The organism is Devosia sp. MC521 (assembly GCF_014127105.1).
Classification (GTDB): Bacteria; Pseudomonadota; Alphaproteobacteria; order Rhizobiales; family Devosiaceae; genus Devosia.
The window spans coordinates 405,001-517,960 of record NZ_CP059902.1; the positions used below are offsets into that span (position 1 = coordinate 405,001).

Annotated in this window: 112 protein-coding genes, 1 tRNA gene and 2 riboswitches (2 of these 115 running past the window's edge); of the genes, 63 read left to right on the forward strand and 50 right to left on the reverse strand. The window is 58.3% G+C overall.

What is annotated here, in order from left to right:
- Positions 1-420, forward strand: the end of a protein-coding gene (locus H4N61_RS01940; protein WP_169195922.1) for an alpha-glucosidase family protein. Its footprint begins 1,236 nt before the window's first position; only the last 420 of its 1,656 coding nucleotides appear in the window; the start codon falls outside the window, past its left edge; its stop codon occupies positions 418-420.
- A gap of 48 nt (positions 421-468) precedes the next feature.
- Here H4N61_RS01940 and H4N61_RS01945 read toward each other — a convergent pair whose 3' ends face one another.
- Both H4N61_RS01945 and H4N61_RS01950 read right to left on the reverse strand, forming a co-directional pair.
- The gene (locus H4N61_RS01945; protein ID WP_182394814.1) at positions 469-1,539 is read right to left on the reverse strand and encodes an AbrB family transcriptional regulator; all 1,071 of its coding nucleotides are present in this window, start codon (positions 1,537-1,539) and stop codon (positions 469-471) included.
- Positions 1,540-1,641: 102 nt separating this feature from the next.
- Positions 1,642-2,811, reverse strand: a complete 1,170-nt coding sequence (locus H4N61_RS01950; RefSeq protein WP_182394815.1) for a M20 aminoacylase family protein — start codon at positions 2,809-2,811, stop codon at positions 1,642-1,644.
- A gap of 247 nt (positions 2,812-3,058) precedes the next feature.
- Here H4N61_RS01950 and H4N61_RS01955 point away from each other — a divergent pair, with 247 nt between their 5' ends.
- The 5 genes from H4N61_RS01955 to H4N61_RS01975 all read left to right on the forward strand — a co-directional run bounded on the left by H4N61_RS01955 (position 3,059) and on the right by H4N61_RS01975 (position 8,624).
- On the forward strand, positions 3,059-3,817 hold the full coding sequence (locus H4N61_RS01955) for an electron transfer flavoprotein subunit beta/FixA family protein (RefSeq protein ID WP_169195791.1): 759 nt from the start codon (positions 3,059-3,061) through the stop codon (positions 3,815-3,817).
- Positions 3,817-4,743: an electron transfer flavoprotein subunit alpha/FixB family protein gene (locus H4N61_RS01960; RefSeq protein WP_169195793.1), complete on the forward strand. Its 927-nt coding sequence runs from the start codon at positions 3,817-3,819 to the stop codon at positions 4,741-4,743. The genes H4N61_RS01955 and H4N61_RS01960 overlap by 1 nt, the downstream gene beginning before the upstream one ends.
- A 96-nt stretch (positions 4,744-4,839) precedes the next feature.
- The gene (locus H4N61_RS01965; RefSeq protein ID WP_169195795.1) at positions 4,840-6,024 is read left to right on the forward strand and encodes an amino acid aminotransferase; all 1,185 of its coding nucleotides are present in this window, start codon (positions 4,840-4,842) and stop codon (positions 6,022-6,024) included.
- 82 nt (positions 6,025-6,106) lie between these two features.
- On the forward strand, positions 6,107-7,165 hold the full coding sequence (locus tag H4N61_RS01970) for an Mrp/NBP35 family ATP-binding protein (protein ID WP_169195796.1): 1,059 nt from the start codon (positions 6,107-6,109) through the stop codon (positions 7,163-7,165).
- 145 nt (positions 7,166-7,310) lie between these two features.
- Positions 7,311-8,624, forward strand: a complete 1,314-nt coding sequence (locus H4N61_RS01975) for a GH1 family beta-glucosidase (protein ID WP_182394816.1) — start codon at positions 7,311-7,313, stop codon at positions 8,622-8,624.
- Here the strand turns inward: H4N61_RS01975 and H4N61_RS01980 are convergent.
- From H4N61_RS01980 to H4N61_RS02000, 5 genes are all read right to left on the reverse strand, one after another.
- Positions 8,621-10,186: an ABC transporter ATP-binding protein gene (locus H4N61_RS01980; protein WP_182394817.1), complete on the reverse strand. Its 1,566-nt coding sequence runs from the start codon at positions 10,184-10,186 to the stop codon at positions 8,621-8,623. The two genes, H4N61_RS01975 and H4N61_RS01980, sit on opposite strands and share 4 nt — an antisense overlap.
- Before the next feature lie 2 nt (positions 10,187-10,188).
- Positions 10,189-11,016 carry an ABC transporter permease gene (locus H4N61_RS01985; RefSeq protein ID WP_199368608.1) on the reverse strand — a complete coding sequence of 276 codons (828 nt, stop codon included), beginning with the start codon at positions 11,014-11,016 and terminating at the stop codon, positions 10,189-10,191.
- Positions 11,013-11,960, reverse strand: a complete 948-nt coding sequence (locus H4N61_RS01990) for an ABC transporter permease (RefSeq protein ID WP_182394818.1) — start codon at positions 11,958-11,960, stop codon at positions 11,013-11,015. The genes H4N61_RS01985 and H4N61_RS01990 overlap by 4 nt, the downstream gene beginning before the upstream one ends.
- A gap of 75 nt (positions 11,961-12,035) precedes the next feature.
- Positions 12,036-13,511, reverse strand: a complete 1,476-nt coding sequence (locus H4N61_RS01995; protein ID WP_199368607.1) for an ABC transporter substrate-binding protein — start codon at positions 13,509-13,511, stop codon at positions 12,036-12,038.
- Positions 13,512-13,643: 132 nt separating this feature from the next.
- Positions 13,644-16,493 (reverse strand): histidine kinase dimerization/phospho-acceptor domain-containing protein, encoded by a 2,850-nt coding sequence (locus H4N61_RS02000; RefSeq protein WP_182394819.1) that lies wholly within the window; start codon positions 16,491-16,493, stop codon positions 13,644-13,646.
- Between the two features lie 305 nt (positions 16,494-16,798).
- Between H4N61_RS02000 and H4N61_RS02005 the strand changes: the two genes are divergently transcribed.
- Both H4N61_RS02005 and H4N61_RS02010 read left to right on the forward strand, forming a co-directional pair.
- Positions 16,799-16,875, forward strand: a tRNA-His gene (locus H4N61_RS02005).
- Between the two features lie 371 nt (positions 16,876-17,246).
- Positions 17,247-17,498, forward strand: a complete 252-nt coding sequence (locus H4N61_RS02010) for a hypothetical protein (RefSeq protein ID WP_169195803.1) — start codon at positions 17,247-17,249, stop codon at positions 17,496-17,498.
- Positions 17,499-17,573: 75 nt separating this feature from the next.
- Here the strand turns inward: H4N61_RS02010 and rpsU are convergent, their stop codons facing one another.
- Both rpsU and H4N61_RS02020 read right to left on the reverse strand, forming a co-directional pair.
- Entirely contained in the window at positions 17,574-17,831 is a 258-nt protein-coding gene (rpsU, locus tag H4N61_RS02015; protein WP_169195804.1) for a 30S ribosomal protein S21, read from the reverse strand.
- Between the two features lie 134 nt (positions 17,832-17,965).
- On the reverse strand, positions 17,966-19,828 hold the full coding sequence (locus tag H4N61_RS02020; RefSeq protein ID WP_169195805.1) for a pilus assembly protein: 1,863 nt from the start codon (positions 19,826-19,828) through the stop codon (positions 17,966-17,968).
- A 501-nt stretch (positions 19,829-20,329) separates the two neighbouring features.
- Here H4N61_RS02020 and H4N61_RS02025 point away from each other — a divergent pair.
- From H4N61_RS02025 to H4N61_RS02045, 5 genes are all read left to right on the forward strand, one after another.
- Entirely contained in the window at positions 20,330-20,593 is a 264-nt protein-coding gene (locus H4N61_RS02025; RefSeq protein WP_169195806.1) for a hypothetical protein, read from the forward strand.
- 167 nt (positions 20,594-20,760) lie between these two features.
- The gene (hisS, locus tag H4N61_RS02030; RefSeq protein WP_169195807.1) at positions 20,761-22,257 is read left to right on the forward strand and encodes a histidine--tRNA ligase; all 1,497 of its coding nucleotides are present in this window, start codon (positions 20,761-20,763) and stop codon (positions 22,255-22,257) included.
- Between the two features lie 112 nt (positions 22,258-22,369).
- Positions 22,370-23,434, forward strand: a complete 1,065-nt coding sequence (locus H4N61_RS02035) for an ATP phosphoribosyltransferase regulatory subunit (protein ID WP_169195808.1) — start codon at positions 22,370-22,372, stop codon at positions 23,432-23,434.
- Complete coding sequence (gene hisG, locus H4N61_RS02040; RefSeq protein ID WP_169195809.1) at positions 23,431-24,123, forward strand: ATP phosphoribosyltransferase; 693 nt, start codon at positions 23,431-23,433, stop codon at positions 24,121-24,123. Before H4N61_RS02035 ends, hisG begins: the two co-directional genes overlap by 4 nt.
- A gap of 2 nt (positions 24,124-24,125) precedes the next feature.
- Positions 24,126-24,290, forward strand: coding sequence for a hypothetical protein (locus H4N61_RS02045; protein ID WP_169195810.1), 165 nt, complete (start codon positions 24,126-24,128; stop codon positions 24,288-24,290).
- Here H4N61_RS02045 and H4N61_RS02050 read toward each other — a convergent pair.
- Positions 24,287-24,682, reverse strand: coding sequence for a GtrA family protein (locus tag H4N61_RS02050; protein WP_169195811.1), 396 nt, complete (start codon positions 24,680-24,682; stop codon positions 24,287-24,289). The genes H4N61_RS02045 and H4N61_RS02050 overlap by 4 nt on opposite strands.
- On the reverse strand, positions 24,679-25,626 hold the full coding sequence (locus H4N61_RS02055) for a glycosyltransferase (protein WP_169195812.1): 948 nt from the start codon (positions 25,624-25,626) through the stop codon (positions 24,679-24,681). The genes H4N61_RS02050 and H4N61_RS02055 overlap by 4 nt, the downstream gene beginning before the upstream one ends.
- A 66-nt stretch (positions 25,627-25,692) precedes the next feature.
- Between H4N61_RS02055 and H4N61_RS02060 the strand changes: the two genes are divergently transcribed.
- On the forward strand, positions 25,693-26,442 hold the full coding sequence (locus tag H4N61_RS02060) for a TSUP family transporter (RefSeq protein ID WP_169195813.1): 750 nt from the start codon (positions 25,693-25,695) through the stop codon (positions 26,440-26,442).
- On the opposite strand, the gene H4N61_RS02065 is transcribed toward H4N61_RS02060, so the two are convergent.
- The 3 genes from H4N61_RS02065 to groES form a co-directional block, all read right to left on the reverse strand.
- Positions 26,439-26,672: a BrnA antitoxin family protein gene (locus H4N61_RS02065; protein ID WP_169195814.1), complete on the reverse strand. Its 234-nt coding sequence runs from the start codon at positions 26,670-26,672 to the stop codon at positions 26,439-26,441. The two genes, H4N61_RS02060 and H4N61_RS02065, sit on opposite strands and share 4 nt — an antisense overlap.
- Positions 26,673-26,808: 136 nt before the next feature.
- Complete coding sequence (gene groL / locus H4N61_RS02070; RefSeq protein ID WP_169195815.1) at positions 26,809-28,449, reverse strand: chaperonin GroEL; 1,641 nt, start codon at positions 28,447-28,449, stop codon at positions 26,809-26,811.
- Positions 28,450-28,507: 58 nt separating this feature from the next.
- Positions 28,508-28,798, reverse strand: a complete 291-nt coding sequence (gene groES / locus H4N61_RS02075; protein ID WP_169195816.1) for a co-chaperone GroES — start codon at positions 28,796-28,798, stop codon at positions 28,508-28,510.
- Positions 28,799-28,984: 186 nt separating this feature from the next.
- Between groES and H4N61_RS02080 the strand changes: the two genes are divergently transcribed.
- From H4N61_RS02080 to H4N61_RS02095, 4 genes are all read left to right on the forward strand, one after another.
- Complete coding sequence (locus H4N61_RS02080) at positions 28,985-29,344, forward strand: DUF427 domain-containing protein (protein ID WP_182394820.1); 360 nt, start codon at positions 28,985-28,987, stop codon at positions 29,342-29,344.
- Between the two features lie 105 nt (positions 29,345-29,449).
- On the forward strand, positions 29,450-29,641 hold the full coding sequence (locus H4N61_RS02085; RefSeq protein WP_169195818.1) for a hypothetical protein: 192 nt from the start codon (positions 29,450-29,452) through the stop codon (positions 29,639-29,641).
- A gap of 20 nt (positions 29,642-29,661) precedes the next feature.
- Complete coding sequence (locus tag H4N61_RS02090; protein WP_169195819.1) at positions 29,662-30,627, forward strand: DMT family transporter; 966 nt, start codon at positions 29,662-29,664, stop codon at positions 30,625-30,627.
- A 4-nt stretch (positions 30,628-30,631) separates the two neighbouring features.
- The gene (locus tag H4N61_RS02095; RefSeq protein WP_169195820.1) at positions 30,632-31,033 is read left to right on the forward strand and encodes a hypothetical protein; all 402 of its coding nucleotides are present in this window, start codon (positions 30,632-30,634) and stop codon (positions 31,031-31,033) included.
- 84 nt (positions 31,034-31,117) lie between these two features.
- Here H4N61_RS02095 and H4N61_RS02100 read toward each other — a convergent pair whose 3' ends face one another.
- Positions 31,118-32,551, reverse strand: coding sequence for a sigma-54 dependent transcriptional regulator (locus H4N61_RS02100; protein WP_248306552.1), 1,434 nt, complete (start codon positions 32,549-32,551; stop codon positions 31,118-31,120).
- Positions 32,552-32,729: 178 nt separating this feature from the next.
- On the opposite strand from H4N61_RS02100, the gene H4N61_RS02105 reads away from it, so the two are divergent.
- From H4N61_RS02105 to rsmD, 8 genes are all read left to right on the forward strand, one after another.
- Entirely contained in the window at positions 32,730-33,944 is a 1,215-nt protein-coding gene (locus H4N61_RS02105; RefSeq protein ID WP_169195821.1) for an EAL domain-containing protein, read from the forward strand.
- An 80-nt stretch (positions 33,945-34,024) separates the two neighbouring features.
- Positions 34,025-34,891 carry a TIGR01459 family HAD-type hydrolase gene (locus H4N61_RS02110; RefSeq protein ID WP_169195822.1) on the forward strand — a complete coding sequence of 289 codons (867 nt, stop codon included), beginning with the start codon at positions 34,025-34,027 and terminating at the stop codon, positions 34,889-34,891.
- Between the two features lie 4 nt (positions 34,892-34,895).
- A complete protein-coding gene (locus H4N61_RS02115) occupies positions 34,896-35,867 on the forward strand; it encodes a bifunctional riboflavin kinase/FAD synthetase (protein ID WP_169195823.1) in 972 nt (323 codons plus the stop codon).
- 156 nt (positions 35,868-36,023) lie between these two features.
- Complete coding sequence (ileS, locus tag H4N61_RS02120; protein WP_169195824.1) at positions 36,024-38,948, forward strand: isoleucine--tRNA ligase; 2,925 nt, start codon at positions 36,024-36,026, stop codon at positions 38,946-38,948.
- Between the two features lie 159 nt (positions 38,949-39,107).
- Positions 39,108-39,668, forward strand: a complete 561-nt coding sequence (gene lspA, locus H4N61_RS02125; RefSeq protein ID WP_169195825.1) for a signal peptidase II — start codon at positions 39,108-39,110, stop codon at positions 39,666-39,668.
- A 74-nt stretch (positions 39,669-39,742) separates the two neighbouring features.
- On the forward strand, positions 39,743-40,456 hold the full coding sequence (locus tag H4N61_RS02130; protein WP_169195826.1) for a hypothetical protein: 714 nt from the start codon (positions 39,743-39,745) through the stop codon (positions 40,454-40,456).
- A gap of 129 nt (positions 40,457-40,585) precedes the next feature.
- A complete protein-coding gene (locus tag H4N61_RS02135; protein ID WP_182394821.1) occupies positions 40,586-42,505 on the forward strand; it encodes a pseudouridine synthase in 1,920 nt (639 codons plus the stop codon).
- Positions 42,506-42,602: 97 nt separating this feature from the next.
- On the forward strand, positions 42,603-43,166 hold the full coding sequence (gene rsmD, locus H4N61_RS02140; protein ID WP_169195828.1) for a 16S rRNA (guanine(966)-N(2))-methyltransferase RsmD: 564 nt from the start codon (positions 42,603-42,605) through the stop codon (positions 43,164-43,166).
- Positions 43,167-43,197: 31 nt separating this feature from the next.
- Here the strand turns inward: rsmD and H4N61_RS02145 are convergent, their stop codons facing one another.
- Positions 43,198-43,539, reverse strand: coding sequence for an outer membrane beta-barrel protein (locus H4N61_RS02145; protein WP_182394822.1), 342 nt, complete (start codon positions 43,537-43,539; stop codon positions 43,198-43,200).
- Between the two features lie 90 nt (positions 43,540-43,629).
- Here H4N61_RS02145 and H4N61_RS02150 point away from each other — a divergent pair, with 90 nt between their 5' ends.
- A complete protein-coding gene (locus H4N61_RS02150) occupies positions 43,630-44,709 on the forward strand; it encodes a transposase (protein ID WP_182394168.1) in 1,080 nt (359 codons plus the stop codon).
- A 528-nt stretch (positions 44,710-45,237) separates the two neighbouring features.
- Here the strand turns inward: H4N61_RS02150 and H4N61_RS02155 are convergent.
- The 3 genes from H4N61_RS02155 to znuC form a co-directional block, all read right to left on the reverse strand.
- Positions 45,238-45,648: a Fur family transcriptional regulator gene (locus H4N61_RS02155; protein WP_169195830.1), complete on the reverse strand. Its 411-nt coding sequence runs from the start codon at positions 45,646-45,648 to the stop codon at positions 45,238-45,240.
- Complete coding sequence (locus H4N61_RS02160; RefSeq protein ID WP_169195831.1) at positions 45,638-46,456, reverse strand: metal ABC transporter permease; 819 nt, start codon at positions 46,454-46,456, stop codon at positions 45,638-45,640. Before H4N61_RS02160 ends, H4N61_RS02155 begins: the two co-directional genes overlap by 11 nt.
- Positions 46,457-46,545: 89 nt before the next feature.
- On the reverse strand, positions 46,546-47,334 hold the full coding sequence (znuC, locus tag H4N61_RS02165; RefSeq protein WP_169195926.1) for a zinc ABC transporter ATP-binding protein ZnuC: 789 nt from the start codon (positions 47,332-47,334) through the stop codon (positions 46,546-46,548).
- Positions 47,335-47,503: 169 nt separating this feature from the next.
- Here znuC and H4N61_RS02170 point away from each other — a divergent pair, with 169 nt between their 5' ends.
- On the forward strand, positions 47,504-48,481 hold the full coding sequence (locus H4N61_RS02170) for a zinc ABC transporter substrate-binding protein (RefSeq protein WP_169195832.1): 978 nt from the start codon (positions 47,504-47,506) through the stop codon (positions 48,479-48,481).
- A gap of 124 nt (positions 48,482-48,605) precedes the next feature.
- Positions 48,606-49,787, forward strand: a complete 1,182-nt coding sequence (locus H4N61_RS02175) for a hypothetical protein (RefSeq protein WP_182394823.1) — start codon at positions 48,606-48,608, stop codon at positions 49,785-49,787.
- Between the two features lie 16 nt (positions 49,788-49,803).
- Here the strand turns inward: H4N61_RS02175 and H4N61_RS02180 are convergent, their stop codons facing one another.
- Positions 49,804-50,160: a DMT family protein gene (locus H4N61_RS02180; protein ID WP_282567614.1), complete on the reverse strand. Its 357-nt coding sequence runs from the start codon at positions 50,158-50,160 to the stop codon at positions 49,804-49,806.
- Between the two features lie 112 nt (positions 50,161-50,272).
- Complete coding sequence (locus H4N61_RS02185; RefSeq protein WP_169195834.1) at positions 50,273-50,527, reverse strand: DUF2164 domain-containing protein; 255 nt, start codon at positions 50,525-50,527, stop codon at positions 50,273-50,275.
- A gap of 340 nt (positions 50,528-50,867) precedes the next feature.
- Here H4N61_RS02185 and H4N61_RS02190 point away from each other — a divergent pair, with 340 nt between their 5' ends.
- The 3 genes from H4N61_RS02190 to H4N61_RS02200 all read left to right on the forward strand — a co-directional run bounded on the left by H4N61_RS02190 (position 50,868) and on the right by H4N61_RS02200 (position 52,081).
- Positions 50,868-51,314, forward strand: a complete 447-nt coding sequence (locus H4N61_RS02190; RefSeq protein ID WP_182394824.1) for a hypothetical protein — start codon at positions 50,868-50,870, stop codon at positions 51,312-51,314.
- Between the two features lie 114 nt (positions 51,315-51,428).
- Positions 51,429-51,647, forward strand: a complete 219-nt coding sequence (locus tag H4N61_RS02195; RefSeq protein ID WP_169195836.1) for an alkylphosphonate utilization protein — start codon at positions 51,429-51,431, stop codon at positions 51,645-51,647.
- Positions 51,648-51,652: 5 nt separating this feature from the next.
- Positions 51,653-52,081: a hypothetical protein gene (locus tag H4N61_RS02200; RefSeq protein WP_169195837.1), complete on the forward strand. Its 429-nt coding sequence runs from the start codon at positions 51,653-51,655 to the stop codon at positions 52,079-52,081.
- Here H4N61_RS02200 and H4N61_RS02205 read toward each other — a convergent pair.
- The 4 genes from H4N61_RS02205 to H4N61_RS02220 form a co-directional block, all read right to left on the reverse strand.
- A complete protein-coding gene (locus tag H4N61_RS02205; RefSeq protein ID WP_182394825.1) occupies positions 52,062-52,586 on the reverse strand; it encodes a hypothetical protein in 525 nt (174 codons plus the stop codon). The two genes, H4N61_RS02200 and H4N61_RS02205, sit on opposite strands and share 20 nt — an antisense overlap.
- Positions 52,504-52,839: a DUF4282 domain-containing protein gene (locus H4N61_RS02210; protein ID WP_182394826.1), complete on the reverse strand. Its 336-nt coding sequence runs from the start codon at positions 52,837-52,839 to the stop codon at positions 52,504-52,506. The genes H4N61_RS02205 and H4N61_RS02210 overlap by 83 nt, the downstream gene beginning before the upstream one ends.
- Positions 52,840-52,919: 80 nt before the next feature.
- The gene (locus tag H4N61_RS02215) at positions 52,920-53,816 is read right to left on the reverse strand and encodes a cation diffusion facilitator family transporter (RefSeq protein ID WP_169195928.1); all 897 of its coding nucleotides are present in this window, start codon (positions 53,814-53,816) and stop codon (positions 52,920-52,922) included.
- Positions 53,817-54,019: 203 nt separating this feature from the next.
- Entirely contained in the window at positions 54,020-54,622 is a 603-nt protein-coding gene (locus tag H4N61_RS02220; RefSeq protein WP_248306553.1) for a bifunctional adenosylcobinamide kinase/adenosylcobinamide-phosphate guanylyltransferase, read from the reverse strand.
- A 192-nt stretch (positions 54,623-54,814) separates the two neighbouring features.
- Between H4N61_RS02220 and H4N61_RS02225 the strand changes: the two genes are divergently transcribed.
- The 9 genes from H4N61_RS02225 (at position 54,815) to H4N61_RS02265 (ending at position 65,434) form a co-directional block, all read left to right on the forward strand.
- Complete coding sequence (locus tag H4N61_RS02225) at positions 54,815-55,756, forward strand: BadF/BadG/BcrA/BcrD ATPase family protein (protein WP_169195840.1); 942 nt, start codon at positions 54,815-54,817, stop codon at positions 55,754-55,756.
- An 11-nt stretch (positions 55,757-55,767) separates the two neighbouring features.
- Positions 55,768-57,249: a glucose-6-phosphate dehydrogenase gene (gene zwf, locus H4N61_RS02230; RefSeq protein WP_169195841.1), complete on the forward strand. Its 1,482-nt coding sequence runs from the start codon at positions 55,768-55,770 to the stop codon at positions 57,247-57,249.
- 1 nt (position 57,250) lies between these two features.
- Positions 57,251-57,946, forward strand: a complete 696-nt coding sequence (pgl, locus tag H4N61_RS02235) for a 6-phosphogluconolactonase (protein ID WP_248306025.1) — start codon at positions 57,251-57,253, stop codon at positions 57,944-57,946.
- Between the two features lie 121 nt (positions 57,947-58,067).
- Positions 58,068-59,882: a phosphogluconate dehydratase gene (gene edd, locus H4N61_RS02240; RefSeq protein WP_169195843.1), complete on the forward strand. Its 1,815-nt coding sequence runs from the start codon at positions 58,068-58,070 to the stop codon at positions 59,880-59,882.
- Between the two features lie 295 nt (positions 59,883-60,177).
- Positions 60,178-60,714 carry a spermidine N1-acetyltransferase gene (speG, locus tag H4N61_RS02245; RefSeq protein ID WP_182394827.1) on the forward strand — a complete coding sequence of 179 codons (537 nt, stop codon included), beginning with the start codon at positions 60,178-60,180 and terminating at the stop codon, positions 60,712-60,714.
- A 167-nt stretch (positions 60,715-60,881) separates the two neighbouring features.
- A complete protein-coding gene (locus tag H4N61_RS02250) occupies positions 60,882-61,631 on the forward strand; it encodes a 16S rRNA (uracil(1498)-N(3))-methyltransferase (protein WP_169195845.1) in 750 nt (249 codons plus the stop codon).
- A gap of 72 nt (positions 61,632-61,703) precedes the next feature.
- Positions 61,704-63,071, forward strand: a complete 1,368-nt coding sequence (locus tag H4N61_RS02255; protein WP_169195846.1) for a glutamate--cysteine ligase — start codon at positions 61,704-61,706, stop codon at positions 63,069-63,071.
- A gap of 64 nt (positions 63,072-63,135) precedes the next feature.
- Positions 63,136-64,410 carry a phosphoribosylamine--glycine ligase gene (purD, locus tag H4N61_RS02260; RefSeq protein WP_182394828.1) on the forward strand — a complete coding sequence of 425 codons (1,275 nt, stop codon included), beginning with the start codon at positions 63,136-63,138 and terminating at the stop codon, positions 64,408-64,410.
- A 142-nt stretch (positions 64,411-64,552) separates the two neighbouring features.
- The gene (locus tag H4N61_RS02265; protein WP_169195848.1) at positions 64,553-65,434 is read left to right on the forward strand and encodes a patatin-like phospholipase family protein; all 882 of its coding nucleotides are present in this window, start codon (positions 64,553-64,555) and stop codon (positions 65,432-65,434) included.
- A gap of 1 nt (position 65,435) precedes the next feature.
- On the opposite strand, the gene H4N61_RS02270 is transcribed toward H4N61_RS02265, so the two are convergent.
- The 3 genes from H4N61_RS02270 to H4N61_RS02280 form a co-directional block, all read right to left on the reverse strand.
- Positions 65,436-66,404, reverse strand: a complete 969-nt coding sequence (locus tag H4N61_RS02270; RefSeq protein ID WP_169195849.1) for an NAD(P)-dependent alcohol dehydrogenase — start codon at positions 66,402-66,404, stop codon at positions 65,436-65,438.
- Positions 66,405-66,522: 118 nt separating this feature from the next.
- On the reverse strand, positions 66,523-66,957 hold the full coding sequence (locus tag H4N61_RS02275; RefSeq protein ID WP_169195930.1) for a nucleoside deaminase: 435 nt from the start codon (positions 66,955-66,957) through the stop codon (positions 66,523-66,525).
- Positions 66,958-66,977: 20 nt separating this feature from the next.
- A complete protein-coding gene (locus H4N61_RS02280) occupies positions 66,978-68,579 on the reverse strand; it encodes an alpha/beta-hydrolase family protein (RefSeq protein WP_248306026.1) in 1,602 nt (533 codons plus the stop codon).
- A 245-nt stretch (positions 68,580-68,824) separates the two neighbouring features.
- Here H4N61_RS02280 and mutL point away from each other — a divergent pair, with 245 nt between their 5' ends.
- The 3 genes from mutL (at position 68,825) to ubiA (ending at position 73,515) form a co-directional block, all read left to right on the forward strand.
- The gene (gene mutL / locus H4N61_RS02285; RefSeq protein WP_182394829.1) at positions 68,825-70,729 is read left to right on the forward strand and encodes a DNA mismatch repair endonuclease MutL; all 1,905 of its coding nucleotides are present in this window, start codon (positions 68,825-68,827) and stop codon (positions 70,727-70,729) included.
- A gap of 170 nt (positions 70,730-70,899) precedes the next feature.
- A complete protein-coding gene (locus H4N61_RS02290; RefSeq protein WP_182394830.1) occupies positions 70,900-72,447 on the forward strand; it encodes a VOC family protein in 1,548 nt (515 codons plus the stop codon).
- 141 nt (positions 72,448-72,588) lie between these two features.
- Positions 72,589-73,515 carry a 4-hydroxybenzoate octaprenyltransferase gene (ubiA, locus tag H4N61_RS02295; RefSeq protein ID WP_169195853.1) on the forward strand — a complete coding sequence of 309 codons (927 nt, stop codon included), beginning with the start codon at positions 72,589-72,591 and terminating at the stop codon, positions 73,513-73,515.
- A gap of 169 nt (positions 73,516-73,684) precedes the next feature.
- Here the strand turns inward: ubiA and H4N61_RS02300 are convergent, their stop codons facing one another.
- Positions 73,685-74,197, reverse strand: a complete 513-nt coding sequence (locus H4N61_RS02300; protein ID WP_169195854.1) for a DUF6101 family protein — start codon at positions 74,195-74,197, stop codon at positions 73,685-73,687.
- Positions 74,198-74,452: 255 nt separating this feature from the next.
- Here H4N61_RS02300 and H4N61_RS02305 point away from each other — a divergent pair, with 255 nt between their 5' ends.
- Positions 74,453-75,292, forward strand: coding sequence for a 3'(2'),5'-bisphosphate nucleotidase CysQ (locus H4N61_RS02305; RefSeq protein ID WP_169195855.1), 840 nt, complete (start codon positions 74,453-74,455; stop codon positions 75,290-75,292).
- A gap of 12 nt (positions 75,293-75,304) precedes the next feature.
- Positions 75,305-75,544 carry a DUF4170 domain-containing protein gene (locus H4N61_RS02310; protein ID WP_169195856.1) on the forward strand — a complete coding sequence of 80 codons (240 nt, stop codon included), beginning with the start codon at positions 75,305-75,307 and terminating at the stop codon, positions 75,542-75,544.
- A 3-nt stretch (positions 75,545-75,547) separates the two neighbouring features.
- Here the strand turns inward: H4N61_RS02310 and H4N61_RS02315 are convergent, their stop codons facing one another.
- Genes H4N61_RS02315 through H4N61_RS02330 form a run of 4 tightly spaced genes read right to left on the reverse strand, consistent with a single transcriptional unit; the run spans position 75,548 to position 79,513 of the window.
- Positions 75,548-76,753, reverse strand: coding sequence for a hypothetical protein (locus H4N61_RS02315; protein ID WP_182394831.1), 1,206 nt, complete (start codon positions 76,751-76,753; stop codon positions 75,548-75,550).
- Entirely contained in the window at positions 76,704-76,925 is a 222-nt protein-coding gene (locus H4N61_RS02320; RefSeq protein ID WP_169195858.1) for a DUF2093 domain-containing protein, read from the reverse strand. The genes H4N61_RS02315 and H4N61_RS02320 overlap by 50 nt, the downstream gene beginning before the upstream one ends.
- A gap of 47 nt (positions 76,926-76,972) precedes the next feature.
- The gene (xseA, locus tag H4N61_RS02325; RefSeq protein ID WP_169195859.1) at positions 76,973-78,586 is read right to left on the reverse strand and encodes an exodeoxyribonuclease VII large subunit; all 1,614 of its coding nucleotides are present in this window, start codon (positions 78,584-78,586) and stop codon (positions 76,973-76,975) included.
- Positions 78,587-78,625: 39 nt separating this feature from the next.
- The gene (locus H4N61_RS02330) at positions 78,626-79,513 is read right to left on the reverse strand and encodes a LysR family transcriptional regulator (RefSeq protein ID WP_169195860.1); all 888 of its coding nucleotides are present in this window, start codon (positions 79,511-79,513) and stop codon (positions 78,626-78,628) included.
- Positions 79,514-79,664: 151 nt separating this feature from the next.
- Here H4N61_RS02330 and H4N61_RS02335 point away from each other — a divergent pair, with 151 nt between their 5' ends.
- Positions 79,665-79,928: a DUF1127 domain-containing protein gene (locus H4N61_RS02335; protein ID WP_182394832.1), complete on the forward strand. Its 264-nt coding sequence runs from the start codon at positions 79,665-79,667 to the stop codon at positions 79,926-79,928.
- Positions 79,929-80,140: 212 nt separating this feature from the next.
- Here H4N61_RS02335 and H4N61_RS02340 read toward each other — a convergent pair whose 3' ends face one another.
- Positions 80,141-80,593 carry an invasion associated locus B family protein gene (locus H4N61_RS02340; protein WP_182395898.1) on the reverse strand — a complete coding sequence of 151 codons (453 nt, stop codon included), beginning with the start codon at positions 80,591-80,593 and terminating at the stop codon, positions 80,141-80,143.
- Between the two features lie 426 nt (positions 80,594-81,019).
- Between H4N61_RS02340 and coxB the strand changes: the two genes are divergently transcribed.
- The 11 genes from coxB to H4N61_RS02395 all read left to right on the forward strand — a co-directional run bounded on the left by coxB (position 81,020) and on the right by H4N61_RS02395 (position 93,478).
- Positions 81,020-81,877, forward strand: coding sequence for a cytochrome c oxidase subunit II (gene coxB, locus H4N61_RS02345; RefSeq protein ID WP_248306027.1), 858 nt, complete (start codon positions 81,020-81,022; stop codon positions 81,875-81,877).
- A 23-nt stretch (positions 81,878-81,900) separates the two neighbouring features.
- Complete coding sequence (gene ctaD, locus H4N61_RS02350; RefSeq protein WP_169195863.1) at positions 81,901-83,595, forward strand: cytochrome c oxidase subunit I; 1,695 nt, start codon at positions 81,901-81,903, stop codon at positions 83,593-83,595.
- A gap of 101 nt (positions 83,596-83,696) precedes the next feature.
- The gene (locus H4N61_RS02355; RefSeq protein WP_169195932.1) at positions 83,697-84,590 is read left to right on the forward strand and encodes a heme o synthase; all 894 of its coding nucleotides are present in this window, start codon (positions 83,697-83,699) and stop codon (positions 84,588-84,590) included.
- A gap of 2 nt (positions 84,591-84,592) precedes the next feature.
- On the forward strand, positions 84,593-84,778 hold the full coding sequence (locus tag H4N61_RS02360) for a hypothetical protein (protein WP_169195864.1): 186 nt from the start codon (positions 84,593-84,595) through the stop codon (positions 84,776-84,778).
- Positions 84,778-85,341: a cytochrome c oxidase assembly protein gene (locus tag H4N61_RS02365; RefSeq protein ID WP_169195865.1), complete on the forward strand. Its 564-nt coding sequence runs from the start codon at positions 84,778-84,780 to the stop codon at positions 85,339-85,341. Before H4N61_RS02360 ends, H4N61_RS02365 begins: the two co-directional genes overlap by 1 nt.
- Positions 85,342-85,343: 2 nt before the next feature.
- Positions 85,344-86,180, forward strand: a complete 837-nt coding sequence (locus H4N61_RS02370) for a cytochrome c oxidase subunit 3 (RefSeq protein ID WP_169195866.1) — start codon at positions 85,344-85,346, stop codon at positions 86,178-86,180.
- Positions 86,181-86,243: 63 nt separating this feature from the next.
- Complete coding sequence (locus H4N61_RS02375; protein WP_169195867.1) at positions 86,244-87,023, forward strand: SURF1 family protein; 780 nt, start codon at positions 86,244-86,246, stop codon at positions 87,021-87,023.
- A gap of 78 nt (positions 87,024-87,101) precedes the next feature.
- A complete protein-coding gene (gene thrC, locus H4N61_RS02380) occupies positions 87,102-88,496 on the forward strand; it encodes a threonine synthase (protein ID WP_169195868.1) in 1,395 nt (464 codons plus the stop codon).
- Positions 88,497-88,537: 41 nt separating this feature from the next.
- Positions 88,538-89,800, forward strand: a complete 1,263-nt coding sequence (locus H4N61_RS02385) for a pitrilysin family protein (RefSeq protein ID WP_169195869.1) — start codon at positions 88,538-88,540, stop codon at positions 89,798-89,800.
- A gap of 5 nt (positions 89,801-89,805) precedes the next feature.
- The gene (locus H4N61_RS02390) at positions 89,806-90,426 is read left to right on the forward strand and encodes a GNAT family protein (RefSeq protein ID WP_169195870.1); all 621 of its coding nucleotides are present in this window, start codon (positions 89,806-89,808) and stop codon (positions 90,424-90,426) included.
- 172 nt (positions 90,427-90,598) lie between these two features.
- Complete coding sequence (locus H4N61_RS02395; RefSeq protein ID WP_169195871.1) at positions 90,599-93,478, forward strand: EAL domain-containing protein; 2,880 nt, start codon at positions 90,599-90,601, stop codon at positions 93,476-93,478.
- A 16-nt stretch (positions 93,479-93,494) separates the two neighbouring features.
- Here H4N61_RS02395 and H4N61_RS02400 read toward each other — a convergent pair whose 3' ends face one another.
- A complete protein-coding gene (locus H4N61_RS02400) occupies positions 93,495-94,070 on the reverse strand; it encodes a YqgE/AlgH family protein (protein ID WP_169195872.1) in 576 nt (191 codons plus the stop codon).
- 116 nt (positions 94,071-94,186) lie between these two features.
- Here H4N61_RS02400 and H4N61_RS02405 point away from each other — a divergent pair, with 116 nt between their 5' ends.
- The 3 genes from H4N61_RS02405 to H4N61_RS02415 all read left to right on the forward strand — a co-directional run bounded on the left by H4N61_RS02405 (position 94,187) and on the right by H4N61_RS02415 (position 96,200).
- Entirely contained in the window at positions 94,187-94,993 is an 807-nt protein-coding gene (locus tag H4N61_RS02405; RefSeq protein ID WP_169195873.1) for a protein-disulfide reductase DsbD domain-containing protein, read from the forward strand.
- A 113-nt stretch (positions 94,994-95,106) separates the two neighbouring features.
- Positions 95,107-95,595 carry a peroxiredoxin gene (locus H4N61_RS02410; RefSeq protein ID WP_169195874.1) on the forward strand — a complete coding sequence of 163 codons (489 nt, stop codon included), beginning with the start codon at positions 95,107-95,109 and terminating at the stop codon, positions 95,593-95,595.
- Between the two features lie 20 nt (positions 95,596-95,615).
- Positions 95,616-96,200: a hypothetical protein gene (locus H4N61_RS02415; RefSeq protein WP_182394833.1), complete on the forward strand. Its 585-nt coding sequence runs from the start codon at positions 95,616-95,618 to the stop codon at positions 96,198-96,200.
- A gap of 83 nt (positions 96,201-96,283) precedes the next feature.
- Here H4N61_RS02415 and gcvPB read toward each other — a convergent pair whose 3' ends face one another.
- The 12 genes from gcvPB to H4N61_RS02475 form a co-directional block, all read right to left on the reverse strand.
- The gene (gene gcvPB / locus H4N61_RS02420) at positions 96,284-97,828 is read right to left on the reverse strand and encodes an aminomethyl-transferring glycine dehydrogenase subunit GcvPB (protein ID WP_182394834.1); all 1,545 of its coding nucleotides are present in this window, start codon (positions 97,826-97,828) and stop codon (positions 96,284-96,286) included.
- Positions 97,825-99,168, reverse strand: coding sequence for an aminomethyl-transferring glycine dehydrogenase subunit GcvPA (gcvPA, locus tag H4N61_RS02425; RefSeq protein WP_169195877.1), 1,344 nt, complete (start codon positions 99,166-99,168; stop codon positions 97,825-97,827). The genes gcvPB and gcvPA overlap by 4 nt, the downstream gene beginning before the upstream one ends.
- Before the next feature lie 8 nt (positions 99,169-99,176).
- Positions 99,177-99,542 carry a glycine cleavage system protein GcvH gene (gene gcvH / locus H4N61_RS02430; RefSeq protein ID WP_169195878.1) on the reverse strand — a complete coding sequence of 122 codons (366 nt, stop codon included), beginning with the start codon at positions 99,540-99,542 and terminating at the stop codon, positions 99,177-99,179.
- 8 nt (positions 99,543-99,550) lie between these two features.
- On the reverse strand, positions 99,551-100,714 hold the full coding sequence (gene gcvT, locus H4N61_RS02435) for a glycine cleavage system aminomethyltransferase GcvT (protein WP_169195879.1): 1,164 nt from the start codon (positions 100,712-100,714) through the stop codon (positions 99,551-99,553).
- Positions 100,715-100,764: 50 nt separating this feature from the next.
- A riboswitch (glycine riboswitch) is annotated at positions 100,765-100,860 on the reverse strand.
- Positions 100,861-100,948, reverse strand: a riboswitch (glycine riboswitch).
- 268 nt (positions 100,949-101,216) lie between these two features.
- Positions 101,217-101,705 (reverse strand): ATP F0F1 synthase subunit B, encoded by a 489-nt coding sequence (locus H4N61_RS02440; RefSeq protein ID WP_169195880.1) that lies wholly within the window; start codon positions 101,703-101,705, stop codon positions 101,217-101,219.
- Positions 101,706-101,710: 5 nt separating this feature from the next.
- Complete coding sequence (locus H4N61_RS02445) at positions 101,711-102,307, reverse strand: F0F1 ATP synthase subunit B (protein ID WP_169195881.1); 597 nt, start codon at positions 102,305-102,307, stop codon at positions 101,711-101,713.
- Positions 102,308-102,408: 101 nt separating this feature from the next.
- Entirely contained in the window at positions 102,409-102,636 is a 228-nt protein-coding gene (locus tag H4N61_RS02450) for a F0F1 ATP synthase subunit C (RefSeq protein WP_169195882.1), read from the reverse strand.
- A gap of 64 nt (positions 102,637-102,700) precedes the next feature.
- Positions 102,701-103,471, reverse strand: a complete 771-nt coding sequence (locus H4N61_RS02455) for a F0F1 ATP synthase subunit A (RefSeq protein WP_169195883.1) — start codon at positions 103,469-103,471, stop codon at positions 102,701-102,703.
- A gap of 8 nt (positions 103,472-103,479) precedes the next feature.
- Positions 103,480-103,872 (reverse strand): AtpZ/AtpI family protein, encoded by a 393-nt coding sequence (locus H4N61_RS02460; RefSeq protein ID WP_169195884.1) that lies wholly within the window; start codon positions 103,870-103,872, stop codon positions 103,480-103,482.
- 223 nt (positions 103,873-104,095) lie between these two features.
- Positions 104,096-107,551 (reverse strand): AAA family ATPase, encoded by a 3,456-nt coding sequence (locus tag H4N61_RS02465; RefSeq protein WP_182394835.1) that lies wholly within the window; start codon positions 107,549-107,551, stop codon positions 104,096-104,098.
- Between the two features lie 87 nt (positions 107,552-107,638).
- Positions 107,639-108,313 (reverse strand): thioredoxin domain-containing protein, encoded by a 675-nt coding sequence (locus H4N61_RS02470; protein ID WP_169195886.1) that lies wholly within the window; start codon positions 108,311-108,313, stop codon positions 107,639-107,641.
- A gap of 86 nt (positions 108,314-108,399) precedes the next feature.
- Positions 108,400-108,915, reverse strand: coding sequence for a DciA family protein (locus H4N61_RS02475; RefSeq protein WP_182394836.1), 516 nt, complete (start codon positions 108,913-108,915; stop codon positions 108,400-108,402).
- Positions 108,916-109,033: 118 nt separating this feature from the next.
- Between H4N61_RS02475 and H4N61_RS02480 the strand changes: the two genes are divergently transcribed.
- Entirely contained in the window at positions 109,034-110,071 is a 1,038-nt protein-coding gene (locus H4N61_RS02480) for an A/G-specific adenine glycosylase (RefSeq protein ID WP_169195933.1), read from the forward strand.
- On the opposite strand, the gene H4N61_RS02485 is transcribed toward H4N61_RS02480, so the two are convergent.
- The 3 genes from H4N61_RS02485 to H4N61_RS02495 form a co-directional block, all read right to left on the reverse strand.
- On the reverse strand, positions 110,068-110,559 hold the full coding sequence (locus tag H4N61_RS02485) for a GNAT family N-acetyltransferase (protein ID WP_169195888.1): 492 nt from the start codon (positions 110,557-110,559) through the stop codon (positions 110,068-110,070). The two genes, H4N61_RS02480 and H4N61_RS02485, sit on opposite strands and share 4 nt — an antisense overlap.
- An 80-nt stretch (positions 110,560-110,639) precedes the next feature.
- Positions 110,640-111,698, reverse strand: a complete 1,059-nt coding sequence (locus tag H4N61_RS02490) for a site-specific DNA-methyltransferase (RefSeq protein ID WP_248306034.1) — start codon at positions 111,696-111,698, stop codon at positions 110,640-110,642.
- 160 nt (positions 111,699-111,858) lie between these two features.
- Positions 111,859-112,467, reverse strand: a complete 609-nt coding sequence (locus H4N61_RS02495; RefSeq protein WP_182395900.1) for a ribonuclease HII — start codon at positions 112,465-112,467, stop codon at positions 111,859-111,861.
- Between the two features lie 176 nt (positions 112,468-112,643).
- On the opposite strand from H4N61_RS02495, the gene H4N61_RS02500 reads away from it, so the two are divergent.
- Positions 112,644-112,960 carry the 5' portion of a hypothetical protein gene (locus H4N61_RS02500; protein WP_182394837.1) on the forward strand. 265 nt of this gene lie beyond the right edge of the window, so 317 of the gene's 582 nt are visible here — the first part of the coding sequence; the start codon lies at positions 112,644-112,646; its stop codon lies beyond the right edge, outside the window.

The following is a 112,960-nucleotide window of genomic DNA, read 5'->3' on the forward strand; positions in this document are numbered from 1 at the left end:
TTCACATCGGGAACGCCATGGCTGCCGATTAAGCACGCGCATTTGGAACTTGCGGTTGACGTTCAGAACGCCGATCCAAACTCGACCCTCAATTTCTTCCGTAAGCTGATTGCTTGGCGGAAGGCACATCCGGCGCTGCTGACGGGTGATATCGCATTCTTTGACACCGACGAGCCAGTCCTTGCTTTCCGCCGCTCGGCAGGAGATCAGGATGTGATCTGCGTCTTCAACCTATCGCCGGAAGCGCGGTCGGTGGACCTTGCAGGGGGCGATTTGGCGCTAGAGCCGGTTAGTCACAATGCGGTTGTGAGCGGTAGAGCGATTGATTTGGGGCCGAACGGAACGGCGGTTTTGCTAGTGCCTGCGGGCGAAGGTTCGGTGGCGTATCGAGCGCCAGCCCCTGCGGTTGCGGAGGAGTGAATTGCTCCGCCAATTGGAGGTTGGCTCATAGAGCTGGAGAGGGGGGCATTAGTGCCCCTTTTCTTTTGCCTCCAAACGGCGAATGAACAAGGCAACGGTTGGAATAGCGAAACTCAAAAGCAGCAGACGGATGACGTGATGCGCCGCGATGAAGGCGGTGTCATAGCCCATGGCAATCGCCAAAGCGCCGACGCCTTCGAGTGCACCGGGCGAAAGGGCGAGCCAAATTTGCGCCATGGGAATGTCGACCAATTGCGCAACGCCATAGGCCATGGCGGTGACGATTACCAGCATCACAGCTGTGGCGATGACCCCACCGAGGGCGGCGGCTTTAAATTCTAGCCAGGTGATTCCGATAAACCGTGAGCCGATCAGGGCGCCGGTGAGGATGAAGATGGTGACGACGAGTTGGTCGGGCAGGGGCTGGCTGTAGGCACCGCCCAGCTTGGCGATTGTTGCGGCCGCCATAGCACCCAGCACCATCCCTGCAGGGATTTTGAGTTTCACGAAAACGAGGCCCACGAGGGCGCAGCACAGCGCGAGCAGCAAGATCTGGGCTATTGAAAGGGGATCTCCGGCGGCCGGCAGATCAGGCGCTTGCACGGGCAGGAACATCGCGCCGATCGGGACTGCGATGGTGAGGAACAGAACGCGCATCACCTGTATGATGACGATCTGTCGGGCATTGCCGATGCCGGTCGCGGCAATCCCTAGAACGAAGGACAGGTGGCCCGGAAACGAGCTCAAATAGGCTGTGCCCGCGTCGAGCTTAAAAAGCTTGGTCAGCAGCCAGCCAGTGACCAGCACGATGATGATCAACTCGAGCGCCAGCGCTGCCAGCGACACCGGCCATTGTCCGAGCAACTCCAGACTATTGGGCGCGACGCTGGCGCCGATAGAAACGCCAATGAATACAAAAATGAGGTCACGCAACCAATCGGGCACGGTGAGCGGGAATTTGAGTATCGCCGCAATACTGACGCTGATGGCGCTGCCCATCAGCCAGCCTGCTGGAAAGCCTATGAGCTCCGCACTGACCCCGCCCAAAATGGCAATCAGCAGAGTGCCAAGCGTGAACACCCCGCTTCGTGCGGCGGACAGTGAGGCTGGTGCGGACATCTGGGCTCTCAGACACGCCATACGCGGGGGCAGTGGCGTGGTGCTTCAAAAAAAACCGCCTCTTGGAACAAGAGACGGTTTGGGTGTGTATCAACGATATCCTTAGCGGACGGGCAGTGCTTTTTCGATGAGCCGCGCCCAGTAGCTCACGCCGACAGGAATGGCATCATCGTTGAAGTCGTAAGTGTCGGTGTGTAATTCGCTGCTCGGGCCATTGCCGATGAAGATGTAAGCGCCGGGACGCTCATTGAGCATGAAGGAGAAATCCTCTCCGCCCATAGAGGGTTCGCAGTCGTCGTTTACCCGGTCGGAGCCGACGACATCGCGCGCAACAGCGGCAGCGAAGGCGGTCTGATCGGCGGTATTGACGGTGACAGGGTAACCGCGTGCATACCGAATGGTCGCTGTCGCGCCAAAGCTTTGGGCAAATTGCGGAACCAATTCGGTGAGGCGCTGCTCAATGAAGTCTTGGACCTTTCCATCGAGCGTCCGCACTGTACCGGTCACTTTTGCGGTGCTGGAAATGACGTTGTCTGCTTCACCCGCTTCGATCATGGTGACGCTGAGCACCGCGTTATCCAGCGGGCTCAAATTGCGGGAGACGATAGACTGCAAAGCGGTGACCATTTGGGTCGCCACGATGATCGGGTCGATGGTCTGCTGAGGACGTGCCGCATGGCCACCCTGGCCATTGATGGTGATGTAGAACCGGTCGGTTGCGGCCATGATGCCGCCCGTCCGAATGGCGAAATGGCCGAGCGGCAGTCCGGGCCAATTGTGCATGCCGTAGAATTCATCAACGGGGAAGCGCTCGAGCAGGCCATCGTCAAGCATGACCTTGCCGCCGCCGCCGCCTTCTTCGGCTGGCTGGAAAATCAGCACGACACGACCATCAAAATTGCGTGTCTCTGCTAGATATTTTGCAGCTCCGAGCAGCATGGAGGTGTGGCCGTCATGGCCACAGGCGTGCATTTTGCCTTCCACGGTGGAGGCATATGGCGCGCTGGTCTTCTCGAAAATTGTCAGCGCATCCATATCGGCGCGCAGCCCAATCGAGCGTCCCGAAGTGTTGGTGCGCCCGTTGATGACAGCCACAACGCCGGTACGGCCAACGCCTGTTACCACCTCGTCCGCGCCGAATTCCTTGAGTTTTTCGGCGACAATGCCCGCAGTGCGATGAACGTCGAACAAAATCTCCGGATGGGCGTGCAGGTCGCGGCGCCAAGCGGTGATTTCGTCATGGAATTCAGCAATGCGGTTGAGGATAGGCATAGGCAAACCAAAGCAGGGGAAGACATGGCAGTGTCTCTGTCCTGTCCCTCGCCGTCAAGTTTTTGCGCGCCATGGCGGCGCTGGTGCAAGTGTATTTTGTGCCTTTCCGAGTAGCGGAGGCGACAAAGGCTTACAGAGCGGTTTGCTTTTCCAACAAAGCTGACGGCCTTAGCCCAAATTTCCTTTGCTTTGGGTTGCCCGCCCCAGCCATTTTTGCGATTGAAACTCCGGTATGACGGAGTAGCTCATGAAAATCCTCGTCGCGGTAAAACGTGTGGTCGACCACAACGTACGCATTCGCGTTCGCCCCGATGGTACGGGCGTCGAAACCACGGGCGTCCGCATGTCGATGAACCCGTTCTGTAAGCACGCGGTTGAAGCTGCTGTGCAATTGGCGGAGGCCGGGCACGCCACTGAGGTGGTGATCGTCTCCATCGGCCCAAAACCTGCCAATGACGTCATCCTCACCGCCCTCGCCATGGGCGCGCATCGTGGCATTCTGGTCGAAACCGATCAGGCATTGGAAACGCTGACCATTGCTAAGCTGCTGGCTAAGGTGGTCGAGGAAGAACAGCCTGACCTCGTGCTTTTGGGCAAGCAAGCCGTCGATGATGACAGCAATCACGTTGGGCAAATGTTGGCAGCGCTGACCGATCGGCCGCAGGCGACATTCGCATCCGAGATCAAAATTGCGGGCAGTGATTTGGAAGTCACCCGGGAAGTGGATTATGGGCGCGAGACGATCGCGCTCAGTTTGCCGGCCATTGTCACCGCTGACCTACGCCTCAACACCCCGCGCAATGCGGCACTTCCCATGGTCATGAAGGCGCGATCCAAGCCGCTCGCTGTTCGCGCCGTGAGTGAATTCGGCGTTGACCTCACCCCGCGCCTGACCGTGGAAAAAACAACACCGCCGCCCGAGCGCGTCGCCGGGACAAGTGTTGCGTCTGCAACCGAGCTGGCTTCGCTTATCGCGGCAGATATCAACGAGCTGGAGGCAATCTAATGAGCGTTCTTGTTCTCGCTGATCTCGACAACACCCAGCTTTCGCCCGCAACAGCGCGCGTCGTTGGCGCGGCCGCACAACTCGGCGCGGTTGATCTATTGGTGCTTGATCCTGCAGCAACATCGGCCGCGTCCGCTCTACAGGGTGTCGCTAAGGTGATTTCAGCGGCCGTTCCGCTTGAGGCCAAAGCCATCGCTGCGCTGCTCGAAAGCCTCGCGCCTCACTATGACTACATCGTCGCCAGCGCTTCGAGCGTAGGCAAGGATGTGATGCCGCGCCTCGCTGCAAAACTCGACATTCAACCGGTTACCGACATTATCGCTATTGAAGGTGCAAGCTGCTTCGTGCGTCCGGTCTATGCTGGCAATGCGCTCGAAACGGTTTCTGACAGTCAGGCAAAGCATGTCCTCACCGTCCGGGCCTCTGCCTTCCGCCCTGTCGCCGGAACTGGTTCGGCGCCTGTCGAAACCCTTTCTTCCACTGTCCCCGCAGCAGCCCGATTGATCGCGCAGCACCGCACTGAAAGTGATGTGCCAGATCTTTCGACGGCACAAGTCGTCGTGGGTGGTGGCGTGTCAGTCGGATCGGCTGAGGGGTTCAAGCTCATCGAAAATCTTGGCGCTGTGTTGGGTGCCGCCGTTGGCGCGACTCGCGCGGCGGTTGATGCGGGCTACGCCCCCAATGATTGGCAGGTGGGGCAAACCGGAAAAATCATCGCTCCAGATATTTATATCGCCGTCGGCATCTCTGGAGCCTTGCAGCATTTGGCAGGTATTCAGGGGGCCAAGAAGATCATCGCGATCAACAAGGACCCAGAGGCCCCGATTGTTAAAATCGCGGATGTCGCGCTGATTGGTGATCTTTTCGAGATCGTTCCCCAGCTCACAGCAGAACTGCAAAATCTGGGCGTATCCCGGCGCGGTTAAGTCCGCGCGAGAGGCGAACGCTTCTTGCCCAGCTTGCAATTGCAAAAATCCCGGCCCGGCCTATAAAGACCGTGCCTTTTCACCGGACGAAGCACAATGTTCGAAACACTTACTCAGGCCCCTAGCGACAAGATCCTTGCGCTGATGGGCGAATATGCCGCTGACCAGCGTTCCACCAAGATCGATCTTGGCGTAGGCGTTTACAAAGACGAGAAGGGCGTGACCCCGGTCATGACTTCGGTTCGTAAAGCTGAAGAGCGTATTCTTTCGAACGAAAAAACCAAAACCTACCTTGGCATCGCTGGCAACAAGGGCTTTGGCGCCGCTGTGCTCGATCTCATCTTTGAAGATGGCCTGGATCGCTCGCGTGTTCGTATCGCGCAGACACCAGGCGGCACAGGTTCGCTTTGGGTGCTGATGCAGCTGATCACCCGCGCGCGTCCGGGTGCTTCGTTCTATGTGTCTGACCCAACTTGGGCCAACCACGTGCCAATGGCAAAGCAGGCCGGTTTTGATCTCAAGACCTATCCTTACTTCGACACTGAAACGCGTGGCGTAAAGTTCGATGAGATGCTCGCGACACTCAACGGCCTCAAGGCTGGCGATGTTGTGCTGCTACACGGCTGCTGCCACAATCCAACCGGTGCAAACCTGACCCCGGCCCAGTGGGATCAGGTCGCTGATAGCCTCGTCCGCACGGGCGCACTGCCATTTATCGATCTGGCCTATCTCGGCTTTGGCGATGGCATCGAAGCTGACGCCTATGGCACCCGTAAGGTCATCGCTGCCGTGCCAGAAGCCGTTCTCGCCTTCTCGGGCTCGAAGAATTTTGGCCTCTACAAGGAACGCGTTGGTGCGGCCATTTTGGTTGCCCGCAATGCGGCTGAAGCCGATATTGCCAATTCGCAGATGCTCAATGTCGTGCGTGGCGCCTATTCGCAGCCACCTGATCACGGCGCTGAAGTCATCCGCACCATTCTCACGGACGCCGCGCTGCGGGCCGAGTGGGAAACCGAGCTGACCGAAATGCGGAATCGCATGATCTATCTGCGCGAAAAGCTTTCCGCAGCGATCCGCGAACGCTCCAACAGCACGGACTTCGACTTCGTCTCGAGCCACCGTGGCATGTTCTCGCTGCTTGGCTTGACCAATGAAGCGGTCGAAAAGCTCAAGCAGGAAAACGGCGTCTACATGACTGGTGACAGCCGCATCAACGTTGCCGGCCTGCCGGAAGCGAAGATGGGCGAACTTGCTGACGCTATTCTGGCCGTTAGCCGCTAAGCGTCTTAGCTGATGTATGCTGATGCACCCGCCTCTGTGTGGGTGCATCATTTTTTGATCCAGAACGAGGAATTGCAGCGCCATGGCTGACGTAGAACTGGCCGCCCGCATTAAAGCCGCGCTTTCTGAGGTCGAAATTCCCGGCGGCGGCGATCTCGCCAGCTATGCCGGGCTTTCCGAAATCATCGTTACGCCAAGCGCCATCGCTTTTGCGATTGCCGTCGCCCCTGGCATGGAAGCCGCGTTTGGGCCAACGCGGGAGCAGGCGGTTAAACGCGCGCAGGCCCTTGGTGGCGACCGCAAGGTTCTGGTGTCGGTGACGGGCGACAAGCCCAATGTCGCAAAATTCTCGCATGGCAAGGCTACCCCGCCGGGCAAAACCAAGGTCGATGGGATCAAGCGCATCATCGGCGTTGGATCGGGCAAGGGGGGCGTTGGCAAATCCACCACGTCAGTGAACTTTGCGCTCTCGCTCGCCGCCGAAGGCCTAAAAGTCGGCATTTTGGACGCGGACCTTTATGGCCCCTCCGTGCCAAAACTGCTCGGGCTTGAAGGCAAGCCCGCCATTCGCGATGACGGCATTTTCACGCCCCACGAAGCCTATGGCTTAAAAGTTATGTCGATCGGCTCGATGTTGGTCGAAGGGCAGGCGGTCGTGTGGCGCGGACCAATGGCGACCTCGGCGCTGCGCCAATTGCTGCGCGAAACCGATTGGGGCGATCTCGACGTTTTGGTCATCGACCTGCCGCCCGGCACCGGCGACATCCACATAGCTCTATTCCAGCAAACTATTGTCGACGGCGTGGTGATTGTCTCAACGCCTCAGGACTTGGCGCTCATCGACGCGCAAAAGGCCATCGACATGCTGGGCAAGATGCAGGTGCCAGTTCTCGGGCTGATCGAAAACATGAGCTATTTCATCGCTCCCGATACCGGCAATCGCTACGATATTTTTGGCTCTGGCGGGGCCGAACGCGCCGCAGCAACTATGGGCATTCCCTTTGTCGGGGCGATTCCTTTGGTCATGTCGATCCGCGAAAATTCTGATGCCGGCACACCTCCAGTTGTTGCAGTGCCAGAGGGCGCAGAAGCGCAAGCCTATCGCGCCATCGCGCGCAAAGTGATCACCACGCTGCGCTGATCTCCCGCTCACCACCAGCCCAATCCCTCCCCCGACTTCGGGGGAGGTTAGGTGGGGGCATACCAACTCGCACACCGCATTTATATCGATTGCATAGCGGGCTTCGCCAATGCTATCCGATTGCCCCAGTGCAGGAGGAGTGCCCATGTTTTCGTTCAATCGTCACGATTTCGGTCCCAATTTCACCTTTGGCGTGGCGACAGCCGCCTATCAGATTGAAGGTGGCCAAAAAGACGGCCGGGGCTCCTCTATTTGGGATAGTTTTTCCGCGACGGCTGGCAATGTTCACAATGGTGACACCGGCCGCGATGCCTGCAATCACTACGAACTGTGGCCGCAAGATCTCGATCTGATCCGAGACGGCGGCTTTGACGCCTATCGCTTTTCCTTCTCTTGGCCGCGCCTCATTCCGGAAGGGACTGGCGCGATAAACCAAGCTGGCGTCGACTTTTATGATCGTCTTATCGACGGCATGCTCGAACGCGGCATCAAACCCTATTCAACGCTCTATCACTGGGATCTGCCATCCACCCTGCAGGATCGCGGCGGTTGGATGAACCGTGACATTGCCAATTGGTTTGGCGACTACGCGACACTGATCGGGGAAAAATTCGGTGATCGCCTACACGCCACAGCCACGATCAATGAGCCGTGGTGCGTTGCTTTCCTCAGCCATTATCTCGGTGCCCACGCCCCCGGCTATCGCGACTTGCGCGCTGCAGCTCGGGCTATGCATCATGTGCTTTTCGCACACGGCACCGCCATTGACGCCCTACGCGCCACCGGCACGAAAAACCTCGGCATTGTGCTGAACTTGGAAAAGGCCGAACCGGCCACCGACAAGCCCGAAGACCTTGCCGCCTTCAACATGGGCGACGCGCTGTTCAACCGCTGGTATCTCGGCGGCGTCTTTAAGGGTGAATATCCCAAGGAGCTGCGCGAATGGCTCGCGCCTTATCTTCCAGCCAACTATGAGGCCGATATGGGCGTTATTTCGCGTCCACTCGATTGGCTCGGCATCAATTACTACACGCGCGGGCTCTATAAAGCCTCGTCCAACCCCAATGTGCCAGCCGAGCAGGTCAAAGGCCCGCTCGAAAAAACCGATATTGGTTGGGAAATTTACCCGCAGGGTCTCACAGACCTCTTGGTGCGCGTCTCCAACGAATACACCAAGATCCCGATCTACATCACTGAAAACGGCATGGCCGAGGTCGAAGGCGACAATGATCCGCGCCGCGTGACCTATTACGAAGATCACCTCAACGCCGTGCGCACGGCTCAGGCAGCAGGCGCCGATGTGCGTGGCTATTTCGCTTGGTCACTGCTCGACAATTACGAATGGGCGGAGGGCTACAATAAGCGCTTCGGCCTCGTGCATGTCGATTACGCAACGCAAAAGCGTACGCCCAAGGCCAGCTTCCGCGCCTTCCAGGGCTTGCTGCATAACACGCGTTAAGCGGCGAAAACCTCGGGTAATCGTGCGGCCACCAGCGCTTTCGTCAGAGAGTGCTGGGGCTGCGCGAAGAGCTTCTGAGGCGCGCCTTCCTCGACGATTTGGCCCTTCTCCATCACCAGCACACGGTCAGCCATAGCGCCAACCATGTCGAGGTCGTGGCTGATGATGAGATAGCTCAAGCCATGCTCGGCGCGCAGTTTTGCCAGCAGCGCCAAAATATCCCCGCGAACGGAAACGTCGAGAGCCGACACCGGTTCGTCGAGCACCACAAGCTTTGGTCGCGTCACCATGGCGCGGGCAATGGCGAGGCGTTGGCGCTGACCGCCGGAAAATTCATGCGGGTATCGGTCGAGCATTTTAGGATCGAGCCCAACAGCGCTGATCGCCTCAACTAGCCGCGCGTGACGGTCAAGTGGCGAGAGCGCACCGCGCAAGGGCAGGGGCTCGCCAAGCGATTGCCCGATGGTCATACGCGGATCAAAGCTACCGAAGGGATCTTGGAAGACCAAGGAAATGTCGGCGCGGCGCGTTGGTGGCAGGTCTTTGCCGTGATAGCGCGTGCCATCAAACACGAATTGCCCCGAGGTGGCGCTGTCGAGACCAACGATCATGCGCGCCAATGTGGTCTTGCCACAGCCCGACGGGCCAACGAGTGCCAAGCACTCGCCTTTGCCAATGGAAAAACTCACATCTGAAACGGCTTTTACGGGCTCCTGGCGGCCAAAGAAGCGTCCGCCCTGTGCGTAGGCGCGCGTCGCCGCTTCCACGCTCAGAAGGGGCTCGGGGCCGACAAATGTCCCGTCGGTGAGGCGATCGATGCGCGTCGCCTTGAGCAGTTTTTGCGTATAGCTGTCCTTGGCATTGGCAATCACATCGGTAGTGGCGCCGATCTCGACCAGTTTGCCCTTCTGCATAACGCCCACGCGCTCGCAGAGCACCGCCACAGCCTTGATGTCATGGCTGATGAACAGAAGCGTCATCTGCCGCCGCGTGCTCACCTCTGCGATCAGATCAAGCACTTTGCGCTGCGTGATCACATCGAGCGCCGAGGTCGGCTCGTCGGCAATCAGCAATTCCGGCTCACCAGCCAAAGCCATAGCGATCATGGCACGCTGGCGCTGTCCGCCCGAAAGCTGGTGCGGATAGCGCTCGGCGTGTTTGGCCTCAAGCCCGACCTCATCGAGCAGCGCTGCAATTGCCGTGTCGCCACGCTTTGGTGCGTCAGAGAGCACAAGGGCTTCCTCAATCTGCTTGCCGATCTTCATCAGCGGATTGAGCGCCGTCATAGGTTCTTGAAAAACAAAGCCGATGTTTTGCGCGCGCAGACGCGCCATGTCCTGCTCGTCCTGCGGCAGCGGCGCGCCATCGAACAGAATACGACCGGAGACTTTGGCGAGGTCCGGCAACAGGCCGGCAATGGCCATCGCCGTCATCGATTTGCCAGACCCACTCTCCCCGATAATGCCGAAGCGCTCTCCCTTGGCAATCGACAGGCTCAAGCCGTCAACTGCCGCATAGGAGCCAAAGTGGATCGTGAGATTTTCAAGTTCAATGAGCGCCATGGTTACAGCCCCTCACGGCGCAGACGCGGATCAATCGCATCGCGAAGTCCATCGCCAGCCAGGTTAAGGGCGATGACGATCAGCACAATGGTGAGCCCTGGAATAATGCTCAGCATGGGCTGAATGAGGAAGAGGCTCTGCGCGTCGCGCAGCATCAGCCCGAGGCTGGTCGCTGGTGGTTGGGTGCCAAGACCAATGTAGGAAAGCCCCGCTTCCGAGAGGATGCCGAGCGAGAGCTGAATGGTCGCCTGCACAATGACCAGGCTCATGATGTTGGGCAGCAGATGCCGCGCCGAAATGGCGATATTGCCCAAGCCCGCGAGCCGTGCAGCCGACACAAAATCCTGCGTCGCGACGGCGAGCGCACCGCCGCGTGCCACGCGCGCAAAAACGGGTATGTTGAAAATACCAATGGCCACCATGGCGTTGATCTCGCCCGGCCCAATCAATGTGGTCATTAAAATAGCGACAATCACCGATGGAAAGGCGAACGTCAGGTCGGAAAACCGCAAGACCAACCATTCAACCGCGCCGCCCCACGCCGCGGCTGCAAGGCCGAGCGGCACACCGATGCAGAGACCAATGAGTGTACCTACAGCCGCAACAGAAAAGCTCGTCAGCGTGCCACTCATAATCAGCGAGAGCATGTCGCGACCAAGCTGATCGGTACCGAGCCAATGCTCGGCACCCATGGCTTGGAACCGACGTGACACGGCGATTTGCTCAATCGGGTAGGGCGTCCAGATGAGCGAGAGCATCCCCAAAAGCGCAAAGGCGAGCGCGGCGCTGAGGCCAATGACGAGGCTGGGGTGACGAAGCATATGTTTCATGTGCGCCCCCGCAAACGCGGATCAATCAGCACATAGGCAATGTCGGTGATCAGCATGGTCAGGCTCACCACCAGAACCAGTACCATGGTTGTCCCGCTCACAAGGATGAGGTCACGCTCAGAAATCGCCGTAAAAATCAGTCGTCCGAGGCCGGGAAGGTAGAAAACATTCTCGACAATAATGGTCCCAGCGACGAGAAACGCAAACTGCAGCCCGAGGATGGTCATCACCGGCAAGAGGGCGTTGCGCACCCCATGCCGCCACAACGCTTGGCTTTTGGTGAGCCCTTTTGCGCGGGCTGTTCGAATAAAATCTTGTCCAGCCATGTCCACCAGAGCCGTGCGCATGACGCGTGCCAGAATGGACGCCTGAGGCAGCGCAAGCGCGAGCCCGGGCAAGATCATGCCGCGCGCCGCCGCGCCGAAATCTTCACTCCAGGGCGTAAAGCCCCCGGTTGGCAGCCAACGCAGTGACACCGAAAAGACCAGCGTCAGCAACATGCCGAACCAGAAGTTTGGTATGGCGACACCCGTTTGCGCAGCGATCATCAGCGCCGTGTCGGCGGGCTTACCGCGGTTCTGCGCGGCCAAGATGCCAATGGGCAGACCAATGACGACGGAGACCATCATAGCGATGACGGTCAGAGGCAAGGTCACCTGCAGTCGCTCAACAATGAGCTGCATCACCGGCTGCTTCTGCGTCGCTGACACGCCGAAATCGCTGTTCATCATCCCCCACACCCAAGTGAGAAACCTCTGATAGGCGGGGGCATCAAGGCCCATTTGAGCGCGCAGCGCAGCGACGGTTTCTTCCCGCGCATTGATGCCCAGAATGAAGCGCGCCGGATCACCGGGCAGCAGATTCAACAGGAAAAAGATCAGCAGCGCTGCGATCAGGAGCGTTGCGGCAAATCCGGCAATGCGGCGGGCGAGATAGAGGATCACGACAGCAAAAAACCTTCCCCGTGTTTGCGGGGAAGGCCGTAAATCAAAAAATTGTGGCTGACCTGTAGCAGTCGCTTATTCCGTCCAGTGAATGTCGCGCAACACCACGCCTTCAATCGGCGAGTTTTGCCACATGCCGTCGAGCTTGGCGTTCCAAACGCCGGTCTGTGGCAGCTGGAAGAGGTAACCGTTGACGGCGTCCTTGGCGATGATGGTTTGGATCTCTTGCACAAGACGCTTGCGTTCGGAGGGATCGATTGTGCCATTCATCGTCTCGTTGAGGGCCTGAACTTCCGGGTTATCATAGCCGAAATAGTAGTTCGGGTCGGCATAGATGCCAATATCGAACGGCTCGACATGGCTGATGATGGTCAGGTCGAAATCCTTGTTGCCAAACACATCCTCCAGCCAAGGCGCCCATTCCATATTGATCAGCTCGAGTTTGATGCCGATCTGGGCAAATTCGCTGGCGATGATCTGGCCGGAGGTGCGTGCATAAGCTGGCGGTGGCAGCTTCAGCGTTGCCGAGAAGCCATCGGGGAAGCCAGCTTCTGCGAGCAGTGCCTTGGCCTTTTCCAAATCATAGGGATAGGTCGCGGTCAGGTCGAGATAGTCGGCGTGGTGTGGCGCGAAATGGGTGCCAATCGGCGTGCCATAACCATAGGTCGCGGCCACCAGCTCGTCACGATTGATCGCATGGGCCATCGCCTGACGGACCTTGAGATGGGTGAACGGTTCACGCTGGTTGTTGGTCGAGAGAATGGTCTCGCCTTCCGTCGTGCCGGTAACAATCTTGAACTGCGGATTGTTCTCGAAAATAGCCAGCGCCTCCGCACCAAAATTATTGGTGCCGTCGATGTCGCCTGCCAGGAGCGCATTGGTCATGGTCGCGGTATCGCCGATAAAGCGATAGGTCACCTTGGTGAGCGCCAAGGGCATGCCCCAATAGGCGCCATTGGCTTCCAGAACCACGCGGCTGCCGCGATCCCACTGCACGAAATGCAGCGGCCCGGTCCCAATCGGCTCGTTCGCGTTGTTTTCGGCGCTTTCTGGCGCAACGATCACAGCGTCGCCACGACCAATGTTGAAGAGAAACAGGCCATCCTGACGCTTGAGTTTGAACTCGACAGTGAGCGGATCAATCACGTTGACGCTGTCGATAACCTGATACAGCGCCTTCTGTGCGTTGACGCTGTCGTCAGCCAAGATCCGATCAAAGGTGAACTTTACGTCTTCAGCGTCAAAGCTCGTGCCGTCATGGAAGGTCACGCCTTCATTGAGCACGAAGGTATAAGCTTTGCCGTCCTCAGAGACGGCCCAGCTCTTGGCCAGACCGGGGGACACAGATCCATCCTGTTCGATGCGCACAAGCGCCTCAAACACGTTCTGGAACACAACGATGTCGATGGCTTCAGCCGCGCCTGCGGTCGGGTCGAGCGCTGGTGGCTCCAATACGACGCCGAGCTTGAGCTCGCTCGGTTGCGCCAAAGCGGCGGTGGTGGCCAAGATCAGGCCGGCGGTGGCCAGCGCTAGGGATTTGGTCATCGTCATGGGTGTCTCCTGAGGCCGAACTGTCCACGTCTCGGCAGAGATATGTATAGGCAAAACGCTTTGCGCACGCATCGCCCCTGTCTGTCAAACTTTTCGCCTATGTGGGCGCCGCAAAGGCGCTATGCACTCGGCTTAAGCTTGCGGAGAGAATGGCGTTTCGCTGTCGATGACGAGTGGTCGATCGTCGATCAGGTCAGAAGGGATGCGCAGGCTGAACAACATGCCATCGCTGCCTGCCGGATCAACGGTCAGTGTCACTGTGTTGACCGCCAAAAGCGAGCGGGTCAGCGCTAGGCCAACGCTGGAGCGGACGGGTGCAAGGCTCTTGCCATTGCGATCCAGACCATCGCGGAACACCACGAACCGTTCTGTCAGATCAACGGTTCGGGCTGAGCTGTCGCGCACCTGAATGGCGATAGCCCCATCGTCCAGACGATGCGCCGAAATCACCACTGCGCCGCCCTTGGGCGTCTGGTCGATTGCACTGGCGAGAAGGTTCAGCACGGCCTGCGCCAGCGATGCTCTATCGGCGGTGACGCGGGGGAGTTGTTCAGAGATCGCGTTGCGCACGATGACTCGCGCGGTGCTGGCTTGTTCGCGAATGCGGATCACGCAGCTTTCAAGAAGGCTCGTTAGATCAAGCGTCGCGCGTTGCGGCATGTAGCGCCCGTCACGCAAGCGCGAATAGTCATCGAGCTCATCCACGAGCGCCGCAATTTCTTGTCCGGCTCGCGCGATATCGTCGGCAAAACCGGCATAACGATCATCATCCAGTTCACCAAAGCTCTTGGTGCGCATGATGTCGGAAAAACCGATGATGGTGTTGAGCGGACGGCGAACGCCACGGCTGATACGGCCCAGAAGAGCGGGATCTACATCGCTAGAATTGGTGCGGACGGGCATGGTTTCGCGCTTCCGCACAAATCCAAAATAGCCCGAAATTATGCCTGCCTGTCCAAGCGCGAACAGTAGGAGGTCGGCTTTGCCATCGCGCATACGCAGGGCAAGGCATGGACGTGCTGATTCAGCAAAACGGGCAGGGCGCTCCATGAAGCGGCGGAGGGCTGGGGCGTCCTCATCGGCCACAATGCTGGAGAGCAGACGGCCCAGAATCGCTTTGCCACCACCCAGCGTTTGCGTGGCCGTATCATTGGCATCGCTGATCACGCCGGAGCGGTTCGCCTCGATATAGCCGTCCTGGCGCAAATCAGCGTAGCTGCGCGCAAAGTCTCGCACCGCATCTTCGTGGCTGGTGCGCACTTCGGACGTGCTGGCAGACAGCATAAGCGCGGGGCGGCCTTGCCAAGAGATAGACTGTAGGCGCGCGGTGACCGGCACCAGAGTGCCGTCGCGCTGTACGAGGTGATTGATCGGGCCAGCCTGCTGGTCTTCGCCTCCAAACGAAGGGAAAAGAGCGCCGAGCCCAGCCTGACGCAGAGCGTCGACACTCTCATAGGCCACCATTGCGGTAATGGCGCGGTTCGCAAACAGGATTTGCTGGTCGCGGAACACGAGAATGCCCAGTGGCAAACGGTTCAGAACCAGTGTCTCGCCGCCGAGATTGATCAGCGCGCCCGAGCCCGCAACCTGAGGCACATTGGGCTGGCGGGCTTTATTCTCCTGCGATGGCAAGCCACCGACGCGATCATTGAGAATGCGCGAGAGTTCATCGAAATTGTAGCGCGAGACGCGCTCGACGGTTTCAAGGTCCGGCACAGGCTCCGCAAGGGGCTCGTGGTCTGCCTCGTTCCGAGTCTTCTCGATAGGCTCGCTACCGTCGCTGTTGAGCACAAAGCGCGTTGGTTCCGAAGGCGTAGGCGGCTTGTGGCTCGCGACAAACCCTCGACCAACGATCTTGAACAGTTTTGGCGACTCAGGCGGTTGCTCGACAGCCTCGACAGCCTCGACAGCCTCGACAGCCTCGACAGCCTCGACAGCCTCGACAGCCTCGACAGCCTCGACAGCCTCGACAGCCTCGACAGCTTCGTCTTCGGGGACGAGTTGGAGGATGGTGGCGGGAGTGTCCGTAACTGCTGCGGGTTGCGTTACCGCTGGAGGCGTGTCGTCGCGCTCTGTAAGCGGGGCGAAAAGCGTATCGCCCTCGGACAGTTTGGCCACGAGATCGCTGAGACGACGTGCGACCTTTGTTGCCTGCTGAGCTGGCGCTGTGACTTGCACCGGCGCGGAATCGGCATCCAGCGCCTCTTGCCAGTGCGCAGGCTCATCAATGCTTGGATCGAGGTCAGGGCGCGGCGCGGGTTCATAAACCGCTTCAGCGTCGGTTTCCTGCCAGCTTTCCAACTCACGCAAATAAGTGTGGTCCGCCTCAATGGGCGGCAGGGGGTGTTCTAGCGACGCGTCTTCTGCCTCTAGCCCATCAGGGTCTATAGCGGGTGGAGCGTCGCTCGAAAGCGCTTGCGGCTCGTCCGCGCGTGTTTCAGCCTCAGGAGCCTCAGGAGCCTCAGGAGCCTCAGGAGCCTCAGGAGCCTCAGGAGCCTCAGGAGCCTCAGGAGCCTCAGGAGCCTCAGGAGCCTCAGCTGTCTGCGCGGTTTCTACGGCGTGTTGCTCGGCTTCGGCAGCAGCTTGAGCGAACTGAAGAACGCCCGCTGCCTCAAAAATCTCTTCAGAAATCGGGTCGACCGCAACGATCAGCAGCACGCTCTCGTCGTTTTCCCAAGCGAGAGGCGTGGTCGCGCATGTCGAAGAGGTTGGCTTTTCGCCCGCTAGAAACTGAATGCGCGCCAAGCTCGTACGGCCTAGTGACCCCAGTCGGATTGTGCGCTGAACCTGACCCTTAATGGGTTTGGCCAAGGGGGTACGCTTTAGACCGCTTTTTTTCACTTTCGCCAAAAACAGCTCGGCGGCAGCGTTGTGCCACAACAGCGTTTGCCCATCACCAGACCATAGCCATGACGGTCGCGAATCCGAAGCATGCGCAAGCACGCGATCCGCATTCGGCAATGTCGTCCAGCTATCGTTCATGGGCCGTATCGGTCCGATCCCTTAGCGCCTAAACCCTTGTCTCATTTCGGGACAAGATTTGGGCATACTTAATGAAACTTCAATAACGTGCTCACCACAACGAATCCAGTCAGACACGCAAGATCACATCTTTGTTCTATCCGCATGGTTAAGTGCCGATCCCTAATTATTGGTCACGAGGGCCGGAAACCGGGCACATTGCGACACGCTGTCCACAGCTAAAAATCGGTGCTTGTCAGATGCAAAATCTGACCGTATGTTCCGCCCAAGTTGAGGGAAATGCTTAGCACTTCCCCAGACGGTGTGCCGCCTTAGCTCAGTTGGTTAGAGCGCTAGATTGTGGATCTAGAGGTCCTCGGTTCGATCCCGAGAGGTGGTACCACCCCCAAATCATAACAATGATGTATGGTGGGCGCGCGAAACGTGTTATACGGCTTCGCTGATCGATTGTTTCCCGACTATCTCTTGAACAATCGCTCGATCATTCCTACGTAACCGTCGTGTTGTATCGACTGGTTACATTTCTACCTGTCAGGTTCCACTCTCCGGCAATTCGGCCTTCGCGAGTGGTCTGCAACTCTTTCACCCCTCTTATAGTTCGGTTCGTAAGCCAAGCTTTTGAGGCTTTGCGTGGTTATCGCGGCCATTGGGGCCCGCAGCGCACACTTTCCCTATCCTGCCGACACTTAGCTGCGGACGGCGCTCATAGCGCGTCCACGCCGGCTTTGTTGGCCGTACGACATGATGATGAAGATGATGAAAACCAATATTTTGAATACCCCCGGTCAATTGTTCCTGGGGTCTGATCTTGCAGCGGCGAAGGCACAAGGCCCGCGTCACTTCCGCAATTCCGGCAATGCGGTGCGCTTCGCTATGGAGCAGGCCGCGCCTGTGCACCTGCGTGGTGCTTTGCTCAAAGTGGATGGCCAGAGCTTCGGTCCGGCTCAGATTGCCAAAATGCATCAGGATCTGCTGATTGCAGGCAAAAAAATACGCGGCCTGTAAAGACCACGTTTAAACCGAATCGCTTCGGAATAGAGCCTGCCCTGTCAGCTGATGCGGACAGGGCGGGCTATTTTTTTAGTTAGCCGTACGGCCTGGAGCGCCTGCGCGCACTGGGCGCTTTGGTGCTGCAATCAGACCTTCACGGATTGCCTGCTTGCGAGCATTCTTGCGAGCGCGGCGAACAGCTTCACCCTTTTCGCGAACGCGCTTCTCAGAAGGCTTCTCGAAATAGTTGCGGAGCTTCATTTCACGGAAAATGCCTTCACGCTGAAGACGCTTCTTCAGAACGCGGAGGGCTTGATCGACATTGTTGTCGCGAACCTGTACCTGCAAAAATCTATCCTAACGTGGTGTGTTGCCTGACGAGCAGGCAGTGAGCTTGGTGCTTCTGGGAAGACGCCTTATCAGCATTTCTCGAAATGACCAAATGGAGTCAGCACAAGAATCACACTTCTCGTGCACTCAAATCACCGTGTAAGCCTCAAAGCGGTGATTTGGCGGGCGATTTGATCGAATGCGTCGTTCAACGATGCGGCATTGTCAGCGAGGAAATGGTTTGCCAGGCTCGACGCGCAGTTTTCAAGTGCGATCGCTGCTGGTGATCCTTTGGTGATTCCAAAGCCGACTGTGTAGACCTGTATGCCCGTGTTGTTTTTCATTGCCGTACAGTAGTCACTGGCTTGCTTGTAAGGGCCGCCGTTGGGGGACGCGCAATTGATTCTTTCGGCATTCCCGCTGCCGCCGGTGCTGCTGATCCCTGAAACGACACCATTGCAGTGAACCGTGTTGAATTCACCATCGGTCATGATGATGGCGGCCTTCATCAGGTGTCGTTGATGATAGGGGGCAGGTGCGCTCGTTGGCCAGACGTAACCAAAACTTGGTGCGAGCATATTCCAGCTCCACAATATGCCTGTGCTCCCAGAGGTTGATCCACCTGCTGTCAGGCCGTTTATCGCTGAGGTGAGCGTTGCCTTGCTCGTGGTCAATGGCACGATCTTGCTCGAGCTACACACGTTGCTATAGTCTGGGTCTGGATCGATATAGGGATAGTTGCGGCCCATAAATGTCGTGCTAGGCGGGTTATCTGTAGCGGCGTTTCGGGCCCGCTCAGTGGCGCAAGTGCTGATTTGCTGCACGCGTCGAGTGTACCCGATGTCGGTAAATTCGAATTCGACGCAGCCGACACTCTCGGTCTGCCAACGACACCAAAAGCGCCCGGTGTTGGCTTGATGGGTTTGGTTTCGATTGGGGGCAGTGCCCGTAATGACGAAACTATTGGCGGTTACAGCGCTGATGATGTGTTTTCGGTTGTTGTAGCTGGTCAGTCCAGCGACGTCTTGGACCCATATCTCTTCGCCCTCGGCGTAGCCATGCCCCGGCGAGGTGAACACAGCCATGCAGTCCGAGCGGCGGCATTTGGCAAAGCTTCCCTTGTTGGCAACAACAGAGTTGATACCTCCGCTAACGTCCAAGGTGAAAGTGTCTGTCGAAACGCTCGAGACGCGGAGTCTTTGCGTATCGAATTTGCTGACGCCGGTGTCGCGCACATAGACATAATCATTCACCCTGAGCCCGTGCCGGGATGAGGTGAACACTGCAGGATTGGCGGTCGAAATATTCGTGATGGCTTGGTAGCCGGTCGCTGTCCATGAAATGGTTTGAATGTCCCGCCGCGGACGTATCGGGCCTCTGATAGCCTCTTCATAGGGGGCAACATTGACCGACTGCGCATAAGGTACTAGCGCCACCTTGGCATAGTTTCCGGTTCTATTGAGCGCCAAGATTGTGTCGACGAGCGAGTGAGTTGCGTCTTTCAAAGTCTTTAGGCGCGTTGCGCCTGAAGGGAGCGTGATGCTCATTGAGCCGGTGACATCCAGCGCGATCGACACTTCGACATTGGCGATGCCTTTGGTGGCTTGCGAGGTTATTGTCGCGTAGAGCAGGTCAACGCCGACAAGTTTGACGAAAATGGTTTCGACGGCAAAGCTGCCAGAGAGCATCAGCTCGCCCTTGTCGCGGTTGACCACCACGGTATCTATCTTGGCTTTTTGGATACCTTGGGTACCGAGCCGCTCCAGCACCAGTGCCTCGGCCTTTGCGCGGATAGTCTCGTCGGTTTCGGCTGGATCGTTGATCGACGGCTGGAGGGCCAGTGTGGCCGCGTCGAGTGCCGTTTGCGAGCGGGTTCGGGCTTGCTCAAGGGTCACGTAGTCCACGACTGCGCCGCCCATGGCCACCAAGACAACTGCCATAATGCCAAATACAACTGCAAAGACGCCGCTGTCATCGCGGCGAAAGCGCTGTAGCAGTCGGCAAAATTGCAGCATAACCCTACGTCTCCTGATCTTTGTCACCAAAGAAAAGGTCGGTTTGCGCGCGCTTTCGCGCTGTAACGCCAACCAGCCTATGACCTCATGTGTTGGCTACAGTATCGATCTGAAACGAAAATTTTAGGTCAAACGAACTGGTTACTCTGCGGTAAAGCAAATCGTCTGGCGTTGTATCAAAGCAACACGTGGCGATGATCTGAGTAGATCGTGTCGAGATGGATTGCCTTACACCGGATCGTGACTTATCCATTCGTCATCCGTAACGCCAAACTGAGGAGGCGCAACATGACTGTAATGTTCCATCGCCATTTCTCGTTTGGTCTCCATCGCAGCTGGCTCGTCTAATCTCGCCAGTCGCCTAGGTCACATGCTGACCGCGGATATTTCAACTTTCACATCTCTTGCGCGCTGAAACCGGGTCGCTTTGCGCCCCTTTGGTCTCCAGCGCTTCATTCAATCCAATGAGGGCCGAAGCGTAAAACGCTTCGGAAGATCACTATGTCTATTGCCTCCGTTTCCCAGCCTCCAATCATCATGAAGCTGGAATTCTCAATCGCTGATGCAGTGCGCCAGCGCGGCCTGATTGCGGTTTTAGTTGCCGCGATCAGTGCTTGGGCTGAGCAGAAGCAAAACTATCCTGAGGTCCCACATTACCTGCGTGCAGACGTGGGGCTGTCGCCGGAAGACCACTTGAGCTCTCAATGGTTGGGCGTAGACCTGCACGCCTACCGCCTGCATCCCCCCAATAGGGGCTCGGTTTGAGATCATAAGGCGGTCGGACCACCGGCCGCCTAACGCTCACACCAAACACCAATCAGAGTCGGGGAGGGCATTTGGATCATTTTCTCCAAGTGCCAATTGTCCTCCCCTGTTGTCTCCCCCCGGCCTATCGTCTAGGAACAAGCCGACTTTCCGCAGGTTTTAAAAGCATGTCCGAAAAGACCAAGCTCATCACGCCACGTCTCCCACGTGGTTTCGAAGATCGTACTCCCGGCGATATCGCTGCCGTTGGCGCCATGATCGGCAAGATCAAGGCCGTGTACGAACGCTATGGTTTTGACCCGGTCGAAACCCCGCTGTTTGAATACACCGATACGCTCGGCAAGTTTTTGCCCGACACCGACCGTCCAAACGCGGGCGTGTTCTCGCTGCAGGACGACGACGAACAGTGGATGAGCCTGCGCTACGATCTCACGGCACCGCTCGCTCGCTATTTCGCCGAGAATTTTGAAACCCTGCCAAAGCCCTATCGGTCCTACCGTCAGGGTTATGTATTCCGCAATGAAAAGCCCGGTCCGGGTCGTTTCCGTCAGTTCATGCAGTTTGACGCCGACACTGTTGGCGCCGGTGGTCCGGAAGCGGACGCCGAAATGTGCATGATGATGGCTGACGTCATGGATGCGCTGGGCCTTCAGGGCCAGTACATTGTGCGCGTCAATAACCGTAAGGTTCTCGACGGCGTGCTGGCCACAGCAGGCGTTACCACGGACGAGCAAAAGCTCACCGTTTTGCGCGCTATCGATAAGCTCGATAAGTTCGGCCCTGAGGGCGTCAAACTCCTCCTCGGCGCGGGCCGTAAGGACGAGTCGGGTGACTTCACCAAGGGCGCGGGCCTGTCTGCTGAGCAGATCGATCCCATCATGGGCTATATCGACAGCGGTATTCCTGCTGACGGCGTTGAAAAGGGCTCCAACGAGCATGTTATCTCCACCATCAACACCCTCGCAGGTCTGATCGGTGGCTCGGAAGCGGGCTTGGCTGGCGTTCAGGAACTGGCGTCGATCTTCGGCCTCGTTAACGCCGCTGGCTTTGGCGGTCGTGTCATTCTCGACCCATCGGTCGTGCGTGGACTTGAATATTACACCGGCGCTGTCTTTGAGGTTGAACTGACCTTCAAGGTGCAGAACGAGAAGGGCCAGGACGTGGTCTTTGGTTCTGTCGGCGGCGGTGGTCGTTACGATGGTCTGGTCTCGCGCTTCCGTCGTGAGCCGGTTCCGGCGACAGGCTTCTCCATCGGCGTCTCGCGCCTTGCCAATGCGCTCAAACTCACGGGCAATCTTGCCACGACCGAGCCTGCTGGCCCAGTTGTCGTCCTGGTCATGGATAAGGACCAGATGGCTGGCTATCAGGCCATGGTCGCCGAGCTGCGCAACGCTGGCATTCGCGCTGAAATGTTCCTGGGCAACACCAAGAACTTTGGCAAGCAGGTCGCCTATGCCGACAAGCGCAACGCCCCGGCCGTGATCATCGAAGGCTCGATGGAACGCGAACAGGGCATTTTGCAGATCAAGGATCTGGTTGCTGGCAAGCAAGCCGCAGAAGGCATCACGGACAACGCTGAATGGAAGGCTGCCCGCCCGGGCCAGTTCGAAATCAAGCGTGAAGACCTCGTCTCTGCTATCCAGAAGCTCTTGAGCGAACAATGATGCTCGGAGCCGCCAACGAACGCCTTCTGTCCTCTCCCCTGCGGGGAGAGGTCGGCGCGCTGCGCCGGGTGAGGGGGGCTAACTTTCTTCTTCAGCTCGTGAGCGGTCTCCAATGACAAACGCCGCCTATCGTCGTTCCCAACTCGAAGCGCTGGTTGAAGCGCAGGGTGGCTATCGCGCTACCCCGCCCCTGCTCTTGAAGGCAGACCCATATTTCGATCTTGCAGGCGAAGAGTTCGGTCGCCGTCTGCTGCTCACCACCGACGTGACTGGCGCAGAATATTGCCTGCGCCCCGATTTTACCCTGCCCATCGTTGCCGACTATATCGCCAATGGCACCCGCGAACCGGCAGCCTTCTCCTATCTCGGCCCGATCTTCCGCCAGCGCGAAACCGGCCCCGCCGAATTTGAGCAGGCCGGTGTTGAACTCCTTGCTCAGCCCGACGGCGATATCGCGCTCGATCAGGTGCTCACCTTTGCCCGCGCGGCATTGCGCCTTTATGGCGTCAGCCCCGAAGTGCGCCTTGGTGGTGTTGGTCTATTTGAGGCGTTGCTCGCGCAGGCCGATATGCCGGCTGCTTGGCGTAGCCGCATTCGTCACCGTTTCGGCCACCAAGAAGCAATGGAGCGTTTGCTCTCTCGCCTCGAACAGAGCGGCGACAGCGCCAGCAGCGCTGTGGTGGAACGCGATGCCCTGATTGAAGACGTCACTGCGCGCATGGTTTCGGCTGGTCTCAGCCTCACCGAAGGCCGTACGCCAGAAGAAATTGCTGATCGCTATCTGGCCCAGCAAACGCTTGATGCGGAACATGTACCTGCCGCAACAATTGCCTTGCTGCGTACCTATCTCGCGATCAAGGGCGACGTGCTGACCGCGCTGCGCGAGATCGAAGCCTTGGGCGAAAAGCATAAGCTTTTCCTTGGCGCGCCTGTCCGTGCGATCCGCCGTCATCTCGATGGTTTGGGCGAAGCACGTGTCACCTTTGACGCTAGCTTCTCGCCGCGCCTCGATTATTACACCGGCATTGTTTTTGAGATGCGCGGGCAGGGCGATACAGTCCTTGCCTCCGGCGGCCAATACGATCGCCTCCTCGAACGCCTCGGCGCGACCGCCCCAATCGCAGCATCGGGCTGTGCCTTGTGGGTCGACCGTCTTGAAGCGGAGTGGCCAAAATGACCCTTACTCTTGCCGTTCCCTCCAAGGGCCGTCTCGAAGAACTGACCCGCGAATGGTTTGCCCATCGCGGTTTGACAATCACCCGTCCGGGAGGTGCACGCTCCTATCTTGGCGCCATTGAGGGCATGCCGGAGATCACCGTGCGCTTCTATCCGGCCTCCGAAATTGCGCGCGAGCTGATCCGTGGCAATATCGACCTCGGTGTGACCGGGCGCGATCTGATCCACGAAACCAGCGAAGCCGGTCCCGCATCGGTTGAATTCGTGCGCGATCTGGAATTTGGGCATGCCGACGTTGTTGTCGCTGTCCCGGAATCCTGGATCGACGTGACCCATTTCCACGATCTGGCTGACGTCGCCTCCGACTTTCGTTCGCGCCACAAGCGCTGGATGCGGATTGCCACCAAGTACATCACCATCACGCGCCAGCATTTTGAGCGCGCGGGTATTGCGGAATACCGTATCGTCGAAAGCCTCGGCGCCACCGAAGCGGCTCCCGCAGCGGGCGTCGCGGACATCGTCGTGGACATCACCTCGACCGGCTCGACGCTTGTCGCCAATGGCTTGCGTGTTCTGGAAGACGGGGTCATGCTCAAGAGTGAAGCCAATCTCATCGTCTCGAAGACCGCCCCTTGGGATGTGGAACGCAAGGCGATTTTGAGCGACCTTCTCAACAAGCTCGGGAACTAATCATGGAACTGGCGCTGATTTTGCTCGTCGTTTTGATCGGTGTCAGCGCCATTCTTTATTCGGGTTGGTACCCGCAAAAAGATCGGAAAAAAGCCCCGGTGGTGGCGCCTGAAGCGCCATCCGCTGATGTTGCACCTGCTGAAGCGCCAAGCGAGCCTCAGCCTTAACGCGATTTTTTATAGATCAGCTTATCGGCGGCAAGGAAGTTGACGCCGAGTCCGGCTATACTGCCCGCAGCGACAGCAAGCGTTAGGCCGAGGCTGGTATGGGGAACAATACTGGCGACTATGCCATAGGCGAGCCAGTTCATCCCAGCGCCCGGCAACATAGCCGTCAGATAGCGCAAAAACTCTTCGCCCTTGCTAACCCCAGTCCTGCGATCTTTAAATGTGACATTGCGGTTGATCACCCATGTGGTGCCAACACCGGCGAGGAAAGACAGCGCTCTTCCCCAGAACGGTCCGATGTAGGGCGCTGTTAAAACCAACACCCCAGCATCCACTACAAAGGCCAATCCGCCAGCGAAGGCGAAGGGCACGAGCCGCCGAACCGCACTCATTGTAGGGCCTGCGGTGCACGCATTTCAAGGTATCGCAGTCTCTTGGTTTCTCGTCGACCGGTGACTACGCTGTCTAGGATCACCGCGGTCGCGCCCAAAACAACCCCACATAAGACGCCAAATCCAGCCAGGATTGCGGTGGGGAACCGGGGCACAAGGCCGGTGTCGAGATACTCAATGATGATGGGCACGGCCAGCAGCATTGAGATGATAGCGATGATCGCCCCGGTGCAAAGATAAAGCTGTCGCGGTCGTTCTCGGGCATAAAGACGAACGATCATTTCCAGAATTCGCAGCCCATCGCGATATGTGCTGAGCTTGCTCGTCGAACCCTCGATGCGGCTGCCATAGGCGGTCGGCACTTCGCTATAGGGCGCGCGGAGCTCAAGCGCGTGAATGGTCAGCTCTGTCTCGATTTCAAAGCCCTGGGAGAGCGCCGGGAAAGATTTGACGAACCGGCGCGAGAGGACGCGATAGCCCGAGAGCATATCGGTAAACCCACTCCCGAAAATGCGGGCCACTGTGCCAGTCAGCAGCCGATTTCCAAGGACGTGACCCGGACGATATTCCTGCCCATCGCCAATGGGCTGGCGTGTACCAACAACGAGGTCTAACCCCTGGTCGAGGAGTTGGTCGACCATGAATTGGCTCTGGCTGGCGTCATATGTGCCATCGCCATCAGCCATGACATAAACGTCCGCATCGACATCGGCAAACTGCCTGCGCACAACATTGCCTTTTCCACGATAGGGCACATGCCGGACGATGGCACCCGCTGCCGCAGCGATCTCGGCCGTGTGATCGGTCGAGGCATTGTCGAAAACGTAGATGCTGGCTTCCGGTAAGGCAGCGCGAAATGCCGCTACCACGTCGGCGATGATGTTAGCCTCGTTGTAACATGGCAGGATAACCGCTACATGGTTGCCCCGATAAAGCTTGGTCACGCGTAATCTCCCCCCGGAAACGTGGCCATCTTACCGGCACATCATCAAAAAAAGTGTAACGATCCTATGCTCGATCCCTTGCTTCTTCTTGCCCTAATGGGTGTGGGCATGTTGGCAGGTTTTGTCGATGCGATTGCCGGGGGCGGGGGGATGATTGCGCTGCCTGCCATTATGGCGACCGGCATTTCGCCTGTAGCTGCGCTGGCGACCAATAAAATGCAGTCCATTATCGGCACTGGCATGGCGGGCCTCACCTATTGGCGTCGCGGCTTTGTCGACATCAAGAAGCTGCTGCCTGCGGTGGTGCTGACGTTTTTGGGCTCAATGCTGGGCGCTTTCACTGTCGCCTCGATCGACGTAACCTTCCTCACCGTCGCCGTACCAGTGGCGCTCATCGCCATTGCGCTTTACTTCTTATTCGCGCCAAAACTCTCCGATGCCGATCGTGTCGCGCGCCTGCCCGAGCACATCTTCATCCCGGTCATGGGTTTCCTGATCGGCTTTTACGATGGGATTTTTGGGCCCGGTACAGGTTCGTTCTTCTCGATTGGCTTTGTGGTCCTGTTCGGCCTCGGACTTACCCGCGCCACAGGCCACACCAAAATCCTCAACTGCACGTCCAACCTGGCAGCGCTCGTGATCTTCATCCCGCAGGGCCATGTTGTCTGGCCGTTCGCCATTGCTATGGCCCTTGGCCAGATCATCGGCGGCTATGTTGGCGCGCGCACCGGCATTAAGTTCGGCGCAACGCTGATCCGCCCCTTGGTCGTCGTCGTCTCGATTGCGATGGCCGTCAAACTGCTGTTCTGGCCTTAATCGAGGCCAGCAGCCGAACGCAGCGCAGCGTTGATACGGTCCTGCCAGCCGGGGCCGTCATCCTGAAAATGTTCCAACACAGCCCGGTCGAGCTTTAGGCTCACCAGCTCTTTGCCTTCGGGTGGCGCGTGGACACGCGCTGCAGGAGCCTCTGTGCTTGGCTTGCTGGTCGCCGCCTTGAAGGCCGCTTCAGCCGTATCGAGGGCGCTGGCGCGTCTTGGTGGTCGCATATGTATGGGTCCTTGTGTGAGCGCATTCTACACGCGCTAGGTCGTCCCGTCTCAATCACTCAAAAGAAAAGGCGCCGTGTTTCCACGACGCCTTTCCCGTTTCGCTTTAGACCGGTTGGTCTGAGCGTGTGGACTACTAGAAGTCCATGCCGCCCATGCCGCCCATGCCGCCGCCGCCTGGCATTGCCGGAGCGTCAGCCTTAGGGGCTTCAACGATGATAGCCTCGGTGGTGATCAGGAGCGATGCAACCGAAGCTGCGTCCTGAAGCGCGGTGCGAACGACCTTAACTGGGTCGATAACGCCGAGGGCAACCAGATCGCCGTATTCGTCGGTCGCAGCGTTGTAGCCGAACGATACTGCGTTGTTTTCGAGGATACGAGCAACAACGACCGAACCTTCAGCGCCAGCATTGTTCGCAATGGTGCGAACTGGAGCCTGAAGAGCGCGACGAACGATAGCGATACCAGCTTCCTGGTCAGCGTTCGCACCCTTAACGGTGATCGAGTTCGAAGCGCGCAGCAGAGCAACGCCGCCGCCTGGTACGATGCCTTCTTCAACCGCAGCGCGGGTTGCGTTCAGAGCGTCGTCAACGCGGTCCTTGCGTTCCTTAACTTCAACTTCGGTCGAGCCGCCAACGCGGATGACAGCAACGCCACCAGCAAGCTTAGCAAGACGTTCCTGCAGCTTTTCACGGTCGTAGTCCGAAGTGGTTTCTTCGATCTGCGCCTTGATCTGGCCAACGCGACCCTGGATGTCTTCCTGGGTACCAGCACCATCAACGATGGTGGTGTTTTCCTTGGTGATTTCAACGCGCTTGGCAGTGCCGAGCATGTCGATGGTCACGTTTTCGAGCTTGATGCCGAGGTCTTCCGAGATGACCTGACCGCCGGTCAGGATCGCGATGTCTTCGAGCATTGCCTTACGACGATCGCCGAAGCCTGGAGCCTTAACAGCTGCAACCTTGAGGCCGCCACGCAGACGATTCACAACGAGGGTCGCGAGTGCTTCGCCTTCGATGTCTTCTGCAATGATAAGCAGTGGACGCTGGGACTGAACAACGCTTTCGAGGATCGGCAGGATAGCCTGCAGGTTCGAGAGCTTCTTTTCGTGCAGGAGGATCACTGGATCTTCGAGAACCGCAGTCATCTTTTCTGCGTTGGTCACGAAGTACGGCGAGAGGTACCCACGGTCGAACTGCATGCCTTCAACGACATCAAGTTCGGTTTCAGCGGTCTTGGCTTCTTCGACGGTGATAACGCCTTCGTTACCAACCTTCTGCATCGCTTCAGCGATCATGTCGCCGATGGACGATTCACCGTTAGCCGAGATGGTGCCGACCTGAGCAACTTCCGAAGAGGAAGTGATCTTCTTGGACGATGCCTTGAGCGAAGCGACGACTTCGGCAACTGCCATGTCGATACCGCGCTTGAGATCCATTGGGTTGAAGCCAGCAGCAACAGCCTTCACGCCTTCGACAACAATTGCCTGGCCGAGAACGGTTGCAGTGGTGGTGCCGTCGCCAGCAACGTCATTGGTCTTGGAAGCGACCGAACGCAGCAGCTGTGCGCCGAGGTTTTCGAACTTGTCTTCAAGTTCGATTTCCTTAGCAACCGACACACCGTCCTTGGTGATGCGTGGAGCGCCGAAGGACTTTTCGATCACAACGTTACGGCCCTTTGGACCGAGAGTGACCTTAACAGCGTTGGCGAGAATGTTGACGCCACGGAGCATCTTTTCGCGAGCTTCGGCGGAGAATTTTACTTCTTTAGCGGCCATGGTGTGGCTCCTTAAGAATTCTAATTAATGGGAGAGACAGTCAAAAGCGGAGAGGCAATTAAGCCTCGATCACGCCCATGATGTCGCTTTCCTTCATGATGATCAGGTCTTCGCCGTCGACCTTAACTTCGGTGCCGCTCCACTTGCCGAAAAGCACGCGATCGCCTGCCTTTACGTCGAGGGCAACGGTCTTGCCAGCGTCGTCGCGAGCACCTGGGCCCACAGCAACGACGATACCTTCAGACGGCTTTTCCTTGGCGGTATCTGGAATGATGATCCCGCCCTTGGTCTTTTCTTCACTGTCAACGCGACGGACGACTACGCGGTCATGCAGGGGACGAAAGCCCATGGTAATATCCTCTTGGCATCATTTCTGAATGCAATTTTGCGCACTGTTAGCACTCGATACATCTGAGTGCTAACAGTGCTGCACTGGATATAGGAACGCCCTCCAAGTGGAGTCAAGGGACGTGAACCTAAGTTTTTTCTCGTGCGTTAGAGCGTCATGACAAACGTGGAAAATAAGGATAGCCCCATGTCCACACTCAACACACCGGGCCGGACCATAAGCCCCGTCTCAAGTCGCGTTCATATCTTTTTTGACGGCGACGAAATCGCGAGCACTTCCAAAGCGCTAAAGCTCGAACAGCCCGGGCGTGAGACGCGCTACTACTTCCCCATTGAGGATGTTCACCCCTCGATCTTGGAGGCGTCTGATACCAAGCGGCAGGAGGATGGGCTCGGTGAAGCGCATTACTACAATATAAAGACCCTCACCGCCGATGGCGACGATTTAGCCTGGTACTACCCCTATGCCGAGGGTGATTACGCTGAGCTGCGCGATTTGATCACCTTTGGCGGCGATCGCATCTCTATTCAGGTGACAGGGGGCTAGGATACGGCTACTGGCACAGGCAAATCCGCATTTCGTGGCACCAGATCATGGAAATGCCCAACTCCCCCTCTTTCCCTTCCAATCATTCAAGGCCATAAGACGCATATGAGCGAACAATCGACACTTCAGATCAAACTGCGCCGCGTCGGCGGCGTTGGCGCAAACACCAACTGGCACTGGGAAGTCCAGGATGCGGAAGGCAAGGCCCTCAAGACTGGCTCTGCCGTCGGTCCTGAGCACAAGGCTTTCGCAACTGCCCGTATTGCTAAGGAAAAGCTGGAAGCGGCTGGCAAGTAAGCCCGCCGACAGGAGATAATGTGGATCTCTCGCCTCGAAATTCCAGCACCGCCGAACTAGGCGGCGTGGCCGGACCTCTCCGAGGCATTTTCCTTAAAATCCTGTCCGTATGCTGCTTCGTGGTCATGGCGACCATGTTGAAAGCCGCTGACACCATCCCCGCCGGGGAAATGGTGTTCTTCCGTAGCTTTTTCGCACTCGTGCCGGTCCTCGCGTTTCTTGCGCTGCGGGGCCGGCTCTCCACTGCTTTCAAAACATCGCGCCCCTTTGGGCATGTGTTGCGCGGGCTCATCGGCGTGTGTTCGATGGCGCTTGGCTTTTTCGCGCTGACCCGGCTGCCCCTGCCAGAGGCTACCGCTATCGGCTATGCCTCCCCGCTGGTTATTGTCATCCTCTCAGCCATTCTGCTGCACGAGCGCGTCTATACCTTCCGCTGGACGACGGTGATTATCGGTCTCGTTGGGGTGGTGATCATTCTGTGGCCTCGCCTGACCATCTTCAGCGGCCAGTCCGGCGCTGATTCTGCAGAGACAATCGGCGCGTTAGCGGCCTTGGGGGCGGCTATTCTTTCCGCTTTTGCCATGTTGCAGGTGCGAAAACTCGTTCAAACCGAGCGCACTGAAACCATCGTGACCTATTTCTTTGTCAGCGCGAGCGTCCTGAGCCTCGTCACCTTGCCCTTTGGCTGGGTCATGCCAACGCCTGAGTTGGCGGCACTTCTGATTGGTGCAGGATTTTTTGGTGGGTTAGGGCAGCTCCTCCTGACATCCTGCTACCGTTACGCAGACATGTCGGTTATTGCACCGTTCGAATATGTCTCACTCCTCCTGACGATTATTATCGGTTATCTACTCTTTTCAGATGTACCGACGATCACCATGATCATCGGTGCGATCATCATCGTCGCCTCCGGCATTGCCGTAATCCTGCGCGAACGTTGGCTCGGCCTCGACCGGCGTCGCGCGAAAGAAGCTAGTACTCCTTAAGAAAATGCACAGCGCACCTTCAGCAGTTACCCTCACGGTCATCCTGGCCGTTTTCTCCCTCTTCCAGCTCGCACTCATCCTCGGCGCACCACTTGGCCAGTACGTATTCGGCGGCCAGAACAAGCGCCTCGAAGGTGGTCAGCGTATTCTCAGCCTCATCGCCATCGTTGTCGCGGCAGCTGTGAGCTACGCCGCACTCACCACCGTTGGTGTTTTCAGCGAAGAGATCCACAGCACCTATGTTCCTGACACAGGCCTAGTTGTGGCGATGTGGGGTTTTGCAGCAGTTGTTCTTTACTTCATGCTGACCCAGCTCAATTCCAAGAGCAAGGCAGAGCGCACCGTCATGGCTCCACTGTCTGCTGTTGTACTCGGCCTCGTATCGGTCGTCGCGTTCGGCCTCTAAGCCAAACCAACATTCGAAATAACAAAGGCCCCCGATTTTGTCGGGGGCCTTTTGTTTTGTGGTGATCGCGAAAGGGCAGGGGCGTTAGCCCGCAGCTGCCATTTCCGCCCAGTTCTGACGCTTGCGGTAGATCGTTGACGGGCTGATCTCGAGTGCTGCTGCCGCTAGCGAGATATTGCCGCCAAATATGGCCACTGCGTCTTCGATAATGCGCTGCTCTTGCTGCCACATGGGCTGCACCGTGCGGCGACCATCGGCGCGCGGCGATTCCACTGCAGACGGTGATACCGCGCGCGCTTCAATATCGGCTGTCGCGAGCATTCGTCCGGTAATGTCGCCACCATCGAACATCACCACGATCCGGCGGATCATGTTTTGAAGCTGGCGCACATTGCCCGGCCAGTCTCCACCGGCCAGTTGCTGGGCGGCATCGAGGGTGAAACCACCAAAAACCTTGTTCTCTTCCCGCGCATAACGCGCGAGGAAATGCCGAGCCAAAACCATGATGTCGCTCGGGCGCTGACGCAGGGGCGGCAAATGGATAGGCAGAACGTGGAGGCGATAGAAGAGATCTTCGCGGAACTTGCGCTCGGCAATCATCTGCATCGGATTGCGATTGGTGGCGCAAACCACGCGCACATCGACCTTACGTGTGGCCGTTTCGCCAACACGCGAAATCACGCCGGTCTGCAGGAAGCGCAAAAGCTTGGCTTGGAGCGAAAGGTCCATTTCGCCGATTTCGTCGAGGAACAGCGTGCCGCCATCGGCGAGTTCTGCTGCCCCCTTGCGATCTTCATGCGCCCCCGTAAAGGCACCCCGAACGACGCCGAAAAGCTCGCTCTCCATCAAATCGCGCGGAATAGCGGCGCAGTTGATCGCCACAATCGGCTTGCCGCTCCGCGGCCCTTTCTGGTGCAGCGCCTCGGCGCAGACGTCTTTGCCGGTGCCGCTTTCGCCCGTGATGAACACGGGTGCTGACGACGTCGCCACGCGCCCGATCTGCTCGTAAAGATACTGCATGGCGCTTGAGACGCCGACAAATCCACCGTAGTCGGCGACCCCGCTCTCGACGCTGGTTTCCATGCCAAGCGCCTTGGGGCGACCATGACGCTGGGCCAATTCGCCAATGCGCGCCGCCAGAGTTTCCCCATTAGTCGGTTTGGAAACATAATCGTGAGCGCCGGCACGCATGGCGGCTAGTGCCCCGCTCACCGAACCGCTGTCGGCAAGCGCAACGATCAAGGCCCCTTCTGCAAGGCGGACAAGGCGCGCCATGGCGTCCTCGGCACTAGCTGAAAGGTCTGTAAGGCTCGCAAGATCGGCGAGGATAATGTCGAACGACATTTGGCGAAGCAGGTCGTTGGCTGCTTTCCCGCAATCGACCACGCTGACTTTGGGGCTCACCAATAGGGCGGTTCTCAACGCGCTCCCTAAGCGACTTGCGCCTTCCGCGTCGCGGTCGATCAGCAAAAGCCGGCCGCACAGTGCGTGGTCGCAACCCGTGGTCATGCTTGTCATTACGCTCGAAACCCGTTTTCGTCCGCAGCCGGATCGTTTTTGTTGCCGCTGATTGTTCCTGATTAGGGTAAAGATTCCGTTGGTGTGGCATAGCGTCGTGCTTTTGCCGTCGCTGATGGGATGTTAAGACTCTGTTGTCGAATCCTAACAGCGGCGACCGAAGGTTAACGGGGCACTCGTGCAAGCACTGATTTATATTTTTATCGCACTCGCCTCGGCCTGCGTCGGCGGTCTGGCATATTTCGCTCTGACCTTCACACCGGCCAATGCCATTATCGCTGCGATTGTCTTCGCTTGCGTCTGCCTGCTTGCTGTTGAGCGCTCCCTTCGCGTCCGCACCGAACGCCGCCTTGAGCGCGCTATTCAAGAATTGTCGCGCCTGCTGTCGACCGACGCGCAAGCTGGTGCCGTACTGGGGCAGCGAATCAATACCTTGACCGATTTAAACCCCGGTCAGCGCCTCGATACCGTCGAGGCTGATATATCAGTTTTAGGGACCGTCATCCGTCAGGTCGCCGAGGCTGTTTCCGACATGGAAGAGCGCGTCGCCAAGGCGCAGCCCATGCCCGCTTACGACACCATCGGCACCCCGCCGCCCGCTCCCGCGATCAAAGAATCTGAACCGATCATTCCTGCGGACCTCGTGCGCACGGCGCTCAAGGAGAACCGTTTGGTTCATCACATCCAGCCAGTTCTGCGTTTGCCGCAGCGCCGCGCTGCTCTGTTTGACCTCACTCCGCGCTTGGTGATGGAAAAGGATGCGATCGCGGTTCCTGCTGATTTCATGCCGCGTCGCAAGGGTGACGATGTCCTGCGTCAGGTTGAGTATGCTGGCCTTGTCGAAGCCCTCACCATTGCACGCCGTTCGCGCAATGGCGGTCCTCTCGCCAAAATCAACGTCCCACTGTCCCGTGCTTCGCTCGATGACACCTCAGCCGAGCAATTGCTTGTAACCCTCGAAGGTCACCGCGAAGTGGCCGAGGCGATCACCTTCCTCTTCACAGAGGCGGATTGGTTCGATCTCGATGCCCGCGAACGTGGCTTTGTGGCGGCGTTTGCCCGCAAGGGCGTGACCTATAGTGTCGCCAACCTGCGCTCCCTACGCGTTGATGTGGCGGCCATGGCCGACATGGGGGTGAGCTCGGTGCGCATCGATGCCTCCCAGTTCATCGAGAACCCACAGACCTACACCGATTTCCACCTCAACGACGTCGCGGCTTATCTGGCCCGTCACGAGATCATGCTGGTGGCAACAGGGGTGGTGAACGAGCGTCAGATCGTCGAACTCTTGGACAATGATATTGTCTTGGTGCAGGGCGATCATCTGGCCAAGGCTGGGCCAATTCGCTCCGATCTCACTCTGTCGGCAGGACGTGCCAGCCGAGCCGTGTGATCTTCTCCGAGTTTTTGCTTGATCCCTGCGAAGAAAGTGCCACATAGGGCTCAACACCGTCGCCACGATCAAGGCAAATTATGACCTCGTCCCTGCCCAATATTACCGGTTTTTCCGAGATTTCGAGTCGCTATGATGCGGTTCTGAGCGATGTTTGGGGCGTCATTCATAACGGCATTCATGCCTTCCCCGAGGCCGTTGAGGCCTTGGTCAATTTCCGCAAGGGTGGGGGCCGTGTCGTGCTCATCACCAATGCGCCGCGCCCTTCTGCGCCCATCATTGAAATGCTGGACGAACTCGGCGTTCCGCGTGATGCCTATGACGACATCGTCTCCTCAGGCGACGCAACCCGCTCGATGATTGCCAAGTACAAGGGCAAAAACATCCATCACGTTGGTCCCGAAGCCAAGGATGATGCGCTCTATGAAGGTTTCGACCTTACCCGCACCGACACCGCTGCGGCAGATGTCGTTATCGTCACCGATCTCGATGATGATGATGATACCCCAGAAATGTACCGCGAACGCGCACAGGGCTGGTTAGCGCGTAAGCTTCCAATGATCGTCGCCAACCCTGATCGTGTCGTCGAGCACGGCGAAAAGATCATCTATTGCGGCGGCGCTTTGGGCGACCTCTATTCGGCCATGGGCGGCATGGTCTACATGGCTGGTAAGCCCTACGCCCCGATCTATGACGAAGCTTTGCGCTTGGCCGAAAAGGCCAATGGCGCTGCGCTTGATAAGTCTCGTGTCATCGCTATTGGCGATAGCGTGCGTACCGACGCGACGGGTGCGGCCCAGTTCGGCATTGACCTGCTGTTCATCACCGGCTCGATCCACGCCGCTGAGCTCGACGCATTCGGCAATCCTGATCCACAGGCCATTGCCGATCTCCTGGAGCCAAGCCGTGCCCGCACCGCTGGTTATCTTCCTCGATTGACCTGGTGATCCGGTGAGCTTTACCCGTCTTTCCAGCTTAAGTGGTTTCCCCGAGGCGGCGCGCGGCGCTTACTTCGCCATTGGCAATTTTGATGGCCTGCATCGCGGCCACCAAACCATCATCGCCAAATTGCGCGAGCGGGCGGCAGAGGCGGGCGTTCCTGCCTTTTTGCTCACCTTCGAGCCGCATCCGCGCGACGTTTTTGCACCCTTGCCTTATCTGTTCCGCCTCACCAATGGCGAGGCGAAAGCGCGTCTGGCGCAAGCCTTGGGCTTGGATGGCATTGTCATTCTGCCCTTCGATAAGCCGTTTTCCCAGATTGAGGCCGAAGACTTTGTGTCGACCATTCTGGTCGAGCAGCTCGGTGTAAAAGGCGTTATCGTCGGTGCGGATTTCCACTTCGGTCGCCAGCGTCGGGGCACGCCAGCCTTCCTGGCTGCCGCCGGTGCGCGCCTTGGCTTTGCCGTCGAACAGCTTGATCTGATGGATGAGGGCGATGAGCCCATCTCGTCCTCGCGTATTCGCGCAGCTCTCTCCGAAGGTGCTGTCACGGCCGCCAACCGTCTTCTGGGCTATCATTGGTTCTTTGAAGGCTGCGTGGTGCAGGGCGATCAGCGTGGCCGCGAACTCGGCTACCCAACTGCCAACACCATGACGCCGACAGGCTTCCAGCTTGCACAGGGCGTTTATGCCGTTCGCGCGCGCCTGGGCGATCGTCTGTTCGATGGCGTCGCTGCCTTCGGCAAGCCGATGTTCAACAATCAGCTCCCTCCATTTGAAACCCATCTCTTCGATTTCAACGAAGACATTTATGGGCAGACCTTGGAGGTTGCGCTGGTGGGTCACATTCGCGGCCAGGAAGTCTTTTCAGGCCTCGATGAGCTGATCACGGCGATGGATCGAGACTCCCGCAAGGCGCGACAGATTATCGCTGAGACCCAGCCCCTGTCCGAGGTTGATCGTCAGCTCGGCTTTTTCGGCTAAGCGCCCAATACAAGCGCTAAAGACAAGACGCGCATCGGCCACAGAAGTGCCCGGCCGGTGCGAACTCTGCCCTAGGGACGCAAATCAACCTTTGCCCCAGCGGCCTTGCCTTGCTACAACCCCCGCAATTCTTCCAAAAACCCCGATTGCCGATCCATGAACGATACCGCACAAGGCGCGACCGAAACCGATTATTCGGCCACGCTGTTCCTGCCGGAAACCAATTTCCCAATGCGCGCCGGGCTGCCCCAGCGTGAGCCAGACTGGCTCAAGCGCTGGGAAGACATGGACATTTACGCCAAGCAGCGCGAACAGGCGAAGGATCGCCCTTATTTCACGCTGCATGATGGCCCTCCATACGCCAACGGCAACATCCATATCGGTCACGCGCTGAACAAGACGCTGAAAGATATGGTGTCCCGTTCGATGCAGATGCTTGGCTTCAACGCGGCGTACGTGCCGGGTTGGGACTGTCACGGCCTGCCGATCGAATGGAAGATCGAAGAGCAGTACCGCGCCAAGGGCAAAGACAAGAACGAAGTTCCGGTTGTCGAATTCCGTCAGGAATGCCGCGCCTTTGCTGAAGGCTGGGTCGACATCCAGCGCGAAGAGTTCAAGCGCCTCGGCGTTTTGGGTGAATGGGACAACCCATACCTGACCATGAGCTTTGACGCGGAAGCCCAGATCGCGCGCGAGTTGATGAAGGTTTCCATGTCCGGCCAGCTCTATCGCGGCTCTAAGCCGGTGATGTGGTCGGTTGTTGAGCGCACCGCGCTCGCTGAAGCCGAAATCGAATATGCTGATTACGAGAGCGACACCATCTGGGTGAAGTTCCCTGTGATCGCCGGTGCGCATCAGGACGCTAAGGTTGTCATCTGGACCACCACGCCGTGGACCATCCCTGCCAACCGCGCGATCTCGTTCTCGAACCGTATCGCCTACGGTCTCTATGAGATCACCGACGCGCCGGAAGAAAACTGGGCCAAGATTGGCGAAAAGCTGATCATCGCTGACAAGCTCGTTGGCGAAGTCATGGCCAAGGCCAAGGTTTCCGCTTTCGAAAAGCGCGCAACCGTCACCGCTGAAGAGCTGAGTGCCATCACCGTTGCGCACCCACTGCGCGGCTATGCTGGTGGCTACACCTTCGACGTGGCTCTGCTCGATGGCGAACACGTCACCGACGACGCTGGTACCGGCTTCGTGCACACCGCTCCAGGCCATGGTCTTGATGACTTTGGCATCTGGATGGAATCGACCCGCCTCCTGCAGGATCGCGGCATCGACCCGGCAATTCCTTATGTTGTCGACGATGGTGGTTTCTACACCAAGGACGCACCGGGCTTTGATGGCGCGCGCGTCATCGATGACAACGGCAAGAAGGGCGATGCCAACAATCGCGTTATCACCGCTCTGGCTGAAGCTGGCGCGATGATGGCCCGTGGTCGCGTCAAGCACCAGTATCCGCACTCTTGGCGTTCCAAGAAGCCGGTGATCTACCGCAACACCCCGCAGTGGTTCGTCTATATGGATCGCGAGTTCGACGGCAAGGCAGGCGACACCCTACGCTCGCGTGCAATCAACGCCATCGATGCGACCAAGTTCTACCCTGCAACGGGCCAGAATCGTCTGCGCGCCATGATCGCCGATCGCCCTGATTGGGTTCTGTCGCGCCAGCGCGCTTGGGGCGTTCCGATCACCGTCTTCGTCAACAAGGCCACTGGTGAAATCCTTCGTGACGAACTCGTCAACGAACGCATCGCGCAGTCCTTTGAAGAAAAGGGCGCCGACGCTTGGTACTTTGATGGCGCTGCCCAGCAGTACCTCGGCGACGCGTATAACGCTGACGACTACGAGATGATCAAGGACGTCCTTGACGTTTGGTTCGATAGCGGCACGACCCATGCCTTCGTTCTGCGCAACAAGCAGAAGTGGCCGCATCTGAAGTTCCCGGCCTCGATGTATCTTGAGGGCTCGGATCAGCACCGCGGTTGGTTCCATTCGTCCCTGCTCGAAAGCTGCGCCACCAATGGCCACGCGCCATATGACAGCGTGCTGACCCATGGTTTCACCATGGACGGCGAGGGCAAGAAAATGTCGAAGTCCTTGGGCAACACCGTTGCGCCACAGGACATCATCAAGCAGTTCGGCGCTGATATCCTGCGCCTGTGGGTTGCATCCTCCGATTACACGGAAGACCTGCGCCTCGGTAAGGAAATCATCCAGACGTCGGTCGACAGCTACCGCAAGCTGCGCAACACCCTGCGTTGGCTCTTGGGCAATCTGGCGCACTTCAAGGCGGACGACGTTGTCGACGCCAAGGATATGCCAGAGCTCGAACGCCTCATGCTGCACCGTCTCGCCCAGCTCGATGCTGGCGTGCGCGCAGCCTACAAGGAATACGACTACCGCAAGGTCGTGACGCTTCTGTCGAACTTCATGAACATCGAGCTTTCGGCGTTCTACTTCGACATCCGCAAGGACACGCTCTACTGCGATCCGATCTCGTCCATTACGCGTCGTTCGGCGCTCACCGTTCTTGATCACCTGTTCAATGCGCTGACGGCTTGGCTCGCTCCGATCCTAGTCTTCACCATGGAAGAGAGCTGGCTCGAGCGGCACCCAGGCACAGAAAGTTCGGTTCACCTGCGTCTCTTCCCGGAAATCCCGGCAGAGTGGCAGGATGACACGCTGGCCGAAAAGTGGAACCTCATCCGCTCGGTTCGCCGCGTCGTGACCGGTGCGCTCGAAATCGAACGCCGCGAAAAGCGGATCGGTTCGTCGCTTGAAGCCGCTCCGGTGGTTTACGTTTCGGACGCTCGCTACACCGTTGCGCTCGAAGGTCAGGACCTTGCTGAAATCGCCATCACCTCGGCGATTAAGGTTCTGCAAAACGAAGGCCCTGTTGAAGCCTTCCGTCTGGACGATGTGGCCGGTATCTCTGTTGTGCCGGGCCTTGCTGAAGGCACGCGTTGCGCGCGCTCTTGGAAGGTTCTGCCCGACGTTGGTTCGGATGCAGACTATCCAGACGTCAGTGCCCGCGATGCGCAGGCTCTGCGTGAACGCGCAGCAGCAGGTCTATAAGTCTTTCTCCCGCTTCAATCCTTCCCTCACTTGAGGGGAGGATTTTTGCCTTTCTGAGCAAAATGCCTATCATCCCTGCGCAAGCGGAGCTTTGATGGGCGCAGCGCAGTCTTTGCTCACATTGGGGTGATCCCCTTGGGGCGTTAAACGGAGTTTTGGATGCATAGCTCGTTTCGCAACCCCTCGGTTCTCGCCTCCCTGATGGCTGCCGTTATTGTGTTCGGGATTGATCGTGCACAAAAGGGCTATCACATCGCCCAGGAGTGCTATGCCTTCGGTCAGGCGCTGTGCACGCAAATCCCGTTCGGCTATCGCCCCGTTGAAATGACGGGCTGGCGCGGCGGCGAGATTGTCCCAGTCACCAATTTCTTTGACTACGTTTTGGTCTGGAACACCGGCATTTCCTATGGCCTTCTCGATGGCCTGCCGGTCTGGGCTTTGGGCGCCATTATGCTCGTGGCGGTGGCGGCTCTGTCTGTCTGGTGGCTGCGCACGAGCGATTTTCTCGTTCGCGTGGGCTTGGCCTTCTGCATCGGCGGGGCGCTGTCCAATGCGCTTGATCGCTTGATGTATGGTGCGGTGGCAGATTTCTTCCACTTCTATTGGGGCAATTGGTCCTTCTATATTTTCAACATCGCTGATGTCGCGATTACGTTCGGCGTGATCTTGCTGTTTTTGGATATGTTCGGCTTTGGCCGAAATTCTGCCAAAACAACATGATCACGCTCGTGCCAAAATCTGGCTTTAGCCAATATTATGCGTTATAAGCACGCCAAGATCGTAAGGGACGTTGCATGCGTACTGGTTTGACAGGGCAGGTTTCTGCTGTTTCCGCTGCTGCACGAGTTCGACTCGTTGCATTTGGGCTTGTCGCGGCGCTGGCGCTGAGCGCATGCACGACCATGGAAGGCACCAATGCCCTCTCTGATTTCGGCACGTTTGAACGCGATGTCCTCAATCAGACCGCGCGAGGCGTCGGCCTCATTCCGGGCGACGCTCCCAAGGATGATCTGACGAATGCGCGTGCGCCTCTGGCCCTGCCGCGTTCCGGTGGTGCTCTGCCTGCGCCGCAGCAGGCGACGGCAGTTGCGCAGCTTCCTAAGGACAGCAACACCGTTCGTATCGACACCAGCAACATGTCTCAGGACGACATTACCCGCCTGCGCAATGCGCGTGTTGTCGACATGCGTACGCTCAGCGGTCGTGCTCTGACCGAAGACGAGGCGCGCCAGCTCACTGCTCGTATGAAGCAGAACAATATGGCTGTCACCGCGTCGAACAACCGTCCGCTTTACCTGCCACCTGCAGAGTATTTTACGCGTGTGGGTGATGCTCAGCTTGTGTGCCGCACGCCAGCTGGCGAGATCGTCTCCTTGCGTGACTCGCGCTGCCCAGGCGATGTCCGCCGCGCTATCGAACGGAGCGGCGCTGTAGCACTACCGCCATCCGCGAGCTCGTCGAACTCCGGCCCAAGCCTTGGACTGACTTCTAACGAGACAAAGCTCTAAGCGTAGCGGTCGTCACGCCAAACCGAATTTAGCGGTCGGATCTATCCGGCCGCTTTCCCTTTTTTTCCGCGCCGCCCGCCTAAGCCCCTGCATAGGCATTATGGGTCCCGCATGTTTTGAAAGTCCGCTATGAGCGACACTCCTAAACAACCCGAAGCCGCTGACCGTCTAGCCAAGGTCATCGCCCGCGCCGGCCTCTGCTCCCGCCGTGACGCTGAAGGCTGGATTGCCGATGGCCGTATTTCGGTGAACGGTAAGAAGGTCATTACCCCGGCCTTTAACGTTACCAGCCGCGACAAGATCGAAGTCGATGGCCTGCCACTCGCTGCCCGCCAAGGCACACGCGTTTGGCTCTACAACAAGCCTGCCGGCCTCGTTGTTACCGAAAAGGACCCAGAAGGTCGCCCAACGATCTTCGAAGCGCTCGACCGCATGGGTCTGCCGCGCGTCCTCACTGTTGGCCGTCTCGACATCAACACCGAAGGTCTGCTTCTGCTGACCAACGACGGTGGCCTCAAGCGCGTCCTCGAGCTGCCAGCCACCGGTTGGCTGCGTCGCTACCGCGTGCGTGCTTATGGCCACGTCACTCAGGCGCAGCTTGATGCGCTCAAGCACGGCATCACTGTTGACGGCATCCAATACGGTCCGATCACAGCAACGCTCGAACGCGAACAGGGCCACAACGTCTGGATGGTTCTTGGTCTGCGTGAAGGCAAGAACCGCGAAGTTAAGAACGTTCTTGGCTCGCTCGGTCTCGAAGTGAACCGTCTGATCCGCGTCTCCTATGGCCCGTTCCAGCTCGGCGATCTGGCCGAAGGCGGCGTCGAAATGGTCAAGTCCCGCATGCTGCGCGATCAGCTCGGCAAGAAGCTTGCTGAATCGGCTGGTGTCGATTTTGAAAGCGAAATGCCAGAGTACGTGCCGCCAGTTCGTGACGAGACCTATCGCGTCCGCTCCCCGCGTGACCGTGACCATGCCCGTCCAAATCCTGCCCGTGGCGCCCCGCCGCGTTTTGGCAGCCGCGATGAAGATCGTCCGACAGGCCGTACTCGCAAGGTACACTTTGACGACGACGGTCGCGCACCAGAAGCCTACGAACCACGCGCTCAGGAACGCGCGCGCTTTGATCGTGATGATCAGCCAGCGCGCAGCTTCGGCAGCGGCGCACCACGCGAAGACCGTGGTGATCGCGCTCCACGCGGTGACAAGCCATTTGGTGATCGTGCTCCACGTGGCGACAAGCCATTTGGTGATCGTGCTCCACGTGGCGACAAGCCATATGGTGATCGTGCTCCACGCGGCGACAAGCCATTTGGTGATCGCGCTCCACGCGGCGACAAGCCATATGGTAATCGCGCTCCACGCGGTGACAAGCCGTATGGTGATCGCGCTCCACGCGGTGACAAGCCGTTTGGTGATCGTGCGCCACGTGGCGACAAGCCATTCGGCGACCGTCCAAAGCGTGATTTCGGTGATCGCCCACAGCGTTCGGATCGTCCATTTGGCGACCGTCCAAAGCGCGATTTTGGTGATCGTCCACAGCGCTCTGAGCGTCCATCGGGTGAGCGTCCAGCACGCAGCTTCGGTGATCGTCCGCAGCGTTCGGATCGTCCATCGGGCGAGCGTCCAGCACGCGGCTTCGGTGATCGTCCACAGCGCTCGGATCGTCCATTTGGTGATCGCCCACAGCGTTCAGAACGCCCATCGGGTGACCGTCCAGCGCGCAGCTTCGGTGATCGTCCACAACGCTCAGAGCGTCCCTCTGGCGAGCGTCCAGCACGCGGTTTTGCTGATCGCCCACAGCGTTCGGACCGTCCATCGAATGATCGCCCACAGCGCGATTACGGTGATCGTCCGCAGCGTTCGGATCGTCCAGCGCGTGGCGACAAGCCATTCGGTGACCGTAAGCCCTTCGGTGCAAAGCCGTTTGGCGCGAAGCCATTCGGCGGCAAGCCAGGTGGTGCACGTCCCGCCGGCGGTCGTCCGTCGAACTCGCGTCCATCTTCGGGCGGTCCTCGTCCGACCGGCCCGCGTAAGCCACGCGGCTAATCAGCAAACCTTTAGCCCCCGCGAAAGCGGGGGCTTGTCTATCTGTATTGCAAACCGAATGGCCGCTTAAGCGCCTAGATCGGTGGAGATAAAAACCATGCGCATCGTTGCCGGCAAATTCCGGGGCAAGCAGCTCAATTCCCCATCCGACGACAGCATCCGCCCCACCTCGGATCGCGCTCGCGAGTCGATCTTCAACATTCTAGGTTCGCGTCTGGGACCAGTGCTCGTTGAAAAGCGCGTGCTTGATCTGTTCGCAGGCACGGGCGCTCTCGGCCTTGAAGCCCTCTCGCGCGGCGCCGCGCACTGCACTTTCGTTGAAACCGGTGCTGAAGGGCGCGGCTTGATCCGCGATCACATTCAGGATTTTGGCGTGGCGGGCATCACCAAGCTCCTGCGCCGCGACGCCACGGCTCTGGGCACACCCGGTACCTTTGGCCAGTTCGACCTCGTCTTCCTTGATCCGCCCTACAGCCAGTCTCTGGGTGAAAAGGCGCTCATTGAGATTGCGGCTAACGGCTGGCTCGCCCCTGGCGCGCTGATCGTTTGGGAAGAATCTGCTGATGCCGAAGTCACCATTCCGGCAGGCTTTGAGCTGGAAGACACCCGCGAATACGGCGCTGCCGCTGTCCGCTTCCTGAGTTTTGGAGTTCGGACATAAAACTGAAAAAGCCGCCCGTGGGCGGCTTTTTTTAGAACTTGTAATTGATCCCGATGCGGACATCTTGGGTCTTGTCGATCTTGTAAATCGCATCTGACCAGTACGCCCAAGGGTGCTCTTTGCGGCCAAGGAAGTGCAGATTATACTCGGCTCTCACGGAAATATTGTCATTCAGCGCCACGTCGACGCCAGCGCCAATTGTTGGACCGACATATTGGGAGGTCATCGATTCGCGATCAGTGTCCGGTAGATGGCTTTCATATGTCAGCATGTTTACTGAACCGGTGCTGACACCCACTTTGCCATAGAGCAAGACGCTATCGAAAGCGTAGCCGAAGCGGGCCGTCAAGGACGCCAAGTTATTGACGGTCATCTCTTCGTAAGAGCTGGACGTCCGCAAAAACCCTTGGCGGCTTTGATGCAGTCATGATTCATTGATGTCGCCCGATCATGGAGCGTCATCATGGACCCGCATTCGCTTTTCAGCCTGAACGATCACCTCGAAGCCTTGAGCCAACACGGCGATCCGCTCGAGGTTTTGGAGCGGACGGTGGATTTCGAGTATTTCCGGTCCTGGCTGGTGGAGGGGCTTGGCTACAGTGACGGCAGCAAAGGCGGTCGGCCGCCGTTCGATCCGGTGGCCATGTTCAAGATCCTGATCCTGCAGGCACAGCACAACCTGTCCGATGCCCGCACAGAGTTCATGATCCGGGACCGCCTGAGTTGGATGCGCTTCCTGGGGTTCTCGCTCGGCGATCGCACGCCCGATGAGAACACGATCCGCCATTTCCGCAACCGCATGACCCAGACCGGCACGCTCAAGCGGGTGATGAAGGCGTTCGACTGGCAACTGCACAAGAAGGGTTACATCCCGATGTCGGGGCAGATCGTGGATGCTTCGCTGGTGCCGGCACCCAAACAGCGCAATACCGATGGCGAGCGGGAGGCCATCAAGGCAGGCCAGTCGGCTGACGAGATCTGGCCGAACGAGCCGGCTAAAGCCGCACAGAAGGATACCGACGCCCGCTGGACGCTCAAGATCGGCGGCAAGGTGCGCTACCGGCCAGACGGCTCGCCCCTGCCCATGATCGCCACTCCGGTGTTCGGCTATAAAAGTCACATCAGCATCGACCGGCGCTATGGCTTCATCCGGGCTGCAGCGGTGACCTCCGCCTCCCATCCTGACGGCCGGATGCTGCGCCATGTGATCGATCGGGAAAACACCGGCAGCGAGGTCTGGGCCGACAGCGCCTACAGATCACAGAGCAATGAGGCCTGGCTGGCTGATCGTATGCTGACCAGCCGCATTCATCGACGCAAGCCCAAGGGCAAGCCGATGCCGATCGCGACCGCACGGGCCAATGCGGCCAAGTCCGCGATACGTGCCAGGGTCGAGCATGTCTTCGCTCATCAGAAGAACCGGTTCGGTCTGTTCATCCGCACCATCGGCATTGCACGGGCCGAGGCCAAACTCACCTTGGCCAATCTGGCCTACAACTTCGACCGCCTCGTCTTCCACGAAAAGCGCGCAACCGCGCCATGAGTCTGCCCGGATGACCGGGAAACGCCGTCAATGGGCACCGCCGATCGCCAAACGCCGCGCCAAATCTGCTCAAACACGGAAATCAGACGACCACAATCGCAGCCGCAGGCTCAGCGAGCCAGTTCTTGCGGGTCTTCAGCTACCGTTATGGTTGTCATTGCCGTTGAGCTTGCCGAAGAGAACGCTGCCTTCAACCCCGAGTACAAAATTTTCGAAGTTAGTGAGGTAGCCGGCCTGTACACCGAGCAAGCCCCTTCCATGCCAAAGCTATTGCGGACTCTGTCTGGGCTGGTCACGAAAGATTTGTCGTTTTGGCTTGTTGTGTAAACGCCACTCACACCAGCATAGAAGCCAGACCAATCATGATCATCTTGCGCCCAAGTGGGCCCTGCAGTTCCCGCAGCCAACACGACGAATAGAATCAGTTTGTTCATAATTTAACCACTAAAATCTGTGGTTATTTTGGGGGAAAAGTCCGACGACTTCAAACGCAGAAGTGTTGCATAATGTTGAAGTTCATCTTCAGCATCAATTTTCTAAACAACTTTGGCACTTGCCGCGAATTTCCATGGTCGTGCGCTCCACCTTAAACCCGGTAGACTGCGCCCAGCCGCCCAAACGCTCTTCGATTACTGCATCCGCAAATTCATCAACCTTTCCGCAGTCCTCGCAAATCGCAAAAGCAATCAGCCCCTTGCGGTGACAATGCGCGTCAGCGCAGGCGACGAATGCGTTGAGCGACTCCAGCCGATGCGCCAGTCCGCGCTCCACCAGCTTGTCGAGAGCGCGATAAATCTGCAGCGGCGCTTTAATGCCCTCGATGCGCAAGCGATCGAGAATGTCATAGGCTGAAAGTGGGGCAGGGGAGGTGTTGAGCGCGCCCAGCACCAGTTCCTGATTTCGGGTCAGGTCCGTGGGAATGTCGTGACTATGCGCCATTGTGTTCTTTCCTCCCGAAAAGCCGTCCGGCCGGGACCAATAGTGACAGCAAAAACAGCACCAGCGCCATCACCACAATCGATGGACCTGAAGCCGTGTCCCAAGTGCGCGAACCGAAGAGCCCGCCAACCACGGCAATCATGCCCAAGCCTGAAGCGACGAGTGCCATCATTTCCGGCGTCGCACTCAACCGTCGCGCCGTTGCCGCTGGGATAATGAGTAGCGAGGTGATCAGCAAAACGCCAACCAGCTTCATGGAAATGGCGATCACACAGGCCATCAGCAACATCAGAATGACCCGGCTCACTTCCGGGCGCAGACCTTCAGCCTCGGCCAACTCTGGGCTGACTGTAGAGGCGAGCAGGGGCCGCCAATTGAGGATCAGCATAAGAAGGATCGCTGCGCCACCGGCATAGATGATGATGATGTCATCCAACGAGACCGCCAAAATATCCCCGAACAGGAAGCCCATCAGATCGATGCGCACCGTGGTCAGGAAACCCACGAGAACAAGGCCAACCGCCAGCGTTGCGTGGCTCAAAATCCCCAGCAGCGCGTCCACTGAAAGCGTGTTTTGGCGCTGCAAGACCAAGAGGGCCCCCGCCACCATTGCCGCCACCACAAAGACGCCGAGCGTCACATTCACCGAGAGCAGCATGGCCAGGGCGACGCCGAGCAGCGCTGAATGGGCCATGGTGTCGCCAAAGTAGCTCATGCGCCGCCAAATGACGAAGCACCCCAGAGGCCCGGTTACAGCGGCAAGCCCAATCCCTGCGATTAGTGCTCGAGAAAAGAAATCACCAAACATTTTTAGTCTTCGATCCTAGCAACATACGCAACTCTGCCTCCCTCCCCCTTGCGGGGAGGGACTGAGGGTGGGGGAACCTCATCACGATGTCACTCATGGCTATGCCCATGCTCGTGGTCATGCTTTGCGCCAACCACGCAGCCGTCATCGTGATGTTCGTGATCGTGGTGGTGCTCATAAATCGCCAGCGCCGAAGCGGCGCGCTCACCAAAGAGCTTGAGATAATTGGGGTCGCGCTTCACCGCATTGGGCGTGCCGCGACAGCACACATGGCCATTGAGACAAATGACCGTATCGGTCTCCGCCATCACTACATGCAGATCGTGGCTGATCATCAAAATGCCTGCACCAGTCGTGTCTCGTATTTCCCGGATCAACTGATAGAGCGCCACTTCGCCCGAGAAATCGACGCCCTGCACGGGCTCGTCCAGCACCAACAAATCGGGCTTGCGGATCATGGCGCGAGCGAACAGCACGCGTTGAAACTCCCCACCCGACAGCTCCTGCACGGCCGCGCCCAGTAAGCGCTTGGCCCCAACGGCGTCGAGCGCACGGATGATGTCATCCTTGGCGAATGTTCCGGTCAGCGTCATCAAACGCTCGACGGTCAGTGGTAAGGTCCAGTCGATTGCCAGCTTTTGTGGCACATAGCCAATGGTCAGCCCCGGTTTTCGCGATACCTCGCCCATGCTTGGCTTCAGAACACCTGTCACCATTTTGGCCGTGGTGCTCTTGCCCGAGCCATTGGGGCCAATCAGGGTCAAAATCTCGCCGCGCGCAATCGACAGATCAACGCCTTCCACCAACACCCGCGCGCCTTTGCGCACGCCGGCATTGGTGAGCGTGATGAGCTTTTCGCGTGTGCTGGCGCTGTTCATAGTCTTGTTCAACTCAAACTCACTTGGCCCGGGGTCTTCGGGGGGCAGGCTGCGAACGTGATCGGTGGGAAGCAAGTTTCTCTAACCCACGCTCTTGACGCTTAGCTTTACGTTATAGCATAACATCGCCGCAAGCGTAATAACATAACATTACCCTGAAGGCATACAGATGACCAAGCTGCTCTCCCTCGCCGCGTTCGCGACCATGCTGCTCACCGGCACAGTTTTGGCTGCGCCCGATGTCGTTGCCTCCACCAAGCCCATCCATTCGCTGGTCACTGCAGTTATGGGCGATGTCGCCGCACCAATCTTGATCGTCAAAGGCGCAGCTTCCCCGCACACCTATTCGCTCCGCCCATCCGACGCGGCAGCGCTTGAGAGCGCTGATATCGTCTTCTGGACTGGCAATGGCTTTGAGCTGTTCTTGGCTGATGCCCTCAATACGCTGTCCACCAAGGCCCAAATTGTCGCCTTCGCCGATACACCCGGCCTGCAGCTTCTGCCCATGCGCGAAGGGGGAGCCTTTGAGGCGCATGACCACGATCATGCGAGCGAAACTGCTGAAGAGCACGCGGCTCATGCCCATGAGGATGACCACGCGCATGATCATGCGCACGACCATGGCTCTCATGGCGGAGAGGATCTGCATTTCTGGCTAGACCCACAAAATGCAATCCTCATCGTCGACTACATCGAAACAACACTGGTCTCGGCCGACCCGGACAATGCGGCAACCTATGTAGCCAATGCGCAAACCACCCGTGCCGCGCTTGAGGCGCTAACGGTCGAACTCGCGGCCCAACTGGCCCCAATTGCCGGAAAACCCTTCGTCGTCTTCCACGACGCCTATCAGTATTTCGAACAGCGTTTTGATCTCACCCTTGCGGGCACGGTCACCGTCTCGCCAGACGTTGCCCCCGGCGCGGCCCGCATTGATGAGCTTCGGCACAAGGTCTCCGAGCTTGGCGCAACCTGCGTCTTTGCCGAACCCAATTTCGAGCCCGCAGTGGTGCGCGTCATTGTTGAGGGCTCCGCCGCCAAGTCAGGCGTGCTGGATCCTGAAGGTTCCGCACTCCCCGAAGGTCCAGACCTGTATCCTGCAATGCTCCGCTCCATTGCCACCGGTCTTGTGGACTGCCTGACCTGACAACTCTCCCCCTTCATCCTATTCCGCCTGCACCCGCAGGCGGTCTCGGCGTCGTCCTGACGCCCGTCTTCGCACGCCTCTCATCTCTCGAAATGTAACGTTCTAACATATCAAGGATATTCCCATGCGCGTCGCCTTGCTTGCTGCTCTCCTCTTATCCTCGGCCAATGTTCCTCTCGCTTACGCCGAGGACACCCATTCAGTTTGGCGGGCCTTTGTCGCCGATAGCGCTAGCGCCAATGTTTCTGTCATTGATCTGGACAGTGACAAAACCATCGCGACCTATAAGCTTGCTGCTCCGGCAACGCTCTATGCCGCTAAGGGAAGGCATGCCGTTTTCGCTGTCCAGGGCAAAGCCAATCAGGTCCAAGCCATTTCGACCGGCCTGACCGTTGAAGACCACGGCGATCATGCCGACCTCAAACTAGGTGATCCCGCTCTCTTGGCCCCGCAAGCGGAAGGCCAAGAGCCCGCCCATTTCGTCGAACATGGTGGCAAGCTTGCCATCTTTTTTGACGAAAGCGGCAAAGTGCAGCTCTCCGATGCAACGCTCTGGCAAAAGGGAACATACGAGTCAGTGGAGCTCGACAGTGGCAAGCCCCACCACGGCGTTGCCGTTCCCTTTAATGGCGGTGCCATTGTCACTAAGCCGGTTTCGGAAGATGGCAAGCTGCCCAGTGGCTTTAATGTCTTTGACGCCAGTGGCGACATTGTCGGGACGACGGAGCTTTGCGCCGATGTTCACGGGGAAGCGTCATCAGGCGACGTTATCGCCTTTGGGTGTTCCGACGGGGTGCTGATTGCCAATGGGACTAAGCCGGACTTTACGCTTCTTCCCTTCACCGACCTGCCCGAAGGGCGGGTAGGGACCCTTCTTGCCGGCAAGAGCCTCGACTATTTTCTCGGCAATTACGGGCCCAAGCATGTGGCCATTATTGAGCCCGAGGCCGAAACGCCAATTCGCCTCGTCAGCCTCCCAGACACGCGTGTTCATTTTGTTCTGAACGGCGAAAACGCGCGCTTCGCCTATCTGCTGCTCGCCGATGGTTCGGTGCAAGAGCTTGATAGTGTGCGCGGCGAGTTACTGCGCAAAGCCCAGGTGACGAAGGCTTATGCCACCGATGGCGGCCATGGCACGCCAATGCCGCGGATTGCTTATGCGGGCGACGAGTTGCTGGTCACCGATCCCGCCACGGGCAAAATCCACAAGCTCGATCTCAAAAGTTTTGCCGTGACCGGGTCGATTGAGCTTGGTGGTGCGCCCAGTTCCATTGCTGTTGTCGGCGGCGTTACCGCCGACCACTAGGCACAGAAAGGGGTCGCTATTTCAGCGGCCCCTTGAAAATGAAGAAGGCTCCGAGCGCGATCAGCGCAAAGCCAATGCCGTGGTTCCAGGTCAGCTTCTCACCGAGATAGAACACTGCGAACAGCACGAACACCGAGAGCGAAATGACCTCCTGAATGGTCTTCAACTCGGCGGCGGAAAACGTGCCATAGCCAATGCGGTTGGCCGGAACCGCAAGCCAATATTCGAAGAAGGCAATCGCCCAGCTCGCCAACACCACCACCCACATCGCTGCGTGGGGGAATTTGAGGTGTCCATACCAAGCGAAGGTCATAAAGACATTGGACGCAAGCAAGAGGCCAATCGGCGCAAGCGTGGCAAAGTTGAAGCCCAAGGCTTCCTCCAAAATCAGCTGAAGTGGTGCACTCTCATATCAGCATCTGGCCGTCTGCACAGTGGGTGTGTTGCGCCAGAGTTGCTCCCGGCGCATCAGCAAGGCGATCGCTTTAGCGGCGCGTGCGGGTGGTCTTTTCCAGCGAGAAAATCTCGTCGCTCACGTCGTCGATCTTCTTGCGCACCAGCGCCTGAGCGTCATGCAGACCGCGATTATAATAATGCGCCCCAATCTTTTCGGCGAAGAATTGAACCAGCAATTCAGCGGGAATGGAGCCGATATTGCTATCGAGTTCGTTCTGGAAATAATCTTGAACTTCCGCAACGATAATTTTCATTTCGTCGCGTTCGAATTTGATGGGTTTCATTGTCGGAGCCTTCAGCTTGCGTTCATCTGGCAAGGTGTTGTCTGCGATGCGTTTTGATGCATGCGCATATTCAAGTTCTGGGAGGAGGATTAACACTCATGCTGACCCGCCTGACTATCTCTACCCTAATCATATCGTCCTTGGCTTTGTCGCCCGTTGCCTTTGCAAAAACCAAGGATAAGTCCGCCACAGCACCACACACCGCGCCAGAACGCGTGCAATGCGAAGGCGTATTTGGCCCCGACGTTACCGTCGACATGATCATCTCGCACTTCGGCGCTGAAAACGTCGAGGCGCGTATAGAGGTCGACAGTGTCGAAGGCGTGCTGTTTTCGGCACCTTGGTTTATGGCGACGATCCCGACCGCAAAATCGCTTTCCAATGGTTCGACGAGGCCAACACGCGTTTCGTCAGCTATGTCGACCTGCCGCCGACGCTGGCCACCCCCGAAGGTCTCTACGTTGGGCAAACGGCGGCTGAAGTGGCAGCACTCAATGGCGAGCCTGTTAGCTTTGCGGGCTTTTGGTGGGACTATGGCGGCTATGTCTTCCTGCACGAAGGCGGCAAGCTTTGGAACACCGAAGCGCCCTGTGTACCGATGATCCGCTTCGCGCCAACGGTGGAAGAACCGGACGTCGATGTCACGACGATTTCGGGCGACGTCACCGTCACGTCAGATGATCCCCTCGTCGCCAAAGTAGGCGTTAAGGTGCAGACGGCCGGCATGGGTTACCAATATCCCGAAGGCTATGATGGTTTTGACGAAGGCGAGCCCGTAGAGGAATAGCACTGCGACTGATCTGGGGCCCTTGGCCCCGTAGCCGATCTGTGCAAGGTGGTGAGACTGCCTGCTGGGCTCTCTTTTAGAAAGTGAGCTCCTTATTGAATTTAGGACGACACCGTGACTGAAATTACCCGCGACTCCAATGGCACCCAGCTCAATGACGGCGATAGCGTGACGCTGATCAAAGACCTCAAGGTCAAGGGGACTTCGGTAACGCTCAAGCGTGGCACCATGTGCAAGAATATTCGTCTCACCGAAGACACCGATCTGATCGAATGCAATGTCGAAAAGGTCAAAGGCTTGGTCCTGCGCACTGAGTTCCTCAAGAAGGCCTAGAGCTTATGTCGAAGTGGTCGGTCGACGGGCAAAGTCGGCGCTTGCTCGCTATCATCCTGCTCGGCCCGATCATCGGTGGGCTCGCGATGCTGGCGCTGAACGTCGTCGTCGAAGGCCTGCCTGAGATCGAATATCTCGGGCCGATCATCTTCATGTTTATGGTCTTCGGTTTCCTCTTTGGGGTGCTCCCCGCCATCCTTGCGGCTTTGGTCTATTTGCGCCTCGAACCGCGCCTCAAATCCGCGGCGACCCGGTGCGGTGCGGCCATAGGCATTGGCTTTACGACCAGCATGCTGGGCGTCTACCTGATCCTATTGTCGGTCGGCGGGGAAACCCTCTTTAGCGCTCCCGAGATTTTGCGGGTTGGCTTGTCGGGTGCCTTGGCCCTACTGTTCACCACCTCACCGTGGCGCGCTAGCAGCCCTCAGGCCTAAACGAGCGCGTCAGGCCTTCAATCACTGGCTCGATCGACGCTAAGTCGCGGATGTGGAATTCCATGCGGAAACCCGCATATTGCCCCGGCTCGCAAAGCTCAACGATCCGCTCGATGCTGATGCGGTGGTCGCGTTGCGCGGTGAGGGCGGACCAGTCTGGGGTGCTGGTGTTCATCCCCAGAACCCACCCCTGTGCTTCCAACTCCTGCGCTTGAGCCTCGGCCACTGCCTCAATGCCTAACGCGTTTTCCCCGGCCCAGAGCGAGAGCACCTGTTCGGCATCCAGCCGATAGTAAATCGCCCCCGTACCGTCTTCATTCGCACGACTGCTCTCAAAGCCCGGTGGTATGTCGATGGCATAGTGAAAGCTGGGGTTTTGATACTGCCCCCAAAATTGGCCGAGGGCAGGGGTGGCCCCAAAACTAGCGAGGATCAGTGCTCCGCCGATTATAGACAGGCTGAGGGTTGGGCGCGACTTGGTTGCGAATGTCTCGAAGCAGGTCATGAATTGAGAAGACCACTAAGATGAGCTCGACCGCAAGCCGCCAAATGATGGTTGCCGCTATGGTCAGAAAGATCACAATGACCAAAGACACAAAACCAGTCTGCGGTGTGCTGAGGCGCAAGTCACCCGTGTAGGTCAGCGCGTTATAAATCCCGGCCAGCGCAAACACACCAATGCAGATAAGTCCGATCCAATAGACGATACGCAGAAGCTTGGGGGCGATGTAGCTGTTCACCGAAAGGATTGATCGCAATACCCCGTCCTCCTGAGAGTGGATCCTCAGGAAGACTAGTTTGGAAACAATAAGCCTCAGTAAATTGCCGTAGGTCTTATTTACAGGACCACGATGCCAGCGTGCTTGGCCTTGTCTTCTGGCTCAACGTGAATGGTGATCTGGCAGTCTTTGACCAGCTCTTTAAGCTTGGCTTCAATCCGGTCGCAAATCTCATGCGCCGCATCCACTGTCATCGCGCCCGGCACCACAAGGTGGAAGTCGATAAAGGTAATCTTTCCCGCCTGTCGCGTGCGGACATCATGGGCTTCTAGCGCGCCGTTTGCCGTGCACGCGATGGCCTCGCGAATAATCTTCTGCGTTTCTGCAGGCACGGCAACGTCCATCAGCCCGCCAACGCTGTCCTTGATCACACCCCACCCGGACCAGATGATGTTGAGCGCCACAAGGGCTGCAAGAATGGAGTCGAGCTGCGCAATGCCGGTCGCATAAACCAGCGCCAGGCCAATCAGCACGCCGATGGTCGACACCACGTCCGTCATCAAATGCTTGCCATCGGCTTCAATGGCAGGCGAGCGCGCCTGACGACCATGGCGGAGCAATACCATTGCCCACACGACATTGATCACCGTCGCACCCGCACTGATCGCCAAACCGAGCGTTGGTGCTTCGGGCATTTCCGGGTTGAGGAAACCCAGCACAGCTTCGCGCAGAATCAATATGGCCGCGACAATGATCATCACGCCCACGATCACCGCTGAGAAGTACTCGGCCTTGTGGTAGCCATAGGGCATGTTGGCATTGGCCGGACGCTGCGCCAGACGCACTGCGATCAGCGCCACAATGGCCGTCACCACATTGACGGTCGATTCAAGCGCGTCCGAATACAGCGCCACCGAGCCAGTCACCCACCACGCCCAGACTTTCAGGCCCAGAACGAGAACCCCAACAACCAGGCTGGTCGATGCTATAGCCAGTGTCTTGTTGGTGATCGCCATGGGCAAAGCTTCCTTGCGGCTGGTAAAAACCTGCCTTACGCCGCTCATGCCTGATCAGCAAGTGCTTGAATTTGCAAACGATTTTCAGAAGCATTCTGAGCAAAGTGCCACAGGCGGCAAGCCATTGATCGACAAGGGTGTTTCCAAAGCTTGCACCCAATCCACAGCTCTTGCGTCCACAAAAAATCCGCGCGCTGGACACTTCAGCTTAATCCGGCAGGCTTGCCTTTGATTGTCATCGGCATTCCGGCGACGACGAAATAGACGTCCTCACACACTTCGGCGAGCCTTTGGTGGGCCGAGCCTGCCAAGTCGCGGAACGTGCGCGCCATGGCAGTGTCGGGCTCAACACCTTGCCCCACTTCATCGGACACCAGGATCACCTTAGTGCCTTTGAGTTCGACCAGCGTGGCACACAGCTCGCTCACCGCATTGGCGACGTCATTATTCAGTTTCAGCATATTGCTGATCCACAGCGTCACGCAGTCCACAAAAATTACATCATGGTTTTTCGACGCTTTGATTAGCGCATGGCACAGCTCAATCGGCTCCTCAATCACGGTGTACCGCATGCCGCCAAGCTGATGCGCGGCGATCCGCTCACGCATGTCGCTGTCGCGCTGCGCGGTGGTGACCAGATAGGCCGGTGTTGTGCCGTTTCTCAGGGTTAGTCGTTCTGCAAAACCGGTCTTGCCGGATCGCGCGCCGCCCAGTACCAAGCAGTGTCTTTCCATCGGATTTTCCTTGCGGGCGGTCGTTGCGCCGAAGCGTCGATGTCCCCTTCTCCAACTCACGCTCCGCACCATCTGTTCCCTCAGGAGCATAATGGTTTGAAAACACCCTGCGGAAGAGACGCATTTTATCCTGAATGCTACTTTCGTCTTAGCGGCTTTCGCATTATGGTCCGCCCCGAAAACAGGCCCTAGCTTGGGACCAATGCGGTCAGCTCCTCCCGGATTCTCGATCGCAGATCCCAGTCCATAGACGGAGTCCCATTCGTGGCGCGTTACTACCTTGGCGTCGATGGCGGCGGTACCAATTGCCGTGTCAGATTAGCGAACGAAAACCTCGAAGTTTTGGCTGAGGTTAAAAACGGTCGTTCCAACCTCCAGATCGATGGCGGCGAGCCTGCCTATCGTGCTATTCTCGATGGCACGCGCGATGTGTTCGCAGCCGCCGGTTTAGATTACGCTGAAACAGCCAATACCTATGCCTGCTTCGGCATGGCTGGTGGTCGTATGGATAGCGCACGCGAGGCTTTCGCCGCTCGTGTGTGGCCCTTCGCGGGCGTAAAGGTTTATGACGATATCGATATCGCCCACGCTGGTGCCCTTGGTGGCACAGAAGGTGGTGTGGTGATCATCGGCACCGGTTCCGCAGCCATGTCCTTGGTTGCAGGCACGCGCTATCAGGCCGGCGGTTGGGGCTTCCCAATCGGCGACCAGATGTCAGGTGCGATTCTGGGACGGGAACTCGTGCGTTACACTGTCGAGGCCGCTGATGGCTTGGTTGAGGGTTCCCCTCTCACCGCCGCCGTCACCGCAGCGCTCGGCGGTTCAAACCAGTCGATTATGACTTGGGCGTTCGCAACAGAGATGGGCTTGCAGCTCCTCAGCCGTGACGGTTCGGAAGGGTGCGACGATGCCCTGATCGGTCGCGCGCCGGGCGAGTACGGTAAACTCATGCCTTTGTTCTTCGACCATCTTGAGCAAAATGATCCAGTTGCCCTCAAGCTTCTGGCCATAGAGCTCAGCTATATCGATACCTACGTTAATTGGTTCAAATCCCATGGCGCGCAGGTTATGGCCATTGTTGGCGGCTTGGGGCAGCGTTTGTTCCCCCGCCTGCAAGAGCGCTATGGTGACTTTGTCGCCTTACCGAAGTACGAACCTCTGCATGGTGCGGTAATCCTCGCCAAACAGAATTTCGCCGCTAAATAGGGGCTAGTCCGTTGTCCAGTCGAATTATTCCAGTGCAGCCCTTTGATTATGTCGTGTTCGGTGCAACCGGCGACCTGACCAAGCGCAAGCTTGTTCCGGCGCTCTATCACCGTTTTAAAGATGGTCAGTTTGACGAGACGAGCCGCATCATTGGCGCGTCGCGTTCCAAGCTCTCTGAAGCCGAATTCCAGAAACTGGTGCGCGACGCGCTCCATACTTTTGTGGAAAAAGATTATCAGGACGAAGCCACAATCGAGCGCTTCGTCTCGATCTGCACCTATGTGCCGGTCGATGCCTCCAAGCCTGACGAGTCAGGCGATCTCGGCGCTGCTCTGCGCGATGACGCGAACATTGTTCGTGCCTTCTATCTGGCCGTAGCGCCCGATCTGTTCGAGCCCATCGCTGAGTATCTCAAGGCCAAGAAGCTTTACCGCCGCGACTCCCGCGTTGTGATTGAAAAGCCGCTCGGCCACGATCTGGAATCGTCGAAGAAGATCAATGACGGCGTCGCCAAGATCTTCCAGGAAGATCAGGTGTACCGCATCGACCACTACCTCGGTAAGGAAACCGTCCAGAACCTGCTGGCTCTGCGTTTCGCCAATACCCTGTTCGAGCCCGTCTGGAACTCGGCCCATATCGATCACGTGCAGCTCACCGTGGCTGAAAGCGTTGGTGCGGGCACCCGTGGTTATTATGACGAATCTGGCGCCCTGCGCGACATGATCCAGAACCACATGCTGCAGCTTCTCTGCCTTGTGGCGATGGAGCCACCAGCATCCGACGATGCCAACGCCCTGCGTGACGAAAAGCTCAAGGTTCTGCGCGCGCTGCGTCCAATCACCAATGGTGAAGTGGCGACCAAGACCGTGCGCGGTCAGTATCGTGGCGTTTCTTCGGAAACCGCCAAGGTCGCGTCCTATCAGGACGAGCTGCCAGAAGAAAAGAAGGGCAGCCGCACCGAGACCTTCGTGGCGCTCAAGGCCGAAATCGACAACTGGCGCTGGGCTGGCGTGCCGTTCTACCTGCGCACCGGTAAGCGCATGGCCGAACGCGTGTCGGAAATCGCCATCCAGTTCAAGCCGATCCCGCACTCGATCTTCGATCACGCCGAAGGCGCGCCGAAGGCCAATAAGCTGATCATCCGCCTACAGCCAGATGAAGGCGTCAAGCTGATGCTGATGATCAAGGACCCAGGTCCAGGCGGCATGCGCCTGCGCGAAGTGCCATTGAACCTTTCCTTTGCTGAAACCTTCTCCGAGCGTACGCCTGAGGCATACGAGCGTCTGCTGATGGATGTGATCCGTGGCAGCCAGACCCTCTTCATGCGTCGTGACGAGCTTGAAGCGGCGTGGTCATGGGTTGACCCGATCCGCGAAGGCTGGGAACGTTCGCCAGACGCTCCGCAAACTTATACAGCGGGCACTTGGGGCCCAACTGGTGCAGTCGCGCTGATCGAGCGCGATGGCCGCACTTGGTACGAAGGAACGAACTAACTTGACTATCGACCGTCGCAGCTTCGCCGATAAGCCCACCTTGGCCAAAGAATTGGCCGAGGCGGTGGCTGACCGCATTCGCCAGTCCATTGCCACCCGTGGCAGTGCGGCAATCGCTGTCTCCGGTGGCTCAACGCCTGGAAAGTTCTTCCAGGTTTTGGGCAAGACCAAAGACATCGAATGGGACAAGGTCACCGTCACCTTGGTTGACGAACGCTGGGTTGATGAAACCTCCGATCGCTCCAACGCGCTTCTCGTCAACGAGAAGATGCTGCAGGGCCCGGCGGCGGTCGCTCGTTTCTTGCCGCTTTATTCTGGTGGCGATGAGCCGACTGATGCGCAGGTCGCCAAGACCAACGCGCTGTTGTCGGCGCTGCCGGACACTTTTGCCGCCGTCATTCTGGGCATGGGGAGCGACGGTCACACCGCCAGCTTCTTCCCTGGCGGCGACACGCTCGACGCAGCGCTGACCCAAGAGGGCCCAACCCTCTCGATCCGCGCTCCGGGCGCAGGCGAAAGCCGCATTACCTTTACTCTGCCGCGTCTGCTCAAGACCGATTGCCTCTATCTGCACATTGAAGGGCAGGAAAAGGCTGACGTGCTTGAGGCTGCGCTGGCCGATGGTCCGGTGGCCGATATGCCAGTCCGGGCTGTGCTGCGCTCCGGCGCGCCACTCTCTGTTTACTGGTGTCCATAAACTCCTGGAGCGGTCCCCAATCGACCGCTCTGGCCGTTTGAGGCTGCCAGTCTTTTGATGCAAGGCCCATCCGCGCCAGCGGCCCCCCTTTGGCGCGTCCTTGCGAGCTATGGAGATCCAAATGAGTGTCCGTCAGGCTATCCAGGACGTGACCGACCGTATTGCCGCGCGCAGCCGTGATTCGCGCCGGGAATACCTCAACCGCCTCGAAGCGCAGCGTGAGACATCCGTCCACCGTGCCCATCTCGGTTGTGGCAACCTCGCACATGCTTTTGCCGCCTGTACTCCGGCAGAAAAAGCAGCTCTAGCGGGCAGCAAGACACTCAATTTGGGCATCGTCACCAGCTACAATGATATGCTGAGTGCCCATCAGCCTTACCAATTCTACCCAGACATCATCAAAGAAGCGGCCCGCGAAATCGGCGCAACCGCACAGGTTGCCGGTGGCGTTCCGGCCATGTGCGATGGCGTTACCCAGGGTTACGCTGGCATGGACCTCTCGCTCTTCTCGCGAGACGTCATCGCCATGTCGACCGCTATTGCGCTCTCGCACAATATGTTCGACGCCGCCGTCTATCTCGGCATTTGCGACAAGATCGTTCCCGGCCTCATGGTCGGCGCACTGACCTTTGGTCACTTGCCCGCCGTGTTTGTTCCTGCTGGCCCCATGCCATCGGGCCTGCCCAATGAAGACAAGAGCCGCGTGCGTCAGCTCTTCATGGAAGGCAAGGTCGGCCGCGCTGAACTCTTGGAAGCTGAAAGCAAGTCCTACCACTCGGCAGGCACCTGCACCTTCTACGGCACGGCGAACTCAAACCAGATGCTCATGGAAATCATGGGCCTGCACCTGCCAGGCGCAAGCTTCATCAATCCCGGTACGCCGCTGCGCGATGCGCTGACCCGCGAAGCGACGCGCCGCGCCCTCTCGCTCACCGATCAGGGCAATAATTACACGCCAATCGGTCACATCGTCGATGAGAAGGCCATCGTCAACGCTATGGTTGGCCTGCATGCGACCGGTGGTTCGACCAACCACACCATGCACATCATCGCCATTGCTGCCGCTGCCGGTCTGAAGGTCACTTGGGACGATATGAGCGACCTTTCGGATGCGACCCCGCTTCTGGCGCGCGTCTATCCAAATGGCGTGGCCGACGTGAACCATTTCAATGCGGCTGGCGGCATGGGCTTCCTCATCAAGGAACTGCTCTCCGATGGCTATCTGCACGAAGACGTCAAAACCGTCTGGGGCACGGGCCTTTCGGGCTATGGCGTTGAAGCCAAGCTTATCGAGGACAAGCTAGCCCACACGCCCGCTCCCGATGAAAGCGCGCTGCCAAAGGTTCTGACCTCGGTCAAAACCCCATTCCAGACCTCTGGTGGCTTAAAGCTTCTCACCGGCAATCTCGGTCGTTCCGTCATCAAGGTGTCGGCTGTTAAGCCTGAACACCGCATCGTTGAAGCCCGCGCGCGCGTCTTCCACGGCCAACAGGCCATGCAGGACGCGTTCAAGGCCGGCGAGCTGACCGGCGATGTGATCGCCGTCGTTCGCTTCTCCGGTCCCAAGGCCATGGGCATGCCCGAGCTGCATAAGCTCACCCCAGCCCTCGCCATCCTTCAGGATCGCGGCTTCAAGGTTGCTTTGGTTACAGACGGCCGCATGTCCGGCGCCTCGGGCAAGGTCCCAGCCGCCATCCACATGACCCCAGAAGCCATGCAGGGGGGGCCGATTGCCAAAATCCGCGACGGCGATTTGATCCGCCTCGACGCTGAAGCGGGCACGCTGACCTTCCTTGGCGACCAGGTCGAATTCGACGCCCGTCCTTCGGCCTCGGAAGATTTGACCAATGAACACTGGGGCACCGGCCGCGAACTCTTCGCCGGCTTCCGCGCCCTCGTCGGCGCCGCCGACCACGGCGCCAGCGTCTTCAGCTAAGCCCGATTTATAACATGAATGCAAAAAGGCCCCCACCGGGGCCTTTTTTATGCCTTTCCCTTTGGAGCCAAAATCGCCTTCTCAGGTGAAGACCCTTCTTCTCCCTCCCCTTGAGTGGGAAGGCCGGGGTGGGGTGATTGCATCCCTCCATCTACCTCGCCCTACGGTGCTACGCAGCGGCGGCACACTCGGTCCAATCCCTCCCCCTACCAGGGTGAGGTTAGGTGGCGGTAACGCCCCCCGGATCAAAACCCGCCCTTACGTCGTTCCTCTCCAAATCAGTTTTGGAGCCTTCATGTCTGCCCCCGATAGCTTTCGCCTGCGTCCGCTGGAACGCGAGGATCTGCGCTTCGTGCACAGCCTCGACAACAATGCCACCGTCATGCGCTATTGGTTTGAAGAGCCGTTTGAAACTTTTGACGAGCTGCTGGGTCTTTACGAAGACCACATTCACGATCAAACCGAACGCCGTTTTGTCGCCGAAGACGCGGGTACGCCCGTCGGCCTCGTAGAGCTGGTGGAAATAAACCACATTCATCGCCGCGCCGAATTCCAGATCATCGTCGCCCCCGATCATCAGGGCAAAGGCTATGCGGGAAAAGCGGCCCGCGCAGCGCTCGAATACGGCTTTGCGGTCCTAAACCTGCACAAGCTCTATCTCGTCGTCGACAAGGACAACGCCCGCGCGCTCCACATCTATCAAAAACTCGGCTTCATCATCGAGGGCGAGTTGAAAGACGAGTTTTTCGTGCACGGTGAATACCGAACCGTCCTACGCATGTGCCTATTCCAAGCCGATCACCTCAAGAGCCTAGCCTCAGAAAAGGCCTAGGACACACACCGTCCCTCCTGCCTCCCCCGCGACGGGGAGGGGCCGGGGCGGGGCGGCTAAACCCCGCAAGCCCCCTCGTGACGATTGGACCATCAAAGGTGCCGATCAGCTCTTGCACCCCAGCCGAGGAGCGCGGATATGTGGGGCAGAGTTGAGAGAGTAAGACTATGCCCCGGTCATTTGCACAATTGCAGCGCGTGTTTGTCGCCAACGATCTAACGCTTGGTGCGAGCGTCGAGATGAACAAGGACCAGTCCCTTTACCTCGCGGCTGTCCTGCGCAAATCCGTGGGCGACGAGGTGGTGCTCTTTAACGGTCGCGACGGCGCTTGGCTTTGCCGTCTCACATCCGATTCAAAAAAGCATGTGATCCTGCAAACCGTCGAGCAGATCGCCCCGCAGTCCCCAGCAACCGACTTCTGGTATGGCTTCGCGCCGCTCAAAAATGAGCGTCTCGATTATGTCATCCAAAAAGCGGTGGAGATGGGCGCGAGCACCATCCAGCCGGTGATGACCGAATATACGCAAGTCCATCGCCTGAAGATGGAACGCCTTTCCGCCAATGCCATTGAAGCTGCCGAGCAATGCGAGGTTCTCAATGTGCCTGAAATTGCGCCTGAAGTGACGTTGACGCGACTGATCGAAACTTGGGGCGAGGTACACGGCGACCGCATTCTGATTTTTGCCGATGAGGGCGAAGCATCGTCTTCCCCTGTTCAGCAACTGACAAATATTGCAGGCCAAAAATTTGGCCTGATCGTCGGTCCGGAGGGTGGGTTCTCGGACGCAGAGCGCGAAAAACTGCGCTCATTAGAATATGTTAGGCCGATTAGCCTAGGTCCTCGCATCCTGCGCGCGGATACGGCGGCGGTGGCTGCAATGGCGGTTATCCAAGCGACCATCGGTGATTGGCGATAAAAGGCGATTGCTTTCCGCCTTGCGGTGGTTATGTTCGCCGCGCACTTTATGGTTGCAAGCTTCGAGGACTATATGGCCGGCGCCAAAACCACTCCGCTGATTGAATCGCGTAACGACCTCATCGAGGCAATGTCGCGCGGGTGCAAACCCGCAGATCAGTGGCGCATTGGCACCGAGCACGAAAAGCACGTCTTCTATACCAATCCGCTGGATTCGGTCCCTTATGCCGGTGACCGCGGGATCAAGGCTCTGCTTGAGGGCGTGGCCAAGGAAACCGGCTGGACGCCCTTCTATGATGGCGAAAACGCCATTGGCCTGAGCAATACCGCAGGCGCTGGCGGCGTGTCGCTTGAGCCGGGTGGTCAGTTTGAGCTGTCGGGTGCGCCACTCGAAACCATTCACCAGACCGCCGATGAACTGGCGCAACACATGGCCATTTCCAAAAAGGTGGCCGGTGAGCTGGGCATTCACTTCCTCGGCCTCGGCGTAACCCCACTGTGGTCCGTCGAGCAGATCAAGGCCATGCCAAAGTCGCGCTACGGCATCATGACCGACTATATGGGCCGCACGGGCACGCTCGGGACATCGATGATGTACCGCTCGGCCACAGTGCAGACCAATCTCGATTTTTCGAGCGAAGCCGACATGGTCAAGAAGCTGCGCGTCTCGGTTGCGCTGCAGCCGATTGCGACCGCGCTCTTTGCCAATTCGCCCTTCGTCGATGGCAAGGACAGTGGCTTCCTCAGCTTCCGCAGCCACATCTGGCTCAACACCGATAATGACCGCACCGGCATGCTCCCCTTCGCCTTTGAAGAAGGCTTTGGGTTCGAGCAATATGCCGATTATGCGCTCGACGTCCCGATGTACTTCGTCATTCGCGACGGCAAGTACATCAATGTTGCGGGCGAAAGCTTCCGCGCTTTCCTCGATGGTGCGCTGCCGCAGCTGCCGGGCGAAAAGCCAACCATTGGCGATTGGGAAGATCACCTCTCGACCATTTTCCCCGAAGTGCGGATGAAGCAGTTCCTCGAAATGCGCGGCGCTGACATGGGCGACGAACGCCATGTGGTGGCGCTCTCCGCCTTCTGGACGGGCCTGCTTTATGACGAAACCTCGCTCGAAGCCGCGTGGGAGCTGGTCAAAAACTGGACGCATGAAGAGCGCGAATATCTGCGCTCCGAAGTCCCGCGTCTGGGGCTGAACACGCCGTTTGATCGCTCAACCCTGTTCGATATCGCAGCACAAGCTGTGGGCATCGCTTCGGCGGGACTTGCGCGCCGCAATCGTCTCAACGCCAAGGGCGAAGACGAAAGCATCCACATTGCACCGCTCGAAGAAACCGTACGCAGCGGAAAGAGCCCGGCCGAAGTGTGGCTCGACCGCTTCCACAACGAATGGAACGGCGACATCACCCCCATCTTCAAGGCCGCTGAGCTTTAGGAAGCTCTTGCCCTAAAGCTCCGTCTCGTCCATACGCCTCCATACATTAGCGATGGAGGCGAGTATGCGCGTTTTGGTCATTGGTTCCGGTGGTCGTGAACATGCGCTCGCTTGGAAGATCGCGCAGTCGCCAGAGGTCGAGGCGGTCTTTGTTGCGCCGGGCAATGGCGGAACAGATGGCGTCGCCACCAATCTTTCCATCGACGTCACCGACCATGCCGCGGTCATCGCTGCGGCCAAAGACCAAAACATTGATTTCGTCGTCGTCGGCCCCGACGCACAAGTGGTCGCCGGTCTCGGCGACGATGTGCGCGCCGCGGGGATCGCCTGCTTCTGCCCCTCGAAAGAAGCGGGCCAGCTCGAAGGCTCTAAGGGTTTTACCAAAGCCCTCTGCGACGAGTTCGATATTCCCACCGCTGGCTATGCCCGCTTTGAAGATGAAGCCAGCGCGCTGGCCTATCTCTACACCGCTGGCGCCCCCATTGTGATCAAGGCTGATGGCCTGGCCGCTGGCAAGGGCGTCACTGTCGCCATGAATGTGGAAGATGCAGAAGAAGCAGTTATTGATTGCTTCTCCGGCGCCTTTGGCGCATCGGGCGCAAGCGTCGTCATCGAAGACTTTATGGAAGGCGAGGAGGTCAGCCTCTTTGTTCTCTGCGACGGCGAAGCGATCTTGCCGCTGACCACGGCGCAGGATCACAAGCGCGCCTTTGATGGCGATGTTGGCCCGAACACGGGCGGCATGGGCGCGTATTCGCCAGCGCCCGTCATGACCCGCGAAGTTTATGACGAGGTCATGAAAACCATCATTGAGCCGACCGTACGCGGCATGGCGCAGCGCGGCACGCCCTATGCTGGTGTGCTCTATGCCGGGTTGATGCTCACAGCCGATGGTCCCAAGCTTGTCGAATACAACGCGCGCTTTGGCGATCCGGAAACGCAAGTGCTGATGATGCGCATGAAGAGCGACATTGTTCCGCTGCTCTACGCTGTCGCCACCGGCACACTGGCAGGCAAGGATGTCGAGTGGCACGACCAATATGCGCTGACCGTGATCATGGCGACCAAGGGCTATCCCGGCGACTATCACAAGGGCAGCGAGATCTTTGGCGCTGAAGGGCTCGACACTGACAATTTGATGGTCTTCCACGCCGGAACAAAGCGCGATGGCACCCGTTTATTGGCCAATGGGGGGCGAGTGCTCAATGTCACCGCTCTCGGTGGTACGGTGAGCGAGGCGCAGAAGCGTGCATATGCCGGTGTGGATGCCATTTCTTGGCCAGAAGGCTTCGCCCGCCGCGACATTGGCTGGCGTGAGATTGCCCGCGAAGGCAACTGAACCCTTTCTCAACCCGCCCTCAGTAAGCTCGGCGCGTTCGGACACGAACCGAGCGCAGACGGGTTCTGACCTCACACCTCGTCACCTTCGAGGATTGGCTTACGCCCAAGCTCTGCGCGCCGGAGAGAAGGAGCGGAGCCAAATGGTGTTTTCTGGTGGCCCACGCATTGGCATTGCGCTCGGCGGTGGTTCGGCCCGTGGGCTGACGCATATTCCCTATATTGAGGCGATGGATGAGCTTGGGCTCAAACCGAGTGTCATCGCTGGCACCTCCATTGGCGCGCTCATCGGCGCTGGCTGGGCTTCGGGAATGACCGGGCAAGAGCTGCGCGAGCATTCCATCAAGGTCTTGGGAACCATGCGGATCATCGCTGGGCGCCTGTGGTCAACCCAGGTGCGCGGATTGGGGAGCCTCTTCAAGCAAGGCATTCCCACTCAGCTCGACGGCATGCATGTCGTCGAGGCTTTCTTGCCCGAGCATTTCCCGACAAGCTTTCATGAGCTGAAAATCCCCCTGCGTGTCGTCGCCACGGATTTTCGCAGCTGGCACCAAGTGGTGTTTGCCCAGGGCCTCTTACAACCCGCAATTGCCGGATCGATTGCCATCCCCAGCCTCTTCAAGCCGGTGCTGCATGCCGGACATATGTTGGTGGATGGCGGCGTGGTCAATCCTCTGCCGCTCGACCAAGTCGATTTGGACAGCGACTTCACCATCGGCATCGATGTCGTCGGCGATCCATCCGAAGGGCTCAATCGAACCGATTTTGGCGCGATTGATATGTGGTTTGGTTCGGCCTCGATCATGATGCACTCGCTCACTGCTCATATGATCGCCGCCTATCCGCCAGACATGTATATCCGCCCCAAGGTCGCCAGCTTTGGCGCGATGGAATATTGGCGGGTGAAGGATATTCTGGCCAGCGTCGAAGGCGAGAAGGACCGCTTCAAGCGGCTGCTGGCCCAGCGCATCGAAGACTATATTCAGGGACGCTTGGAGGCGGCACAACCCGCTCCGCGCTCATAGCCTATTGGTGCATCACCACAACTGTTCCGCGCTTCTGCTTGGATTGCGCCCGCGCATGTGCATCGGGCAATTGCGGGAACGGAACGATGGTGTCGATGAGGGGCGTAAAATGCCCCTTTTCTGCAAGCTCAGCGAGAAGGGAAATGTCTTCCACGCGCTCGGCCGCAGGCCCTGCGATCATCTTGGTGCCGTGAGGGCCGGGGACAAGCGCGGCGAGCATTTCCTTGAGCGTACCCGCGACCGACAAATAGCGCCCCTTGGGCTTGAGCAAGCGCTGGGCGGACTTGAAATCCAAGGCATCAGCGCAGTCCGCGATAATATCAAACCCCAGATTAAGACCGGCGAGCGGGGTGATTTTATAGTCGATCACCCGGTCGAACTTCCGCTCACTGAGCAGATCGATATTGCCCGTACTGGTCACAGCGCTCACACGCGCGCCACGATGCTGGGCCAATTGCGCCAAGGCATGGCCAACAGTGCCCGTTGCCCCAATAATCAGTATGCTCTCGCCGGGACGGAGCTTGGCCTGACGCAGAAAGTGCAGCGCCGTTGAACCGCCAAAGCACAGCGCCGCGCCTTGTTCAAAACTCAGACCAGCGGGCAGCTTGGCGATACGGCCATTGGCGGGCATAGCGATGAACTCGGCATGAGCGCCCATCTTGCCACCGGGGAAACCGAATACACGGTCCCCCACCTGAAAGCGGCTGACCTCTGCACCTACGGCCTCAACGACGCCTGAAAATTCCGTGCCCATAATCGGCTGGCGGGGGCCGGACCAGCCTAAGGCGAGCCGGGCCATCGTGCGCATCCCTTTGGGGATATCAAAGCCGCGCACCCGAACATCTCCCGAGTTGACGGAGCTGGCGATGATGCGGACCAAAACCTCGTCCGAGGCCGGTTCTGGTTTGGTAACATCCTCAAGGCTCAGAACATTCGGCCCGCCGTATCGACGCGCGACATATGCCTTCACACCGCACCACCCTCAAAATGTCTTGGGATTGTTTCGCTAGTCTTATTCTATATTTTCCGGCGTGAAATCAGAATTTACTGCCAAAGAGCAGAGCTCGCAGCCTAACGCGATGATTCAACTACGAAGTACGTAGTTTTCGAAAGAAGCTTATCAACATATTTTCTGCGCGCTCCGCCGATAGGCCCGAAATAACTTCGGGTCTATGGTGGCAGGTTGGCTGATCAAAGAGGCGTACGCCGTTTTCGACAGCACCGGCCTTCACATCCTCAGCCGCATAATAGACGCGCCGCACTCGGGCGTGGGCGATGGCCCCGGCGCACATGGCGCAGGGTTCCAGCGTCACATAGAGATCGCATCCATCGAGCCGCCCCGTGCCGCGAACAGCCAGGGCCGTGCGAATGGCCAGAAACTCGGCATGGGCTGTTGGGTCCTTCAGCGCCTGCATGCGATTGCGTTCTGCAGCCAGAATGCGCGTCCCCTCGACAACCACCGCACCGACAGGCGCTTCCCCCAGTGCTGCAGCCTCTTCGGCCAGCGACAGAGCAAGCTCCATAGGTTTTAAGGTCGTCTCAGTCACTGATTGCTCGGGTGATAATCGTCAATATTGATCGCCGCTTTGAGCGCATTGATGGACTGGGCGTCCCATCCCGGCGGATCGGTGACCGCCACCCAGGCGTCAATGTAGTCGTGCGGCGAATAAACGTGTCCGTACCCCACGGGCGCAGTTTGCGCCAGAGCCGCATCCACCGCCAGCTGTAGGAAGGTGACGATCGGATACCAGTTCAGCGCAGGGGAAACATCGGGCCCGGTGGGTTGGCTCAGCCAATCAGGCCGCGTCCAATCGGTGTCAAAATTGAAGAACACAATCGGATCGGAGGCGTATTGCAGGAACACAATCCGCATCGGCCCCCATGGCGTATCGTCCCAGTCTTCGGGGCGCGATTGGTTCATGAAGCGCACGGCCGAGCTATTGCCAAACTTTGGCAGCCACTGCGGTGTCCCCGCAAGGCGGAAGTCCGTCGCATGTTTCCAGATCGGGCTCGAAAACGGTGGTCCCGCCCACAGCGCGCCATCAAACGGGTCGCCCAAAACATCATAAACGGTCGTGGCGTTTTGTGAGGCGATTGCGCCAAGGCTGAGCCCGTGCAGATAGAGCTTGGGCCGAGAGGTTTTGGGCAGCGTCGTCCAATATTGATAGACGGCGCTAAACAATGCACTGGCCGTTTCCGCACCATATTCGGGCTCGATTAGCAGCGAGAGCACGCTGGGGAGATAGGAATATTGCACAGCAACCGTCGCGACATCGCCGTGGAAAAGATACTCCAACGTATCAATCGCGGCAGGGTCCACCCAGCCCGTTCCCACCGGCATAGCAAGGACCAAAGCGGCGCGGTCAAAGGCTCCGATCCGCTTGAGCTCGTCGAGTGCCAATTGCACCCGCGCCTCGACATTGGGCGCTGACCGCAGACCGACATAGGTGCGCAGTGGTTCAATCGCTGGCCGGCCGGTCACTTGCGTGATGTCCTCGGCGCTCTTGTGATCCAAGAGATAGCGACGACTGTCGCGACCAATGGTTTCCCATTCAATCAGCGACTGCGGGGACCCCGTTTGATGCCACTCAGCTGGCGGCGCAGCATCGGTCGAAATCACCGCGTCGAGTTGCTCATAAAATCGCTCAGCACCGCGCAAGGCAGCGCGCCAAACCAGATTGTTGAACAGCAAAGTCACGACCAGACCGACGAGCGTGATCGACAGGACCAAGGCCACCCGCCGTGGCATGTGCGGCATCAGCCAGGACCAGACCAGACGAATGAGTGTGACCAATGCTTTTCCAACCACCAGAAAGGCGATGGATACGGGCGCTGCGACGAGGGCGATGATGAGGGGCTGATATTCGTCCACCTCCGGCAGGCCCATGACGGCGCGGACCGAGTTCTGCCAGCCGGTCGTCCAATAGAGTGCGATCAGCACCAGCGCGATGCACCCCAGCGCAGCGGTAATACCCAAAACACGGGTGATCCGGCCGGGCGGCACTCGCAGCCCCAGAAAGCCCCAGAACCAATGGATAAGATTGCCAAAGCCATAGCCAACGGCAAAACACGCCCCCGACAGCACGCCTTGCGCAACTTCGGATCGCGGCAGCAGTGATGGTGTCAGTGAGGCGGCAAAAAACATCGCGCCGACCAACATGCCGGGCGGAGACAGGTGGACTGCCAGCGCATCCCAAAAACTATTTAACCGGCGTCCCCAGTCCGTGAACGCCCGACGCAGCCCATTGCTCATGGGGCTAGCAGAACCCGAGACGATGCTGGGGTCAATGCTGAAGTGGCCGACGTCGTGAACATCGATAGGCGAGGGGGCGCAGCAGGGGTCGGCAGCCGGGTCTGGCTCCCCTATAATTGGGCTAAGGAGAATCGCTCTTGTCCATTCGCCAGCTACCCGAAGACCTCATCAATCGTATCGCCGCCGGTGAGGTGGTCGAACGCCCTGCAAGCGTTGTGAAGGAGTTGGTTGAAAACTCCATCGACGCTGGTTCGCGCCGCATCACTGTCACCACCGCCAATGGCGGCATGGACCTCATCCGCATCACCGATGATGGTCATGGCATGGACAAGGCCGATTTGTTGCTGTCGGTCGAGCGGCATGCCACCTCAAAGCTGGCGAGTGACGATCTCGACGATATCTGCACCATGGGTTTCCGCGGTGAAGCGCTGGCCTCAATCGGCTCCATCGCGCGCCTCTCTGTCGCCTCGCGCCCGGCTGATGCCGAAAGTGGGCTCGAAATCGTCGTCGATAACGGTCGACGCAGCGGCCCTGTGCCCAAGGCGATGAACCGTGGCACGGTGATCGAGGTGAAGGACATTTTCGCCAATGTCCCGGCCCGTCGCAAATTCCTCAAAACTGCCCGGTCAGAGACCGCTGCCATCACCGATGTGATGAAGCGGCTGGCCATGGCCAATCCCGAAATCCATTTCATCCTCGAGGGCGCGGATCGTCAGACGCTGAACTGGCCAGCCCTTTCCAGCGAAGGCGCGCTCGCGGGCCGTCTCAGCCAGGTGATGGGCGCCGATTTCGTTGAAAACGCTGTGCAACTGGCCTCGGCTCGCCATGGTGTGGTCGTTGCCGGCATGGCCGGTCTGCCGACCTATACGCGCGCCAATTCGCTCTCCCAATTCTACTTCGTCAACGGTCGTTCGGTGAAGGACAAGGTCTTGGTCGGTGCCGTGCGCGCCGCTTTCGCCGACTATGTCTTCCGCGATCGCTTCCCCGTCATTGCCCTCTATATCGCCATTGATCCCGGTGAGGTGGATGTCAACGTCCACCCCGCCAAAGCCGAGCTTCGCTTCCGCGATCAAGGCGCGGTGCGCAGCGCCGTCATCAATGGCATTGGCGCGGCGCTTGCCGCAGCGGGCTTTAAAGCCTCCTCCAGCGTTGCCGATGATATTTTAGGCGCGTTCACCGCACCCGAACTCTCCGCACCCAATGCGCTGGGCGATGGCCTTGCCGCGCCCGCTATGCCCGCCTTGGATTTTGGCGCGCGCCCCACCAATTATGCCAGCCCCGGCTTCGGTGCTGGCCGCTCCCCAGCCTATACTTATGCGGCCACCGGCGGCTCCTTCTTCCGCAAGGACGATGGTCGCGCCCCGCTCAATTATGATGGCAAACCCGGCGCTCTCTCCGGCTTCACCGCCCCCAGCGCACGCGTTGAAACGGTCGTTGCCGAGGCCCCGCCTGCCCAGGAATTTCCGCTCGGCACCGCGCGGGCGCAGATGTTTGACAATTACATCATCGCCCAAAACGACACCGGCCTCTTGCTGGTCGATCAGCACGCGGCTCACGAGCGCCTCGTTTATGAGCGCTTTAAAGCGCAAATGGCGTCCGGTCCTGTGGCGAGCCAAGCCCAGCTTATCCCGGTCATTGTCGAGCTGCCCGAGGAAGACTGCCAGCGCCTTGAAGAGGTGTCCGAACAGCTCGAAAAATTCGGGCTTTATCTCGACCGTTTTGGCCCAAGGGCCATTGCAGTGCGCGAAACACCCGCCATTTTGGGCAATTCCGATGTCCATGGGCTGGTGCAAGATCTGGCCGATGGCCTCGCCGAATGGGAGAGCACTGCCGCTCTCACCGACCGCATGGAAGAGATCATCGCCCGCATGGCCTGCCACGGCTCAGTACGGTCCGGGCGTCGTTTGCGCGTCGATGAAATGAACGCTCTGCTGCGCGACATGGAAGCGACGCCACACTCAGGCCAGTGCATCCATGGTCGCCCGACCTATGTCGAACTCAAGAAAAACGACATCGAACGCCTCTTCGGCCGCAGCCGATAAGAAGCGTACGGCCGCTGAACCGTTCCATCCCACCAGCCGTCACCCTCGGGCTCGACCCGAGGGCTCTACACTTCCTGCCCCAATATTCGGTGCTCCCCTCCCGCTGCTGAATTGATGCATCTATCATTCAGGCTTTATCGTTATCGCTGTAGGACATTTAGGAGCCGCGCATGACTTCAGGCATTCACCACGTCACCCTGATCACCGCCGCCATACAGCCCAATGTGGATTTTTATGTCGGTTTTCTCGGGCTGAGGCTGGTGAAGCGCACGGGCGGATATGAAGATGCCACCCAGCTCCATCTCTTTTACGGCGATTATGCCGCCAATCCCGGATCGTTGATCACTTTCCTTGCTTGGGAAGGTGGCTCTAAGGGCCAGGCTGGCGCGGGGCAGGTGAGCGAAATGGCACTTGCCGTGTCGCAAGGCTCAATTGGCTTCTGGATCGAGCGCGCGCTCTTGTTTGGCGTCAAAGTTGAAGGCACGGGCCAGGAGTTCGGCGAAACGGTTCTGCGCATGCGCGATCCGGACGGGGTGATGGTGAAACTGGTCAGCGCTGATCTGCCCGCTCTCGATATGCCTGTTGGCGATATTCCGAGCGAACACGCGGTGCGCCGCATTCGTGGCGTCACCATGCTCTCCGACGTTCAGGAAGAAACCACTGCCTTCATGAGCCAGTATTTCGGCTTCAAGACTGCCGGGCGCGAAGGCCCCATCGTGCGCATGACCTCCGACATTGGCGATGTGCTCGATATTCGTGACGCCTCTGGCTTCTGGCCCGGCGTCGCGGGTGCTGGAACCGCTGATCACGTCGCGGTCCGCGCTGTCGATGCCGACGAAGTGCTGGCGGTGGAAAAGGAGCTGCGCAAGCTCAATTCCAGCATCACCAATGTCCATGACCGCAATTATTTCACCTCGCTCTATGTGCGCGAGCCGGGCGGAACATTGATCGAAATGGCCAGCGACGGCCCCGGCTTTACCACTGACGAGAGCCTTGAAAAGCTTGGGCGAACGCTCTTTGTGCCGCCCGACACCAGTGATCCGGAAGGGGTAAAGGTCATGCTGCCCCAGTTTGGTCTGCCGGGCGAAGACCGCGTGGTCTATCGGGACCTCATCTACACCCACCGAATCTTTACCCCTGAAAATGCCGATGGCATGGCCATCGCCCTCATGCATGGCACGGGTGGCAATGAAGCCGACCTGATGCCTTTGGCCCATCGCGCCGCCCCCGAAGCGACGCTGCTTGGCATTCGTGGTCGCAGCACGGAAAGCGGCGTGCAACGCTGGTTCCGCAGCTTTGGTCCCTCGATCTTTGATCAGCAGGATGTGCGCTTTGAATCCGGCGCGCTCGAGGCCTTCTTTGAAGAAGCCAAAAAGGCCTATGCCTTTGATGAAAAGCACTTTGTGGCTTTGGGCTATTCCAATGGCGCCAATCTTTTAAGCTCGGCTATGCTGCTCCACCCCGGCCTTGTGCAGCGTGCGGTTCTCATTCGCCCAGTCATGGTGCTCTCAGAGCTGCCAGACAGTGATTTGGCCGGTGTTTCTGTGTTGATTGTCTTGGGTGAGACCGACGCTTTCCGCGCACAGGGCGAAAAACTGGCAAGTGTCATGATGGACCGCGGCGCGCAAGTCACCGTAAACATCGTCAACGGCGGTCATGACCTCGGGCCCGAAGACGCGCCCGCCATTAGCACTTGGCTCTCCAACACCGCCGCTTAGCCGCCCCAAGCCCGCAACCCTCGGGTCACCCCCGAGGGCTGCGGCAGAACTTCCCCCAATCCACACCCCGTCCGAAACACCCTCTTCCCTCAACCCGCCCAGCCCCTTAATACTCCGCTAACCATATTCGCAGGGGTCATCATGGCTGTTTCACCTGGCACTGTTGCCGACGCCAAGAAAAACAATTGGCTCGATCAATACGCGCCCGAACCCGTAAAACCCTATGGTCGCTTGGCGCGTTGGGATCGCCCCATCGGTATTTGGCTTTTGTTCTGGCCCTGCGTTTGGGGTCTGGGCCTCGCCGCTGTCTATCAGCCCGAGCGCGGCTTCGATTGGTTCGCCGCCATTCTCATGCTGATTGGTGCTGCCCTGATGCGCGGCGCGGGCTGCACCTTTAACGACATTGTTGATCGCGACATCGACGATAAGGTTGCCCGCACCCGTTCGCGCCCGATTCCCTCGGGACAGGTCACCGCCAAACAAGCGCTGATTTTCCTCGTCGCGCAGACTTTGATCTCCGCTGTTATCCTTTTCCAGTTCAATCGCTTCACCGTTTGGGCCTGCGTTTTCTCCCTGGTTCTGGTCGCCATCTATCCCTTTATGAAGCGCGTCACCTGGTGGCCGCAGGCCTTTTTGGGCCTCGCCTTCTCCTATGGCGCACTCGTGGGCTTTTCGAGCCAGATCGGCGGGCTCACTTTGGCACCGATACTGATGTATGCGGGCACGATTCTCTGGGTCATCGGCTATGACACCATCTACGCCCTGCAAGATGTTGAGGACGATGCGCTGGTTGGCGTTAAATCCACGGCCCGCCTATTCGGTGCTAATGTCGGCCCTGCGGTCGCCACGCTCTACGTTGGCGCCTTTGTTTTCTGGATCGCCGCTGCGGTTACGGCCGGGGCAGGGGTGATCTTTGCCGTCATCGCGCTCATCGGTGCGGGGCTCTTGGCGTGGCAGCTTTATACGCTCGACGCGACCAAGGCCGATAACCCGCTCGTTCGGTTTCAGAATAACCACTATGTCGGCATTGTTATTTCACTGGCGCTGCTCGCCGAGTGGGTGTGGTAACGCGCCCCTATCGGCCTAAGCGCGGCCATTCCCCAGGCCATAATGTGCCGGCAAGGTGCCAAGCCTAGGCCCATTGAGGCCCATAAAAGGCCCCACCAAAATGCAGAAAGGGTCAGTCGCACCACCGACTGACCCTTTTCTATAGGTCTGCATGGGTATGGAGGTCTTCTTAAGCCTCAAGCTGGCCGGTCTGACGGCGGTTGAGGAAACGCGGGCGGCGGGCTGCGTCAGCGGCAAGGCGGCGGCGCGGTGCGGTCTGGCCGACCATAACGCCATCAACCTGCTGCGTGTATGGCATGTAAGAGCCATCGCCAGCCTTGATGAACAGCGGCAGGCGGAGCTTCTTGCCCCAGTTCTGCCACTCGGCAACGACGTTCAAATTGCCTTCTTCTTCAAAGACTTTGTAGTTCAGTTCATGGTCTGCGTGGACGAGTTCGATCACGCTGGTGAGCATGCCTTCGTCCGAGATTTTGGTGGCAACAGCAACACCAACGAACTCAGTCACGGGCACTTTCACCTTAATGGCGACGCCGCTCTGTTCAAGCTGCTTGCGGACGGTAACGGTTTTCACCGGTTCGCGGTGGCCGTTGTCGTTTGCGCCTTCGAAACGCTGCCCAGCGAGTGCCGAACGGGTGAAGGTGAGCTGAACTGAGGAGCCTTCCATCGCAACGCCAAAAACCATTTTTCTGCCTTCCTGTAACTTCGAGAGCTTGTTTTTTTGTGCTCCGTTATGCCCCCAACTTAGCGCCGATGATTACCTAGGCCCTTAATCGGTTGGGTTAAGTTTATCTTGCTTTTCCGAAGGGTTAGCAGGACGTAACACCGAGTCATGACCCGTTAACTGCGCCCATTGGCAGAGCGTTTACTCTACTGTTTCCCCCCCTTGCCTTGAGCGCACTTGTCCTCAGGCGGGAACGGGCCTAAAACCCCCGCAACCATGCCGGCTTATTCCAGAAGTTACAGTGATGATCTGGAGCTGCTCCGCTCCACTGCGGTCGCAGCGGGCCTCATTGCGTCCAGCTTTTTCCGTCGTGATATAAAGACTTGGACCAAAGAGAACTCCTCCCCAGTCAGCGAAGCCGACATAATGGTCGATCGCTTCTTGGCCGCGAACCTGTTGCAGGCGCGCCCCGACTACGGCTGGCTCTCTGAGGAAACCGTCGACAATCCTAGCCGTCTCGATAGCGCCCGCTGCTTTGTGGTTGATCCCATTGATGGCACACGCGCTTTCCTGCGCGGCGAGGAATATTGGACCATTTCCATTGCGGTGGTGGAACACGGCGTTCCTGTCGCCGGCGTTGTCTATGCCCCAGCGCTCGACGAAATGTATGACGCTGTTAAAGGCGGTGGCGCGCGCATGAACGCCCGCCCATTGCAGCGCAGCCGCCGTGCGGGCGCTTTGCCGATGATCCCTGCGCCCGGTGCAGTTCATCAGGAAATTCAAGCCACTGGCCTCGATTACACGCGCGGCCCTGCTTATCCATCCTTGGCTTACCGCCTTGTGCAGGTCGCCACCGGTCGCCTGGACGCCGCTGTTTCGCGCCGCGGATCGCAAGATTGGGATATTGCCGCAGCCGCGCTAATCCTGAGCGAAGCGGGGATGGATTTTGCCGATGTCTGCCTTGGCTACCCCCAATTTAACAAACGAGATGTGCGTCACGGGGCTCTTGCGGCCCTCTCGGACATCAGCCTAAAACCAGTTATCCACGCTGCCCTGATCAAGGTTTATGGTTGTCCAGAACCGCAGGGTTGCGAAACTGACCAACAACCAACCTGAATCGAGAATAGAATGGCTGCTACACCGGATCAGCAACTCCTCCACCTCGTTATTGGTGGCGAACTATCGAGCCTTGAGGGCGTGACCTTCACCGATCTCGATAAGGTGGATATTGTTGGCGTTTATCCCAATTACGCCGCTGCCTATGCGGTTTGGAAGCAGAAGGCACAGATGACCGTTGATAGCGCGCAGACGCGCTACTTCATTGTTCACCTGCACCGCCTGCTCAACCCAGAGCAAACTGGTCAGTAAGAACTAAGTCTTTGAAACTCCAAGTGAATTTAATATGGCCGTCAGGGCTCCTTGGCCGCCAATATTGTTTTGGCCAATGGCCCCGAGACGCATCCGCAACTCTGGGTTGCCGATCAGCCGGATAATGGCCGAGCCGAGTTGGTCGACATCTGCGTCCACCACAAGACGGGCATCGCCGAAAAGCTTTTGCTCATCTTCAAAGCGTGAACGCCGATCCCTTTGATTGATAAAGGTAATCGCAGGCTTGCCTAGGCCCAGCGATTGGATCGTGGCAGTCCCGGCCTGGCTCAGAACAAAGTCCGACGTGGCCAAGAGATTGCCCATCGCCCGGCCACGCGCCATATGCACGGTGATGTCACCATCGGTCAGTTGCCCGAGGTCATCGGGTTCCGAGCTTAAGTGATGCGAGCGTTGCAGACCGGCCGCTTTTGCCAGTTCGTCAATCTGCACACTACCGGCAACAGCGAGGAAAATATCCGGCATCAGCTCCGGCACAACCTGCCGCAAGCCGTTGATTTGCAGCGCGAAACTTTCAGCGGTGAGGGCGCGGCTGCCGGGCAGCAGGGTCACCGCCAAAGCGCTGCGTCGACGCGATGCCGCGTCATAGGATCCGTGCGGAATGGTATCCATCATCAGATTGCCGGGAGCGGAGGCATTAACGCCATCCTCGCGCAACATCGCAGAAAGGTTTTCGGCGCGGCAGAACACGAGGCTACACGCCTTGGCAATGGCCTTGCGTTCAAGGCCCGAATAGAGCCGCGCCGCGCCCGTTTTATAAACGTCGATATAGACCAAGTCGCGATAGCCGGTCACGAGGCCAGCCAGCACGCCCACCATGTCTCCGACCACGATGACGCGATCATAGTTCCCGCGCATTTTTCGCAGGAATTTCAATGCTGGTGGAACGGTGAGCAGACCGCCGTTGACGATATCGCGGCGCAGTGAGCCCTTCACATTGCGCCAGCCTTCAGAGGCCAGCGACGCGCGTGGGCCAACGACGCGGCAGATGCCGTCATAAGCCTTGCCGCTGCCAATCATAGGATAAGCATCCGCCTCAATCGAGGAGGGAAACTGGGAAATCACCTGCGCGGCAATAGCGTCTTCGCCATGCCCGTTTGAGATGATGAGGAAGCGCTGACGCGTCGCTGCCTCGCTCAACTCAATTGCCTCGGCCGAAACGTTCAAACGCCTCAGTGGCCGCTGCAGCATCGGCGTAAGCTTCCTGCCGATCAACGCTCCAATAGTGCAATTCGTCGAGCGGAATGGTCTTGCCGGTTATGGCGCAGCGCACGAAAGTGCCTGACTTAATAAGCTTATAGTCGCCATCACCATAAAGCAGGGTCGCTTCGCTCGGCGTGAAGCCTTTTTCGAAGATGTTCATATCGACCTCCTAGCCGTGTGCTGTCCTATAGCCAATTCACCGGAGCCTCAAAAGAGGCTTTCCTGCCCGCCCCCATCAGGATTACGCGATGGTTTGCGTTTCGCTGGTGGCGCGCCGGAAACCGTAGCGTTCAAATCGCCATCAACGAAAGTGAGCTTGAGACTATCCCCAGGTTTAGCCCCAGTTTTGCTGGTCACAATCTGCCCGGCCTCATCTTGCACCAAGGCATAGCCACGCGCCAAAACATTCCGATAGCTCAATGTTTCCAGCAGCTTGGTCAGCTGATCGACCTGCTGGCGGCGCCCTTGGGTCAGTTGTGCGGCGGTTATGTCGAGGCGCTTTTCCAGTGGCGCCAAAAGACTCTGGGCCTGACGTAAATCGGCCCGCAACGGCTGTGGCGATAGGCGTGGCAAAACCCGTGCGAGTGCTGTGTGTTTGCGCTCAAATGCGGTTCGCGCTGCGTCCGGCAAACGCCGGGCGCGCGGATCATAGGTGAGGCGTGCGCGCTCAACCGATTTCATCAGTCCGCCTTCAGCGTGGCGGCCAAGGTTTTTGAGGCGATCGCTCAGTTCGCTATGGCGTTGGCGAATAATGCGCGGCTGCAATGCCCCCGACGCTGTGCCAAAGGCCATGCGGCGCGACTGCACGAAATGTCGAAGCGCACCAGAGAGTTGGCTCGATGCCAGATCCAGAGACTGTCGCTGGTTTGAAATCAAATCGCTGGCGCGGGGCAGCCCCGCCGAGGCGGCGCGGAGGCGATCCTTGAGCGAGAGCAACATGCGCCGCGCGGCCTGCCGCTGACGCCCGCCGTGGTCATCAACATAGGCAATCAGTTCGGCCCGAACCGGCACAGCGGCTTCCGCTGCAGCCGTTGGCGTGGGCGCCCGCATGTCCGAGGCATAGTCGACAAGTGTCGTATCGGTCTCGTGGCCGACAGCGGTAATAACGGGAATGTCGGAGCCCGCGACCGCGCGCACAACCGCTTCTTCGTTAAAGCCCCAAAGATCTTCAATCGAGCCGCCCCCGCGGGCGACGATGAGCAGATCTGGCCTTGGGATAGCGCCGCCCGGTTCGAGGGCGTTAAACCCTTCAATCGCATTGACAACTTCTGGCGCGCTGGTTTCCCCCTGAACGCGCACGGGCCACACCAGCACATGGCTGGGGAAGCGGTCATCGAGGCGGTGCAAAATATCGCGGATCACCGCGCCGGTCGGTGATGTGATCACACCGATAACGCGCGGCAGATAGGGCAGGGGGCGCTTGCGCTCGCGCGCGAACAGCCCTTCTGCCAAAAGCTTTTTGCGGCGTTCTTCCAAGAGCGCCATCAGCGCGCCAGCACCAGCCGGTTCGATATTCTCGATAACGATCTGATACTTAGAAGAACGCGGGAAGGTCGTCAGGCGACCCGTCGCGATAATCTCAAGCCCTTCTTGTGGCTTGAAGCTGAGCTTGGAAAAGCTCCCCTTCCAGATCACAGCGTCAATCGTCGCGCCTTCATCCTTAAGGGTGAAATAGGCGTGACCCGAGGAATGTTGGCCCCGGAAGCCGGAGATTTCACCGCGCACGCGGACATGACCGAACTCGTCCTCGACCGACCGCTTTACCGCGTGGGCGATCTCGGTGACGGTAAACTCGGATGCATTGGTCAGAACCTGAGACATGTCCTCTGGTGCGATAAAAGAGTGCGGATCGTCAAGCCGCTACTCGGCGGCGTCCAAGCTTTGTGGCTGATCAAGATTGCCCATGGATTGTACAATATGTTTGGCTAGGGCGTCATAGATGCCGCCATAAGCGTGGGAGGCCCGCAGCAGGGCGATCTGCGCATCGCCAAGGTGCGGGAGGCCCTGCGCCTCGCCAACTACCCGCATACCCGGCTGCAAAGCGCTTTCCGGCAGAAAGCCGATGGCCAGATCGGAAAGAACCGCCGAGCTGATCGCTGTGGCGTTGGACGAGGTATAGGCGATGCGATAATCGATGTTCGATCGATCGAGCGCCGCCAAGGCGTCCTTGCGCCACCGGCAAAACGATGGCCCGGAGGCGATTGCGATGGGTTCACTGGCCATGGCGCGGCCGCCGTGGCTCGCCACCCAGAACATTTTCTCGGTGCGGAACAGCTCGCCAAAGTTCTGCTGGGTGCCTTGGGTGAACACAATAAGGTCATAGCGCCCGGCCTTAAGGCCGGCGATCAGCTCTTCTGAGGCCATGCAGGCCACATCAACCGCGATCTTGGGGTGGGTGCGCTGAAAACTTGAGAGAATTACCGGCAGCAGGCGCACCGCATAATCGTCCGGCACGCCGAAGCGGATAGAACCTGCAAGGTCCGCATCGTTGAATTGATCAAGGATTTCAGCATTGGTGCGCAGCATTTTGCGCGCCCGCTCATAGAGAATTTCCCCGTGATGGGTCATTGTGACGGTGCGGCCGTCGCGCGTGAGCAGCGGGTGGCCGAGGCGCTCTTCGAGCCGCTTAATCTGCATGGATACTGCAGATTGTGTCTTGTTCACCCGGCGCGCCGCCTCGGTGAAACTTCCGCAATCGGCAATGGCACAGAAGCTTTGCAGCTGATCGAGGTCGAGCGGGGAAGCCATGATTGCTTTCCATCACAAATATTGATCACAAAAATGAAATCTATTTGTTGGACGAATGGCTGTCTAGCTTCTATCTCCATCACATCGGCGCATTTCAGCGACGGCCGCTACCTCCCGACCGGCGGCATCCTTTCGCAATTGGAGACTTTAGATGGCTCTCTCGCTCCCCGGCGAGCAGTCAGTCACGGCTGGCTCGTCATACAATCCCGTCCGCATTCTCGTGCGCTGGATCAAAAATGCCGCAGCCAATCGCCGTCGCGGCGTGGCCCTGCGTGCGCTATCTGAGCTCGAACCACATCTGTTGCGTGATCTAGGGATCAGCAGGTCAGATATTACTGATGCGCATCAGGCAACCGGTGCGCGCACGCCAGCAATGGTGTTGAACGCTGCCCGCGCCCGTAGCGCGCAGCTGTAGCCAAACGAGATTAGCAGGTCCTTGGATCTGCTCACGGCGTTGGTCTGGGTGATTGCCTCATCCCGGCCTACGAAAGGACTGGTCCTCCAGTCCCGTTTCCTGACAACTTGCCGGGTATCCTTTCGAGGACCCGGCATTTTTTTGTCCGGGAATACAAAAAGCGCGCTGCAGAGGTCTGCAACGCGCTCAATTCACAGTTTTAAATCAGTCTCTTAGGGAAGAGCTGCAAACCCGTCCTTAAAGCCGGCCAAGGACACCGGAATGCCCACGCCTTCTTCAGGGGTTTTGAACACGACGAAAATTGCTTCGCTGCCTTCTGACAGCGTCGAGATCAATTCGTCGTCCAGCTCAACTTCAGCGATGCAGCCGTTCGGCAAGCAGCGCACGAATGCGACGCGGCCCATGTCCGTGCCGTCAACGTTAAGGCCCAGACCATTCGGCAGGAGCACGCCGAGAGGCGCCAGAACGCGCAGCAAACGGGCTTCTCCGTCAGCAGTCTTTAAGACGATAACCGACAGGCCAACGTTGGGCTGATCTTCAGCCAAGACATTCTGAATGATGGCACATTGTTCAGCGGTCGCCCCTGGTGGGGTGTCACAGCTCAGCTGCCAGTCGCCATGTTCGGCACGAATGGTGCCTTGCGACAGCGCTGGTGAAACGCTCATGGCGGCGAGAGCCGCGCTCAGGAGACCAATCCGTTTTGCCCAGATCAACACTCTATTACCTCTCCTGAGAATCGGGATTGATTTCCCAACGTGCACAGTTGCCGAAAAAGCCTCGGCGGTGTCAACCAAAGCCCCGTATTCCGGCTCTTTTTTACGGTCAAACAAGGCGAGTATGAGGCGAAAGGGTGTCCTGTCGGCACCTTTTGCCGCACGAGAGTTGAGTGTGGCCGCAATAGACTCTCGTGCGGCTATATGATTTACGGTCTTTCCAGAGTATTTCGCTCCGAGGTTGAGTCGGGGCGGCGTTAGCTATGCCGCTATTCAAACCCCCTCATTCTCGGTGATAGCCGCCAGAACATGTCGACAAGGGGGTATATGGTGACCGGGCAGTTCTTTAAAAAGATGGGTGCCGTTTCCGCGGCCGCAATGGCACTTCTGCCAGCGGTGTCGGGTGCCCAGGAGCTCGGCACGGGGCAGCCCGCCCCAGGCCAGTTTAATCTCCAGGGTTCCGTGACTCCGATCATGGACTCAATCACAGCATTCCACGATGGTGTGCTGATGTGGACGATCACGCTGATCGTTCTCTTCGTGCTTGCGCTTTTGATAATCGTGGCTCTGCGTTTCAACGCAAAGTCAAATCCGGTTCCTGCGCGCTTCACGCACAACACGCTCATCGAAATCGTTTGGACCGTTCTACCGGTCTTGATTCTCGTGATCATTGCGATCCCGTCCTTCGGCGTTCTCTCTGATCAGATGACCACGCCAGATGGCGACCGTAAGTATCTTGGTGCGAACGTCTTCTCCATGGGTGAAGTCGAAGTTCCAGCTGCGTCGCTGACCGTCAAGGTTTCGGGTGAGCAGTGGTACTGGAATTACGAATATGTCGATCAGGGCGTTGGCTTTGACTCGAACATGGTTCGCGATGCCGACCTTCAGGATGGTCAACCACGGCTGCTTGCTGTTGATAACAACCTGATCGTTCCAGTTGGTGCAACCGTTCGTCTGCAGGTCACTGCAAGCCCATCGGGTGTGATCCATGCTTGGGCAGTTCCGTCCTTCGGCGTTCTTATGGATGCTGTTCCGGGTCGCCTGAACGAAACTTGGTTCAATGCTCGTGAAACTGGTATGTTCTATGGTCAGTGCCGCGAACTGTGCGGTAAGGATCATGCTTACATGCCAATCGGCGTGCGCGTTGTGACCGCAGAACAATTCGACACCTTCATTAAGGCATTCGCCGAAAGCCGTGACTACGGTGCTTCTGTAGCACTTCTGCCGGCACTGTAATTTAGGGGTCAGAGGAAACACACATGGCAAATACTGCTCACCTCGAGGCCAATGCGACCGGGCATGATCATGCCTCGCATGACCATCACACCCCGACCGGCTGGCGCCGTTGGGTCTACTCGACGAACCACAAAGACATCGGGATCATGTATTTGATCTTCTCGATCTTTGCTGGTGTTGTCGGTGGCCTGCTTTCGGGCGCAATGCGCGTCGAACTGCAAGAGCCTGGCATTCAGATCTTCCACGGCATGGCTGCAATGGCCTACGGCGTTGATGGCGATGCTGCCCTTGATGCTGGTAAGCACATGTTCAACGTGTTCGTTTCCGCGCACGCTCTGATCATGGTGTTCTTCACCGTTATGCCTGCGACCATGGGTGGCTTTGCCAACTATTTCGCTCCGCTGATGATCGGTGCGCCGGATACCGCGTTCCCGCGTATCAACAACATCGCTTTCTGGCTCCTGCCTCCAGCGCTGCTGCTCACTGTTCTTTCGATGTTCTTCGAAGGTCCATCGGGCGCAATGGGCTTCGGTGGCGGTTGGACGGCTTACCCACCACTGGCAACCTCGGGTCACCCAGGTCCTGCAACTGACTTCGTGATCTTCTCACTGCACGTTGCTGGTATCTCCTCGATCCTTGGCGCGATCAACCTGATCACCACCATCCTGAACATGCGTGCACCGGGCATGACCCTGCACAAGATGCCACTGTTCGCTTGGTCGGTTCTCGTGACTGCGTTCCTGCTGCTGCTCGCGCTTCCAGTTCTTGCTGGCGCGATCACCATGATGCTTACCGATCGTAACTTCGGCACCTCGTTCTTCTCGCCTGAAGGCGGTGGTGATCCGGTCCTGTACCAGCACCTGTTCTGGTTCTTCGGTCACCCTGAAGTTTACATCATGATCCTGCCGGGCTTCGGCATCATCAGCCACATCGTTGCAACCTTCAGCCGCAAGCCAGTCTTTGGCTACATGGCAATGGCTTACGCTATGGTTGCTATCGGCTTCGTTGGTTTCGTTGTGTGGGCTCACCACATGTACACCACGGGTCTCAGCCTCGACGTACAGCGTTACTTCGTTGCAGCAACCATGGTTATTGCGGTTCCAACGGGTGTTAAGATCTTCTCGTGGATCGCGACAATGTGGGGTGGCTCGATCACCTTCCGTACCCCAATGCTCTGGGCAATCGGCTTCATCTTCCTGTTCACCGTTGGTGGTGTAACCGGCGTGGTGCTGTCGAACGCTGCTGCTGACCGTGCTCTGCACGACACCTACTATGTGGTTGCTCACTTCCACTACGTGCTGTCGCTGGGTGCTGTGTTCTCGATCTTCGCTGGCTGGTACTACTGGTACCCCAAGATGTTCGGCCACATGTACTCCGAGTTCCTTGGCAAGCTGCACTTCTGGGTGATGTTCGTTGGTGTGAACCTGATCTTCTTCCCGCAGCACTTCCTCGGCCTTGCTGGCATGCCGCGTCGTTATGTCGACTATCCGGATGCTTATGCTCTGTGGAACCGTGTCTCCTCGATCGGCTACTACATCACCTTCGTCGCTATGGTCATCTTCTTCTACGCAATGTGGGAAGCTGCCCGTAAGAAGCGCCCAGCTGGTGATAATCCGTGGGGTGATGGTGCAACGACCCTGGAATGGACCCTGTCCTCCCCACCGCCGTTCCACCAGTTCTCGACCCTGCCACGCATTGACAGCAAAGACGCTCACTAAGCGTTCGGCATAATTAGAACTCTGCGGGCCGCGTTACGACGCGGTCCGCTCTAAAGGAAAGTCCAGTGGCCTATATCGACAACAATACAAATTCGACCGTGATGGCGGGCGGAGCACGCGTAGAGGACTATATCTCGCTGCTGAAGCCGCGCGTGATGTCGCTCGTCGTATTCGTTGGTCTGGTGGGCATGCTGGTTGCTCCAGGCTCGATCCATCCCGTTGTTGGGCTGATCGCCATTGCCTGTATCGCCATTGGCGCAGGTGCCTCTGGTGCGCTTAACATGTGGTACGATAGCGATATCGACGCCATCATGAGCCGTACCGTTAATCGTCCTATTCCAGCCGGCCGTATGCAGCGCAATGATGCGCTGACCTTCGGTGTGGTGTTGTCCGTTTTCTCGGTGATGTTGCTGACGCTCGCGACCAATTGGTTCGCTGGAGCCTTCCTCGCCTTCACCATTTTCTTTTATGTCGTCGTCTACACGATGTGGCTCAAGCGCACGACGCCGCAGAACATCGTTATTGGCGGCGCCGCTGGTGCCTTCCCACCAATGGTTGGCTGGGCTGCCGTGACCGGTGACGTCTCTTGGGTCAGCTTCTCGCTGTTCCTCATCATCTTCCTGTGGACCCCTCCGCATTTCTGGGCGCTGGCGCTCTACAAGCAGGGTGACTACGGCGCGGCTGGCGTTCCTATGATGCCAAACGTTGCTGGTGAAAAATCCACCCGCGTTCAGATTTTCGTCTATTCGCTGCTACTGGCGCTCTCGAGCGTTGCGCCAATCCTTCTCGGGTTCTCGAGCTGGATTTACGGTGTGGTTGCGTCTGTTGTGGCTGTTGGCTTTGTTTGGCACGCCACCCGTCTGCTGCTGGCAAACGAAAGCGTTGAAATGCGCAAACGTGCCCGTGGTCTCTTCACCTATTCGTTGAGCTATCTGGCCATCCTCTTTTTGGCCCTGCTCGTCGATAATTTTGCTCTGCGCATGGGAGTCCTATAACCATGAGCAAATTAGTAGGCGCAAAGCTTGCGCCAAACGATTTGACCGAAGAACAGATGCTCGCATTCCGCAAGCAGCGGGCCCGTCGCTCTTGGGCGCTGGCGCTGGCCTTGGCCATGTTCTGCATCACCTTCTACGTGCTGACCATCGTCAAGTTTGGTCCTGCAATCTTTGATCGGGCGCTGTAATGGCTGACGTTGCAGGTCTAAGTCACGCTCCCCAGAATCCGAAGAATAAGCGCACAGGTATTGTTCTTGCGTCGCTTGCTATCGGCATGGTGGGTCTGGCTTTTGCTTCTGTTCCGCTTTACCAGCTGTTCTGCCAGGTCACTGGTTATGGTGGCACGACACAAAATGCCGACGGTAACCCCAAGGGTGTTATCGACCGCGCCATGAGCACGCGCTTCGACGTTAATGTTGATCGTGCTCTGCCATGGACCGTGAAAGCTGCGCCGATCTCGACCGACCAGATCGGTCAGGTTCGTACTGTGAATTACATAGCGACCAACAATTCCGATAAGCCTACGACCGGCATGGCTGTGTTCAATGTGGCTCCGGATAAAGCTGGTATCTATTTCAATAAGATCCAGTGCTTCTGCTTCAATGAGCAGACACTGCAGCCGGGCGAAACCGTGGAAATGCCCATCGTATTTTTCGTTGATCCCGATCTGGACGAGAACCACGAACTCGCCACGATAAAAGAGATCACACTCTCGTATACCTTCTACGCTTCAGACAGTGAGGGAAGCTGAACATGGCCGCCATAGAAAAGAACCATGAATATCACATGGTCGAACCCAGTCCCTGGCCGTTCGTCATGTCCGCCGCAATCTTCATTATGGCGGTAGGCGCGATCTTCTGGATGCAGAATTGGACCCCATGGGTCTTCGCCATCGGCACCGCCGGTGTGCTCTACACCATGTACGCATGGTGGAGCGACGTTGTTAAGGAAGCCGAGAACGGCGTTGATCATACCCCAGTCGTGGTTATGCACCACCGCTATGGCATGATCCTGTTCATTGCTTCGGAAGTCATGGTTTTCGCCGGTGTCTTCTGGGCATATTTCGACGGTTTCTTCCGTTACGATGATATTGAACAGTACGCTCGTGTCGCGGCAACCGGCGGTCATTGGCCACCAACCGGCATCGAACTTTTCGATCCGTTCCACCTGCCACTCTTTAACACCCTCCTGCTGCTGACCTCGGGCACCACCGTGACCTGGGCACACCATGCGCTGCTCGAAGGTGATCGCAAGGGTCTCAAGTGGGGTCTTGCACTCACCGTCGCTCTCGGCGTTGTCTTCACTTACGTTCAGTACCTTGAATACAGCCACGCTGGCTTCTCGTTCACTGGCAACATGTACGGTTCGACCTTCGTGGCTGCGACCGGTCTGCATGGTTTCCACGTGATCGTCGGTACGGTGTTCCTGGCCGTTTGCCTGCTTCGCGCAATGAAGGGCCATTTCACCCCACAGCGTCACCTCGGCTTCGAGTTCGCTGCTTGGTACTGGCACTTCGTGGACGTTGTTTGGCTGTTCCTCTTCGCCACCATCTATATCTGGGGTGCATGGGGCGTTGCCCTGAGCCACTAAGCCTCGGCTTAGACATGAATAGGGGCGCGGCATTGCTGCGCCCTTTTTTGTTGGAGATTGACGATGCCATCGCCCTCAGCTGTTTTGCCAAAGCGCCGCGGTTTGAAGTTGACCGACTATTTGTTCGCCGCGATCATGCTGGCCCTCGCGGGCACATGCGTGTTCTTGGGCGGCTGGCAGATGGACCGCTTGGCTGAGAAGGAGGCGTTGATCGCAGCTGTCGATCAGCGTTTGGATGCGGAGCCAGTCCCCGTACCGAGCGTCGACCAGTGGCAGCAGCTTGAGCCCGATGACTGGAATTTTACCCCGGTCAGCCTAACCGGCACATTCCGCTACACGCAGACCATAACTGTCTTCACCAGCCTCACCGATCCGCGTGGTCCCTACAAGGGGCCCGGCTATTGGGTGGTCACCCCGTTTGAGTTGGTCGATGGTGGCACGGTGTTCGTCAACCGTGGCTACGTTCCACAAGAATTTCAGGAACAGGCAGCGCTTGGCGACCTGCACGGCGATGATCCGGAAACGATCACGATTGTTGGCCTCTGGCGTCAGGATGAACAGCTTGGCTGGATGACCCCAGAACCCAATACCTCAGACCGGGTCGAATGGGTTCGCAACATCGCCCGCATGGGGACAATGGTTGATCCTGCCTTGGCTCCACTGGCGCCGTTTTACGTTGATATGCTGGCGGGTGAACCCGGCGTTCTCCCACAGGCAGGCGAGACGAAAGTCACCTTCACCAATAATCACCTTGGCTATTCCATGACTTGGTATGGTTTCGCCATCATCGCTGTTCTAATGCTGGGCTATTGGCTCTGGCGACAGGCGCGAAGAGAAGTCTGACTTTGACTGTGGCGAAAGCTTGCAGCTCTCGTCGGCTTTGACTAGGTTGCAGCAATTCTAAAAGGGCGCTTTCCCTCGATGCAGTTTGTTTCTACGCGCGGCCAGGCGCCTGCGCTTGGTTTCTCCGATGCCGTTCTCGCAGGTCTTGCTTCGGACGGTGGTCTTTATGTGCCGCAAACTTGGCCGCAGTTCACTCATGCGGAAATTGCGAGCTTTGCTGGTAAGCCTTATGCGGAGGTCGCTTATGCAGTGATCTCTCGCTTCACTAGCGATGAAATCCCAGCCGAGACCCTAAAGCGCATCATCGAGGAAGCTTACGCCACTTTCCGCCATCCTTCGGTGGCGCCGCTCGTAGAACTTGAGCCCGGCCACTTCGTCCTCGAGCTGTTCCACGGCCCGACCTTGGCCTTCAAGGATGTGGCGATGCAGTTCCTCAGCCGCATCATGGATCATATCCTGGCCGAACGCGGCCTGCGGGCAACCATTGTCGGCGCCACTTCAGGCGACACGGGGTCAGCGGCTATTGAAGCCTTCCGTGGCCGCGACACCACTGACATCTTCATCCTGCACCCCAAGGGGCGTACGTCGGAAGTTCAGCGTCGTCAGATGACGACCGTGCTCGATTCCAACGTTCACAATATCGCGCTTGAAGGCACCTTTGACGATTGTCAGGACGCCGTCAAAGCCATGTTCAACAACCATGCTTTCCGCGATCGCGTGCGCCTGTCGGGCGTCAACTCGATCAATTGGGGCCGCATTGTTGCGCAGATCGTCTATTACTTCACCTCGGCTGTCGCGATTGGCGCGCCGCATCGCAAGGTGAGTTTCACGGTCCCGACCGGTAATTTCGGCGACGTCTTTGCAGGCTACTGCGCCAAGCAGATGGGCCTGCCGGTCGAAAAACTGATCATCGCCACCAATGCCAACGACATCCTGCGTCGTACCCTCGATACCGGTCGCTATGAGATGAACGGCGTCGCGCCGACCATCTCGCCATCGATGGATATTCAGATTTCCTCGAACTTTGAACGTTTGCTGTTTGAAAGCGCCGGACGTGATGCTGAAGGCGTATCGCGCATGATGGCTGGGTTGAAGCAGTCTGGCGGGTTCGATCTTCCAGCAAATGCCATTGCGGCCATCCGCAAGGACTTTGCAGCCGGGACCACCGGCGAAGCGGAAACCAGCAAGGTTATCGCGGACACGCAAGCCCAGAGTGCTTATCTTCTCGACCCTCACACGGCGGTCGCCGTTGGCGTGGCACAGGCTCAGCCAAAGTCTGAAGTGCCGATGATTTCGCTCTCGACTGCGCACCCGGCCAAGTTCCCGGCAGCAGTTGAAGCCGCATCCGGCATCAATCCTCCGCTTCCATCGTGGTTGGCGGATCTTTACGATCGTGAAGAACGGCTAACTGTCCTTGCGAATGATCAACAATTGATCGAAGATTTTATCGGCGCTCGTAGCCGCGCGAACTAACAAGGGGCTGCAGCTTCGGCTGAAGGCTCAGGAGGACCAGTGTGAGCGTAAAATCGACTACTCTTGATAACGGCATGGTCGTGTTGACTGATGACATGCCGCATCTGGAAAGCGCTTCTCTGGGAGTTTGGGTCCGCGCCGGTGCGCGCTCCGAGCGCAAAACCGAGCATGGTGTCTCGCACCTCTTGGAGCATATGGCTTTCAAGGGGACGCACACCCGCACTGCGCTCGAAATTGCGGAAGCAATTGAAAATGTGGGCGGCGATCTCAATGCTGCGACTTCCATTGAACACACAGGCTATTTCGCTCGCGTGCTCAAGGACGACGTCGTTCTCGCTGCCGACATCCTCTCCGACATTCTGCAGAACTCCAAGTTCGATGAAGACGAACTCGCTCGCGAAAAGCAGGTGATTGTTCAGGAGATTGGCGCTGCCCGCGACAATCCCGACGACTATGTCTTTGACATGTTCCAGCAGGCTGCTTTCCCCAATCAGCCGATTGGCCGCACCATTTTGGGCACTGCGGAATCGGTCCGGGAGTTCTCTGCCGACACGGTCCACAAGTATATGCGCCGCAACTATGTGGGCGACCACATGGTTTTGGCCGCAGCTGGCAATGTCGATCACGATGGCCTTGTCGAGGTCGCGCGCAGCCGCTTTGCTGATTTGACGCCAAATGGCGCTCCAGCGCCGCAGCGCGCCGAATATCAGGGCGGGGAAGCGCGTGTCTCCTCGGATCACGAGCAGGCCCATATCGTTCTGGGTTTCCAGGGCCGCGCCTATAATTCTGATGGGTTCTACGCCTCGCAAGTGCTCGCTTCCATTCTCGGCGGCGGCATGAGCTCGCGTCTCTTCCAAGAGGTGCGTGAAAAGCGTGGCCTTTGCTATTCGGTCTATGCCTTCCACTGGGCCTTCGCCGATAGCGGCGTCTTCGGCGTTGCAGCAGCAACCGGCGAAGAAGAAGTGCCCGAGCTGATCCCTGTCGTGCTCGATGAGCTTCGTCGTGCCACCGAGACCATCACCGATGAAGAAGTGATGCGCGTCCGCAATCAGATTCGCGCCGGGCTCCTCATGTCGCTCGAAAGCCCATCGGCGCGCGCTGGCCAGTTGGCCCGTCAGCAGATCCTTTGGGGCCGCACGATCCCGATGGCTGAAACAGTGGAACGCATCAACCGCATCACTGCGGCGCGCGTGCGGGAAGTGGCGGAACAAATCTTCACCACCGGTGTCCCCACACTGGCCGGCATCGGTCCGATTGATCATCTGGCCGACGTTCAAACCATTGGCGAAACCCTAAAGCGGTAATCATCATGCTCTGGCCTTGGTCATCTCCAGCATCGCTGGTTGTGTTAAAGGCCGGAGACATTACCCTCCGCTTGCCCGCTATGCGCGACTACGATCAGTGGGCAACGCTGCGTCGGCAAAGCTATGATTTCCTCCGTCCCTATGAACCCCGCTGGTCTGAAAAGGATTTGGCGCGACGTATCTACGCCCATCGCGTCAAGCGCGCGCGCATCGAGGCGGAAGAAGGCACGGACTATACGTTCTTCGTTTTCCTCCACGACGGACAAAAGGATATCCTCGTTGGCGGTGTGACGCTTTCCAACATCCGCCGCCGTGCCGCTCAGTTCGCCAATCTTGGCTATTGGATGGGCCAACGCTATGCGGGGCAGGGGATTATGAGTCGTGCCGTCGCACTCCTCATACCCTTCGCCTTTGAGACGCTGGATTTACACCGCCTCCACGCGGCCTTCATTCCGAACAACCGCGCGTCCCGCCGTGTTCTCGAAAAGAATGGTTTCAAGGAAGAGGGGTTTGCCGACCACTATTTGCAGATCGACGGGCGTTGGGCCGACCATATTTTAATGGGGCTTTCGCGCGAGCGCTGGATGATGTTGTCTTGGCAAAAATCAACGCAGCGCTACGTCTGATCCACATGTTGCTTCCTCGCGACAATGTCAGAAGCTTGTCGCGTCATGGTTTCTCCCGTACCAAGTTAATCGATCCTCTGGAGGATGAACCGACCAAGCTGTGTCAGAGATTGTTTTCACGATCTGCGACCGTTGCCATAATGAAGCCTAGCGCAGGATTTAACTGCCTCTAATGCGTCATCTGTTTGCACTCGCGACCGTGTTCGCGCTCGCTCTGTTTAGCCTAGCGCCAGCGCAAGGTTTTGAAGTCATTTCCGTCCCCGAGGACGTTAAGGCTGTGAATTTGTCGGATGTTGTCGAAATTGTTCCCGGTCAGGATGGCCGTGTGCAGCTTTCGACCGCGCCGGACAGCAGCGGCATCATCCGGCGCATTGAGGTGTTGGCCAACGAGCTGGGCACCAATCCAAGCTTTGCCTTGTTCGCCTTGCGCAACGACAGCGATCAGCAGATCGAACGCTTGTTGGTTTCCCCTTATTACCGCCTGCCTGATTCTGGGGTGCTGACACCCGATTTGGGGCAAAGCCGCATCACCACCGTCACGCCAAGCTCTGGCATCCGCCCAGAACGCGTCGTCGACCCGGAAGCGGACGTATTTGAGGTGACGCTCGACCCGGGCGCCACCATGACCGTGATCGCTGAGCTGAGCGGCGCCAGCCTGCCAGAGCTGTACCTCTGGGAGCCGAACGCCTACCGCGACTACGTGAACTCGTTCACCCTGTTCCGTGGCGTGGTCCTCGGCGTTGCCTCGCTCGCAGCGGTGTTTCTCACCATCATGTTCGTGGTCAAGGGACGCGGCGTATTCCCGGTCACTGCCGCGTTTGCATGGGCGGTATTGATCTACCTGCTGATCGATTTTGGCATCCTCGGGCGCATTCTCAACCTGCCTGCTGACGGCGTTCAACCATGGCGTGCGGCGGCGGAGGCGCTCTTAGCGACAACCCTTGCCGGGTTCTTGTTTATCTATCTCAATCTACACCGCTGGCATCTGCGCTTCGTCCATTTGGCGATGGGGCTCGCCGCGCTGTTTCTCGCTCTCTTTGCCTTCGCTTTCTTCCAGCCCGCCATTGCCGCAACCATTGCGCGTGTGGTTCTGGCCATGCTCGGCGTTTCTGGCTTCTTCTTGATCCTGATGCTGGCTTTGCGCGGCTATGACCGCGCTGTGCTGCTGGTCCCCACGTGGATTATCTTTATCGCCCTGCTGTTCTATTCTTGGCTCGTTATCTCGGGTCAGGTGACCAATGATATTGCCCAGCCAGCCGTAGCTGGCGGCTTGGTGCTCATTGTCATGCTCTTGGGCTTTACGGCGGTCCAACACGCTTTCTCTGAAGGTCAGGTGACCATTGGCACCCTGTCCGAAGTGGAGCGCCGTGCGCTCGCCCTCACGGGTTCGGGCGACTTCGTCTTTGATTGGAATATCGAGCGCGACCGCGTCACCGTCAGTGATGAACTGGCGACGCGCCTCGGCGAAAAGCGCGGTGCGTTGCGCGGCGCCATCAAGCGCTGGCTCGACCGTGTGCATCCCGAAGACCGCGATCGCTTCCGTACCGCTTTCGATACGCTGGTTGAGCTGCGCCGCGGCAAGGTTTCCGCCGATATGCGGATTGCCGGTCACGATGGCAATTTCCGTACCTTCCGCATGCGCGTAAAGCCCGTTCTGGGTGGCGACGGCCAGGTCAACCGTATCGTCGGTACGTTGCAGGATGTCACTGAAGATCGTGCTGCGCGCGAACGTCTCTTGCATGACGCTGTGCACGATAGCCTGACTGGCCTGCCAAACCGTCAGTTGTTCTTGGATCGCCTGGATCGCGCACTGGTCCGTGCCCGCGCGCCGGGTGGGATCAAGCCGGCCGTGTTCCTTATCGACATTGATCGGTTCATGGAGCTTGAGGAGCGCATTGGCCACTCCGCAGCAGATTCGGTGCTGCTGGCCATTTCGCGCCGTATCTCGCGTCTGATGCGCCCGCTTGATACGCTTGCCCGCGTGACCGGCGATCAGTTCGCCGTCATCTTGGCGTCGGAACAGGCGGCCGCAAAAATCGCTGAAACGGCTGAGCAGATCCGTAAGGCTCTCAAGCAGCCTTTCAACTTTGGTGATCGTGATTTGATGCTGACCGCCTCTATTGGCGTCACCATCTACGACAGCAACCCGTCCACGCCTCAGGATGTGCTGCGCGACGCCGAACTGGCGATGTATTACGCAAAGCGTCTGGGCGGCGATCGTATCGAAGCCTATCGCGCTTCGGCCCGCTCCATTGCCTCGTACAACAAGGCCAGTGAAGAAGACCTCGAACGCGGTCTCAAGCTGGGCGAGCTGCAGGTTCAGTTCCAGCCGATCATGGACATCCATTCCGGCCAACTTGCCGGGTGTGAAGCGCTGATGCGCTGGAACCATCCAACCCGTGGCATCGTCACGCCCGATGAGTTCGTGCCTTTGGCCGAGCGCTCTGGTCAGATCAGCCGTCTGGGTCGCCTCGCCTTTGAACAGGCCGCAGCTCAAGCCCGTGAGTGGATGACGACGATTGGCTTGCCCGAGAATTTCTTCATCTCGGTTAACCTCTCGCCGTCCCAGCTCGCCAACGACAATATCCTCAACGATATGCGCAGCCTCTTGGCGCAAGATCGCGACTTGGCGAATTACCTCAAGCTCGAAATCACCGAAAGTCAGGTGATGACCAATCCTGAGCACTCAGCCTTCATGCTCGAAGCGCTGCGCAATCTGGGACTTGGCATCGCGCTCGATGATTTCGGTACGGGTCACTCCTCGTTTAGCTATCTGCACCGCTTCCCAATCGACACCATCAAAATCCCAGCGAACTTTATCCGCTTGGGCACGGATTCCGGCATTGCCAACACGCAGGCGCCGATCATCCGCGCCATCGTCAGCATGGCGACTGATCTTGATTTGATGGTGATCGCTGAAGGCGTTGAGACGCTGGACGAGATCGAGCGCTTGCGTCAGCTCAACTGCCGCTATGCGCAGGGCTTTGCGTTCTCGGGCGCTATCAGTGGCGTTGAACTGGGTAAGAAACTCGCAGCACAACTCGGGCGCTAAGCCCGAGTTTGTCGCCTTAGCCGTGCCCGACGGCTGAGCTTAGCGAGGCGGGCGTGATCCGCAGGCTATCAAGCGCGTGCTGATAGCGCTTTTCTGGTGGGACATCGAATAGCAGAGCCCGGTCATAGGGAATGGTCAGCCAGCCATTGGCGGCGATTTCATCTTCCAATTGGCCGGGGCTCCAGCCGCAACACCCCAGAGCAAACAGCGAGCGCTGCGGAGCCGGGCCATAGGCCATGGCGCGCATCACATCCAAGGTTGCCGTTAGCCCAACGCCATCGTTCACCTTATAGGTATTGCCGCTGGTGTAATCGCCGGTGTGCAGCACAAACCCGCGTCCCTTTTCGACCGGTCCGCCACGCAGGACAATGCGCTCGCCGTTTGAGTCTGGCAGGCGCTTGGTCGATTGCGGGGCGCTCAGGTCCAATTCGTCGAGCACGTCAGCAAAGGTCATGGTCTCAAGTGGTTGGTTGACCACGAGCCCCATCGCGCCCTCGTCGCCGTGTCCGACGACAAAGATGACGCTTTCCGTAAAATTTTCATCGTCCATGTCAGGCATGGCGATGAGGAAGTGACCTTCGAGCGAATTCATATGACTATTCTAGAATGCTAGAGCCTGAGTGCCAAGCGCGGCATACGCTAAACTGCTCATCATGCTCGCTTACATCATGCCTTTGTTTTTCCATGTTATCTGTGTTCCAATGGGTCATGCGCTCAATTGTTTCCCTCATTTTTTTACTGTCAGCCGCGCCAGTTATTGGCGCAGAGACCCCTTGGGTCGAGATCGCGCCTGCGGTTGAAGTGCGTCTCATTAGCGATGGGAATGTTGATTCTGAGGGTAAGACTTGGGCCGGTTTAGAGCTGAAAATGCCGCCGACCACGAACACCTATTGGCGCGTTCCAGGGCAGGCGGGTTTTGCCGCGCAGTTTGATTTTGGGAAAAGTGAGGGGGTTACGGACGTCGCCGTCCACTGGCCCTATCCAGAGCGCAAACGCATCGGCAGCCTTCTCGATTATGTGTATCACGGTGACGTCATCCTCCCCTTTGAGGTGGATGTGTCCGACCCGTCGGGCACCCTCAAGCTCGATGCCGTTCTCGGTATCTGCGAAGAAATTTGCATTCCCGCGCAAGTTAATTTTGAGCTCGACCTTAATACGCATCAAGCTGACCGCGCCAATGCTTCACGCCTGAAGCAGGCCTTGGCAGATGTCCCAATCGCGTGGGACCAAGACAGTCCTGCCTATGGGGCATTGGGTTTGAACGCAGATGGCAAGAGCGTCTGGGTTCGCGACCTCTCAGCAGAAATCGATCCGGACAGCGTCATCATCGATATGGGCCCCTCCGGTCCAGTATTTGGTGCGCCGCAAAAAAGCCTTGGGGAGCCCCTAGTCCTGCTTCCCATATTGAACAAAACCGACAATAGTGCCTTGGAAGGTCAGACTGTGGAGATCACATTCATGACCGATCAGGGAGCCTATGCGGTTCGCGGGATGATTGAGCCAGCCACCGACTAATGCTGCATGCTGTTGTTGCAGCCTTTGACTTGCTTGTGATCCTAGAAGCGCATATCGGATGACTAGTATTTGAGGTAGGGCGGCGTATCCGCCAAATAGGGGCCAATCCAACGATGATTGAACGCGGCAATCCGATCCCTTCAGTTGGGATCAAGTTGGTAACGGCAGAAGGCACCACCGATGTCGATAGCGCTGCAGCGCTCGGCGAAGGCTTGGTCGTTCTGTTCTCAGTCCCCGGTGCATTTACCCCAACCTGCCACGTCAATCATCTGCCCGGCTTCCTTGCCAATGCTGAAAAGCTTCGCGCGGCCGGTGTGACCAAGATTGTTTGCGCCGCAGCCAATGATGCTCATGTCATGAAGGCTTGGGCCGAAGCGTCCAACGCGCTCAATGAAATTACCTTCATCGCCGATGGCAATGCGGACTTTGCGAGCGCTCTCGGGCTTGATCGCGATTTCAGCGCCTTTGGCATGGGTCATCGCTATGCGCGCGCCGCTATGATTATTCGCGATGGTGTCGTTGATGCCGTGTTTGTCGAGGATGCGCCTGGCGTTAATGCCAGCGGTGCCCCGGCTATTTTAACTGCGCTCAACGCAGCCTGAGCTTCTGGAGACAGCTTTAGATGATGAACTCCCTAGTCTCCACGCTCCGCATTGGCTCCGCACTTGGCTTTGCTACGCTTCTGGCTGGCTGCTCGATGGGCAGCATGTTCGGTGGCGGCTCGTCGTCCAATGCTGGTCTACAAAACGCGACAGCAGCGCCAATTGCCGTTGCCAGCGCACAGACCAACGCCTTGCCAGTCATCGCTACGGAATGCCCTGCCATTAAGGTCCGTCTCGGCGGCGAGGCCATGTATTTTTATGGCGGCGGTCGCACCGGCGACGCCCGCGCGCTCCAGTATCAGGGCGTGATCGACCAAGCGACGCGCAACTGCGTGGTCTCCAACGGTCAGATCACCGTCAACATGGGCGTCAGCGGTCGTATTCTGCTCGGTCCTTCCGGCAAGCAGACCTCGGTCAACGCACCGATCCGTTTTGCGGTCGAACGTGACGGTCAGGCGATCTTCTCGGAAAAATACAACGTACCCGTGGCACTGACGCCTCCGGCTCAAATGTCGGAATTCGTCAAGGTCGTCGAAAACGTCAAGATCCCATACCTGGGCGGCGAAAGCATCACCATCTGGGTCGGCTTCGACCCACGCGGCTAAGACCCTCGCCTAAGCGCTCTGCGCGACAGGCAGGAGCTTCTGACATGATATAAAAAAGGCCCGGATCGCTCCGGGCCTTTTCTTTATTCAGCGGCCTTTGGCATTTCGGCTGCTCGTTCCCACTTGAGGATCGGCTGACGCGCCGCACGCGTTTCATCGAGACGTCGACGCGGTGCCTTCATCGGTGCGCCGGTGAATCGAGCGGCATTGCCAGATTTTGCCTCGGTGGCCAGCTCCGCCATGACATCGCAGAAGCGGTCCAAGGTCTGCTTGCTTTCGCTTTCTGTCGGCTCGATCAGCATCGCCCCGTGCACAACCAGAGGGAAGTACATGGTCATTGGGTGGAAGCCCTCGTCGATCAGTGCCTTGGCAAAATCGAGCGTGGTGACGCCGGTGTCCTTGAGGAAGCTGTCGTTAAACAGGGCTTCGTGCATCGTCGGGTAGTCCGGGAAGGGCACCGAGAACAGATGCTGAAGCCGCGCCTTGACGTAGTTCGCGTTGAGGACAGCGTCTTCTGCCGCCTGCGCCAGTCCGTCAGCGCCATGGCTGAGCATATAGGTCAGCGCCCGCACATACATGCCCATCTGCCCGTGGAAGGCCGTTACGCGGCCCAGAGCTTGGTTCTCGACATGCTCGACCAGTTCCAGCCCCTGAGCGCCCTTGCGGACAAACGGCACGGGTGCGAAAGGCGCCAGCGCTTCGGACAGGACCACAGGGCCTGCGCCCGGTCCGCCCCCGCCATGTGGCGTCGAGAAGGTCTTGTGCAAGTTGATGTGCATGGCGTCGATGCCGAGATCGCCCGGACGCACCACGCCCATAATGGCGTTAAAGTTCGCGCCATCACAGTAGAAATACGCCCCTGCATCGTGGATCGCCTTGGCGATCTCGATCACCTGCGGCTCGAACAGCCCGCAGGTATTGGGGTTGGTCAGCATGATCGCAGCGACGTCTGGCGCAATTGCAGTCTTCACCGCTTCCACGTCTACGGTGCCGTCTGCCTTGGCTGGCACTGGCTTAACCGTATAGCCGAGGAAGGCCGCCGTGGCCGGATTGGTGCCATGCGCACTTTCCGGAACCAGAACGACGTTCCGGTGGCTTTCGCCCTTGGCGTCCTGCGCAGCCTTGATGGCCATCATGCCCAGGAGTTCGCCATGCGCACCCGCCTTGGGCGATAGCGCGACAGCGGCCGTGTTGGTCAAGGTCATCAGCCAGTGGCTGAGTTCATTCATTAGTTCCAGCGCGCCCTGAACCGTCGAGACAGGTTGCAGCGGGTGAATGTCCGAAAAGCCCGGCAAGCGTGCTGTCTTTTCGTTCAGCCGCGGATTGTGCTTCATCGTGCATGAGCCGAGCGGGTACATGCCGCTATCGATCGAGTGATTGAGCCGCGACAGGCGCACATAATGGCGCATGGCTTCCGGTTCAGTCAGCCCCGCGAGATCGAGCTTGGTTTTGCGTTCAAACCCGCCCAGACGCCCGTTAGTGATTTCAACATCAGGCAGATCAACGCCGGAATGTTCGGTATCGCCAATTTCAAACAGCAGCGGCTCATCGGGCAGCAGTGCCGAACCTGATGCGCCAGTACTGGCAGTGCCCACACCGGTCGGGCGGCCTTGCGTATTCATGCTCATGCCAATACCTCCGAAAGCGCCGCTGTCAGGGCTGCAATATCGCTCTCCGTTGTCAGCTCGGTTGCAGCGAGGATGATGAGGTTTTCAACGTCTGGATCGTTTGGCAGCAGGCGGCTTGCCGGAACCCCAGCCAAAATGCCCTTGCGCGCCAGTGCTTCCACCACCTGATCAGCAGGCTTGCCCGTGCGGATGGTCATTTCATTAAAGAACGTTTTGTTCAAAACGCTGACGCCCGTAACGCTCGCCAGTGCGTCGGCAAGCTTGATGGCGTTCGCGTGGTTGAGCCGCGCGAGGCGCACAAAGCCCGCTTCGCCGAGCAGTGCCATGTGGATGGAGAAGGCGAGGGCACAGAGCCCCGAGTTGGTGCAGATATTGCTCGTCGCCTTTTCGCGGCGGATATGCTGCTCGCGGGTCGAAAGGGTCAGCACAAATCCGCGGTTCCCGTCGGCATCGACCGTCTCACCGCACAAACGTCCAGGCATTTGCCGGATGTATTCCTTCTTGCAGGCCATCAGCCCGAGGTACGGTCCGCCAAAGTTCAGAGCGTTGCCAATCGATTGCCCTTCGCACACGACAATGTCTGCCCCAAGCGCACCAGGAGCCTCGAGAAGGCCCAAGGACACGACTTCAGTGACAACCACAATGAGCAGCGCCCCAAAAGCGTGAGCGGCGTCCGCTGCGGCTTTAAGATTGCGCAGGTGGCCATAGAAATCCGGGGTCTGGATGACGATGGCGGCAGTGTTGCCGTCGATCTGCTCCAGAATGTCTCCCTGTCCCTCGGGGGAAGGGGAGAGGCAGACGAGATCGGGATCATCCTTGAGATAGGCTTTTACCACATCGCGATAATGCGGATGGAGGCCGCCCGAGAGCAGAACGCGGTTTTTGCGGGTGATGCGGCGCGCCATCAGCACCGCTTCGGCTGTTCCGGTCGATCCGTCATAGAGCGAAGCGTTGGCCACATCCATGCCGGTGATCTTGGCCACCTGCGTCTGGAATTCGAAGAGCATCTGCAATGTGCCCTGCGAGATTTCCGGCTGATAAGGCGTATAGGCCGTCAGCCATTCTGAACGCTGGATAAGGTGGTCCACGGTCGCTGGAATATGGTGCCGGTAAGCGCCAGCGCCAACGAAGAATGGTCCATTGCCTGCAGCATGGTTCTTGTTCGCCAGCGCCCGCATATGCGCTTCAACCAGGAACTCAGGACTATGGGCTGGCAGATCAAGGGTGAAACTCTTGAGTGCGGAGTTTGGCACGGCGCTGAACAGCGCCTCAACATTGGCCGCGCCAATGGTGCCGAGCATGTCGGCACGTTCGTGGGCAGAGTGGGGAAGATATCGCATCGAGGGTCTTACTTCGTCATATCTGCGTAGGCAGCGGCATCGAGCAAGCCATCCAGCTCGCCGGCATCGGCGATCTCGATCTTGTAGATCCAACCGGCATTTTCCGGATCGGTGTTGATCAAGCCTGGCTCGCCGCTCAGCGCTTCATTGACTTCGGTAACGGTGCCCGCAACTGGAGCGTAGATTTCCGATGCCGCTTTGACCGATTCAACCACGGCTGCTTCATCGCCCTTCTTGAGGACTTTGCCGACGCTTGGCAGCTCGACGAAAACAATGTCGCCAAGCGCGTCTTGAGCGTATGGCGTGATGCCGACAACGCCCGTGGTGCCTTCAACGCGGATATATTCGTGGTCCTGGGTAAACTTGGTGGTCATCTGGGGCCTCAGATCGATTTGCGGAAATAACGGTGTGGGACGAATGGCGTCTCAACAACTTCGGCGGCTTGCGCTCGGTTGCGGACGAGAACCTGTAATTTGGTGCCGGTGGCGACGTGTTCTGGGCTGACAAAGCCCAGAGCTATGGCCTTGTTCAGCGATGGCGCAAAGCCGCCACTGGTGACGACACCGATGACAGTGCCTGCGCTATCGGTAATGTCAGCGCCTTCGCGCGCAGGGGCGCCCTCGATGATCATGCCAACGCGCTTGCGGCTCAGCTGGCCATCGCGCTCTGCCAGAATGCGCTGCGCACCCGGAAAATCAGCGGCTTCCCGACGGCGCTTCGATACGGCAAAGCCTAATCCTGCTTCGATGGGGGAGATCGTTTCGTTGAGGTCATGCCCATAAAGCGGCAGGCCAGCTTCGAGGCGAAGACTGTCCCGAGCACCAAGACCGATGGGTTTGACCCGATCATCTGTGAGAAGGGCATCCCAGAAATCTTCGGCATGTGCTGCGGGGGTGAGAATTTCAAAACCGTCTTCGCCGGTATATCCAGCGCGCGCTATGGTCACCGGAATTGTGTTCCAGCTCATATTGGCGTGGGTCATAAACCCAAGTTGGACCGCGTCCGGGATAAGACCGGCAATAACGTTTACCGCTTCAGGGCCTTGCAGTGCGAGAAGGGCGTTGTCATGATCCGCGCGTACAAGAACGGCGCTGTCGCGCAGTGCCTTCTCGATCAGCGCGAAGTCGCCATCCTTGGTCCCGGCGTTGACCACCACATAAAGCACACCGGCCTCATCAGGCGACCGGGCGATCATCAGATCGTCTATAATGCCGCCCTGTTCATTGAGCAGGAGTGAATAGCGGATTTGCCCGGGTTTGAGACTGGCAATGTCCCCGCAAATGAGAGGTTCGATCAGCGCGGAAACTGCGGCGTGATCGGCTTCGGCGTCGCCGCTTGGCGCGTTTAGACGGACAAAGCTCGGTCCCATATGGCTGACGTCGAACAGGCCGGCATTGTCGCGGGTCCACTTGTGCTCGTTCATTATCCCACTGGGATATTGCACGGGTAGGGCATAGCCCCCGAACGGGACGATGCGGCCGCTCGCAGCGACGTGTTTTTCGTAAAGCGGGGTCTGATGTAGGTCTTCTGGGCCTGAAGATGCCATGAACAACTCGGGTTAGAGGTCAGCACGATGTCCTCCGCTGTCGCGGAGTGCGTGCCCCCTCTGTCCTTGCCCTGAGAGATTTCCTGGCTGAGCGCCAGTTGCTCCTTCGGTGGAATTGGCTCGGCCAATTCGCTTTCCAGAGTGTTCGTTTAACTGCGGTCCGTTTGCCTGAGAGTTTCCGGGGCGGTTGCTCCTTCGGCGCTGGCAGTAGCCAGTCTCTCCCGCAGTTGCCCGGACCATGCGCGAGTTTTGCGCCTGCGTCAATTCGGCATGGTCGTTTTTGGTCCGGATCGCGAGGTGTGGCTGGTAAGTGCCCCACCCAACCTCGCCTGAACGACGGAGGAGGGGCATTCCGGTGCTCGTGGCAGCCTTTGCGCGCACTCGGTCCAATCGCTCCCCTTTTCAGGGGGAAGCTAGGAGGGGGTATTCGTCACCGAAGCGCCAAAACAAAAAAAGGCGGACATTGCTGCCCGCCTTTAAATTCGGTTGTCTAATATCAGACTTAGTTGAGCTTGGTGCTCACGTCCGCGATAGCTGCGTCGATGATCTTGCCGCCATTGCGGTTCATTTCATCGGAGAGCACAACGCGGGCGGCTTCCACTGCCAGATCTGCAGAGCGCGCGCGGACTTCCGCGATTGCCTGCGATTCTGCCTGGGCGATCTTGTCTTCCACAGCCTTGGTGCGGCGGGTTACGAGCTCTTCCAGCGAAGCCTTGGCTTCAACAGTCAGGCGGTTCGCTTCTTCCTGAGCCGAAGCGATGATGTCCTGAGCGTCCTTCTCAGCAGCAATACGCTTCTGTTCGTATTCAACGAGCAGGGCAGCTGCGTCCTGGCGGAGGCGCTTGGCTTCCGACAGATCGGTTTCGATCTTGGCGATCTGCTTATCGAGCATGCCGCCGATGATGCGTGGCAGGCCGAGGTAAACCAGCAGGCCAATGAAGATCACGAGGCCTACGAGGGCGAAAAAGCTATTGTCCATCCAGTATGGCATGGCGATCAACCCTTCACCTTAGCAACGGCAGCGCGAATGCTGTCGGCAGAAACGTCGCCAACGATCTGGCTAACGACAGCCTGTGCGGTGTCGGCAGCAATTTCATCAACGTTAGTGAGTGCGGCAGCCTTGGTCGCTGCGATACGCGCTTCAGCTTCGGTGACCTTGGCGGTCAGTTCTGCTTCTGCAGCGGTACGCTTTGCAGTGATGTCGGCATTGATTGCGTCGCGTGTCTGGGCAGCGATCGCCTGAGCCTTAGACTTGGCTTCGGCAAGTGCCTTTTCATACGATGCGATTGCAGCGTCGGTCTTCTGACGGTCGGCGTCGGCAGCAGCGAGGTCCGCTGCGATCGTCGCCTGGCGTGTCTCGATGGTCTTACCGACCTTCGGGAGTGCCAGCTTGCTCATCAGGAGGTAGAGCGCTGCGAAACAGATTGCGAGCCAGAGCAACTGGCTGGGGAAGGTAGCCGGATCGAATGGCGGGAACACGTCTGAGTGACCGTCACCATGCGAAACAGTTGCATGAGTGTCTGAGTGGTCAGCGTGGACCGCGGTGTCGTCGGTCGGCGTTGCCGCTTCTTGAGCGTAGGCTTGCGTTACCATCTGGTCGGTGTCCCGTTAATTCCGGTCATCCGGCGTGAGGCCAGATAAAGCGCAGCCGGACAAAATATCCGGCTGCGGAATTGATCGCTTAAAGTTGCTAATTAAGCAACGAACAGCAGGATCAGAGCGACCAGGAACGAGAAGATGCCCAATGCTTCGGTCATAGCCATACCGAAAATCAGGTTACCGGTCTGGCTTGGAGCAGCAGACGGGTTGCGCAGTGCGCCCGAGAGGAAGTTCGAGAAGATGTTCGACACGCCGAGGGCGGCACCAGCCATACCCAGGGTTGCGATACCGGCGCCGATCATCTTTGCGGCTTCAACGTCCATTTGTTTGTCCTTTCGAGGGTCAAAGTTTACCGGCGAAAAGCCGCCGTTTGAGAGACTCAACGTCTTAGTGTGATGGGTGAACCGCGTCGTTGAGGTACATCGAAGTCAGAACTGCAAACACATAGGCCTGCACGACTGCGACGAGGAGTTCGAGTGCTGTGATTGCAACCGTCATGATGAGCGGCAGCAGTGCACCCAGCCAGCCGAGAGCGCCAAGGGCACCAAGGCTAACTACGAAACCAGAGAAAACCTTCAGGGTGATGTGACCGGCAAGGATATTGCCGAACAAACGAACCGAAAGGCTGATTGGGCGCGAGAGGAACGAAATGATCTCGATCGGCACCACAATCGGCAGAACGTAGCCGGGAACACCCGACGGTACGAACAGCTTGAGGAACTTAAAGCCGTGACGGAAGAAACCGTACACGATCACAACACCGATCACGAGGAACGCCAAAGCGGCAGTAACGATGATGTGGGAGGTTGTGGTGAAGAAGTATGGGAACATGCCGAGGAGGTTACCCACGAGCACGAAACCAAAGAGCGAGAATACGAACGGGAAGAACTTCATGCCTTCCGTGCCCGCTGAACTTCGCAACATATTGGCGACGAAACTATATAGAAGTTCGCCGGCCATCTGGAACCGGTTTGGTACCATCGCCGCACGCGATGAGGAGAGAACCATGAAACCAGTCAGGATCACCACCGTAACGGCCATAAACAGGGCCGAATTGGTGAACGAGAGATTCAGTGCGGTACCAGCGGCCTCATCTCCGACATGAATCGGAATCAGATCGGTGATGACAAACTGGTGGATCGGGTCAGTACCGGCCATGGAGCCCTCTAAGCGTCATCTTTATCGTCGCGCTTCGCGTCAGCAGGGCCTTCATTGGTCCCAACCGTCGAAGCGGCATTCATTTCGTTCGCTGTACGAACGACATTTTTGACGCCTGCTGCAAAGCCTACGATCAATAAAATGATCATGGCCCAAGGCGTCGTTCCTAAACCAAGGTCGATGAGATAACCCATTACGGCTCCCACCAAAATTGCCGCTACGAACTCGGAGCCCATGCGCATGCCGCGGGCCATTCCATTCGCATCTGCTGAAGCGCCACCAGCAACGTTACCGTTCGCTAGATCGCGCTCCTTCTTGGCCGAAGCGATGCGTGATGCAAGATCGCGCGTCGCGTCGCGGGCACTTTTCGGCTGACCTTGGTCGTCCGGAGGTATGTTCATCCGCAACTCCCTATAGTCGGCTTTTCCGGAGGATTTCCGGTCGCCCTTTAAGTCGCGCGCAACATAGTGGTGGCCCCGAAACGTGTCAAGGCGCGCTGCGACTGTGTAAGTTATTGTTGTCGCGCCTGAATTTTGAATGTTTGAGGGGTGCGGCATGCTGTCCTGCGCGCAAGAGTGGCGAAGTGGTGGCGGCACGTGAAGATTCTTAAGAATTACCGAGAGCCTAGGCGGTCTCTAGGTAGCTTTCCGCGGTTTGCAGATCGACAGAAACGAGCTGGCTGACCCCGCGTTCTGACATCGTGACCCCGAAAAGCCGATCCATCCGTGCCATGGTTATTGGATTATGGGTAATCACCATAAAGCGAGTTTGGGTCCGGTGTCGCATCGAGTCGAGTAAATTGCAGAATCGCTCGACATTGGCGTCATCGAGTGGCGCATCCACTTCGTCGAGCACGCAGATGGGGGCGGGGTTGGTCAGGAACACCGCAAAAATGAGGCTCATGGCGGTTAGCGCCTGCTCACCCCCAGAGAGAAGCGTCATGGTTTGAGGCTTCTTGCCCGGTGGTCGGGCAATAATTTCGAGACCTGCTTCGAGCGGGTCATCGCTTTCCACAAAGGTCAGCTCTGCCGTGCCGCCGCCGAACAGCGTGGTGAAGAGCTCTTGGAAATGCGCATTGACCTTGCCGAAGGCCTCATTGAGCCGCGCGCGCCCTTCGCGATTGAGATTGCCGATGGCCACACGCAGTTTGGCGATCGCCTCAATGATATCGTCGCGGTCTCGCACCATGGTGTCGAGCTTTTCTTGAATCTCCTCGGCTTCTTTCTCTGCCGATAGGTTCACCCCACCCAAACGCTCGCGTTCGGCCTTGAGCCGCTCGAGCTTGTGTTCGGTTGGTTGCTCCGCGGGCAGCGGTTCTTCCGGGCGAATGCCTGATGCTTCCAGCGTGCGGCTTGCCGGAATGCCGAGGTTCTCTTCGGTCTGCCGCTCAATCTGCAGGCGCTGGCTGATGATCCCCTTGAGCCGCTCTTCGACGCGGGTAAGCTCAATGCGGACATTATTGAGAGCATCGTTTGCGGCCTTGACCGCTCGGTCGGTCTCCCGCCACGCGGTTTGTGCATTATTCAATCGTTCGACGGCGGCTTGGTGATCCTCGCTGGCGATGTCGATTTGCTCATCGAGCTGGGCTTTGCGTTCGTCAAACCCGTCTGGCGAATCTGCCATATCGGCGAGTTGGTCCTGCACATCGGCGGTGCGGTCATCAAGTGTCGCCAATTGATTGCGCGCGCCATCAAGGCGGCGCTGCCAGGAGGCCATGTCTCGCGTCAACTGCTCAAGGCGCGTCGTACGCAGGCGCTTGGTTGATTCGAGCGTGTTGAGGCTGAGGCGCGCCGCATCGGCTTTTTCGCGCAGAACAACGACATGGCTTTGTGTCGCCTGAGCCGCCGCAGCCATCGTGTCTTCATCGGCCAGATCTGCCAAAGCGTCGAGCGCGGCCTGTTCGGCCATTTCCGCGTCACCCACACTGCTCGCCACGCGGAGTTTTGCATCTTCCAGCGTCGATTTGCGAGTGGTGAGATCGGAAAGAGCGCGCTGGGCTTTGTCGAGTTCAGCCTGCGCCGTGGCGATAGCGTGTTGCGCAGTGCGCCACGCTTCCCGACATTGCCGTTCGCTGCCCCGTGCTCCGTCAAGCGCTGTCGCGTGAGCATCGACCTCGCGCTTCCAGGCATTGCGTTCGCCCTTTGCGCGAATGATGTCTTCATCCAGCTCAACGAGGCGGTTCTTTTGCGCCAGACGCAGCGCCGCTGCACTCGGTGCATCAGCTGCAGCAATCAAACCATCCCAGCGCCAAACAGCCCCTTCAAGTGTCACCAGTCGCTGCCCGGGCTTAAGGGCTCGGATTAGGCTTGGGCCGTCTGCCGCATCAATAAGACCAATCTGGTCAAGACGACGCTTGAGTTGCGGCGTGCCCGAAACATAGCGCGATAAGGGCTCTGCCCCTTGCGGCAGGTTCGGATCTTCACTGCGGTCTAGGGCTGGGGACCAATGGATCGGCGCGTCACTGTCCGATGAAGCTTCGAGATCATCGCCCAATGCCGCGCCGAGCGCAGTTTCATACCCCGGCTCAACCTGCAGCTCATCGACGATAGCGGGCCACGTCCCCGTGCCCGTCACCAGCATTTTATTGAGCGTCGCCGCTTCCGCCTCAAGGCTCGTCACCAGCGTTTCCAGCTCGCCAAGGCGCGGTCGCGCGCCATCGAGCTTTTCTTGCGCGAGGTGAACCTTGGCTTCCGCCTCCAGCGCATTGGCCTCAGCGATTTCGGCTGCCTCTTGCGCACCCTCTAAAATATCGCGTCGTGCCGAAACGGTCTGGTCCGCGTTGAGTGCATCGATCACACGCTGATAGTCGCTTTCCAGATCGGCCAACTGCTGGGCGAGGCTGCGTTTGCGCGTCATGGCCTCTTGGGCATTGCGCTGCGTTTGGCTGCGCATTGCGCGCAATTGCGCCAAAGCTTCGGTTGCCTGCCGGGCCGCAGCGTCCGCTTGCGTGACCGCGGCTTGCGCCAACTCAGCCTCTTGGCGGGCGGTTACGCTCTCGTCCTGCGATCCTTCAAGTTCATATTCGAGATCAGCGCGCTCATTATTATAGGCGTCTATCGCTGCTTCGCATTCCGCAACCAGCGCACGCTCACGTTGGCCATCGGCTGCGATCTGCTGCAGCCGGTTTTGCAGCTCAACACGCCGCTGGCTCATGCGCCGTGCTTCTTCGGCCAATTGCTCTGCTAAAATCGTATAGCGTTGCAGCACCGCTCCGGTCACAGCTTCCCGCTCCCGCAGCGGGGCAACTGCGGCTTCGGCCAGTTCGGCGGCCTTTTGGGCCTGGTGTTCGGCGTGGGTGGCATCCGCCAGTTGACGAATGATCACCGCCTGCGCTGCTTCAGTTTCTTTCTCGGCGACGCGCGCCGCAACCCAGCGGATATGAAAGAGTGTCGCCTCCGTGCGCCGAATATCCCCTGACAGGGCGCGATACCGCGTGGCCAGACGCGCCTGCCGCTTGAGGGTTTCAAGCTGGCTTTCGATCTGCGCGACCACATCGTCAACGCGCTCAAGGTTGGTTTCAGCCGCCCGAAGCCGGATTTCCGCCTCGCGCCGCCGCGAATGCAGGCCCGAAATCCCCGCCGCTTCTTCAAGCAGTGCTCGGCGCGCCGTGGGTTTGGCCGAGATAAGTTCGCCGATCTGTCCCTGCCGCACCATAGAAGGAGAGTGCGCACCCGTGGAGGCGTCAGCGAACAGCATCTGCACGTCACGTGCCCGCACTTCTTTCCCGTTCACCCGATAGACAGAGCCGGCTTCGCGCTCAATCCGGCGCGTCACTTCCAAAACATCGGCTGAGTTCAGCGCTGCTGGCGCGCTGCGGTCGGTATTATCCAGCACCAGCGTCACTTCGGCAGAATTGCGCGCCGAGCGATTGCCCGAGCCGGAAAAGATAACGTCGTCCATGCCCGAGGCGCGCATGGCCTTGTATGAGCTCTCGCCCATCACCCAGCGCATCGCTTCGACGAGGTTCGATTTCCCGCAGCCATTGGGGCCGACAATGCCTGTCAGGCCTGGCTCCATGACGAGCACGCTTTCATCGGGGAAGGATTTAAAGCCGTGAAGCTTGAGCCGCTGAAATTTCATGACGGCGCGCGGCAACGCAAAAGAGGGCGCGCTATGCGCACCCTCTCAAATCTTATGTCTGCGCTAAATTGCTCAGACAGGGCCGAATTACTGCGCCGCTGGAGCGACGAAGTCGGCAGGGACCAGCGGGTCGATGGCTTCAGCCAGCTGTTCGAGCGACTTACCGCCAGAAAGCGTCTTGCCGTTGACGTAGAAGGTCGGGGTCCCGGAAAGGCCAAACTCATTCACTGCTTGTTCGCGCTGCGCTTCGATACCAGTGAAGATAGCCTGATTCGTCAGAGCAGCGTTGAAGCTCTCTTCGGTGAAGCCCAACTGCAGCGCGACAGCGTAGATCGCGTCGCGTGGCTTATCCGACATGCTCCATTCGTTCATGGTCTTGAAGTAGGTCGCGATGACATTGTGGTAGTTGTCTTCGCCAGCAGCTTCAGCAAGCAGGAAGATGGCCGCGTCGATTGCGTTACGCGCAAACGGACGGACGATGAATTTCACCTTGCCGGTTTCGATATACTGTTCCTTGAACGGGCCATAAACGTTGTTATGGAACGCCGCACAGTGCGGGCAAGTTGGCGATGCATATTCAATCACGGTGACAGGCGCGTCGGCATTGCCTTCGAACTTGTCAGCAATGTCGCCAGCAGGAGCCATAAGCTTGGCAACATCGACCATATCACCATCAGCAGCCTGTGCTGCGGAAATGCCAGCAACGCTTACCGCCGACGCGGCAGCTGCAAGAATGAGTGTATCGCGGCGATTGAACTTCACGTTTAGCTCCTAATTCCAATTTTGCGGACACTACACTGGAGAAAAGTGTCGGCAAGAGGGCTTTGACATCAACAGGCGTTGATCGCCTATGTTTTCCGTTTCGTTTCAGCCCTGCGTGCGAGCGCTAGGCCAAGGGTTGTGAGCGACTGACGCAAGCTGTCGTCTTCGATTGTCTCAGTCAACTTGCCTACTTTTGCCAAGCTTTCTGGGCTCGGTTCGTAGGCCTTATCGGTCTTTGGACCTGAATTGGTGATGAACGGTTCTGCCGAAAGGCGCACCTGGTCCACCAGTACATATCCAAAATAAAGGTTCACCGCCTTGGCGATGTTGGCCGCCTCATGCTGGGCAAACAATGCAGTGCCCGGCGCGCAGCGGATATAAAGAGTAGCGCCTTCAGCGCTATTGGCAATTTTGGGCCAGCTCAGCTTGTGTGGCTGGGTTGTTTCGTCAAAGGGGCGCGGCGCGATATTGCGCCACTGGGTAAGAATATCCCGACCGGCAAAGCCGCGCTTGCGCAGCACGGGGTCGAGCGCGCCCGACAGAGCGTCCGCCACCGAGGTCGCCCTATTGCGCCGCTTATATTCGGGTAGTTTGTCTGCCATGCCCCAAATATGGTCACGGACGGCACCCAGACAAGTGAATTCGCGGTAATGCTACGGGGCTTGCCAGAAAACTGTGCCCGGCATAGGTCACCTTATGCCCCTTTCTGCCCCCCATCCCATCGATTCAGACGGCGTTCTGCGCTGGTACGACACTCATGCGCGCGATCTGCCTTGGCGCGTTTCGCCCGAAGCGCGCAAACAGGGGATAAAGCCGGATCCCTACCGGATCTGGCTCAGCGAGGTCATGCTGCAGCAGACAACTGTTGCAGCGGTAAAAGCCTATTTCACCCGCTTCATCAGCCTTTGGCCAAGCGTGCATGATCTGGCGGCAGCCCCGCTCGACAGCGTGCTGCGCGAATGGGCGGGCTTGGGATATTATGCCCGGGCGCGAAATCTTCACGCCTGTGCGGTCGCGGTGGTCGCCGAGCATGGCGGCACATTTCCGCAAACCTCCATCGCTCTCCAGGGCCTACCCGGCATTGGCGCCTACACCAGCGCGGCGATCGCTGCCATTTGCTTTGATGAAGAGATCGCCGTGCTCGATGGCAATCTCGACCGTGTCTTGGCTCGCTACTACGCTCTCGATATTCCGGTCCGCGACGCCAAACCCGAGCTCCGCTCTGCCTTGCAGCTTGCTGTTCCCTCGCGCGCTGGCGACTTTGCTCAGGCCATGATGGATTTGGGGGCCACGATTTGCGCGCCCCGCACTGCATCCTGCCTGATTTGTCCTTTGCATGATGGCTGCGAAGCCCGCCAAGAGGGCCAGCCGCTGGTCTATCCCGTCAAACCGGTCAAAGCCGAAAAGCCTGTCCGCAAGGGCCATGCTTTTGTCATGCTCGATAGTGCAGGCGATGTTTATCTGCGCACCCGTCCGAGCAAGGGACTGCTCGCCAGCATGACCGAAGTGCCGACGTCTGTTTGGGGCGATAGTCTGGGCGAGCCGCTATATCCCGTCTCCGCCGATTGGCGCCCGCGCGGGCAAATCGTCCATGTCTTCACCCACTTCCGGCTGGAGCTGGAAGTCTGGTCTGCTGTTGTGCCGAGTGACGCATTGTCCGAAGGCTGGTGGGCAGAGCCTCAGGGGCTCAGGGGCGAGGCCTTGCCGACGCTTTTCCGCAAAGTTCTGGCGGCTGCAGGTTTTGAGAACGCCGTCTAAAGCCAGAGCAAGCCCATTGGGACGACATCGTCCCAAGCGTTCTGAATGCACACGGCCTTGCGCCTTAATCCCTCACGCTCAAATCCGAAGCGCTCATAAAGGGCAATGGCCTTCGTATTGCTGGCATAAACCTCAAGCTCAATCCGCTTGAAGCCTTCTTCTTTTGCCGCTGCGAGTGCCGATTTCATGAGCGCGCTCCCAACGCCTCTCCCCCGAAAACCACTCATGACGCCCATGCCGAGGCTGCCAACATGCCTCGCCATATCGGGTTCGCGGCAGATATCGCACCAGCCGATGACCACATCTTGGTTCACCGCAACCAAATGTGGGTTCCGCCTTTCAATGTTGTGGGCGACGAAGTTTCGGGTGCGTTCGATGGGCGGCGCATCGGTCATACGCAGATATTTCTGCTCCCGAGCTACAGCGCCCAGCACAGCATTATACCCCGCTGCATCGCCCAAGGTGATGGCGCGAATAGTGACCACCATGTCTCATCCCCCAGCAACAAAAAGGCCGCTGGCGAACCAGCGGCCATATAGTAGCCTGACGAATGCTTTGGAGGTCAACCTCAGGCAGAAAGTCGGTCGAGTTGTTGGCGGATGCCTTCCCGAAGACTATCAATCGGGGCGACAGCGCCGTTCTGTTCGTGGTGCCAGAAAGTCCACCCGTTGCATGACTCAGCTCCAGTCACCAGAGCGCCGACCTTGTGGATCGAACCCTGATGGTGGCCTGAGACGAGTGAGCCGTCTGCACGAACCATGGCAGTGAAACGTCGTTGGCTATCAAAAAGTTCAGCGCCGACTTCAATTAGTCCCTGTTCAACCAAGGAACCGAATGGAATGCGCGTTTCTTTGCGCTTCGGCTTAATCTGTTGCAGCGCTTCGAAAACACCTGGGCGAATGGCGGCGATACGCTCACGTGCACCCTTGATGTAATTTTCTTCGCGGTCGATCCCAATAAAGTGACGACCCAATTTGCGAGCGACCGCGCCAGTTGTGCCGGTGCCGAAGAATGGATCGAGCACAATATCGCCTGGCTTAGTGGTCGCGTTCAGGATGCGGAACAGCAGCGCTTCCGGCTTCTGCGTCGGATGCAGCTTGCTGTCGTCTTCACCCTTGAGGCGCTCATTGCCGGTGCAGATCGGGAAGAGCCAGTCAGACCGCATCTGCGTGTCGTCATTGGCCAGCTTCATGGCTTCATAGTTGAAGGTGACGCGGCTCTTCTGGCTTTTGGCAGCCCAGATCAGCGTCTCATGCGCATTGGTAAAGCGTGTGCCACGGAAGTTCGGCATCGGATTGGCCTTGCGCCAAACGATGTCGTTCATCATCCAGAACCCAAGGTCCTGCAATGCCGTGCCAACGCGGAAAATGTTGTGGTAGGAGCCGATGACCCACATCGCCCCATCGGGCTTCAAAACGCGGCGGGCAGCAGCCATCCAAGCGCGTGTGAACTCATCGTAATGGGCGAAGCTTTCAAACTTGTCCCAATCGTCATCGACGGCGTCGACTTTGCTCTGGTCCGGGCGGGTGAGGCCCTGTTCCAGCTGCAAATTGTATGGGGGATCTGCGAAAATGAGATCGATAGAGCCGGCCGGCAAGCTGTTCATATGGTCGATGCAATCGCCCATGAGGACAGTATCGATCGGAAGACGTGAAGTCTCCCTTTCCGCATCGGTCTTGGCGACCGTACGCGCGGTACTCAACATGCTCTTAACCCTAACGCAATACTAACAAGCCCGTTATAGCGTGCTGAAGTTAATGGAGCGTTCTTAATGGGTTAGCGAGGAGTTAATTCTCCAATTCTCTCGCATTACCTGCCGCAAGCAGGGCCGCTATTGGGGCGAATTCACTGCGGTGGTGGCGACATGGGCCGTTTAATTTCAAGGCCTTCATATGCGCAGCGGTGCCATATCCCTTGTGGCAGTAAAAGCCAAAATGGGGCGCGTCAGCATCCATAATGGCACACATGCGGTCGCGCGTGACCTTGGCGACAATAGATGCCGCCGCAATCGACACGCTGCGCCCGTCGCCACCGACCAGAGCAATTCCGGGACAGGGCAGGGCCGGTGGCACATCGCGCCCATCGATAAGCGCGCGGTCGGCCTTTTGCGGAAGGGCTGCAACGGCCTTGGCCATAGCCGCAAGCGTCGCCCCACGAATGTTGAGGGTTTCAATGTCTGTCGGCGGCGCGCTCACGATAGCGACGTCGGCGCAGGCCATGATCTCTTCATAAAGCGCCTCGCGCTTGGCCTCGGTTAGCTTCTTACTGTCGTTGAGCCCTTGCGGGATGCGGTTGGGGTCCAGGCGAACAGCCGCAACCACCACGGGCCCTGCAAGGGGACCTCGTCCTGCCTCATCGACACCGGCAACATAAAGTGCGCCGCGATCGAGCAGCATGGTCTCATGGCTAAAGTCCGGCCCGGCAGCGGGGGCGGTGAAAAGATCTGCTGGAGCTGTGTGAAGATCTTTTCGCTTTGCCATAGGGATACCTCAAACCAAGCCGATTGTTGGTATCGGCAAGCCCAGCAGGTTGATACAAGAGTCTGGTTGAGGAGCAAAGGAGAGGAGTTCACGTGCGTCGATCTGGTTTCGCTCTTGTCCCATTGCTGTTTTGCGTCTCAGCCGCCGCTCAGCCGTTTCAGCATTCGTCGGGCGAGTATCGCGAATACAATCGCGATTGGCTCGCTGCCTGTCCCAATTTCATCGATGAAGAAGCGAACTCCTGGTACGGCTACTCGTGCTTTGCGAGTACCGCGAGCCAAGAGATGAATTCGGCAAACCTGCCCGTCTATAAGCTGACAATGGTGCTCAACCGCTTAGATGGCGCGACCGATATCGCCATCACTGTCGCTGCCGACAAGCTGAGCTATGACCAGTCGCGACCCATACA

Excerpts from the sequence above, each read along its gene's own strand:
- H4N61_RS02405 (WP_169195873.1), top strand. The coding sequence starts at position 94,187 with ATGCGCTCAATTGTTTCCCTCATTTTTTTACTGTCAGCCGCGCCAGTT.
- H4N61_RS02460 (WP_169195884.1), bottom strand. The coding sequence starts at position 103,872 with ATGAACATACCTCCGGACGACCAAGGTCAGCCGAAAAGTGCCCGCGAC.
- H4N61_RS02355 (WP_169195932.1), top strand. The coding sequence starts at position 83,697 with ATGGCGGGCGGAGCACGCGTAGAGGACTATATCTCGCTGCTGAAGCCG.
- H4N61_RS02200 (WP_169195837.1), top strand. The coding sequence starts at position 51,653 with ATGTCGAAGTGGTCGGTCGACGGGCAAAGTCGGCGCTTGCTCGCTATC.
- purD (WP_182394828.1), top strand. The coding sequence starts at position 63,136 with ATGCGCGTTTTGGTCATTGGTTCCGGTGGTCGTGAACATGCGCTCGCT.
- H4N61_RS02095 (WP_169195820.1), top strand. The coding sequence starts at position 30,632 with ATGCACAGCGCACCTTCAGCAGTTACCCTCACGGTCATCCTGGCCGTT.
- H4N61_RS02175 (WP_182394823.1), top strand. The coding sequence starts at position 48,606 with ATGCGCGTCGCCTTGCTTGCTGCTCTCCTCTTATCCTCGGCCAATGTT.
- H4N61_RS02215 (WP_169195928.1), bottom strand. The coding sequence starts at position 53,816 with ATGGCGATCACCAACAAGACACTGGCTATAGCATCGACCAGCCTGGTT.
- H4N61_RS02025 (WP_169195806.1), top strand. The coding sequence starts at position 20,330 with ATGTCTATTGCCTCCGTTTCCCAGCCTCCAATCATCATGAAGCTGGAA.
- H4N61_RS02305 (WP_169195855.1), top strand. The coding sequence starts at position 74,453 with ATGCCGGCTTATTCCAGAAGTTACAGTGATGATCTGGAGCTGCTCCGC.
- H4N61_RS02490 (WP_248306034.1), bottom strand. The coding sequence starts at position 111,698 with ATGGGCGATTGCATCGACCATATGAACAGCTTGCCGGCCGGCTCTATC.
- H4N61_RS02445 (WP_169195881.1), bottom strand. The coding sequence starts at position 102,307 with ATGGTAACGCAAGCCTACGCTCAAGAAGCGGCAACGCCGACCGACGAC.
- gcvPB (WP_182394834.1), bottom strand. The coding sequence starts at position 97,828 with ATGAGCATGAATACGCAAGGCCGCCCGACCGGTGTGGGCACTGCCAGT.
- H4N61_RS02415 (WP_182394833.1), top strand. The coding sequence starts at position 95,616 with ATGATGAACTCCCTAGTCTCCACGCTCCGCATTGGCTCCGCACTTGGC.
- coxB (WP_248306027.1), top strand. The coding sequence starts at position 81,020 with ATGGCACTTCTGCCAGCGGTGTCGGGTGCCCAGGAGCTCGGCACGGGG.
- H4N61_RS02390 (WP_169195870.1), top strand. The coding sequence starts at position 89,806 with ATGCTCTGGCCTTGGTCATCTCCAGCATCGCTGGTTGTGTTAAAGGCC.
- H4N61_RS02395 (WP_169195871.1), top strand. The coding sequence starts at position 90,599 with ATGCGTCATCTGTTTGCACTCGCGACCGTGTTCGCGCTCGCTCTGTTT.
- H4N61_RS02360 (WP_169195864.1), top strand. The coding sequence starts at position 84,593 with ATGAGCAAATTAGTAGGCGCAAAGCTTGCGCCAAACGATTTGACCGAA.
- H4N61_RS01980 (WP_182394817.1), bottom strand. The coding sequence starts at position 10,186 with ATGGCGCTCATTGAACTTGAAAATCTCACGATCCACTTTGGCTCCTAT.
- H4N61_RS02465 (WP_182394835.1), bottom strand. The coding sequence starts at position 107,551 with ATGAAATTTCAGCGGCTCAAGCTTCACGGCTTTAAATCCTTCCCCGAT.
- H4N61_RS02455 (WP_169195883.1), bottom strand. The coding sequence starts at position 103,471 with ATGGCCGGTACTGACCCGATCCACCAGTTTGTCATCACCGATCTGATT.
- H4N61_RS02370 (WP_169195866.1), top strand. The coding sequence starts at position 85,344 with ATGGCCGCCATAGAAAAGAACCATGAATATCACATGGTCGAACCCAGT.
- H4N61_RS02150 (WP_182394168.1), top strand. The coding sequence starts at position 43,630 with ATGGACCCGCATTCGCTTTTCAGCCTGAACGATCACCTCGAAGCCTTG.
- H4N61_RS02185 (WP_169195834.1), bottom strand. The coding sequence starts at position 50,527 with ATGAAACCCATCAAATTCGAACGCGACGAAATGAAAATTATCGTTGCG.
- groL (WP_169195815.1), bottom strand. The coding sequence starts at position 28,449 with ATGGCCGCTAAAGAAGTAAAATTCTCCGCCGAAGCTCGCGAAAAGATG.
- H4N61_RS02205 (WP_182394825.1), bottom strand. The coding sequence starts at position 52,586 with ATGACCTGCTTCGAGACATTCGCAACCAAGTCGCGCCCAACCCTCAGC.
- H4N61_RS02280 (WP_248306026.1), bottom strand. The coding sequence starts at position 68,579 with ATGTTTTTTGCCGCCTCACTGACACCATCACTGCTGCCGCGATCCGAA.
- gcvH (WP_169195878.1), bottom strand. The coding sequence starts at position 99,542 with ATGACCACCAAGTTTACCCAGGACCACGAATATATCCGCGTTGAAGGC.
- H4N61_RS01985 (WP_199368608.1), bottom strand. The coding sequence starts at position 11,016 with ATGAAACATATGCTTCGTCACCCCAGCCTCGTCATTGGCCTCAGCGCC.
- H4N61_RS02080 (WP_182394820.1), top strand. The coding sequence starts at position 28,985 with ATGTCCACACTCAACACACCGGGCCGGACCATAAGCCCCGTCTCAAGT.
- xseA (WP_169195859.1), bottom strand. The coding sequence starts at position 78,586 with ATGTCTCAGGTTCTGACCAATGCATCCGAGTTTACCGTCACCGAGATC.
- H4N61_RS02000 (WP_182394819.1), bottom strand. The coding sequence starts at position 16,493 with ATGAACGATAGCTGGACGACATTGCCGAATGCGGATCGCGTGCTTGCG.
- H4N61_RS02440 (WP_169195880.1), bottom strand. The coding sequence starts at position 101,705 with ATGCCATACTGGATGGACAATAGCTTTTTCGCCCTCGTAGGCCTCGTG.
- H4N61_RS02340 (WP_182395898.1), bottom strand. The coding sequence starts at position 80,593 with ATGAGCGTTTCACCAGCGCTGTCGCAAGGCACCATTCGTGCCGAACAT.
- ubiA (WP_169195853.1), top strand. The coding sequence starts at position 72,589 with ATGGCTGTTTCACCTGGCACTGTTGCCGACGCCAAGAAAAACAATTGG.
- H4N61_RS02290 (WP_182394830.1), top strand. The coding sequence starts at position 70,900 with ATGACTTCAGGCATTCACCACGTCACCCTGATCACCGCCGCCATACAG.
- H4N61_RS02400 (WP_169195872.1), bottom strand. The coding sequence starts at position 94,070 with ATGAATTCGCTCGAAGGTCACTTCCTCATCGCCATGCCTGACATGGAC.
- H4N61_RS02010 (WP_169195803.1), top strand. The coding sequence starts at position 17,247 with ATGATGAAAACCAATATTTTGAATACCCCCGGTCAATTGTTCCTGGGG.
- groES (WP_169195816.1), bottom strand. The coding sequence starts at position 28,798 with ATGGGCTTTCGTCCCCTGCATGACCGCGTAGTCGTCCGTCGCGTTGAC.
- H4N61_RS02135 (WP_182394821.1), top strand. The coding sequence starts at position 40,586 with ATGAGCGACACTCCTAAACAACCCGAAGCCGCTGACCGTCTAGCCAAG.
- H4N61_RS01975 (WP_182394816.1), top strand. The coding sequence starts at position 7,311 with ATGTTTTCGTTCAATCGTCACGATTTCGGTCCCAATTTCACCTTTGGC.
- H4N61_RS02065 (WP_169195814.1), bottom strand. The coding sequence starts at position 26,672 with ATGCGACCACCAAGACGCGCCAGCGCCCTCGATACGGCTGAAGCGGCC.
- H4N61_RS02050 (WP_169195811.1), bottom strand. The coding sequence starts at position 24,682 with ATGAGTGCGGTTCGGCGGCTCGTGCCCTTCGCCTTCGCTGGCGGATTG.
- H4N61_RS02450 (WP_169195882.1), bottom strand. The coding sequence starts at position 102,636 with ATGGACGTTGAAGCCGCAAAGATGATCGGCGCCGGTATCGCAACCCTG.
- H4N61_RS02275 (WP_169195930.1), bottom strand. The coding sequence starts at position 66,957 with ATGGAGCTTGCTCTGTCGCTGGCCGAAGAGGCTGCAGCACTGGGGGAA.
- H4N61_RS02315 (WP_182394831.1), bottom strand. The coding sequence starts at position 76,753 with ATGCTGCAGCGGCCACTGAGGCGTTTGAACGTTTCGGCCGAGGCAATT.
- H4N61_RS01960 (WP_169195793.1), top strand. The coding sequence starts at position 3,817 with ATGAGCGTTCTTGTTCTCGCTGATCTCGACAACACCCAGCTTTCGCCC.
- H4N61_RS02220 (WP_248306553.1), bottom strand. The coding sequence starts at position 54,622 with ATGGTGCGGAGCGTGAGTTGGAGAAGGGGACATCGACGCTTCGGCGCA.
- H4N61_RS01955 (WP_169195791.1), top strand. The coding sequence starts at position 3,059 with ATGAAAATCCTCGTCGCGGTAAAACGTGTGGTCGACCACAACGTACGC.
- H4N61_RS02085 (WP_169195818.1), top strand. The coding sequence starts at position 29,450 with ATGAGCGAACAATCGACACTTCAGATCAAACTGCGCCGCGTCGGCGGC.
- H4N61_RS01945 (WP_182394814.1), bottom strand. The coding sequence starts at position 1,539 with ATGTCCGCACCAGCCTCACTGTCCGCCGCACGAAGCGGGGTGTTCACG.
- H4N61_RS02495 (WP_182395900.1), bottom strand. The coding sequence starts at position 112,467 with ATGCTGCTCGATCGCGGCGCACTTTATGTTGCCGGTGTCGATGAGGCA.
- H4N61_RS02410 (WP_169195874.1), top strand. The coding sequence starts at position 95,107 with ATGATTGAACGCGGCAATCCGATCCCTTCAGTTGGGATCAAGTTGGTA.
- ctaD (WP_169195863.1), top strand. The coding sequence starts at position 81,901 with ATGGCAAATACTGCTCACCTCGAGGCCAATGCGACCGGGCATGATCAT.
- H4N61_RS02365 (WP_169195865.1), top strand. The coding sequence starts at position 84,778 with ATGGCTGACGTTGCAGGTCTAAGTCACGCTCCCCAGAATCCGAAGAAT.
- thrC (WP_169195868.1), top strand. The coding sequence starts at position 87,102 with ATGCAGTTTGTTTCTACGCGCGGCCAGGCGCCTGCGCTTGGTTTCTCC.
- H4N61_RS02310 (WP_169195856.1), top strand. The coding sequence starts at position 75,305 with ATGGCTGCTACACCGGATCAGCAACTCCTCCACCTCGTTATTGGTGGC.
- hisG (WP_169195809.1), top strand. The coding sequence starts at position 23,431 with ATGACCCTTACTCTTGCCGTTCCCTCCAAGGGCCGTCTCGAAGAACTG.
- H4N61_RS02330 (WP_169195860.1), bottom strand. The coding sequence starts at position 79,513 with ATGGCTTCCCCGCTCGACCTCGATCAGCTGCAAAGCTTCTGTGCCATT.
- H4N61_RS02145 (WP_182394822.1), bottom strand. The coding sequence starts at position 43,539 with ATGACCGTCAATAACTTGGCGTCCTTGACGGCCCGCTTCGGCTACGCT.
- H4N61_RS02475 (WP_182394836.1), bottom strand. The coding sequence starts at position 108,915 with ATGGCAGACAAACTACCCGAATATAAGCGGCGCAATAGGGCGACCTCG.
- ileS (WP_169195824.1), top strand. The coding sequence starts at position 36,024 with ATGAACGATACCGCACAAGGCGCGACCGAAACCGATTATTCGGCCACG.
- gcvPA (WP_169195877.1), bottom strand. The coding sequence starts at position 99,168 with ATGCGATATCTTCCCCACTCTGCCCACGAACGTGCCGACATGCTCGGC.
- H4N61_RS02020 (WP_169195805.1), bottom strand. The coding sequence starts at position 19,828 with ATGCTGCAATTTTGCCGACTGCTACAGCGCTTTCGCCGCGATGACAGC.
- H4N61_RS02100 (WP_248306552.1), bottom strand. The coding sequence starts at position 32,551 with ATGACAAGCATGACCACGGGTTGCGACCACGCACTGTGCGGCCGGCTT.
- H4N61_RS02265 (WP_169195848.1), top strand. The coding sequence starts at position 64,553 with ATGGTGTTTTCTGGTGGCCCACGCATTGGCATTGCGCTCGGCGGTGGT.
- H4N61_RS02255 (WP_169195846.1), top strand. The coding sequence starts at position 61,704 with ATGGCCGGCGCCAAAACCACTCCGCTGATTGAATCGCGTAACGACCTC.
- H4N61_RS02155 (WP_169195830.1), bottom strand. The coding sequence starts at position 45,648 with ATGGCGCATAGTCACGACATTCCCACGGACCTGACCCGAAATCAGGAA.
- lspA (WP_169195825.1), top strand. The coding sequence starts at position 39,108 with ATGCATAGCTCGTTTCGCAACCCCTCGGTTCTCGCCTCCCTGATGGCT.
- H4N61_RS02170 (WP_169195832.1), top strand. The coding sequence starts at position 47,504 with ATGACCAAGCTGCTCTCCCTCGCCGCGTTCGCGACCATGCTGCTCACC.
- edd (WP_169195843.1), top strand. The coding sequence starts at position 58,068 with ATGAGTGTCCGTCAGGCTATCCAGGACGTGACCGACCGTATTGCCGCG.
- H4N61_RS01950 (WP_182394815.1), bottom strand. The coding sequence starts at position 2,811 with ATGCCTATCCTCAACCGCATTGCTGAATTCCATGACGAAATCACCGCT.
- rsmD (WP_169195828.1), top strand. The coding sequence starts at position 42,603 with ATGCGCATCGTTGCCGGCAAATTCCGGGGCAAGCAGCTCAATTCCCCA.
- H4N61_RS02160 (WP_169195831.1), bottom strand. The coding sequence starts at position 46,456 with ATGTTTGGTGATTTCTTTTCTCGAGCACTAATCGCAGGGATTGGGCTT.
- H4N61_RS02335 (WP_182394832.1), top strand. The coding sequence starts at position 79,665 with ATGGCTCTCTCGCTCCCCGGCGAGCAGTCAGTCACGGCTGGCTCGTCA.
- H4N61_RS02060 (WP_169195813.1), top strand. The coding sequence starts at position 25,693 with ATGCTCGATCCCTTGCTTCTTCTTGCCCTAATGGGTGTGGGCATGTTG.
- H4N61_RS02300 (WP_169195854.1), bottom strand. The coding sequence starts at position 74,197 with ATGGTTTTTGGCGTTGCGATGGAAGGCTCCTCAGTTCAGCTCACCTTC.
- H4N61_RS02250 (WP_169195845.1), top strand. The coding sequence starts at position 60,882 with ATGCCCCGGTCATTTGCACAATTGCAGCGCGTGTTTGTCGCCAACGAT.
- H4N61_RS02035 (WP_169195808.1), top strand. The coding sequence starts at position 22,370 with ATGACAAACGCCGCCTATCGTCGTTCCCAACTCGAAGCGCTGGTTGAA.
- H4N61_RS02375 (WP_169195867.1), top strand. The coding sequence starts at position 86,244 with ATGCCATCGCCCTCAGCTGTTTTGCCAAAGCGCCGCGGTTTGAAGTTG.
- gcvT (WP_169195879.1), bottom strand. The coding sequence starts at position 100,714 with ATGGCATCTTCAGGCCCAGAAGACCTACATCAGACCCCGCTTTACGAA.
- H4N61_RS02130 (WP_169195826.1), top strand. The coding sequence starts at position 39,743 with ATGCGTACTGGTTTGACAGGGCAGGTTTCTGCTGTTTCCGCTGCTGCA.
- speG (WP_182394827.1), top strand. The coding sequence starts at position 60,178 with ATGTCTGCCCCCGATAGCTTTCGCCTGCGTCCGCTGGAACGCGAGGAT.
- H4N61_RS02320 (WP_169195858.1), bottom strand. The coding sequence starts at position 76,925 with ATGAACATCTTCGAAAAAGGCTTCACGCCGAGCGAAGCGACCCTGCTT.
- H4N61_RS01965 (WP_169195795.1), top strand. The coding sequence starts at position 4,840 with ATGTTCGAAACACTTACTCAGGCCCCTAGCGACAAGATCCTTGCGCTG.
- H4N61_RS02110 (WP_169195822.1), top strand. The coding sequence starts at position 34,025 with ATGACCTCGTCCCTGCCCAATATTACCGGTTTTTCCGAGATTTCGAGT.
- hisS (WP_169195807.1), top strand. The coding sequence starts at position 20,761 with ATGTCCGAAAAGACCAAGCTCATCACGCCACGTCTCCCACGTGGTTTC.
- znuC (WP_169195926.1), bottom strand. The coding sequence starts at position 47,334 with ATGAACAGCGCCAGCACACGCGAAAAGCTCATCACGCTCACCAATGCC.
- H4N61_RS02045 (WP_169195810.1), top strand. The coding sequence starts at position 24,126 with ATGGAACTGGCGCTGATTTTGCTCGTCGTTTTGATCGGTGTCAGCGCC.
- H4N61_RS01970 (WP_169195796.1), top strand. The coding sequence starts at position 6,107 with ATGGCTGACGTAGAACTGGCCGCCCGCATTAAAGCCGCGCTTTCTGAG.
- H4N61_RS01995 (WP_199368607.1), bottom strand. The coding sequence starts at position 13,511 with ATGACGATGACCAAATCCCTAGCGCTGGCCACCGCCGGCCTGATCTTG.
- H4N61_RS02485 (WP_169195888.1), bottom strand. The coding sequence starts at position 110,559 with ATGGTGGTCACTATTCGCGCCATCACCTTGGGCGATGCAGCGGGGTAT.